The organism is uncultured Microbacterium sp. (assembly GCF_900078385.1).
Lineage (GTDB): Bacteria > Actinomycetota > Actinomycetes > Actinomycetales > Microbacteriaceae > Microbacterium.
The window spans coordinates 111,890-224,272 of the sequence record NZ_FLQR01000009.1 but is presented as its reverse complement, the minus strand read 5'-3'; the positions used below and the strand labels follow the sequence as shown (position 1 = coordinate 224,272).

General features: G+C 69.9%; 112 protein-coding genes (2 of these 112 only partly in view). 81 read left to right on the top strand and 31 right to left on the bottom strand.

Annotated features, from left to right (window positions below; genetic code table 11):
• Positions 1-738 carry the 5' portion of a zinc-ribbon domain-containing protein gene (locus QZL85_RS12490; protein ID WP_295577188.1) on the bottom strand. Its footprint begins 87 nt before the window's first position, so only the first 738 of its 825 coding nucleotides appear in the window; its start codon is at positions 736-738; the stop codon falls past the left edge of the window.
• Between QZL85_RS12490 and QZL85_RS12485 the strand changes: the two genes are divergently transcribed.
• Positions 737-1,549, top strand: a complete 813-nt coding sequence (locus tag QZL85_RS12485) for a hypothetical protein (protein WP_295577186.1) — start codon at positions 737-739, stop codon at positions 1,547-1,549. The genes QZL85_RS12490 and QZL85_RS12485 overlap by 2 nt on opposite strands.
• Here the strand turns inward: QZL85_RS12485 and QZL85_RS12480 are convergent.
• Positions 1,524-1,775, bottom strand: a complete 252-nt coding sequence (locus tag QZL85_RS12480; protein WP_295577184.1) for a hypothetical protein — start codon at positions 1,773-1,775, stop codon at positions 1,524-1,526. The two genes, QZL85_RS12485 and QZL85_RS12480, sit on opposite strands and share 26 nt — an antisense overlap.
• Positions 1,738-2,259, bottom strand: coding sequence for a GrpB family protein (locus QZL85_RS12475; RefSeq protein ID WP_295577181.1), 522 nt, complete (start codon positions 2,257-2,259; stop codon positions 1,738-1,740). Before QZL85_RS12475 ends, QZL85_RS12480 begins: the two co-directional genes overlap by 38 nt.
• A 96-nt stretch (positions 2,260-2,355) precedes the next feature.
• Between QZL85_RS12475 and QZL85_RS12470 the strand changes: the two genes are divergently transcribed.
• Positions 2,356-2,625, top strand: coding sequence for a DUF1905 domain-containing protein (locus QZL85_RS12470; protein WP_295577179.1), 270 nt, complete (start codon positions 2,356-2,358; stop codon positions 2,623-2,625).
• A gap of 87 nt (positions 2,626-2,712) precedes the next feature.
• On the top strand, positions 2,713-3,492 hold the full coding sequence (locus QZL85_RS12465; protein ID WP_295577177.1) for a class I SAM-dependent methyltransferase: 780 nt from the start codon (positions 2,713-2,715) through the stop codon (positions 3,490-3,492).
• 51 nt (positions 3,493-3,543) lie between these two features.
• On the opposite strand, the gene QZL85_RS12460 is transcribed toward QZL85_RS12465, so the two are convergent.
• Entirely contained in the window at positions 3,544-4,488 is a 945-nt protein-coding gene (locus QZL85_RS12460) for a hypothetical protein (protein ID WP_295577175.1), read from the bottom strand.
• Positions 4,489-4,611: 123 nt separating this feature from the next.
• Here QZL85_RS12460 and QZL85_RS12455 point away from each other — a divergent pair, with 123 nt between their 5' ends.
• Positions 4,612-6,021 (top strand): glycoside hydrolase family 30 beta sandwich domain-containing protein, encoded by a 1,410-nt coding sequence (locus tag QZL85_RS12455; protein WP_295577173.1) that lies wholly within the window; start codon positions 4,612-4,614, stop codon positions 6,019-6,021.
• Between the two features lie 49 nt (positions 6,022-6,070).
• On the opposite strand, the gene QZL85_RS12450 is transcribed toward QZL85_RS12455, so the two are convergent.
• Both QZL85_RS12450 and QZL85_RS12445 read right to left on the bottom strand, forming a co-directional pair.
• Entirely contained in the window at positions 6,071-6,751 is a 681-nt protein-coding gene (locus tag QZL85_RS12450) for a phosphatase PAP2 family protein (RefSeq protein ID WP_295577170.1), read from the bottom strand.
• Between the two features lie 631 nt (positions 6,752-7,382).
• Entirely contained in the window at positions 7,383-7,922 is a 540-nt protein-coding gene (locus QZL85_RS12445; RefSeq protein ID WP_295577168.1) for a hypothetical protein, read from the bottom strand.
• A gap of 184 nt (positions 7,923-8,106) precedes the next feature.
• Between QZL85_RS12445 and QZL85_RS12440 the strand changes: the two genes are divergently transcribed.
• The 8 genes from QZL85_RS12440 (at position 8,107) to QZL85_RS12405 (ending at position 15,427) form a co-directional block, all read left to right on the top strand.
• Complete coding sequence (locus QZL85_RS12440; RefSeq protein ID WP_295577166.1) at positions 8,107-9,282, top strand: peptidoglycan-binding domain-containing protein; 1,176 nt, start codon at positions 8,107-8,109, stop codon at positions 9,280-9,282.
• A 164-nt stretch (positions 9,283-9,446) separates the two neighbouring features.
• On the top strand, positions 9,447-9,572 hold the full coding sequence (locus QZL85_RS12435; RefSeq protein ID WP_295577164.1) for a hypothetical protein: 126 nt from the start codon (positions 9,447-9,449) through the stop codon (positions 9,570-9,572).
• Between the two features lie 52 nt (positions 9,573-9,624).
• Positions 9,625-10,992 (top strand): HNH endonuclease signature motif containing protein, encoded by a 1,368-nt coding sequence (locus QZL85_RS12430; RefSeq protein WP_295577162.1) that lies wholly within the window; start codon positions 9,625-9,627, stop codon positions 10,990-10,992.
• Between the two features lie 75 nt (positions 10,993-11,067).
• On the top strand, positions 11,068-12,063 hold the full coding sequence (locus tag QZL85_RS12425; protein ID WP_295577159.1) for a phosphotransferase enzyme family protein: 996 nt from the start codon (positions 11,068-11,070) through the stop codon (positions 12,061-12,063).
• Positions 12,064-12,067: 4 nt separating this feature from the next.
• Positions 12,068-12,892: an alpha/beta fold hydrolase gene (locus QZL85_RS12420; protein WP_295577157.1), complete on the top strand. Its 825-nt coding sequence runs from the start codon at positions 12,068-12,070 to the stop codon at positions 12,890-12,892.
• 46 nt (positions 12,893-12,938) lie between these two features.
• Complete coding sequence (locus tag QZL85_RS12415) at positions 12,939-13,256, top strand: Dabb family protein (protein ID WP_295577155.1); 318 nt, start codon at positions 12,939-12,941, stop codon at positions 13,254-13,256.
• On the top strand, positions 13,246-14,562 hold the full coding sequence (locus QZL85_RS12410) for an MFS transporter (RefSeq protein WP_295577153.1): 1,317 nt from the start codon (positions 13,246-13,248) through the stop codon (positions 14,560-14,562). Before QZL85_RS12415 ends, QZL85_RS12410 begins: the two co-directional genes overlap by 11 nt.
• A 121-nt stretch (positions 14,563-14,683) precedes the next feature.
• A complete protein-coding gene (locus tag QZL85_RS12405) occupies positions 14,684-15,427 on the top strand; it encodes a potassium channel family protein (RefSeq protein WP_295577151.1) in 744 nt (247 codons plus the stop codon).
• Between the two features lie 4 nt (positions 15,428-15,431).
• Here QZL85_RS12405 and QZL85_RS12400 read toward each other — a convergent pair whose 3' ends face one another.
• The 3 genes from QZL85_RS12400 to QZL85_RS12390 are packed head-to-tail and all read right to left on the bottom strand — an operon-like array spanning position 15,432 to position 17,623.
• Complete coding sequence (locus QZL85_RS12400; protein WP_295577148.1) at positions 15,432-15,929, bottom strand: hypothetical protein; 498 nt, start codon at positions 15,927-15,929, stop codon at positions 15,432-15,434.
• A gap of 5 nt (positions 15,930-15,934) precedes the next feature.
• Positions 15,935-16,597 carry a DNA alkylation repair protein gene (locus tag QZL85_RS12395; RefSeq protein WP_295577146.1) on the bottom strand — a complete coding sequence of 221 codons (663 nt, stop codon included), beginning with the start codon at positions 16,595-16,597 and terminating at the stop codon, positions 15,935-15,937.
• A gap of 36 nt (positions 16,598-16,633) precedes the next feature.
• A complete protein-coding gene (locus QZL85_RS12390; protein ID WP_295577144.1) occupies positions 16,634-17,623 on the bottom strand; it encodes a YafY family protein in 990 nt (329 codons plus the stop codon).
• Between the two features lie 62 nt (positions 17,624-17,685).
• On the opposite strand from QZL85_RS12390, the gene QZL85_RS12385 reads away from it, so the two are divergent.
• From QZL85_RS12385 to QZL85_RS12370, 4 genes are all read left to right on the top strand, one after another.
• Positions 17,686-18,735 carry an ATP-binding cassette domain-containing protein gene (locus tag QZL85_RS12385; RefSeq protein WP_295577142.1) on the top strand — a complete coding sequence of 350 codons (1,050 nt, stop codon included), beginning with the start codon at positions 17,686-17,688 and terminating at the stop codon, positions 18,733-18,735.
• Positions 18,732-19,514 (top strand): ABC transporter permease, encoded by a 783-nt coding sequence (locus QZL85_RS12380; protein WP_295577140.1) that lies wholly within the window; start codon positions 18,732-18,734, stop codon positions 19,512-19,514. Before QZL85_RS12385 ends, QZL85_RS12380 begins: the two co-directional genes overlap by 4 nt.
• Positions 19,515-19,692: 178 nt before the next feature.
• Positions 19,693-22,404 (top strand): bifunctional acetaldehyde-CoA/alcohol dehydrogenase, encoded by a 2,712-nt coding sequence (gene adhE / locus QZL85_RS12375; protein WP_295577137.1) that lies wholly within the window; start codon positions 19,693-19,695, stop codon positions 22,402-22,404.
• Between the two features lie 89 nt (positions 22,405-22,493).
• Positions 22,494-23,483 (top strand): aldo/keto reductase, encoded by a 990-nt coding sequence (locus QZL85_RS12370; RefSeq protein WP_295577134.1) that lies wholly within the window; start codon positions 22,494-22,496, stop codon positions 23,481-23,483.
• A gap of 7 nt (positions 23,484-23,490) precedes the next feature.
• Here QZL85_RS12370 and QZL85_RS12365 read toward each other — a convergent pair whose 3' ends face one another.
• Positions 23,491-24,654, bottom strand: a complete 1,164-nt coding sequence (locus QZL85_RS12365; RefSeq protein ID WP_295577132.1) for a serine hydrolase — start codon at positions 24,652-24,654, stop codon at positions 23,491-23,493.
• A 79-nt stretch (positions 24,655-24,733) separates the two neighbouring features.
• On the opposite strand from QZL85_RS12365, the gene QZL85_RS12360 reads away from it, so the two are divergent.
• The 11 genes from QZL85_RS12360 to QZL85_RS12310 all read left to right on the top strand — a co-directional run bounded on the left by QZL85_RS12360 (position 24,734) and on the right by QZL85_RS12310 (position 34,028).
• The gene (locus QZL85_RS12360; protein ID WP_295577130.1) at positions 24,734-25,030 is read left to right on the top strand and encodes a DUF1905 domain-containing protein; all 297 of its coding nucleotides are present in this window, start codon (positions 24,734-24,736) and stop codon (positions 25,028-25,030) included.
• A gap of 289 nt (positions 25,031-25,319) precedes the next feature.
• Positions 25,320-25,709 (top strand): prepilin-type N-terminal cleavage/methylation domain-containing protein, encoded by a 390-nt coding sequence (locus QZL85_RS12355; protein ID WP_295577127.1) that lies wholly within the window; start codon positions 25,320-25,322, stop codon positions 25,707-25,709.
• Between the two features lie 96 nt (positions 25,710-25,805).
• Complete coding sequence (locus tag QZL85_RS12350; protein WP_295577125.1) at positions 25,806-26,246, top strand: prepilin-type N-terminal cleavage/methylation domain-containing protein; 441 nt, start codon at positions 25,806-25,808, stop codon at positions 26,244-26,246.
• On the top strand, positions 26,246-26,833 hold the full coding sequence (locus QZL85_RS12345; protein WP_295577123.1) for a type II secretion system protein J: 588 nt from the start codon (positions 26,246-26,248) through the stop codon (positions 26,831-26,833). The genes QZL85_RS12350 and QZL85_RS12345 overlap by 1 nt, the downstream gene beginning before the upstream one ends.
• Positions 26,824-28,404: a hypothetical protein gene (locus QZL85_RS12340; protein ID WP_295577121.1), complete on the top strand. Its 1,581-nt coding sequence runs from the start codon at positions 26,824-26,826 to the stop codon at positions 28,402-28,404. Before QZL85_RS12345 ends, QZL85_RS12340 begins: the two co-directional genes overlap by 10 nt.
• A complete protein-coding gene (locus tag QZL85_RS12335) occupies positions 28,404-29,219 on the top strand; it encodes an A24 family peptidase (RefSeq protein WP_295577119.1) in 816 nt (271 codons plus the stop codon). Before QZL85_RS12340 ends, QZL85_RS12335 begins: the two co-directional genes overlap by 1 nt.
• 26 nt (positions 29,220-29,245) lie before the next feature.
• Complete coding sequence (pilM, locus tag QZL85_RS12330) at positions 29,246-30,307, top strand: pilus assembly protein PilM (protein ID WP_295577117.1); 1,062 nt, start codon at positions 29,246-29,248, stop codon at positions 30,305-30,307.
• Positions 30,307-30,957: a hypothetical protein gene (locus QZL85_RS12325; RefSeq protein ID WP_295577114.1), complete on the top strand. Its 651-nt coding sequence runs from the start codon at positions 30,307-30,309 to the stop codon at positions 30,955-30,957. The genes pilM and QZL85_RS12325 overlap by 1 nt, the downstream gene beginning before the upstream one ends.
• Positions 30,954-31,652 (top strand): hypothetical protein, encoded by a 699-nt coding sequence (locus QZL85_RS12320; RefSeq protein WP_295577112.1) that lies wholly within the window; start codon positions 30,954-30,956, stop codon positions 31,650-31,652. Before QZL85_RS12325 ends, QZL85_RS12320 begins: the two co-directional genes overlap by 4 nt.
• Before the next feature lies 1 nt (position 31,653).
• Complete coding sequence (locus QZL85_RS12315; protein ID WP_295577110.1) at positions 31,654-32,793, top strand: type IV pilus twitching motility protein PilT; 1,140 nt, start codon at positions 31,654-31,656, stop codon at positions 32,791-32,793.
• Complete coding sequence (locus QZL85_RS12310) at positions 32,793-34,028, top strand: type II secretion system F family protein (RefSeq protein ID WP_295577108.1); 1,236 nt, start codon at positions 32,793-32,795, stop codon at positions 34,026-34,028. Before QZL85_RS12315 ends, QZL85_RS12310 begins: the two co-directional genes overlap by 1 nt.
• 77 nt (positions 34,029-34,105) lie before the next feature.
• Here QZL85_RS12310 and QZL85_RS12305 read toward each other — a convergent pair whose 3' ends face one another.
• Entirely contained in the window at positions 34,106-35,776 is a 1,671-nt protein-coding gene (locus QZL85_RS12305) for a GspE/PulE family protein (protein WP_295577106.1), read from the bottom strand.
• A gap of 157 nt (positions 35,777-35,933) precedes the next feature.
• Here QZL85_RS12305 and QZL85_RS12300 point away from each other — a divergent pair, with 157 nt between their 5' ends.
• Positions 35,934-36,944 (top strand): YihY/virulence factor BrkB family protein, encoded by a 1,011-nt coding sequence (locus tag QZL85_RS12300; protein ID WP_295577104.1) that lies wholly within the window; start codon positions 35,934-35,936, stop codon positions 36,942-36,944.
• Positions 36,945-37,068: 124 nt separating this feature from the next.
• Positions 37,069-39,576 carry a glycogen/starch/alpha-glucan phosphorylase gene (locus QZL85_RS12295; RefSeq protein WP_295577101.1) on the top strand — a complete coding sequence of 836 codons (2,508 nt, stop codon included), beginning with the start codon at positions 37,069-37,071 and terminating at the stop codon, positions 39,574-39,576.
• Between the two features lie 26 nt (positions 39,577-39,602).
• Here the strand turns inward: QZL85_RS12295 and QZL85_RS12290 are convergent, their stop codons facing one another.
• Both QZL85_RS12290 and QZL85_RS12285 read right to left on the bottom strand, forming a co-directional pair.
• Positions 39,603-40,334 (bottom strand): glutamine amidotransferase, encoded by a 732-nt coding sequence (locus QZL85_RS12290; RefSeq protein ID WP_295577100.1) that lies wholly within the window; start codon positions 40,332-40,334, stop codon positions 39,603-39,605.
• 10 nt (positions 40,335-40,344) lie between these two features.
• Complete coding sequence (locus tag QZL85_RS12285) at positions 40,345-41,211, bottom strand: LysR family transcriptional regulator (RefSeq protein WP_295577201.1); 867 nt, start codon at positions 41,209-41,211, stop codon at positions 40,345-40,347.
• A 187-nt stretch (positions 41,212-41,398) separates the two neighbouring features.
• On the opposite strand from QZL85_RS12285, the gene QZL85_RS12280 reads away from it, so the two are divergent.
• Genes QZL85_RS12280 through QZL85_RS12265 form a run of 4 tightly spaced genes read left to right on the top strand, consistent with a single transcriptional unit; the run spans position 41,399 to position 44,813 of the window.
• Entirely contained in the window at positions 41,399-42,355 is a 957-nt protein-coding gene (locus QZL85_RS12280) for an NAD(P)-dependent oxidoreductase (RefSeq protein WP_295577098.1), read from the top strand.
• A 15-nt stretch (positions 42,356-42,370) separates the two neighbouring features.
• Positions 42,371-43,879 (top strand): CoA-acylating methylmalonate-semialdehyde dehydrogenase, encoded by a 1,509-nt coding sequence (locus QZL85_RS12275; protein ID WP_295577096.1) that lies wholly within the window; start codon positions 42,371-42,373, stop codon positions 43,877-43,879.
• A gap of 20 nt (positions 43,880-43,899) precedes the next feature.
• Positions 43,900-44,142, top strand: coding sequence for a response regulator (locus QZL85_RS12270; protein WP_295577094.1), 243 nt, complete (start codon positions 43,900-43,902; stop codon positions 44,140-44,142).
• Positions 44,139-44,813 carry a CYTH domain-containing protein gene (locus QZL85_RS12265; protein WP_295577092.1) on the top strand — a complete coding sequence of 225 codons (675 nt, stop codon included), beginning with the start codon at positions 44,139-44,141 and terminating at the stop codon, positions 44,811-44,813. Before QZL85_RS12270 ends, QZL85_RS12265 begins: the two co-directional genes overlap by 4 nt.
• 74 nt (positions 44,814-44,887) lie before the next feature.
• Here the strand turns inward: QZL85_RS12265 and lpdA are convergent, their stop codons facing one another.
• Entirely contained in the window at positions 44,888-46,288 is a 1,401-nt protein-coding gene (lpdA, locus tag QZL85_RS12260; protein ID WP_295577089.1) for a dihydrolipoyl dehydrogenase, read from the bottom strand.
• A 9-nt stretch (positions 46,289-46,297) separates the two neighbouring features.
• The gene (locus tag QZL85_RS12255; RefSeq protein WP_295577087.1) at positions 46,298-46,849 is read right to left on the bottom strand and encodes a copper resistance CopC family protein; all 552 of its coding nucleotides are present in this window, start codon (positions 46,847-46,849) and stop codon (positions 46,298-46,300) included.
• Positions 46,850-46,865: 16 nt separating this feature from the next.
• Here QZL85_RS12255 and QZL85_RS12250 point away from each other — a divergent pair, with 16 nt between their 5' ends.
• Positions 46,866-47,375 (top strand): hypothetical protein, encoded by a 510-nt coding sequence (locus tag QZL85_RS12250; protein WP_295577085.1) that lies wholly within the window; start codon positions 46,866-46,868, stop codon positions 47,373-47,375.
• A gap of 47 nt (positions 47,376-47,422) precedes the next feature.
• Here QZL85_RS12250 and QZL85_RS12245 read toward each other — a convergent pair whose 3' ends face one another.
• Positions 47,423-47,770, bottom strand: coding sequence for a hypothetical protein (locus tag QZL85_RS12245; protein ID WP_295577083.1), 348 nt, complete (start codon positions 47,768-47,770; stop codon positions 47,423-47,425).
• 193 nt (positions 47,771-47,963) lie between these two features.
• Here QZL85_RS12245 and QZL85_RS12240 point away from each other — a divergent pair, with 193 nt between their 5' ends.
• The 3 genes from QZL85_RS12240 to QZL85_RS12230 all read left to right on the top strand — a co-directional run bounded on the left by QZL85_RS12240 (position 47,964) and on the right by QZL85_RS12230 (position 49,784).
• Positions 47,964-48,458: an FHA domain-containing protein gene (locus tag QZL85_RS12240; RefSeq protein WP_295577082.1), complete on the top strand. Its 495-nt coding sequence runs from the start codon at positions 47,964-47,966 to the stop codon at positions 48,456-48,458.
• Complete coding sequence (locus tag QZL85_RS12235) at positions 48,455-49,141, top strand: MerR family transcriptional regulator (protein WP_295577080.1); 687 nt, start codon at positions 48,455-48,457, stop codon at positions 49,139-49,141. The genes QZL85_RS12240 and QZL85_RS12235 overlap by 4 nt, the downstream gene beginning before the upstream one ends.
• A 97-nt stretch (positions 49,142-49,238) precedes the next feature.
• Positions 49,239-49,784 carry a MerR family transcriptional regulator gene (locus QZL85_RS12230; protein ID WP_028495906.1) on the top strand — a complete coding sequence of 182 codons (546 nt, stop codon included), beginning with the start codon at positions 49,239-49,241 and terminating at the stop codon, positions 49,782-49,784.
• Positions 49,785-49,847: 63 nt separating this feature from the next.
• Here QZL85_RS12230 and QZL85_RS12225 read toward each other — a convergent pair whose 3' ends face one another.
• Positions 49,848-50,654: a ParA family protein gene (locus QZL85_RS12225; protein ID WP_028495905.1), complete on the bottom strand. Its 807-nt coding sequence runs from the start codon at positions 50,652-50,654 to the stop codon at positions 49,848-49,850.
• Between the two features lie 92 nt (positions 50,655-50,746).
• Between QZL85_RS12225 and QZL85_RS12220 the strand changes: the two genes are divergently transcribed.
• Genes QZL85_RS12220 through QZL85_RS12210 form a run of 3 tightly spaced genes read left to right on the top strand, consistent with a single transcriptional unit; the run spans position 50,747 to position 56,094 of the window.
• Positions 50,747-54,154 carry a pyruvate carboxylase gene (locus QZL85_RS12220; RefSeq protein WP_295577078.1) on the top strand — a complete coding sequence of 1,136 codons (3,408 nt, stop codon included), beginning with the start codon at positions 50,747-50,749 and terminating at the stop codon, positions 54,152-54,154.
• 48 nt (positions 54,155-54,202) lie between these two features.
• Positions 54,203-55,606: a MinD/ParA family protein gene (locus QZL85_RS12215; protein WP_295577076.1), complete on the top strand. Its 1,404-nt coding sequence runs from the start codon at positions 54,203-54,205 to the stop codon at positions 55,604-55,606.
• Positions 55,606-56,094, top strand: coding sequence for a peptide deformylase (locus QZL85_RS12210; RefSeq protein WP_295577074.1), 489 nt, complete (start codon positions 55,606-55,608; stop codon positions 56,092-56,094). Before QZL85_RS12215 ends, QZL85_RS12210 begins: the two co-directional genes overlap by 1 nt.
• On the opposite strand, the gene QZL85_RS12205 is transcribed toward QZL85_RS12210, so the two are convergent.
• On the bottom strand, positions 56,095-57,930 hold the full coding sequence (locus QZL85_RS12205) for a long-chain fatty acid--CoA ligase (RefSeq protein WP_295577073.1): 1,836 nt from the start codon (positions 57,928-57,930) through the stop codon (positions 56,095-56,097).
• Between the two features lie 214 nt (positions 57,931-58,144).
• Between QZL85_RS12205 and QZL85_RS12200 the strand changes: the two genes are divergently transcribed.
• Genes QZL85_RS12200 through QZL85_RS12190 form a run of 3 tightly spaced genes read left to right on the top strand, consistent with a single transcriptional unit; the run spans position 58,145 to position 61,146 of the window.
• On the top strand, positions 58,145-59,080 hold the full coding sequence (locus QZL85_RS12200; protein ID WP_295577071.1) for an ROK family glucokinase: 936 nt from the start codon (positions 58,145-58,147) through the stop codon (positions 59,078-59,080).
• Positions 59,081-59,083: 3 nt separating this feature from the next.
• On the top strand, positions 59,084-59,767 hold the full coding sequence (locus tag QZL85_RS12195; RefSeq protein ID WP_295577069.1) for a 1-acyl-sn-glycerol-3-phosphate acyltransferase: 684 nt from the start codon (positions 59,084-59,086) through the stop codon (positions 59,765-59,767).
• Positions 59,768-59,808: 41 nt separating this feature from the next.
• On the top strand, positions 59,809-61,146 hold the full coding sequence (locus QZL85_RS12190; RefSeq protein WP_295577067.1) for a class II 3-deoxy-7-phosphoheptulonate synthase: 1,338 nt from the start codon (positions 59,809-59,811) through the stop codon (positions 61,144-61,146).
• 11 nt (positions 61,147-61,157) lie between these two features.
• Here QZL85_RS12190 and pknB read toward each other — a convergent pair whose 3' ends face one another.
• Positions 61,158-63,089 (bottom strand): Stk1 family PASTA domain-containing Ser/Thr kinase, encoded by a 1,932-nt coding sequence (pknB, locus tag QZL85_RS12185; protein ID WP_295577064.1) that lies wholly within the window; start codon positions 63,087-63,089, stop codon positions 61,158-61,160.
• A 69-nt stretch (positions 63,090-63,158) separates the two neighbouring features.
• Complete coding sequence (locus QZL85_RS12180; protein WP_295577062.1) at positions 63,159-64,553, bottom strand: LysM peptidoglycan-binding domain-containing protein; 1,395 nt, start codon at positions 64,551-64,553, stop codon at positions 63,159-63,161.
• 176 nt (positions 64,554-64,729) lie between these two features.
• On the opposite strand from QZL85_RS12180, the gene QZL85_RS12175 reads away from it, so the two are divergent.
• Positions 64,730-65,056 carry an Rv2175c family DNA-binding protein gene (locus tag QZL85_RS12175; protein ID WP_295577200.1) on the top strand — a complete coding sequence of 109 codons (327 nt, stop codon included), beginning with the start codon at positions 64,730-64,732 and terminating at the stop codon, positions 65,054-65,056.
• Between the two features lie 28 nt (positions 65,057-65,084).
• Here QZL85_RS12175 and QZL85_RS12170 read toward each other — a convergent pair whose 3' ends face one another.
• Positions 65,085-66,182 (bottom strand): polyprenyl synthetase family protein, encoded by a 1,098-nt coding sequence (locus QZL85_RS12170; protein WP_295577060.1) that lies wholly within the window; start codon positions 66,180-66,182, stop codon positions 65,085-65,087.
• 66 nt (positions 66,183-66,248) lie between these two features.
• Here QZL85_RS12170 and QZL85_RS12165 point away from each other — a divergent pair, with 66 nt between their 5' ends.
• The 23 genes from QZL85_RS12165 (at position 66,249) to QZL85_RS12055 (ending at position 87,829) form a co-directional block, all read left to right on the top strand.
• The gene (locus tag QZL85_RS12165; RefSeq protein WP_295577057.1) at positions 66,249-66,626 is read left to right on the top strand and encodes a DUF3040 domain-containing protein; all 378 of its coding nucleotides are present in this window, start codon (positions 66,249-66,251) and stop codon (positions 66,624-66,626) included.
• Positions 66,627-66,784: 158 nt separating this feature from the next.
• Positions 66,785-67,216: a division/cell wall cluster transcriptional repressor MraZ gene (mraZ, locus tag QZL85_RS12160; protein WP_295577055.1), complete on the top strand. Its 432-nt coding sequence runs from the start codon at positions 66,785-66,787 to the stop codon at positions 67,214-67,216.
• A gap of 98 nt (positions 67,217-67,314) precedes the next feature.
• Positions 67,315-68,271 (top strand): 16S rRNA (cytosine(1402)-N(4))-methyltransferase RsmH, encoded by a 957-nt coding sequence (rsmH, locus tag QZL85_RS12155; protein ID WP_295577053.1) that lies wholly within the window; start codon positions 67,315-67,317, stop codon positions 68,269-68,271.
• Positions 68,268-68,837 (top strand): hypothetical protein, encoded by a 570-nt coding sequence (locus QZL85_RS12150; RefSeq protein ID WP_295577051.1) that lies wholly within the window; start codon positions 68,268-68,270, stop codon positions 68,835-68,837. Before rsmH ends, QZL85_RS12150 begins: the two co-directional genes overlap by 4 nt.
• A gap of 5 nt (positions 68,838-68,842) precedes the next feature.
• Positions 68,843-70,654 (top strand): penicillin-binding protein 2, encoded by a 1,812-nt coding sequence (locus QZL85_RS12145; protein ID WP_295577049.1) that lies wholly within the window; start codon positions 68,843-68,845, stop codon positions 70,652-70,654.
• A 73-nt stretch (positions 70,655-70,727) separates the two neighbouring features.
• Positions 70,728-72,140: a UDP-N-acetylmuramoyl-tripeptide--D-alanyl-D-alanine ligase gene (gene murF, locus QZL85_RS12140; RefSeq protein WP_295577047.1), complete on the top strand. Its 1,413-nt coding sequence runs from the start codon at positions 70,728-70,730 to the stop codon at positions 72,138-72,140.
• Positions 72,137-73,246, top strand: coding sequence for a phospho-N-acetylmuramoyl-pentapeptide-transferase (gene mraY / locus QZL85_RS12135; RefSeq protein ID WP_295577045.1), 1,110 nt, complete (start codon positions 72,137-72,139; stop codon positions 73,244-73,246). Before murF ends, mraY begins: the two co-directional genes overlap by 4 nt.
• Positions 73,243-74,790, top strand: a complete 1,548-nt coding sequence (gene murD, locus QZL85_RS12130; RefSeq protein ID WP_295577043.1) for a UDP-N-acetylmuramoyl-L-alanine--D-glutamate ligase — start codon at positions 73,243-73,245, stop codon at positions 74,788-74,790. Before mraY ends, murD begins: the two co-directional genes overlap by 4 nt.
• Positions 74,777-76,003, top strand: coding sequence for a putative lipid II flippase FtsW (gene ftsW, locus QZL85_RS12125; RefSeq protein WP_295577199.1), 1,227 nt, complete (start codon positions 74,777-74,779; stop codon positions 76,001-76,003). Before murD ends, ftsW begins: the two co-directional genes overlap by 14 nt.
• A gap of 10 nt (positions 76,004-76,013) precedes the next feature.
• On the top strand, positions 76,014-77,087 hold the full coding sequence (locus QZL85_RS12120; RefSeq protein ID WP_295577041.1) for a glycosyltransferase: 1,074 nt from the start codon (positions 76,014-76,016) through the stop codon (positions 77,085-77,087).
• 71 nt (positions 77,088-77,158) lie between these two features.
• Positions 77,159-78,559, top strand: coding sequence for a UDP-N-acetylmuramate--L-alanine ligase (murC, locus tag QZL85_RS12115; RefSeq protein WP_295577039.1), 1,401 nt, complete (start codon positions 77,159-77,161; stop codon positions 78,557-78,559).
• 2 nt (positions 78,560-78,561) lie between these two features.
• Positions 78,562-79,494 carry an FtsQ-type POTRA domain-containing protein gene (locus tag QZL85_RS12110; RefSeq protein ID WP_295577037.1) on the top strand — a complete coding sequence of 311 codons (933 nt, stop codon included), beginning with the start codon at positions 78,562-78,564 and terminating at the stop codon, positions 79,492-79,494.
• Between the two features lie 182 nt (positions 79,495-79,676).
• A complete protein-coding gene (gene ftsZ / locus QZL85_RS12105) occupies positions 79,677-80,825 on the top strand; it encodes a cell division protein FtsZ (protein WP_295577035.1) in 1,149 nt (382 codons plus the stop codon).
• 7 nt (positions 80,826-80,832) lie between these two features.
• Positions 80,833-81,516, top strand: coding sequence for a YggS family pyridoxal phosphate-dependent enzyme (locus QZL85_RS12100; protein WP_295577032.1), 684 nt, complete (start codon positions 80,833-80,835; stop codon positions 81,514-81,516).
• Between the two features lie 30 nt (positions 81,517-81,546).
• Positions 81,547-82,002 carry a cell division protein SepF gene (gene sepF / locus QZL85_RS12095; RefSeq protein ID WP_028495880.1) on the top strand — a complete coding sequence of 152 codons (456 nt, stop codon included), beginning with the start codon at positions 81,547-81,549 and terminating at the stop codon, positions 82,000-82,002.
• 3 nt (positions 82,003-82,005) lie between these two features.
• Positions 82,006-82,308 carry a YggT family protein gene (locus QZL85_RS12090; RefSeq protein WP_295577029.1) on the top strand — a complete coding sequence of 101 codons (303 nt, stop codon included), beginning with the start codon at positions 82,006-82,008 and terminating at the stop codon, positions 82,306-82,308.
• 109 nt (positions 82,309-82,417) lie between these two features.
• Positions 82,418-83,035, top strand: a complete 618-nt coding sequence (locus QZL85_RS12085; protein ID WP_295577028.1) for a DivIVA domain-containing protein — start codon at positions 82,418-82,420, stop codon at positions 83,033-83,035.
• A gap of 9 nt (positions 83,036-83,044) precedes the next feature.
• Positions 83,045-83,605: a signal peptidase II gene (gene lspA, locus QZL85_RS12080; RefSeq protein ID WP_295577026.1), complete on the top strand. Its 561-nt coding sequence runs from the start codon at positions 83,045-83,047 to the stop codon at positions 83,603-83,605.
• 1 nt (position 83,606) lies between these two features.
• Positions 83,607-84,533 (top strand): RluA family pseudouridine synthase, encoded by a 927-nt coding sequence (locus QZL85_RS12075; protein ID WP_295577024.1) that lies wholly within the window; start codon positions 83,607-83,609, stop codon positions 84,531-84,533.
• Positions 84,534-84,564: 31 nt separating this feature from the next.
• A complete protein-coding gene (locus QZL85_RS12070; protein ID WP_295577023.1) occupies positions 84,565-85,158 on the top strand; it encodes an RNA polymerase sigma factor in 594 nt (197 codons plus the stop codon).
• Complete coding sequence (locus tag QZL85_RS12065) at positions 85,133-86,788, top strand: hypothetical protein (protein WP_295577021.1); 1,656 nt, start codon at positions 85,133-85,135, stop codon at positions 86,786-86,788. Before QZL85_RS12070 ends, QZL85_RS12065 begins: the two co-directional genes overlap by 26 nt.
• 25 nt (positions 86,789-86,813) lie before the next feature.
• A complete protein-coding gene (locus QZL85_RS12060; RefSeq protein ID WP_295577018.1) occupies positions 86,814-87,383 on the top strand; it encodes a GNAT family N-acetyltransferase in 570 nt (189 codons plus the stop codon).
• On the top strand, positions 87,380-87,829 hold the full coding sequence (locus QZL85_RS12055; RefSeq protein WP_295577016.1) for a hypothetical protein: 450 nt from the start codon (positions 87,380-87,382) through the stop codon (positions 87,827-87,829). Before QZL85_RS12060 ends, QZL85_RS12055 begins: the two co-directional genes overlap by 4 nt.
• Positions 87,830-87,944: 115 nt before the next feature.
• On the opposite strand, the gene QZL85_RS12050 is transcribed toward QZL85_RS12055, so the two are convergent.
• Positions 87,945-88,418 carry an NUDIX domain-containing protein gene (locus tag QZL85_RS12050; RefSeq protein WP_295577014.1) on the bottom strand — a complete coding sequence of 158 codons (474 nt, stop codon included), beginning with the start codon at positions 88,416-88,418 and terminating at the stop codon, positions 87,945-87,947.
• Positions 88,419-88,475: 57 nt separating this feature from the next.
• On the opposite strand from QZL85_RS12050, the gene dnaE reads away from it, so the two are divergent.
• Genes dnaE through QZL85_RS12025 form a run of 5 tightly spaced genes read left to right on the top strand, consistent with a single transcriptional unit; the run spans position 88,476 to position 95,986 of the window.
• Complete coding sequence (gene dnaE / locus QZL85_RS12045; protein ID WP_295577011.1) at positions 88,476-91,994, top strand: DNA polymerase III subunit alpha; 3,519 nt, start codon at positions 88,476-88,478, stop codon at positions 91,992-91,994.
• 48 nt (positions 91,995-92,042) lie between these two features.
• Positions 92,043-93,095, top strand: a complete 1,053-nt coding sequence (locus QZL85_RS12040; protein ID WP_295577009.1) for a hypothetical protein — start codon at positions 92,043-92,045, stop codon at positions 93,093-93,095.
• Positions 93,096-93,125: 30 nt separating this feature from the next.
• Entirely contained in the window at positions 93,126-94,427 is a 1,302-nt protein-coding gene (hisD, locus tag QZL85_RS12035) for a histidinol dehydrogenase (protein WP_295577006.1), read from the top strand.
• Positions 94,428-94,439: 12 nt separating this feature from the next.
• Entirely contained in the window at positions 94,440-94,913 is a 474-nt protein-coding gene (gene nrdR, locus QZL85_RS12030; protein WP_295577003.1) for a transcriptional regulator NrdR, read from the top strand.
• 50 nt (positions 94,914-94,963) lie between these two features.
• On the top strand, positions 94,964-95,986 hold the full coding sequence (locus QZL85_RS12025) for a quinone-dependent dihydroorotate dehydrogenase (protein WP_295577001.1): 1,023 nt from the start codon (positions 94,964-94,966) through the stop codon (positions 95,984-95,986).
• 12 nt (positions 95,987-95,998) lie between these two features.
• Here QZL85_RS12025 and QZL85_RS12020 read toward each other — a convergent pair whose 3' ends face one another.
• A complete protein-coding gene (locus QZL85_RS12020; RefSeq protein ID WP_295576999.1) occupies positions 95,999-96,568 on the bottom strand; it encodes a DUF3043 domain-containing protein in 570 nt (189 codons plus the stop codon).
• Positions 96,569-96,616: 48 nt separating this feature from the next.
• Here QZL85_RS12020 and QZL85_RS12015 point away from each other — a divergent pair, with 48 nt between their 5' ends.
• The 6 genes from QZL85_RS12015 to QZL85_RS11990 all read left to right on the top strand — a co-directional run bounded on the left by QZL85_RS12015 (position 96,617) and on the right by QZL85_RS11990 (position 102,485).
• Positions 96,617-98,011 (top strand): dipeptidase, encoded by a 1,395-nt coding sequence (locus tag QZL85_RS12015; protein WP_295576996.1) that lies wholly within the window; start codon positions 96,617-96,619, stop codon positions 98,009-98,011.
• Between the two features lie 94 nt (positions 98,012-98,105).
• Positions 98,106-98,471 carry an iron-sulfur cluster insertion protein ErpA gene (erpA, locus tag QZL85_RS12010; protein ID WP_295576994.1) on the top strand — a complete coding sequence of 122 codons (366 nt, stop codon included), beginning with the start codon at positions 98,106-98,108 and terminating at the stop codon, positions 98,469-98,471.
• 116 nt (positions 98,472-98,587) lie between these two features.
• Positions 98,588-99,478, top strand: coding sequence for a cytochrome c oxidase subunit II (coxB, locus tag QZL85_RS12005; RefSeq protein WP_295576992.1), 891 nt, complete (start codon positions 98,588-98,590; stop codon positions 99,476-99,478).
• Positions 99,478-101,241 carry a cytochrome c oxidase subunit I gene (gene ctaD / locus QZL85_RS12000; protein WP_295576990.1) on the top strand — a complete coding sequence of 588 codons (1,764 nt, stop codon included), beginning with the start codon at positions 99,478-99,480 and terminating at the stop codon, positions 101,239-101,241. Before coxB ends, ctaD begins: the two co-directional genes overlap by 1 nt.
• Positions 101,242-101,676 (top strand): cytochrome c oxidase subunit 4, encoded by a 435-nt coding sequence (locus QZL85_RS11995; RefSeq protein ID WP_295576988.1) that lies wholly within the window; start codon positions 101,242-101,244, stop codon positions 101,674-101,676.
• A gap of 5 nt (positions 101,677-101,681) precedes the next feature.
• Entirely contained in the window at positions 101,682-102,485 is an 804-nt protein-coding gene (locus QZL85_RS11990; protein ID WP_295576985.1) for a PP2C family serine/threonine-protein phosphatase, read from the top strand.
• A gap of 7 nt (positions 102,486-102,492) precedes the next feature.
• Here QZL85_RS11990 and QZL85_RS11985 read toward each other — a convergent pair whose 3' ends face one another.
• The 5 genes from QZL85_RS11985 to QZL85_RS11965 form a co-directional block, all read right to left on the bottom strand.
• Positions 102,493-102,939 carry a rhodanese-like domain-containing protein gene (locus QZL85_RS11985; protein WP_295576983.1) on the bottom strand — a complete coding sequence of 149 codons (447 nt, stop codon included), beginning with the start codon at positions 102,937-102,939 and terminating at the stop codon, positions 102,493-102,495.
• 78 nt (positions 102,940-103,017) lie between these two features.
• Entirely contained in the window at positions 103,018-104,835 is a 1,818-nt protein-coding gene (locus QZL85_RS11980; protein WP_295576982.1) for a ubiquinol-cytochrome c reductase cytochrome b subunit, read from the bottom strand.
• Positions 104,832-105,911, bottom strand: coding sequence for a ubiquinol-cytochrome c reductase iron-sulfur subunit (locus tag QZL85_RS11975; RefSeq protein ID WP_295576980.1), 1,080 nt, complete (start codon positions 105,909-105,911; stop codon positions 104,832-104,834). Before QZL85_RS11975 ends, QZL85_RS11980 begins: the two co-directional genes overlap by 4 nt.
• Positions 105,912-105,946: 35 nt before the next feature.
• The gene (locus QZL85_RS11970) at positions 105,947-106,747 is read right to left on the bottom strand and encodes a c-type cytochrome (RefSeq protein WP_295576979.1); all 801 of its coding nucleotides are present in this window, start codon (positions 106,745-106,747) and stop codon (positions 105,947-105,949) included.
• 22 nt (positions 106,748-106,769) lie between these two features.
• Complete coding sequence (locus QZL85_RS11965; protein ID WP_295576977.1) at positions 106,770-107,414, bottom strand: heme-copper oxidase subunit III; 645 nt, start codon at positions 107,412-107,414, stop codon at positions 106,770-106,772.
• Positions 107,415-107,536: 122 nt separating this feature from the next.
• On the opposite strand from QZL85_RS11965, the gene trpD reads away from it, so the two are divergent.
• The 3 genes from trpD (at position 107,537) to QZL85_RS11950 (ending at position 110,281) form a co-directional block, all read left to right on the top strand.
• Positions 107,537-108,598, top strand: coding sequence for an anthranilate phosphoribosyltransferase (trpD, locus tag QZL85_RS11960; protein ID WP_295576974.1), 1,062 nt, complete (start codon positions 107,537-107,539; stop codon positions 108,596-108,598).
• A gap of 159 nt (positions 108,599-108,757) precedes the next feature.
• Positions 108,758-109,252, top strand: a complete 495-nt coding sequence (locus tag QZL85_RS11955; RefSeq protein ID WP_295576972.1) for an aromatic ring-opening dioxygenase LigA — start codon at positions 108,758-108,760, stop codon at positions 109,250-109,252.
• Positions 109,253-109,288: 36 nt separating this feature from the next.
• Positions 109,289-110,281, top strand: coding sequence for a PHP domain-containing protein (locus QZL85_RS11950; protein WP_295576971.1), 993 nt, complete (start codon positions 109,289-109,291; stop codon positions 110,279-110,281).
• A 25-nt stretch (positions 110,282-110,306) separates the two neighbouring features.
• On the opposite strand, the gene QZL85_RS11945 is transcribed toward QZL85_RS11950, so the two are convergent.
• The 3 genes from QZL85_RS11945 to QZL85_RS11935 form a co-directional block, all read right to left on the bottom strand.
• Positions 110,307-111,224, bottom strand: a complete 918-nt coding sequence (locus QZL85_RS11945) for a 5'-3' exonuclease (protein ID WP_295576969.1) — start codon at positions 111,222-111,224, stop codon at positions 110,307-110,309.
• 33 nt (positions 111,225-111,257) lie between these two features.
• Entirely contained in the window at positions 111,258-111,947 is a 690-nt protein-coding gene (locus tag QZL85_RS11940; protein ID WP_295576967.1) for a hypothetical protein, read from the bottom strand.
• Between the two features lie 71 nt (positions 111,948-112,018).
• Positions 112,019-112,383, bottom strand: partial view of a hypothetical protein gene (locus QZL85_RS11935; RefSeq protein WP_295576966.1) — the 3' portion only. The gene runs 169 nt beyond the window's last position; 365 of the gene's 534 nt are visible here — the last part of the coding sequence; the start codon falls outside the window, past its right edge; its stop codon occupies positions 112,019-112,021.

The window sequence follows — 112,383 nt, the reverse complement described above, 5'->3', positions numbered from 1 at the left end:
CGGGGCTTGCACGTCGTGTGGGCCGAGGGACTCGAGCTTCCCGGTTCGGATCCGGACCACTTCCCATCCCGCAGCGCGGAGCGCGCGGTCCTTGCGGCGGTCGGCGTCTTCGCGCTTCCCGACGTGCTCGAGCCCATGTCGGCCGATGCTGTCGTACTCGATCGCGATCCGCAGCTCAGGGAGGAGGATGTCCGGCCACACCTCGACGTGATCGAAGAAGGGACGGCGGACCCGGACGGCGTTCATCCCCGGGGTGAAGGCAAGCACCGCGGACAGGTCGGCGCGCAGCCGCGCCTCCACAGCGGACGCGGGCTTCGGTGCGCATGAGCTGATGAACGGCTCGCCCACCGGTACGGCAGGGGTCTTCGGGCAGATCGTCTTCTGTCGGCTCGCGCGCGTCGGGCGCGTGACGCCGGTGGGTCGGATGCGCGCTGGCTGGGCGAGTTCGGCACAGTCCGGGCACCATGCGGACCGGCGACGCTCTCGACCGGGCCGCGACCGCTGCTCACCAGGGGTGGCAGCGAACGTGTGGCCCGCCTCGCACTGCCAGAGCAGCAGCACGTCCGCTGCCGGTGGGATCTGGGTGAGGGTGACCCCGGCGTTGAGCTCCGGATGGTATTGCCGGATCAGGGAGGGGTACGCCGCCCATGCCTCCCGGTACGTCCCCACCGGGTACGGGGTCTCGGCGCCGCGGGAGAACTGGCGGCGCGCCCACCACAGCTCCACTCTCTCCGGCATGCAGGGAGGCTACGGCGAGCCATCGACACGGAGCCCGGCGGACCTCTATGTCGACGCCGACGCGTGTTGCGGCGCGAGATGGGAGACTCCGCCCCGGCGCGCACTAGATTGTGGGCACACGGATCTGGGGACGGTGTCGATGGGCGCATCATTGTCGAACGAAACAGAGGTCGATCTTCCGGCGCGCACCGACATGACTTCGCTCGCGCGCGAACTGTTCTCCGCCTTGCAGACGGCCACGGACGACATCGTGCGGTCGAACCGGAACGTCAAGATCCGGAACGAGTTTCACGTCCTTGACTTGGCCCCAGCGCCTCTCGTGCGGCCCGCCGCCAGCGTTCGTGAACTTCGGGCCCCCAACCCTGGTGAACTCTGGAAGCGCGCCGACGCTGTGCGCATGAGGCCGACGCATTTCTTCGCGCGCGTCAAGCTGAGCTATGCCGGCGGCGGGGACTCGGGGCGCGAGATCTCTAACGCAGTGGACCTCCGGATCGCACCGCCGCGTGGCGACCGCCGGAGGGGCCGACTTCGGGTCCGGTTCGACTGTGACGATCCCGAGATGGCGGCATCGGCGAGAACTCTGATCGAGTCAGCGATCAGGGGACGATCACGCACTGTATCGGCGCAGCCGAGGACGAAGGAGAACAGGACTCAACCCACGGTGGGTCCTGCGGCGTCGAGCCTCGCTGTCCACAGCGACGCGCCCAGGACGCCAGGCGTGAATTGGCGAGACAAGGTCGCCGACGGCGCGATAGCGGTCGTAGCCGGCGTCATCGCCGCGATCATCACCCGAGCGCTCGGTTTCGGTTGACGCGCGCGTGACGTGCCGACACGAGCATCGACGTCCTCGCCGCACAGATCGTCTTCCGGTCCATTGCGACGATCTGGCAGGTGACCGAGCCGCTGTCGCCCGGAAAGTGATCGAAGACGACGGTTCCTACGGCGACGACATCGCCGATCTGCCTCCGGTCCGCGTGTTCACGACCATCGACATGCGGCTCATGTACGCCGATCTCGTGGCGAAGCTCGCGGCCCATGCGCTCCCGGCTCTCGATCCCGAGCATCGGTCGCCGCAGCCCCGCTGATCTTGTCGAAGAATGCTGACTTCGCCCCTTCGTACTCTGCGGCTCGCTTCAGGGCGTTGTATTCGTCGCGCGCTGCCGCATCCTCGGCCAGACACGCCCAACCGCTGGTGAAGCGGATGTCGTGCTCGCATCCGATCACCGTCACCGCGATGCCGACGGCCGGCTCATCGGTGCGCTCGAAGGTCGCGAACGTGCCCGTCCACATCTCGGGGTGGACGGCGGCGGCGACGGCATGAAGCCGTTCGACCGCCTGCGCGAACTCCTCCGTGAGAACCCGCAGGTGCAGGTCGATGTCGCCCTTCGTCAGCAGCCCCGGCAGGCTGCTGCCGCCGGTCAAGATCAATACGCCGGGTACGGCGTGCTCCTCGAGGAGCTCGCGGGTCGCGGTCGCGATCTCCTGGGCTCGATGAACGGACGCGTCGTCGGTGACGAACATCTCCTGATGCTCGCACAGGGGGGATTGTCGTCCGCCCGCCGCGGAGAGACGCTGACGAGGAGGGCAACCCGTGACGCTCTCGCTACAGTGGCCACCATGACAGACGAGCTGCGTTTCCAGACGCCGATCGGCGTAGACGTGAAGGGCGAGACCTGGTCATGCGTCGAGATCCCGGACTCCGCCGCCTTCTTCGGGACGGGAAAGGCGGTGCGGGTCGACGCGGAGGTGGACCACGTTCGTCTCGAGAACGTGGGGGCGATCGTGACGGGTCGAGGTGGTCACATGGTCTCGCTGAGTGCCAAGGTCCGGAAGCAGCTCGGTAAGGATGTCGGCGACGTCGTGCAGGTGGTCGTGTCGCTTCACTGAGCGGTCGGGGGTGACCACGCGCCTGCCCCCGACCGCCGCTCACGTGGTCCCTGGAGTCTTGGCGTGTCTCCGCGCTAGTGTCGCGCCATGGGCGAGCTCCCCGAACACGTCGCTGTCAACCGTGAGTACTGGGACGGCATGGCCCACGAATGGGTAGAGGCCGGCGAGCGGTCATGGAAGCAGGCCGAACCCACCTGGGGCCAGTGGGGTGTCCCCGAGAGCGAGTTGCGCCTGCTGCCCGACGACATGGCCGGGATGCGTGCTATCGAATTGGGGTGCGGCACGGGCTACGTGTCCGCATGGATGGCACGACGCGGAGCGTCGGTCACGGGCATCGACAACTCGGCCGAGCAACTCCGCACCGCCCAGCGGCTCTCCGAGGAGCACAGCGTCACCCTTGAGCTCATCCACGGCAACGCGGAGGACGTCCCCCTGCCCGACAGCTCCTTCGACTTCGCGATCAGCGAGTACGGAGCAGCGATCTGGGCAGACCCGTACCGGTGGATACCCGAGGCCCACAGACTGTTGCGGCCCGGTGGCACGCTGGTATTCCTGGGCAACCACATCTTCGTGGGCCTGTGCTCACCGGTCGACGGGTCATATCCGATCACCCGTCGACTCGAGCGGCCGTACTTCGGCAGCCACCGGCTCGACTGGCGGGACGCGGCGGATGACCCAGGCGGCATCGAGTTCACGCTGACCTTCTCAGAGTGGATCAGACTCTTCCGCTCGACCGGGTTCGAGATCATCGACCTGATCGAGATCCAGGCGCCTGCGGACGCGACCGGGTCGCGATCAGGCATCTCCGCAGACTGGGCACGTGATTTCCCAAACGAGCATGTCTGGACGGTCCGCAAACGACTCTGACGCCGGGTTTTGCTCGTCTGTGGAGTGCCGCGTCCTCTACTCGCACCGCGGCTAGTCGCCGTCCGCTGGCGCGGCCTCGCTGGAGACGCACCCGGACAGTGATTGGCGTACTGCTTCGTGACGCGCACGAAGAATTGCATTCGACGTGAAGACGCCGACCTCGGTCGCTGCTTCGTCGGCGCGATCGAGGATCCCCTGGGCAGCGTCGCAGTTGCCGAGGACGATCTCGTTCGCCGCCCACATCAAGTACGTCTCGGTGACGGTCTCCGCCTCCACGTAGTCGGTGGCGGGGTACTTCTGCGTCACTCCCACTGCTCGCTCGAACTGCGCGCGCATGCTTTCGTACTCGCCCATCTGATAGTCCAGCACTGCGATGCTTCGTACCGCGGTGATCCCCTCGGTCAAGTTGTTCGCCCGCTTCACGGCACGCCCGAAGTAGGTCCGGGCTTCCTCCTGTCCTCCTGGCAAATGGGTGATGGCTGACGCCAACGCGTTGTACTCACTCGCGGACACGTCGTCGGCGCCTGTTCGACGGAGATTTTCGATGATCGTGGCTGCCTGCCCCGTCAGCAGGGCGTACTCACTGGTCACATTCCTCGACAGTTCGGCGGCCGCCTCCGGATAGTCGGTATACAGCTCTTGAGTCAAAGTCGGAAGAAGGATGAGTCTCTGCAGGATCGACCGGAGATCAGACCTGTCTTGCACTCGCTCTCTCGATTGGGCGCGCGTTTCCGCGCTCGTCTGTAGCTGATAGCTGGCGACCGCGCTGAGCAGGGAAACGACGAGAGCACCGATGGCCACGAGCGAGCTCACTTGCCGGTACCACGGTCGATGCTCATCCTTCGCCTGGAGTTCATCGAGCTCACGGCCACGAACACGCAACTCCTCTGTCAGCTCACGCAATCGGCCATCCACATCGGGCGGTGGATGTGGCGACTCTTGGTCGGGCGGTGCGATGGCGTCTGAATCCGACGGCGGCGGCGTTGGAGTGACCACGGACTTCCCCCTGTCCCGTGACGAGTGCTGATGCTACGGATGATAGGCGTCAGGCACCCGCGAAGTCAGGACCTCCGAAAATGAAAACCTAGCGTTCGTTCGCATTTAGGCTAGATTGAGCGGATGAGCAACGACGCTGCTGTGCCTCCGTCCCGCCCGTCGGGAATCCGCTGGATCGTGACGACGCAGGATGCCGCGTGGCAGGAGGTCGTCCCACCGGATTTCGGGGAAATCGCGGACATGCCGAACGTCTTTGTGATGATCGACAGCCCGAAGCAGCCCATCGAGGGTTTCGGCGCGAGCTTCAACGAGCTCGGTTGGACCTCGTTGGCGGTGCTCGACCAGGAACAGCGTGACGAGATCTTCCGCGAGCTCTTCGCTCCTGGGGAGGGAGCGGGATTCACCCTGTGCCGGATGCCGATCGGCGCGAACGACTTCTCCCGCGATTGGTACTCGTACGACGAGGTCGACGGTGACTTCGCGTTGGAGCACTTCAGCATCGAGAACGACACCGAGACACTGGTGCCGTTCATCCAGGCAGCTCAGGAGCATCAGCCCGACCTGAAGATCTGGGCGTCACCGTGGAGCCCGCCGAGCTGGATGAAGTCGAACCGTCACTATGCCGGCGCGCAGCCGAACCCGTTCATGAACAACGTCGAGAACGGACTCCGCCCCGACCAGGTCGGGCATGAGGGCACCGACATGTTCATCCTCGACGAACCCCATCTGGCGGCCTATGCCCGCTACTTCGGCCGGTTCATCGACGAATACCGTGATCTCGGCATCCCGATCGACATGGTCATGCCGCAGAACGAATTCAACTCCGCGCAGGTCTTCCCGAGCTGCACGTGGACGCCGGCCGGATTCGTCCAGTTCCTGCGCCACCTCGGACCCGAGATGCGCTCCCGCGGCGTCGACGTGTTCCTCGGCACGCTCGAGCGTGCCGATGACAGCCTCGTCGGCGATGTGCTCGACGACGCCGCCGTCGCCGAGTACGTGTCGGGGCTCGGCGTGCAATGGGAGGGCAAGCGTGCGGTCGCGGCGCTGCACCGGCTGCACCGTGAAATGCGGATCTACCAGACCGAGCAGGAGTGCGGCGACGGGCGCAACGACTGGCGCCACGCCCGGCACGCCTGGTCGCTGATGAAGCAGTTCTTCACCAACGGCGCCAACGCGTACATGTATTGGAACATCTCGCTGCTTGAGGGCGGTCGCAGCCGGTGGGGCTGGACGCAGAACTCACTGGTCGTCGTCGATCCGGACTCCGAGTCCTACCGCTTGTCGCATGAGTATCAGGTACTGAAGCACGTGAGCGCGTTCGTGAGGCCCGGCGCGCGGGCGCTGGAATGCCTCACCTACTCGGGCCACGCCAACCAGCTCGCGTTCCTCAACGAAGACGGCAGCATCGTGATCGTCATGCAGAACGACATGAGCGAGGAGATGCCCGTGCGCATCCTTCTGGGCGATCGGGTGCTGACCCCGACCCTGCCGGCCGACTCGTTCAACACCCTCGTCATCCCGGCGAACGCGTAAGCAACGGTGGTCGGCTGACGGGCCGGGGGACTGACTCCGGCCCGCCCGGCTACGACATCAGCGCCCGCCGCACCACAGCGGTGCTCCACCGTCCGAGCATGGCGCCCGCAACGGTGTCCGAGATGTGGTGCTGGCCGCGGTACACCCGTGAGAACGCGATCGCGCCCGGAATCCCGTACCGAAGAAGGGGACCGACAAGCCGCGCGCCCCGGGCGCCATGGCGATCCAGCAGGTCGGCGAGCGTGCCGTGGAGTGCGAAGGCTGCCGCGGTGTGCCCGGAGGGGAACGACGACGTGGCATGCGGCGGCTCGGGGCGCCACACCCCCTCGGGTCGTGGCCGTCCCACCAGCGCCGCGGATGCGACGAAGCACGTCGCCTCCAGCGCGAGCACCGCGGCAGGGGCGACCGCTGAGCGTCGGTCGCGCGTCAACAGCCACGTGACGCCGCACCAGAGCGCCCCGGTCGCGATGGTCTGCGGCACGCCGGAGTACCACGACAGCGGTCGGGTGATCCGGTCGAGCGCCTCGCGCGGCCCAATCAGTTCCGCGGGATCAGTCGCGACGGCGGCATCGCCGTCGTCCGACCGGTGGCCGAACGCGTCCTGGAGCGCACGCACGGCGTGGTCTTCGCGTGGGTCGTCGCCGCCGAGGAGCCGCATCACGCGCCCGGCCACGGCCAACGCGGCGATCGCGCCGAGCCCCGGCAGGACGACGGCTCGAAGCAGCGGCATGCCCGGAGCCTAGCGGCGCTGTGTGGGCGCGCGAGTTCGCCGGGGCCGTCGACAGCGGGAAGCATCCTCAGGTCGGTCGGCATTCGGTCTGCTCTCGCCGGGTGCGCGACCTCTATCGTGGCAGAGCACAGTGACGCGACCGAAAGAGTGCCGCACCCGCCCACAGGTCGCACGGTTCGTGTGGGCCGATTGAGTCGTTCAGCCGGAAAGGAGAGGTGTCATGAACTCTGCTCGACCGATCCGATCGGTTGGCGTCGCAATCGCTATCGCAGCTAGCCCACTTGCCCTGGCCGGTTGCGACATCGCGGCCTCGCCATATGCGGATTTGAACCGCGCTGCGCAGCCGTCTGATCAGCTCCCTGACCCGGCGGCGGCCGACGCCGCCATCAATCCTGAATCAGCGAGGCTCGTCGCGTTGGCGACACTCAAGTGGCCCGCGACATCGCGGGCCACGAGATCAGTTTGGGGGAAGGCAGCGCCGTCACGTATTTGCTCCTGCCTGGCAGGGGTCAAGCGCCCGACGAAGACCATGTCCGACTATCGGAGAACGTCTACGTCATCCCGAAGTAGCGGTGCGCGTCACTGACGCGCACGCAGGTCACGCCAACGGGCTCCGGTGCGACCACGACCGTCAGTCGCCGCACGCGTCGCCGATGGCGGGGAAGCTCACAGATTGGGCGCTCCGAACGACGTGCACTCGTCCGTCCACCTCGTAAGTGAGGTCGACCCCTTCGAAACCACCAGCCGCGACGCTCGTTCGCTCGATCGCGAGCGCGACGAACCACGTCTCCCCGCCATCGTCGTTGACGACAGTCCCTTTGAGGGGAACACGCGCGTCCCAGGCCTCATCGCCCTCGCTCACGAGCACCATCCCGACGCCCAGATGAGTGCCATCGTCGAGCACCACAGCCCGCGACGCAGCTTGCTCGATGACGCGAACCCCTTCGGCTCCAACCAGGTCGGCGGCGACGAGGGCGACCGCGTCGGTTCCCTCGGCCAGCTCAACCGAGTCACCGTATGTCAACGGCTCAGCGAACTCCGCGAGGCAGATGTGAACAGTAGTGCCCTCGGGCGGCCCGAACGTCACGTCTGAACCGTATGGCGCGCATCCCGTGAGCGCCGCGACACAACTTCCCGTGATGATCAACGCCGAGACGCGCGCACGCTTCATGGTGTGATCGTAGGGGCCAACCGATCCGAGTACCGCGCTCGATTCAACAGCGTTATCGCGGTCCGATCCGATCAGCTGCGGCACCCCGGTGACAGGCGCCGGATCCGGGTCGGTCACGGTGGGCAACCACAGCAACACCCGCGGGTGATTGCGAAGCCGCGAGTCCCCGCGCTAGCTTCCGCACATGGTCACGAGCGCGCCTGACGACGGGTATCCAGAGGTTCTGGAGGCGCTGAAGAACTCCTACCTCTACCTCCGCATCAGTCTCGTGGGTGTCGTCGCGGCGATCTTCATCGCCATCGCATCCACCCCGGCGGAGTACAAGCCCGAGGGTGCCGGCATCCTCCGATCGATCAGCCACTACTACTACACGCCCGCTCGCATCGTCTTCACTGCGGCGCTGTGCGGAGCGGCGCTCGCGCTGATCTCACTGGCCGGACGGGGCGTGCAGAACTACCTCCTCGACGTGGCCGCGCTGCTGGCGCCGCTGATCGCGTTCATCCCGACCCGCACACTGAGGACCGAGGTGGGCGAAGCGGCGGAGCTCGGCTCATGCGTCGCCGGGTGGCCGGCGGGGTCGGACTGCATCCCGAGGGACCAGCTCGCCTTCGTCGAACTGGGATTCTACGTCTGGGCGCTGTTCGCGGCGGTGGGGATGCTGCTCGCCCTCATCCGGGGGCTGCTGAAGCTCAGGCCCGGTCGCACGCGGGAGCCTGTCTGGTACTGGATCGCACTGATTCTCGGCGTCGGGATTCTGATCCTGTACCTGTCGTGGTGGCGGACGGATGCCTTCGTCGGCCTGCAGCTCTGGGGACACATCACCGCGGCGGGAACGTTCTTCATCCTGATCATGCTCGTCGCGGCCATCGAAGCGATCCGGCAGGCCTTCAGCCCGAACGTCCGCAAGCCCGCCTACCTTCCGCGGCGTGCCTACGCCGCGATCTACGCGATCCTCGCGATCACGCTCGTCGCCGATGTCGTCATCGCGATCGTCGTCCTGGCCGCACTCAGCGGCGCGCAGCAGGGGGACGCGATCTTCTGGATCGAGGTGATCGGCCTTCTGGCCTTCGCGCTGTTCTGGTCGTTCCAGACCCTCGAGCACGCGGGGGATGCCGACGGGTGGGTCAGCCCGGCGCCCCCAGGCAGCTGGAGCATCACCAACTCCAACCGGATCGCGTCCCGGCAGCAGGATCTCGCCGACGCGGGGTACTACTCGGGCGCCATCGACGGGAGGGCGGGCGCGCTCACACAGGAGGGGATCCGGGACTTCCAGGTCGCCCAGAGCCTCCACGCGACGGGCGAATTCGACGAGGCGACGTCGACCGCGCTGCGGACGGCGGCGCGGGCGCTGCGGCGCTGAGGCCATCGGTGGTGGTCACGGGGCGCGTCCCGCCACACCCGATCAGCGCACGGTGGCGGCGAGGATGATCCACCACGCGGGCAATGCCGCCATCGCGAGCGCGACCGGAATCCCGCCGACGATCAAGAGCACCATCCGCATCCCCGAGTCGGCGGGCAGCAGAAATGCCCCAGTCGTTCCTCGCCTTCACGCTCGAACGCGGCTGGACGGTCGACCGCCTCGGCGCGTGGCTGAAGGACGCGCTCCCGCGACTTCTTGTCGACCCGTCCGGTCCGGAGACGTCACGCTGAGCCTGACGCGATCGCACATCGCAATGTCGGAGGCCCCCACCAAACTTGGGGTATGACCAGCACGGCGGAGGCACTCGGATCGGACGCCGATCTCGCTACGCTCGCCGACCTCGTGTACGAGATCGCGGGCGTCGAGCGTCGGCTGTCGCTGGTCCAGATCGCTCAGCTCCGAGTCCTCGCCCGCGCCGGTCAACTGGCTGAAAGGCAGGCAGCGGGGTCGCCGGCCCGCGTGCAGGCGCACGAGATGGCAGTCCGCTCCATCGCCGCGGAACTCGGCGGCGCGATGAGGGTCACCGACCGCACGGTGCAGCGCCGGATCGACGAGGCGCGGACGGTCGTAGAGGATTACCCGGCCGCACTCGGCGCCTGGGAGAGCGGGACGATCACCCGTGCGCACGTCATGGTCATCGTGGATGCCGGGTCGGTGCTGCCCGCTGAGGTGCGAGCGTCGTACGAATCCGTCGCGATCGAACGCTGCCGGAAGGACACGCCCAACCGCGTGCGCGCTCAGCTGGAGATCCTTGCCCAACGGATGCATCCGCGGTCCTTCAGCGAGCGCCACGAGGCGGCGGCCGCCGAACGCTGCGTGCGGCTGACGCCCGGTCGGGACGGGATGTCGGATCTCATCGCGACCCTCCCGACGGTGATCGCCGAAGGTATTCACGACCGGCTCACTCAGCAGGCTCGCGCGATCATCGACACGCGGGGCGAGCGGGCGGATGCCGAACGACCGGCCGACGTCGGCCAGACGTCGCCGTCATCCGACGACCGCGGCGAGATCATCGCGACGGACGCACGGACCACCGACCAGGTGCGGGCCGACGTCTTCGCCGATCTGCTCCTCGCCGGCACACCGGCGTTGGACGACACGAGAGACACGACCGCGGGGCCGCTGGGCGCGATCCGCGCCCGGGTCCAGGTCGTGGTGCCGGCGCTCGCTCTCAGCGGGACGAACGAGCCGTGCGATCTCGTCGGCCGATCGCCCATCGACGCGGACACCGCACGACGACTCGCCGGCGACGCTCCCACGTGGGAACGGCTCGTCAGCGACCCGGTAAAGGGGACGGTGCTCGCGGTCGACAGCTACCGTGTGCCGATGCCGATGAGGCGATATCTGCAGGCCCGCGACCAGCATTGCCGCTTTCCCGGATGTCGGATGGCGGCGATCCGATGCGAGATCGACCACACGCACGACGCCGCGCTGGGCGGCAAGACCGAGACGCGCAACCTGGGCTGCCTGTGCCAGCGGCACCACTCCATGAAGCAGTTCACCGCCTGGCGGGTTCGACAACTCACGGGTGGAGTTCTCGAATGGACCTCACCCCTCGGCACGATCTACCGCGAAGACGCACCGACACCGGCCGTCGCCTTCTCCCTTGACGAGCGCCACCTTCCGGCCACAGAAGCCGCACCGTTCTGACTCTCATCTCGCCGGACCACTCAGTCCCGAGGACACAGTGTGTCGTTCCGCCGGAATCGGGCACACAATGACCACATGCTCTCTCGTCGCGCTCAGGTGGCCCGCCTTCGGCGAGTAGCCGTCGCGGCGCTGCCGGGATTCGACCTCGCAGACGGCACGTTGACCTTCGTCAACCACGGCGAGAACACCACGTTCCGGCACGACAGTGCGGACGGTCGACACCTCGTGCGGGTCCACCGTCCCCGACGCCACGGCCGTGACGCCGACCCGACGCTCGCCATCCGGTCGGAGATCGCCTGGATGACCGCCATCCGCGCGGACACCGGCATCCACGTCCCGCGTGTGCGCCCGACCCGCGACGGAACCATGACAGCGCAGGTGACGGCCGGCTCCGAGACCCGCGTCGTCTCGGTGCTGCGGTGGATGAACGGGCGGATCCACGAGCAATCGGCGCGACCGGTTCACCTGGCTCGTCTCGGCGCCGCCATGGCGACGGTCCACGACCACGCCGACTCATGGACGCCGCCCGCCGACTTCGTCCGAATCGACTGGAACCACGAGACGTTCTTCGGAAACGTCATGGTCTACGGCGAACTTCCGGCCGAGGAATGCTGGAAGCTGCTCCCGGCGCCGCTGCGCCGACGGTTCGACGCGGTCGCGGATCGGCTGGGGCCGATTATGGCGTCCGACCTCGATACCGGTCTCATCCATGCCGATCTGCACCTCGGCAATGCGCTGTTCGAAGCCGGGCAGGTCAAGCTCATCGATTTCGACGATTGCGGGCGCGGACCCCGCGTCTACGACGTGGCCGTCGCGCTCTGGGAACTCCGCGACGAACCCGACTATCCGCGGTTCCGCGACGCGCTCGTCGCGTCCTACCGGCAACGGCGGGAGATCGATCTGACCCACCTCGACGACTACATCGCCCTGCGCCAGGTCGCCTTCGACCTCTGGTACACCGGGACCGCGCAGGTGAATCCCGACTTCGCGGCGCGACTGGACAAGGTGCACGCGTGGTCGCACGACATGCTCGACGTCGTCGAGGGACGCGCCAGCGCGCCAGGGGGGTGAACGCATGACAGAACAACCGGCAGTGCTCCGCGGGACGACGTCGCACGGGATGGAGTACCTGACCTGGGGTGCGGGATCCCGCACCCTGCTCTTCATCCCGGGCGGACCGGGCAGCGGGTTGCCGGTGGGACTCACCGGCCGGTTGAGCCGGCGATGGTTCGCTCCGTTCGTGGATGCGGGCTTCACGATCTGGTACGTCACTCGCCGCCGGAACATGCCGCGCGGCCACACCGTCGCCGACATGGCCGACGACTACGGACTCATGATCGACGAGGAGCTGGATGGTCGGGTGGACCTCGTCGTGGGGGAGTCCTACGGAGGCATGATCGCCCAGTACCTCGCGGCGCGCCACGGTGAACGCGTGGGCGAGGTCGCCATGGTGGTCGCAGCGGCCGACGTGAGCGCGTGGGGCAAGGAGGTCGACTCTCGCCTGGCCCCCGCCCTGGAACGGGGGGATGCCGCGGCCGTCGGCGCGGCCTTCGCCGAGTACATCCTCCCGAGTGACCGGGCCCGGTGGCTCCGTCGGCTGATGGGGCCGTGGATCGGCCGGGGGCTGCTGTCGGGCAAGAACTACCCGGCATCCGATGTCCTCGTCGAGGTCGAAGCCGAGATCGCTTTCGATGCCCGATCGGTGCTCTCGGACATCGCCGTTCCCGTGATCGTCCTGTGCGGTGACGAGGATCTCTTCTTTCCGGCCGACCTGGTCGAGGAGACGGCCCGGCTGATCCCGGACTGCGCTCGGGTCCGTTACGCGGGGCAGGGACACGTCAAGGTCGCGACGAGCGGCCAGGTGCCCCGCGACATCCTCGCGTTCGTCGACCGGCACTGACCCGCGGCATCCGCCACTGTCTATGCCGGCGGGTACTGTCGGATGAATGGGCATCCTGCACACCGTCGTCTTCCGCCTCGTCCACGGCCCGGACTCTCCCGAGGCGGCGGCGTTCTTCGCAGACGCCCGTGTGCTGCTGACATCCATCCCCGGCGTCGAGCAGTTCGTCGTCCGGCGTCAGGTGAGCGCGAAGAGCCCGCTCACTCACCAGTTCTCGATGGTGTTCGCGGACGATGCGGCGTACGAGGCGTACAACGATCACCCGACTCACGTCGCGTTCGTCGCTGAGCGGTGGATTCCGGAGGTCGCGGAGTTCCAGGAGTACGACTTCGTGGAGGACGAGGCCCCGACCGATGACGCGTGACGACGCGGAGTCGTCCGAATCTGACGGCAGGGGAGACCGAACGCCGAGGCGCTCGCTCGGCGAACTGATCGCACCCCGCCGGCTCGGCGGCGACTTCCGATGGCTGCTCGCCTCCTCGTGGACCAGCAACATCGGCGACGGCATCGCGCTCTCGGCTGCGCCCCTCCTGATCGCCTCGCTGACGTCGTCGCCCCTTCTGGTGGCGGCTGGCGCGATGATGCAGTTCCTGCCCTGGCTCCTCTTCGGACTGCTCGCCGGATCGATCGCCGACCAACACGATCGGCGCCGACTCGTCATGCTGGCCAACGGCACGCGCGCGGTGATCGTGCTCGGCCTGGTGGTCTTCCTCGCCACCGGGCAGGTCACGGTCTGGATCGTGCTCGTGACGTCCTTCCTCTACGGCACCGCCGAGGTGTTCGCCGACACGGCCGGCAGCACGCTGCTGCCCATGATGGTGCGCCCCGCCGACCTCGGGATCGGCAACGCCCGCCTCCAGGCCGGGTTCCTCGTCGGCAATCAGCTCGCCGGGCCTCCGCTCGGCGCCTTCCTGTTCGCGGTCGGGTCGTTCTGGCCGTTCCTCGTACAGATCCTCTGCGTGAGCCTTGCGGTCATCCTGATCTCGCGGATCGCTCGCACCCCGATTCCCGAGACCGATGCCGCCCCCGCCGGGACGAGCCACCGCATCCGGGAGGGCCTCAGCTGGCTCCGCGGTAACGCGCCCGTGCGGACGCTCGTGATCATCATCCTGGTGTTCAACGTGACGTGGGCAGCGCCCTGGGGCGTCCTCGTCCTCTACGCCACCGAGCACCTGGGTATGGGCGCTGTGGGCTTCGGGGCGCTGACCACGGCGTCGGCGCTCGGCGGGCTGATCGGCACGGGATGCTTCGGCTGGCTCGAGCGTCACGTGTCGTTCGCGACCCTCATGCGCGTCTGCCTTTCGCTCGAAGTGGTCATGCACCTCGCCTTCGCTCTGACGACCTCCGGCGTCGTCGCGTTCATCATCATGTTCGGCTTCGGCGCGTACGCGTTCGTCTGGGGCACGATCTCGACGACCGTTCGGCAGCGTCTGGTCCCCATCCCGCTGCAGGGCCGTATCGCGTCCGTCAACATGGTCGGAGTGTTCGGCGGTCTCGTGATCGGACAGTTCCTCGGCGGCCTCATCGCCCAGGCGTGGGGCCTCACCGCGCCATGGTGGTTCGCGTTCGGCGGGTCGGCGATCACGCTGCTGCTGGTCTGGCGGTCGATCTCGTACATCGCCGCCGCCCCGCCGGTCCTCGACGCGGGGGAGTCGGCGCCGGAATCGTGATCGGGCGGGGCTGGAGGTGAGCACTGTTGACCAGGAGCCGAAAGATGGCTCGCCGGCCTCTGACGCGTTGAACGGGTCGGGCGTTCCCATGGACGCGCATCCGGTTCGACATAATCGGCGCATGTATGGAAAGCGAGTTGCTCAGTGGGAGCGCGCGGTCGAGTGGCCGCTCATGGCGGCGGCCTGCCTCTTCCTCGCCGCCTACGCAGTGCAGATTCTCGCGCGGCCGGACGGCGTCGTCGCTGCTATCGCCGAAGCCGTTCTATGGGCAACGTGGGGAGGGTTCCTCGTTGACTACATCGTGCGACTCATGCTCACCGAGCACCGCTGGAGGTGGTTCTATCGTCACCTTCTCGACCTCGCTATCGTCGTGCTTCCCCTGCTTAGACCGTTGCGCCTGATGCGCTTCCTGACGATCATCGCCCTCATCCAGCGCAACGCCGGGTCGATGCTTCGCGGGAGGGTTGTCGTCTACACCGTCGGTGCGACCGCTATGACGATCTTTCTCGCCGGTCTCGCGGTGCTCGATGCTGAGCAAGGAAGTGGCGGTCAGATAAGCAACTTCGGGGATGCTGTCTGGTGGGCATTCGTGACGATTACGACCGTCGGGTACGGCGATTTCGTCCCGGTCACTCCGACGGGTCGTGTGGTCGCCGCGGGCCTGATGGTCGGCGGGATCGCTCTGATCGGTGTCGTCACGGCGACGCTCGCCTCGTGGATCGTTGAACGGGTCTCGCTCGAAACGGACAGATCAGCCGCAGCGACCGAGGCGCAAGTCGCGGCCCTGCACGAGGTCGTCTCTGACCTCAGGATCGAGATCCGCGAGCTCAGAGAGAGTCTCGGCAGTCGGCGGTCGGTCGAATGATCGCTCAGGAATGCGACTCCTGCAGAGTGCCCCGTCGGCGGGTCGCGTGGACGGCGACGCCGAGCAGGGCCACGATCGCGAGCCCGCTGACGGCATACAGCGGCACGGACCAGGGCGAGTAGTCCGCCCCGCTGATCATGTAGGTGTCGGCCAGCGCCATCCCCGGCGCGAAGGACGCGACGAAGTAGGCGGGTGCGCCGAAGACGAGCATGACGAGGTAGGCGACCAGGGCCGCGCGGGCCGTGGCATCCGATCGGCGGGTGAGGACGACGAAGGTGAGGAGCGCGAGCGCCACTCCGAGCCCCAGGACCGCGAACGTGTACCCGGGCTGCATCGACTCGCCCGCGGCGTCGAGGTCGCGCCCGATGGCGGCGAGGTCCTTCCCCGGCACGGCATACCGGGGGTTCAGGACGGGGATCTGAAGACCCGCCAGCACGGCATATCCGATCACCGCGATCATGCCTGCGGCGGCGACGCGCTTCGTCGCCCGGCGGCCATCCACGATCCTCACCGCTCCTGCCGGCTGACCATCTCGCCGATCCACGCCGGAGCGAAGGGCGACGTGCAGTTCGGCGGCGTCGGGTAGTCCTTCAGAACCTCGAGGCGCTCGCCGATGTCGAGGGCGCGCGAGCGCAGATCGGGGTGATGGATGCCGATCATCGCGAGCGTCGTGTTCATCTCCCACTGCCGGCGCCCCGGCGCCTCCTTCATGTCCGACTCGATCGTGTCGAGCACGGCCTCAAGGTCGAGCAGTTCCGGCTTCTTCGTCACGGTGTGCGCGGTGAGCGCCCAGCCGGCCCCCGAAACGGTGGCATCCTCGTCGTCGATCCAGCGACGGCGCAGCTCCTCCACGTGCGGGCCGGGCTTGACGATGTAGCTGACGAGCCAGTCCACGACCTTGGGTGCGTGGGCGTCGCGCAGCATGGCATCCAACTCGTCGACGGAGAAGTGGCGCGGCTTGGCGATCAGCAGCGCCACGAGCAGGAGCGGCGTCTCCCCGGTCGCCCACAGCTCCCGCGCGAACGCCTCATCGGTGCCCAGCCGCTTCGCGACCGCGCGCAGCTTCGTGAGGTTCACGCCGTGATCGTCGCCGTGCCGCTCGTTGACCTCGCGCATGCGCGGGTCCTCGAGCGCCGCCAACTCGGCACGCACCTCATCCACCGTCGCCATGGGTCCTCCTCGTCTGCTCGACCCAGGGTAAGCGGGTCACCGCTCCCGCGGCACCGCAGGCGGCGCGTCGATGGCGCGCAGCATCCGCTCGAGCGACTCGCGCAGCTCGCCCCGTGCCGGCTCGGCGAGGTCGAGCGTGTACTCGACACCGGCGGGGATCCACGAGAGGCCGTACGCCGTCTCGCGGAAGTCCGAGCCGCCGACGGGCCAGCGCGTGTGCGTCGCGTCCTCCGGCTCGGCCCCCTGCCCCCACTGCCCGAAGTACGCCCGCATCTCCTCGATCGGCAGCTCCATGACCGCATCCGCCTCGACGGCCTGCCGCACCCAGCTGCGCGCGACGAGCACGAACTCCTCGATCTCCTCGGAAGTCAGCGGCTTGGGCGTGAAGAGCACGCGCGTGTGGTCGACGTCGGCGAGCCGGTCGACGCGGAAGGTGCGCCAGTCGGCCTTCTCGAGATCCCAGCACAGGAGGTACCAGTGCCGGTCGGCGGGCGCGAGGGCGTGCGGCTCGACGCGACGGCGGGTGACCTCCCCGGTGGCCGACGTGTAGGTGAAGCGCACCCGCTCGTGATCGCGGCAGGCGAGGGCGAGCTCGCCGAGCACCTCGCCCGAGACGGCGGCCCCCGCGTTGAGCCCCGCCGGCTGCACTGCTTCCGCCAGCGCCGTGACGCGGCGACGCAGCGGCATGGGGAGCACCTGCTCGAGCTTCGCGAGGGCGGTGAGCGTCGTCTCCGGTCCCGAGACGAGCCGTTGGGATGCCGCAACCCGCAGCCCGATCGCCATCGCGACGGCCTCGTCGTCGGTGAGGAGAAGCGGCGGGAGCGCACTGCCGGCCTCGAGCCGGTACCCGCCCGCGGCACCGGGGGAGGACTCGATGCGATACCCCAGCTCCCGCAGCCGCTCGACGTCGCGCCGCACCGTCCGCTCGGTGACGCCCAGCCGGTCGGCGAGCTCGGAGCCGGGCCAGTGGCGGTGCGTTTGCAGCAGGTTCAGCAGCGAGAGAGCGCGCGAGGTCGTGTCGGACATGGCATCCATCTTCCTCGACGTTCAGGACAGTATCTGTCCGCATCGGATCCTACGCTCGCGGCATGACGAACGAACCGATCATCGAGGCGCAGGGTCTCACCAAGCGCTTCACCGTCAAGAAGAAGCCTGTCGAGGCCGTCACCGACCTCACGTTCACCGTCGCGCGCGGTGAACTCGTCGCGTTCCTGGGGCCGAACGGCGCCGGGAAGTCGACGAGCCTCCGGATGCTCACGACCCTCCTCCCGCCGACCGCCGGCACGGCGCGCGTGGTGGGTCACGACATCCTCCGCAGCCCAGCCGCCGTGCGGGCGCGCATCGGCTATGTCGGGCAGCTCACGAGCGGAAGCTTCGCGCAGCGCGTCCGCGACGAGCTCCTCAGCCAGGGCGCGTTCTACGGGATGCCGGCAGCCGCCGCGCGGAAACGCGCGGGCGAGCTCATCGAGTCGCTCGACCTCGCCTCGTTCGCGACCCGCTCGGTGCAGCAGCTCTCCGGCGGGCAGAAACGGCGCCTCGACATCGCCCTCGGGCTCATGCACGCGCCGCCGCTGCTCTTCCTCGACGAGCCGTCGACGGGTCTCGACCCGCAGAGCCGCGCGAACCTGTGGGAGCACATCCTGCGACTGCGCGCCGAGCACGGCACGACGGTGTTCCTCACGACGCACTACCTCGAGGAAGCCGATCGCTACGCCGAGCGCGTCATGGTGATGGACCGGGGCCGGGTCATCGCCGACGACACGGCGACGCGGCTGAAGGCGGAACTCGCGGGCGACGTCGTCACCCTCGGATTCGGATCGGAGGACGACGCCGACCGGGCGATCGACATCGTGCGGCGACTGGCGGAGCGCGAGGTCGTCCGCGAGGGTGCGTCGGTCACGTTGACGGCGCCGGACGGCGACCGGCTCCTGCCGGCCGCCGTGCGCGCCCTGGATGCCGAAGGCCTCCGCGTCGAGCGCGCCACCGGCGTGCCGCCGACCCTGGACGACGTCTTCCTCGCGCTCACGGGGCGCACGCTGCGCGAGGCCGGCGAGGGCGAGCCGATCGAGGCGGAGACGGATGCCGCGGCATCCGAGGAGCCGGCATCGCCGGCGCAGAAGACGGGAGCAGTCCGATGACCACGACCACCTCGACCCCGGTGCGGGAGAACGCCGCCCGAGACACCTGGCACGTGCTGACGCGCGAGCTCAAGCCCGTCGTCCGCGACCCCTTCACGCTGATCTTCAGCCTGCTGCAGCCGCTCGTCTTCCTCGGGCTGTTCGCGCCCCTGCTGATCGGCCAGTCCGGTGCGCCGGCGGGGGAGACGCTGCAGTGGTTCGTCCCCGGCGTCCTCGTCATGATCGTGCTGTTCGGCACGGGAGCCGTGGGGTCGAATCTGCAGTACGAGATGATGACTGGCTCGCACGAGCGGACCCTCGTCGCCCCGCTGGCGCGCTCGTCGCTGCTCGTCGGGCGCGCGCTCAAGGAGGTCGCCCCGATCATGGTGCAGGGACTCATCATCGTGCTCATCGCGTGGCCGTTCGGGTTCACGGTGCACGTCGGTGGGCTCGGGATCGGCCTCCTGCTCCTCGCCGTGTTCGGCGTGGGGCTCGGCTCGCTCTCGTACTCGCTCGCGCTCGCCACGAAGGACCGCGAGTGGCTCTTCTGGGGCGTGCAGCAGACACTGATCTTCCCTCTGCTGATCCTCTCCGGGATGCTGCTGCCGCTCGACGAGGGCCCGGCGTGGATGCGGGTGGTCGCCACCGTCAATCCCATCAACTGGGTCGTGCAGGCCGAGCGCGCGCTGTTCGCCGGCGACCTCGGCGACTCCGTCGTGCTGTGGGGGTGGGTGGCCGCGCTCGCGCTCGCCGCCGTGGGCCTGACCGTCGGCATCCGCTCGATGCGTCGCAGCAGCTGACGCGGGCGGTGCGGGGCCCGGGCATTCGCCCCCCGACACGCCGATCTCGCGCACCCACTTGTGTGGTCAGACCACAAGGTGCATACTGGAGGCACGAGAGGGTCTGAGGCTGGATCTCGAACCCCCGGCAAGCAACGGTGCGGGACAATACGCCCGCGCCGGGAGGAGAAGAGAAATCATGTCCACCTCGATCAATGCTCTGGTCGACAAGGCCCAGCAGGCCCTCGCCGAGTACGCGTCGTTCACCCAGGAGCAGGTCGATCACATCGTCCGCAAGGCGTCCGTCGCCGCGCTCCACCACCACGGCGACCTCGCCGTCATGGCCGTCGAAGAGACCGGTCGTGGCCTGTTCGAGGACAAGGCCGTGAAGAACATGTTCGCGTGCGAGCACGTCACGCACTCGATCATCAAGCAGCGCACGGTCGGCGTCATCTCGCACGACGAGATCACCGGCATCACCGAGATCGCCGACCCGGTCGGCGTCATCTGCGCGCTCACGCCGGTCACCAACCCGACCTCGACCGCGATCTTCAAGTCGCTCATCGCGCTGAAGACCCGCAACCCGATCATCTTCGGCTTCCACCCGTCCGCGCAGAAGTGCTCGGCCGAGGCCGCGCGCATCGTGCGTGACGCGGCGGTCGCCGCCGGCGCCCCGGAGAACTGCGTGCAGTGGATCGAAGAGCCCTCCATGGAGGCCTCCGGCGAGCTCATGAACCACCCCGATGTGGCCCTCATCCTCGCCACCGGCGGCAACGCCATGGTCCGCGCCGCGTACTCCTGCGGCAAGCCGGCCCTCGGCGTCGGCGCGGGCAACGTCCCCGCCTTCATCGAGCGCACCGCGAAGGTCGGTCGCGCCGTCAACGACATCGTGCTGTCGAAGTCCTTCGACATGGGCATGGTGTGCGCGTCGGAGCAGGCCGTCATCCTCGACGAGCCGATCGCGGAGGAGGCCCTCGCCGAGTTCGCCCGGCTGCACGCCTACCGCGTGACCGCCGACGAGAAGCGGATGCTGGAGGAGTTCATCTTCGGTGTCAGCGCCGAGAGCGCGAACTGCGCCGAGGCCAAGCTCAACGCGAAGGTCGTCGGGCAGTCCCCGGTGTGGATCGCCGAGCAGGCCGGCTTCACGGTTCCCGAGGACACCTCGATCCTCCTCGCCGACGTCTCCGGTGTCGGCCCGCACGAGCCGCTGACGCGCGAGAAGCTCGCCCCGGTCCTCGCCGTGCTCCGCGCCGCAACGCCCGATGAGGGCATCGAGCTGTCCAAGCAGATGGTCGACTTCGACGGTCTCGGGCACTCCGGCGCCATCCACTCCAACGACCAGGCCGTCATCGCGAAGTTCGCGGCCGTCGTCAAGGCCGTCCGCATCATCGAGAACAGCCCCTCGGCGCTCGGCGGCATCGGCGACATCTACAACGCCTTCATGCCGTCGCTCACGCTCGGCTGCGGCTCCTACGGTCACAACTCGGTCTCCAACAACGTCTCGGCGGTGAACCTCTTGAACGTCAAGCGCGTCGGACGACGCAACAACAACCTGCAGTGGTTCAAGGTGCCGGCGAAGACCTACTTCGAGCCGAACGCGATCCGCTACCTGATCGACATGAAGGGCGTCGAGCGCGTCACGATCGTCACCGACGGCACGATGACCAACCTCGGCTACGTCGACAAGATCATCGACGTCCTCAACCGCCGCCCGGGTCGCGTGCACCTGCAGATCATCGACCGGGTGCTGCCCGAGCCGACGGTCTCGAGTGTGCAGGCCGGCGCCGCCGAGATGCGCGCCTTCCAGCCCGACACGATCATCGCCCTCGGCGGTGGGTCGCCGATGGATGCCGCGAAGGTCATGTGGCTCCTCTACGAGAACCCGGAGACGCAGTTCTCCGACATGCGGGAGAAGTTCTTCGACGTGCGCAAGCGCGCGTTCAAGTTCCCCGAGCTCGGCAAGCTCGCCAAGCTCGTCTGCATCCCGACCACGTCGGGCACCGGTTCCGAGATGACGCCGTTCGCGGTGATCACCGACGACAAGACGGGTATGAAGTACCCGCTCGCCGACTACGCGCTGACCCCGTCCGTCGCGATCATCGACCCGATGCTCACCTCGGCGCTGCCCGGGTTCCTGGTCGCCGATGCCGGCTTCGACGCCCTCACGCACGCCACCGAGGCGTACGTGTCGGTCTACGCGAACGACTACACCGACGGCCTGTGCCTGCACGCCATCAAGCTGATCTTCGAGAACATCGAGCGCAGCGCGCAGGCGAAGCCGAACAGCACGGACGCCGCCGACATCCGGGCCCGCGAGAAGATGCACAATGCGGCGTCGATCTCGGGCATGGCCTTCGGCAACGCGTTCCTCGGGATCGTGCACGCCATGGCCCACGTCACCGGCTCGAAGTTCAAGCTGGTGCACGGCCGGACCAACGCGATCTACCTGCCGCACGTGATCCGGTACAACGGCCGCATCCCCACGAAGCTCACCAGCTGGCCGAAGTACGAGCGCTACATCGCGCCGGAGCGCTTCCAGGAGATCGCCGCGCACCTGGGCCTGCCGGCATCCACCCCGGAGGAGGGCGTCGAGAGCTACGCCCGCGCCGTGGAGGAGCTGCGCGACAAGGTCGGCATCGAGCGCTCGTTCCAGCAGCAGGGCGTCGACGAGGCGAACTTCATCGGTCGCCTGGATGAGGTCGCCATGGCCGCCTACGAGGACCAGTGCGCACCCGCCAACCCGCGGATGCCGATGCTCGCCGACATGCGCACCCTCATGGAGGCCGCGTACTACGGCACCTCGTTCGACGAGGTCCGCGCCCAGCGCGCGACCACACACACCGAGGCCGCTGCCGCCACCGGCACGATCGCGGTGGTGAAGCCCGCCAAGCGGGACAAGCAGCGCGCGTAGTCCAGTGCGCCAGGAGGGCCGGGGGAGCATCCCCGGCCCTTCTGCGTGCGAGGGGCGTGCGGGTCGCGGCGCGACCGTAGGCTGAGGGCATGCAGCAGCGCAGCCTCGGCCGTACCGGTCGCTCCGTCTCCGTCGTCGGCCTCGGCACCTGGCAGCTCGGTGCCGACTGGGGGAGCGTCTCCGAGGACGACGCCCGCGCGGTGCTCCGCACGTCGCTCGACGCCGGGGTCACCCTCATCGACACCGCCGACGTCTACGGCGACGGCCGCAGCGAGGCAGTCATCGGCGCGGTGCTCGCCGAGCGCCCGGACCACGGTGTCACCGTCGCGACGAAGATGGGCCGCCGCATGGCGCAGGAGCCGGGGAACTACACGCCCGCGAACTTCCGCGCGTGGACCGACCGCTCGCGTCGCAGCCTGCGCACGGACACCCTCGACCTCGTCCAGCTGCACTGCCCGCCGACCGCGGTCATCGAGTCGGATGCCACCTACGACGCCCTCGACGCGCTCGTCGCCGACGGGACCATCGCCGCGTACGGCGTCTCCGTCGAGACCTGCGCACAGGCGCTCGCCGCCATCGCGCGGCCGAATGTCACCAACGTCCAGATCATCCTGAATCCGTTCCGGCTGAAGCCCCTCGACCAGGTGCTGCCCGCCGCCGAGCGCGCCGGGGTCGCGGTGTTCGCGCGCGTGCCGCTGGCATCCGGGCTCCTGTCGGGCAGGTACTCCGCCGCGACGACCTTCGCGGCCGACGACCACCGCTCCTACAACCGGCACGGCGAGGCGTTCGACAAGGGCGAGACCTTCTCCGGCGTCGATTACGAGGTCGGCCTGCGGGCCGCAGCCGAGCTCGCGGCCGCCGTGCCGATGGGACTCACGCTGCCGGCTGCCGCGCTCGCCTGGGTCGCGTCGCGACCCGGCGTCACGAGCGTCATCCCCGGGGCGCGCAGTGTCACGCAGGCGCAGGGCAACGCGGTCGCCGGCGAGCTCGTCGGCGAAACCGACCTGACGGTGTTCGAGGATGTCGTCGCCGACGTGTACGACCGGCTGCTGCGGGCGGACATCCACCCGCAGTGGTGACGGGGGCCTAGACCTCGACAGCCTCCCGATAGACCGCGCGCTCGAACGCGGCCGCACCCTCGGCGGCGGCCGGGTCGTAGAACGGCAGCAGTTGCGTCGCCCAGGCCCCGGCAATGCCGGAACGTCGGTCGATCCAGTAGTGGACGTTGCCGAGTCCGACCCACGACACGGAGCCGGCGCGACGGCGTCCCGGCACGTCCGCCTCGTTGACGAGGAATGAGTACCCCCATGATGTCGGGATGCCGGGCAGGAACTCGACCTCGCGGGTGAGCGCCGGGATCGCGGCCTGCAGGGGAGTGACGGTGACGCCCCGCTCGCCGCGCGTCGCCCAGGCGATCGTCTCGGGCCGGAGCACCCGGCCACCGGGTGCCGACCCGTCGCCGAGCCAGACGCGGAGGAGCGCGAGGAGGTCGGGGACGGTGGAGAAGAGGCCCTGGCCGCCCATGTCGAGCTCGGCGGTGCCGGGGGGATTCGTGGCCATCGGAGCGATGGTGCCGTCCCGTCCGCGGCGATGCGGAGTTGCCAGACGCGATCGCATGCCCTCCGGCACATCGAAGGAGGTCGAACTGATACCGCACGGCGCATAGATCCGTTCGCGGAAGACGTCCTCGAGGCGCCGACCGCGGACCGCGGCGACGATCAGACCCAGCCAGTCGATCGACATCCCGTACGTCCAGCGGTCACCCGGGTCATGCAGGAGCGGTGTCGACAGGCTGTCGCGGAGCGGTGTCGTCGAAGGTCGGACGGCGCGGGCGCGGGCGATCCGCGCGCAGCGTGCGTCGAACATGTCGTACCCGATGCCGGCCGTATGGAGAAGCAGCATCCGCGGGGTGATGTCGCGCGTCGGCGGACGTGTGACCGTCGTGCCGTCCTCCTCGATCGAGAGGAGGACCTCGAGGTCGCCGATCGCCGGCAGATACGTGCGTGCGGGGACATCGAGGTCGATGAGTCCGTCCTCGACGCACTGCAGGGCCGCCGTCGCGGTGAACAGCTTGGTCACCGAGTAGAGCGCGAACACCGTGTCGTCCGTCGCCGGCGCGGACGTCGCGGGGGAGCGGAAGCCCGCAGCGCGCAGGTACGTGGTCTCCGCGAGGGAGGTGGTCCCGGCGACGACGAACGGGATGCCGGCGCGGAGCGCGGCGTCGAGGGACTCGTCGCGGGGATCCGCCATGGTGCTCCTTCGCCTCACGCCTGATCCGAGGGTAGGCCGTGCCGGTAGGCCGTGTCGGTGGCGCGGATAGCCTGGCGGCATGATCCTCGAGTTCGACGGCGAGGTCTTCCGGTGGGAGGCGCGGACCGAGACGTGGTTCTTCGCGGCGCTGCCCGAGGACCTGAGCGCCGAGATCCGCGAGATCCCGCGGCCGGCGCGCGGTTTCGGATCGGTCCGGGTCGCCGTGACGATCGGCGGATCGTCGTGGCGGACGTCGATCTTCCCGGATGGGGGACGCGGCGCGTACGTGCTGCCGCTGAAGCGCGCGGTGCGTGATGCCGAGGGGATCGGCGACGGCGATGTGGTGCGCGTGCGGATCGAGGTGCTGGACGCGTAGGAGCGGCTCTCGATATACCGCGCATCGCCGCTCATTCAGCGTTGCGAAACACAGAAGTAACAATTTTCCCAAACTCCCCATTGACAACAAGATGAGAGAACTCTCATGATGGGGACCGGAGAGGGAGATCGTCCTCGCGGCGGGCATTCCCAAACCAGGCTCTGCACATCCCACGGTTCACCCGAGCCGTGTGATCCCCCCGAAGAGCGACGATTCCCCCCGGATCGCAAACTTCGGCGTGCGCACCAGGAGCCGGTCCTGTTCAATCCCCCCAACTGGAGGCACGCACATGCGCACCATCCGTAACTATGTCCAGGCTGAGAAGGCCCGCCGCGAGGAATCTGGCGACGAGGGCGGCTTCTCACTCATCGAACTGATCGTGGTCGTCGTGATCCTCGGCGTCCTCGCCGCGGTGGCGATCCCGATCTTCCTCAACATCCAGCAGGATGCGCGAAACAACGCGCTCGCGGCGATCGCTGCCAACGGCGCGACGCAGGTCTCCGCGGCGATGGCGCAGGATCCGGCCATCACAGCCGCTAGCTCGGTCGACCTGACGAACCTGTCGGACGGTACTGACCCGGCCGTGACGATTGTGGCCGCAGGCACGACGATCGACAACATCTGCGTGACTGCCACCCAGGACGGCGCGACCACCGCGACTTCCGGCCCCGGCTGCTAGTCAGCTCATTGACCTCGAGGCCGGCCCGACCCGACGGGCCGGCCTCGACGTCTCTCCAAAGAACGACCCACCTCACCCCCTCGGAGGTGTCCCAGCATGACCACCCAGTCCGACGACGGCTTCAGCCTCGTCGAGGTGATCATCGCGATGTTCCTCCTCGCGGTGCTGTCGCTCGCTGTCCTGCCGCTCATCATCGGCGCGACACGCTTGAGCGTGGACAACCGCGACTCGGTCGAGGCGACCTCCCTGGCCGATGCCCACATCGCGGCACTCCGTGCTCAGTTCCCGACGCAGCCCACAACCGACACGACGTGCGCGCAGCTGCGCACCGCCGCGACCCTCCTCGTAGACGCCAACCCGGCGACACTTCCGAACGTCGTGATCCCGACCGGCCTCACGCGCACCGTGACCGTCGAGGCCTGCCCGACGGGCGCCGGGGTCGGCAAGCCGGCCGCGATCCTCGTCACCGTCCGCATCACGGACGTCGACGGGGATGCCACGGTGCTCCGCACCCGGATCCCAGTGACGAGCGCGTGATGGCGGGCGGGCGCAGCATCATCTCCGACGACGAAGGCATCAGCCTCGTCGAACTCATCGTCGCCGTCATCGTGTCCTCCCTGATCGCCGGCCTGCTCACGATGGTCTTCATCAACGGCTGGACGACGCAGCAGAAGTCGATCGCCCGTGACTCCGCGACGGGTCAGGCGAACGTCCTGACGTCCACGATGGCCAATGCGCTCCGCAACGCCACGTCGATCCGCGTCAGCGGCGCAGGGACCCGTATCGACGCCGTCGTGACGAAGCCGAGCGCGTCGTTCAGCGGAACGTGGACGTGGGAGTGCCGCGCGTGGGTTCTCACCGACCAATCCATCCGGTACAGCGCGGGAGCCACACCGCGCGGGGCGGATCCCTCGGGGTGGACGGTGCTCGTCGGAAAGTCGGCGAAGCGGCCGCTCGACAAGGTCGCGGCGCCCAGTGGCGGCGTGCCCTTCACCCTCGTGGGATCGAAGGGGGTCCACACCACCCTCGACATCACCGTCGGTGACGTGCAGAAGACCGTGAAGCTGTCCGACGGGATGACGGCACAGGCTGTGGCGACGACAGGAGCAATCGCATGCTGGTGAAACTCGCCGATCTGCGCCGTGATCAGTCCGGTTCCTCCCTCGTGGCCGTGCTCATCATCATGCTCGTCCTGACGATCGCGGGACTGGCGCTCGGGAGCATCGTCGTGAACACGGCGGGGATGGTCTCGGACACCCGCTCGAGCGCCGAATCGCGCGCGACGGCCGATGCCGGGCTTGCCGCTGTCTCGGCATCGCTCAAGCGCGGTGAGATCACCTGCCCGACGGCGCCCGCAAAGCTGACCGTGCCGAGCGCACCCGTGTCGAGTGATGCAGGAAGCGCCACCTACGCCTACTCCGTGTCGTGCTCGAGCACGACGGCGATGGTGCGGGTCAACGCCGACGTCCGTGGCGCGCGCACGTCGGTGCAGGCCGACTACGCCTACTCGTCGGTGTCGAGCACCGGCGGCGACATGATCTTCTTCGGCACGGGCACCCTCACCTTCAACTCGAACGTCGTGGTTACCGATCCGGGACGGTCTGTCAACGTCGTCATCCCGCAGGCGACGCTGTTCGAATGCAACGCGAAGATCCCCGGCACATTGACGGTCAAGGGCAATATCAAGACTTCTTCCGGGTGTGACGTGAAGGGACTCGTCGAGGCCGGGGGCACATTGAACATGTGCTGCGGCAGCGACGTCTTCCGCGCCGACCTGACGCTCCGGGGCACCGGCTCCAGCACCGTCCGCGGCACGGTCAGCGGCAACATCCTCGCCAACGGCGCCCTCGAGTTCGGCTGGGAGAACAAGATCATCGGCGGATCGGTGCGGACCACGGGCGACGTTCAGCTCGGAAACGTGCGCATCAACGGATCACTCACGTTCCCCTCAGCGCGCACCTACACGCCGAACTCGGGCGTCGTCGTCGGCGGTGTCGTGCGGCCCGCGACCGTGCCGACGGTCCCACCGCTCGTCCTGCCCACGTGGTTCGAGTACAAGTACAACGCATCGGACTGGCCGGGCTACAACGTCGTGACGCTCGTCAACTCCGGCAGCGGGGTGGGTTCGTGCGACTACTTGAATGCGTCACCAGGCACCGGATGGACCACCTGGCTCGGCAGCCTGTCGGCCGACACGGTTCTCGACGCGCGCGCGTGCTCGAAGCTCTCCTCGAACAACGGATCCAACCCCACCGTGCAACTGAAGAAGAACCTCGTGCTCCTGGCGAACGAGTTCGACCTCACGATGCTCAAGGTCAAGGCCGCGGCGACGGCCGTCGGCAAGCCCTCCCTCTACATCACCACTGAAGACCGCACACCGGCCGATGTGAAGCCGACGTGCGGCTCCGGTCAGTCGAAGCTCTACATCAACGGCACCATCATCGAGGCCTCGGTGCGCGCGATCGGGTACAGCCCGTGCACTGTCGACGTCGGCAGCATGGGAATCGACCAATGGAGCGGGACGCTCTACGGCGGCACATGGACCCCGGGTGGTCAGTTCACCTTCACGGCCGACCCGATCGGCTTGCCGGGCATGGGCGCCGAACACGGCATCAGCGTCGAGACGAAGACGGTCGGCGCGCTCGTCCGTCAGCGCGACGTCGTCTACGCCGACCTCTCCGGGTGGGTGCCGTGATGACCCCGGGTCTCGTCGCCGCAATCCTCGTCTTCGCCGCTCTCTTCGGGCTGGTCATCGGCTCGTTCCTCAACGTCGTGATCTACCGTGTCCCGGCCAAAATCCGCCTCACCCGCGAAAGCCGCTGCCCGCAGTGCGGGGCTCCGGTGCGGCCGTGGCAGAACGTTCCCGTGCTGTCCTGGCTGCTGCTGCGTGCGAAGTGCGCCGCCTGCGGTGCGCCGATCTCGGCGCGGTATCCGCTCGTGGAGCTGGCCACCGGACTGGCATTCGTCGGCGTGGTCGGGCTGTTCCTCGCGGCTCCGCTCACCTGGGCATCCGTGCCGGTGATCATCGCCTACCTCTATCTGGCGTCCATCAGCATCGCCCTCGCGATGATCGACCTGGACACGAGACGGCTGCCGAACGCGATCGTCCTGCCGGCCTACATCGTCCTCGCCGTCCTCTTCACCGTGGCGTGCGTCCTCGCCACCCCGTGGGAGGCGCTCCTGCGGGCCGCCATCGCCGGGGCTGCTCTCTACGCGTTCTACTTCCTGCTGCGTCTCATCCGACCGGGCGGAATGGGTGGCGGAGACGTCAAGCTCGCGGGCGTGCTCGGTGCGGCGCTCGGCTGGCTCGGATGGGGATCCCTCATCGTCGGCGCGTTCGCCGCCTTCATCCTCGGCGGCGTCGTGGGTGTGGTCCTCATGCTCGCGCGCCGGGCGACCCGCAAGAGCGCCATTCCGTTCGGCCCCTGGATGATCGCGGGCGCGTGGATCGGCATCGTCGCGGGCGAGGACATCGCCCACTGGTATCTGGGGCTGCTCGGCGCGAGCTGAGCGGCCGGCAACGAAAGGAGAGCAGAATGGCGAACACGATCGTCGGACTGGAGATCACCGAAGAGGGGGTCCGGGCCGCAGAGGTCACGATCGGCAAGTCCCCGACGCTGGTCGCGTACGGGGCGGTCCCGCTCCCTCCCGAGGCGGCGAGCGATTCCGAGGTCCACGACGTGGACGCCGTCGCCCTGGCGCTCCGGCAGCTGTGGTCGCGCGCGGGCATCAAGGGGAAGAACGTCGTCCTCGGCATCGCGAGCCGCCGCATCCTCGTCCGCGAGTACACGACGGCCGCCATGCGCCCCGACCTGCTCCGTCAGGCGCTGCCGTTCCAGGTGCAGGACCTGCTGCCGGTTCCCGCCGAGCAGGCGGTACTCGACTTCTACCCCGTCTCCGAGGAAGCCGGTCAGGTGACGGGCCTCCTCGTCGCCGCCGTCGCGGAGAGCGTCGAACAGGTTGTCGGCACCATCGGGAAGGCGAAGATCAAGGTCGATGTCGTCGATCTCGCCCCGTTCGGGCTGGCCCGTGCCGCTCGACGGGTGGCCGCGCCCGGCGAGACCGTCGCCGCCCTGCACCTCGGCGACCACACGAGCTATGTCGTCGTGCTCGAGGAGGGTGTGCCGCGGTTCGTCCGCATCATCCCCATCGACATCATGACGGAGGCCGTCCGCGCGCGGGAGAACGCCCAGCTGGGTGAGGCGCTGGAACAGCCTGCCGCGGTCGTCGAGGAGATCCTCGAGACCGTGCCTCCGGGCGGAGCCGCCCGCCGGTCGCGCTCCGCAGCGCGAGCCGCCGGGGTTCGGCCGACCGCCGGCATGTCGGCCTCGGCGATCGACGATCTCGTCGTGCGGCTCGCCAGCACCCTGCGCTTCTACACCGACCGGTCCGCCGATCACCCCATCACGCGCGTGCTGCTGAGCGGCGCCGGTGCAATCGTCCCGGGAGTCTCGGACGCGCTGGCGGCGAGCATCCCGATGCCGGTGGAGTTCCTTGGAGCGTCGCAGCTCGTGCGGACGAAGATCCCGATCGACGGCCCGGATGACGATCTCAACCTCGTCACCACGATCGGTCTCGCGCTCGGGGAGGGACGCTGATGGCCTTCGCACAGCCTGCGATCACCGGATTCGGTGGTCTTCCGCGCGTCAACCTCATGCCCCGCGTCGAGATCGAGCGGCGCCAGCGCAGCACTTTGATCCGCCGGTGGCTCCGCGGTGTCATCGCGGCTCTGGCCGTCGTGGCGCTGCTGGCGGGCGCGGCGTTCTGGCTGCAGACCACGGCCGCCGTGCGCAATGCCATCACGACGCAACGGACGAACACGCTTCTCAGCGAAGTCGCGGCGTTGGCTCCGGTGCGCGGCAAGCTGGAGCTGAGAGCAGAGCTCGAAGGCTACCGTGCCCAGGCGATGGGGACCGACCTTCGCTGGTCCGCGCTGCTCGCCACGGTCGAACGCGCGCTCCCCTCAGGGGTCACCGTCGCCGGATTCAGTCTGGCGCCCGGCGGTCTGCTGGCAGCCGGGGAGGACCCGCTCGCGGAGACAGGGGCGGAGGGGACGCTCGCCCTGTCGAGCGAGACGCCCGCTGAGATCGTCCGCCTCATCCGCGCCCTGCGCCCGCTCGATGGCGTCCTCGAAGTCGACGGCTGGGAGGTCGCGGTGGAGAACGGCGTCTACACCTATGTCCTCCGGATCGCCTACGACCAGTCCGTCTACACCGGTGCCTACACACTCGAGGAGGACTCCCAGTGAACGGGAATCGCCAGCTCGTCAATCTCGTCGGCCTGCTGCTCGTCGTCGCCATCCTGGTCGCCGGCGTCGCCCTGGTCGCACTGCCGATGTACGCGCAATCCCGGACCATCGATGCGAACACGGTCGCCGTGGAGCAGACGAACGCGATCTATGAAGCGCAGATCACGCAGCTGGCTGCCGCCGACGAAGAGATCGATGCGGTCGACGCCGATCTGGCAACGCTTCGCACGGCGATCCCGGCGAACACGAGCTTGGACGACGTGTTCGAGATCATCGCGGCCGCGTCGACGCGAGCGGATGTGACCATCAGCACGATCAAAGTCGTCGACCCCGAGCAGTGGGCACCGCGCGCGGGCGTCGACACAGACCCCGAAGCCGCGGCAGCGGCCGAGGCGGCCCCCGATGCCGATGCAGCCACCGATCCGGCCACGGATGACGGGTCGGCAGAGGGGACCGGCGGGTCGGCGACAGACGAAGCGGCCACCGACGGCACGGCGACCGAGGAACAGGTCGGCCCTCAGCCTCAGCAGCAGCTCACGGTGACGATCGAGGTCGAGGTGGCCGACGCGGAGGCGGCGATGACGTTCGTCGACGCCCTCGGCCGCGGGAAGCGCCTCATCGCGCCGATCGACGCCACTCTCGACGACGGCACCCTCACCGTCACCGTGCTCACCTTCATCCGGACCGAGGATTGACATGACGACCATCAACAGCGCCCTCGCGGGCATGCTCGCCATCGCGGCCCGGGCGTCGGCATCCGACGTCCACCTCACGGCCGGTCACCCGCCGCTCATGCGCGTGGACGGCGACCTCGAGCCGATCCTCGACTACCCCGACCCGACCACGGCCGCCTGGCTCGAGTCCGCGCTCGGCGACATGCTCTCGGGCGATCAGATCGTCGAGTTCCGGCAGCGCGGCGAGGTCGATCTCTCGTTCTCCGTGCCCGACGTCGCCCGGTTCCGCGTCAACGTGTTCCGCCAGCTCGGGCAGGTCGCCGTCGCGATGCGTTTCATCGCCGACAAGGCGAAGAGCCTCGACGAGCTCGGCGTCCCGGCCATCGCCCACGACCTCGCCATGAAGCCGCGCGGTCTGGTGCTGGTGACGGGCCCGACCGGCTCCGGCAAGTCGACCACGCTCAGCGCGATGATCGACGCCGTCAACCGCACGCTCCCGGCGCACATCGTGACCGTCGAAGACCCCGTCGAGTTCCGCCACACGAGCCGCCGGTCGCTCATCCACCAGCGCGAGATCGGCAGCGACACCGCGTCTTTCGCGGAGGCCCTTCGTCGGGTGCTGCGTCAGGACCCCGACATCATCCTGATCGGTGAGCTCCGCGACCCGGAGTCGATCGCGACCGCCCTGACGGCGGCCGAGACCGGACACCTCGTCCTCTCCACCCTGCACACGCAGAGCGCGGCCAAGTCGATCAACCGCATCGTCGACGCCTTCCCGCCGGCGCAGCAGCCGCAGGTGCGGACGCAGCTCGGCGACACGCTGCAGGGCATCATCACGCAGACCCTCCTTCCCATGGCGCAGAGCGCGGGGCGCGCGATCGCGACCGAGGTGCTCATCAACACGTCCGCCATCGCCAACCTCATCCGTGAGGGCGAGGTGAGCCAGATCTACTCGATGATCCAGGCCGGCGGTGGGCTCGGCATGCACACCCTCGACCAGGATCTGAAACGACTCGTCGAGGACGGCACCGTCTCGCTCTCCGCGGCCAAGATGGCCGCCTACGACCCGAAGAGCCTGGACGATGTGCGGGTCCGGCCGCGCGACCTCGACATCGAGTCGTGGTCCATGCACGGATCACGTGCCGAGAGCTGGACCCACTGATGCCACTCATCGAGGAGTACACCTACCGCGCCATCGACGCGAAGGGCGGCGGCGTCGTCAAGGGCTCGATCGAGGGGGCGAGCGAGTCGGCGGTGGCCAACAAGCTCCGTGCGCAGGGCCTGACACCGCTCGAGGTCGCGCTGACCTCCAAGACGGGCCTCAACCGGGAGATCTCCATTCCCGGCATGGAGAAGACGGTCAAGCCCGAGGTCCTCGCCGTCTTCGCGAAGCAGATGGCCGGGCTCATCAACGCCGGACTGCCGCTCATGCGCACGCTGTCGATCCTCATCGAGCAGGCGGAGGACAAGAAGCTGCAGCAGGCGCTGCTACAGGTGCACGCCGCCGTCGAATCAGGTTCGGCGCTGTCGGTCGCGCTCGGCAAGCATCCGCTCGTCTTTCCGCCCCTGTTCGTCAGCATGGTGCGCGTGGGGGAGACCGGCGGCTTCCTCGGCACGTCGCTCACGAGCGTCGCGCAGACCTACAAGGGTGAGGCGGAACTCCACAACAAGATCAAATCGGCGACGACCTACCCGGTGATCGTGCTCGTCATCGCGATCCTCGGCGTGATCGGAATGGTGACCTTCATCGTCCCCGTGTTCGCGAACATGTTCACCGGGATGGGCTCGGCGCTGCCGCTGCCGACGCAGATCCTCGTGAACCTCTCGAACAGCATGGTCTGGCTCCTCCCGCTCCTCATCGTTCTCGGCCTCATCGGCTCATTCTGGTGGATGCGCAACAAGGATTCCGAGCGCGTACGACGTGTGGTCGACCCGCTGAAGCTGAAGCTGCCCGTCTTCGGGCCGCTCTCCACGAAGATCGCCGTAGCGAGATTCAGTCGGGGTCTGTCGATGATGCTGCATGCCGGCGTGCCGCTCGTGCAGGCCCTGGGCATCGTGGGGGAGGCCTCGAACAACTACGCCATCGAGAAGGCCGTGCGCGAGGTGCAGGAGTCGGTCAAGCAGGGGCGGTCATTCTCCGCTCCGCTCGCAAAGGCGCAGATCTTCCCGCCGATGGTCGCGCAGATGGCGTCCGTCGGCGAGGAATCGGGCACCCTGCCCGACATGCTCTCCAGCATCGCCGACTTCTACGAGGACGAGGTGGAGACCGCGACCGAGCAGCTCACGGCCTCGATCGAGCCCATCCTCATCGTCGGGATCGGCATCCTCATCGGTGGCATGGTCGTCTCGCTCTACATGCCCATCTTCAGCATCTACGGCGAGATGGGCCAGCAGTAGCCCCCACGAACGGACGGGGTGCGGGACTGGGGACGTCCTGCGCCCCGTCTTCCTTTGGCAGGCACCCACGCCCCGACTCAGATCGAGACGCGCAGCACTTCCTCGATGGTCGTCGTGCCCTCGAGGACCTTGCTGAAGCCGTCCTCGCGGAGGGGGATCATGCCCTCCTCGAGCGCAGCCTGACGCATCTCGGTGCCGGTCGCGTGACCCACCACGAGCTGCTCCAGCCTCTCGGTGACCTCCATGACTTCGTGCAGTGCGACACGGCCGCGGTAGCCGGTGCCGGAGCAGTCCGAGCACCCGACAGCGCGATACAGCACGGGCGGGTCGAGCGGGTTGTGCGGGAACTTCACCGACGACAGGACGTCACGCGACTCGGTGTACGACTCCCGGCACCGCACGCACAGCCGCCGCGCGAGGCGCTGCGCGACGACGGCGGTCAGGGCGGTCCCCACGAGGAAGGGCTCGCAGCCGATCTCCGTCAGGCGGGTCAGCGCGCTCGGCGCATCGTTCGTGTGCAGCGTCGACAGGACGAGGTGACCGGTCAGCGCCGCCTCGATCGAGATCGTCGCCGTCTCCTGGTCGCGGATCTCGCCGACGAGCACGACGTCGGGGTCGGAGCGGAGGATCGACCGCAGCGCCGCCTGGAACGTCATCCCGGCGCGCGGGTTCACCTGCACCTGGTTGATGCCGGCCATCCGGTACTCGACGGGGTCCTCGACGGTGATGACGTTGATGCGAGGGTTCGCGACGGTGTTGAGCGCCGTGTAGAGGGTCGTCGACTTGCCCGACCCCGTGGGACCCGTCACGAGCACCATGCCGTGCGGGCGGGTGATCGCCCCGCGGAAGCGCTGTTCGTTGCGCATCGAGAAGCGCAGGTCGCCCATCGTCAGCGACTGCGCCGAGCTGTCCAGGATGCGCATGACGATCTTCTCGCCCCACACCGTCGGCAGCGTCGCGAGGCGCAGGTCGATCTGGCGGCCGTCATGGTGCACTGAGAGGCGACCGTCCTGCGGCTTGCGACGCTCGGCGATGTCGACGGCGGCCATGATCTTCAGGCGCGACAGCACGCCGTCCTGGATGGCGCGGTCGGCCCGCTGCATCTCGTGCAGCACGCCGTCGATGCGGTACCTTACCGTGAGCTGCCGCTCGCCGGGCTCGATGTGGATGTCGCTCGCCCGGTCGTTGATGGCCTGTGCGATGAGCAGGTTCACGAACCGCACGACGGGGGCATCGTCGACGCCCTCCTCGATCGACTCCGTCGCCGACGGCCCGGAGTCGGCGGCGGCGATCTCGCCGATCTGCTCCGACAGGTCGATGAGCTCCTCGTCCGACCGCAGGAACCGGCCGAACATGGCCTCCAGCGCATCGGCGGCGACCACGACGGGCCGGATGTTCAGCTCGGTCGCTGTGGCGACATCGTCGATCGCGATGAGGTCGGTGGGATCCAGCATCCCGATCGTGAGGCTCCGGCGTCCGCGCTCGACCGGGATGAGGTGATAGCGGCGGCAGAGGGATGCCGGGACGGTGGTGATCGTCTCGGCGGTGAGGCCGGCCGATCCGAGGTCGACGAACGGGAAGCCGGTCTGGGCGGCGATGCCCTCCGCGATCTGCGTCTCGGTGGCGAGGCGCGCGGCGACGAGCTGCTGGCGGAGCTCGGGACCGTCGCCGAACTGCGCGACAGCGTCCCACATGTCCTCGGCGCGGATGATCCCACTGCGCACGAGGGTCTCGGCGAGTCCCTTCACCAATTCCCCTTCCCCTGGGGTTATCCTATGCGGCTCGTGGCACGGATGTGAATAGTGAGATTCATGTGACCTCCGTGACGGATGAGAAAGCGGCGCGAGCCCCCACGGCCCTGTCAACCCCCGCTGCCCGCCCGCGGTGCGTCGATAGCCTGGCGCGATGAACCTGCAGCGCATCACCGCCTGGGTCCTCTCTCGGAAGATCGTGCGGGCCTACCTCCGATACAGCGAGCATCGCGGCCCGATGCTCGCCGACAGCGTCACCTATCGCACGCTCTTCAGCGTCTTCGCGGGCGTGCTCCTCGGGTTCTCGATCGCCGGGCTGTGGCTCGCCGGCAACCCGCAGGCGATGGATGCGCTCGTCGACGCCGTCGACAACGTCATCCCCGGCCTCGTCGGCGAGAACGGCCTCATCGACCCCGCCGCGGTGAGCGCCCCGCTGAGCCTGTCGCTCGCCGGCATCCTCTCCGCCGTCGGTCTCATCGGAGCCGCGATCGGCGCCATCGGGTCGCTCCGCACGGCCATGCGCGTGATCGCCGACAAGCTCACCGACGACACCCTCTTCGTCTGGGTGATACTGCGCAACCTCGCCCTCGCGATCGGGATCGGTGCCGCCCTCGGCGCGTCGGCCGGCGTCACGTTCGTCGGGGCGGCGGGTCTCGGCCTCCTCGGCGATCTCCTGGGGCTGTCCGCGGACCACCCGCTCATCGTCTTCGGCGGGCGGTCGCTCACGATCGTCGTCACCTTCCTCCTGGACGTCATCGCGATCGCCGTCCTCTTCCGCGTCCTCTCCGGTGTGAAGGCCCGCGCCCGCACCATCGTCGTCGGGTCGCTGCTCGGCGGCGTCGGGCTCACCGTCCTGCAGCAGCTGTCCGGCCTCTTCGTCGGCGGTGCCGGCTCGAACCCGCTCCTGGCCTCGTTCGCATCGCTCATCGCGCTGCTGCTGTGGTTCAACCTGTCGGCCCAGGTCATCCTCATCGCGACGTCGTACATCGTGACGGGCGTCGAAGAGGATGCCGACCGGGTCCGCGCCCGCTACGGCGCGAAGACGTTCGTCCAGCGCCGCGTGCGCAAGGCCGAGGACGCCGTCCAGCTCGCGACCGACGAGCTGCGCGCGGCGCGGACGGCCGAGGCCGAGGAGCGCCGCAAGGCCGCGGCCGCGTCCGGGTGATGACATGACAGTCACGACATGACGGTGACGACATCACAGTGACGACATCACGGTGATGTAAACATCTCGGGTAATCCCGCTGTGAACGGTCACAGTTCTCAGACGCAGTGTGTACCGTCTAAGCGTGCCTGAGAACGCCAACACCCCCGCCACCCATGTCCTCGGAGCGACCCACCCGCTCGCGCTCGCTCCGGTGACCGGCCCGGCCAGCTCCGTCGACGGTTTCGTGCGGCAGTTTTTGCGGAACCTCAACTACGAGCGCGGCGTTCCGCTCTCCGCTTCGAGCGTCAACGACCGGTACTTCGCCCTCGCGATGACGGTGCGCGACTACCTCATGGCGCGGTGGCTCGAAGACCTTCGCCGCCAGCGCGTGACGAAGGCGAAGGGCGTCTGCTACCTCTCCGCCGAGTACCTCCTCGGCCGTCAGCTCGACAACAACCTCCTCGCATCCGGACTCGGCGAGATCGCCGCCGAGGCGATGGCGCAGTGCGGCCTCGACATCGAGGAGCTGCGTGCGCAGGAGGTCGAGCCAGGCCTCGGCAACGGCGGCCTCGGTCGTCTCGCCGCCTGCTTCATCGACTCGCTCGCGACCATGAGCGTCCCGAACGTCGGCTACGGCATCCGCTACGAGTACGGCATCTTCCGGCAGACCTTCGTCGACGGCCAGCAGGTCGAGCAGCCCGACGCGTGGCTGACCCTCGGTTCGCCGTGGGAGTTCCCGCACCCCGAAGGGGCGCGCCAGGTCGCCTTCGGCGGCCACACCGAGACCTACGACGACGGCGGCGTCATCCGCTCGCGCTGGGTTCCGGGCTGGCACGTGAAGGCCGTCCCGTACAACTACATGGTGCCCGGCTACCTGAACGGCCGCGTCAACACGCTGCGCCTGTGGAGCGCCGTCGCGACCGACGCCTTCGACCTGCGCATCTTCAACTCCGGCGACTACGAAGAAGCCGTCCGCGCGCAGACCTTCGCGGAGAACATCTCCAAGGTTCTCTACCCCGAGGACTCCACGCCGCAGGGCAAGGAACTGCGCCTGCAGCAGCAGTACTTCTTCGTCGCGGCGTCCATCAGCGACTTCCTCGTCAACGTCCTCGGCGACGACGCCATCGAGACGCTGCCCGAGCGCGTCATCTTCCAGCTCAACGACACGCACCCCGTGATCGCCGTCCCCGAGCTCATGCGGATCCTCGTGGACGAGCGTCACCTCGAGTGGGATGCCGCGTGGGAGATCACGAAGAAGTGCTTCGCGTACACGTGCCACACGCTGCTGCCCGAGGCGCTCGAGGTCTGGTCCGTCGATCTGCTCGGCCGCCTGCTGCCGCGCCACCTCGAGATCATCTACCGCATCAACGACGAGTTCCTCGTCGAGGTGCGGGAGCGCTTCGGCGATGACGAGATGCGCATCCGCAACATGTCGATCATCTCGGAGTTCCCGGACCGCTCGGTCCGGATGGCATACCTCGCGACGGTCGCCGGCTCCAAGGTCAACGGCGTGGCGGAGCTGCACTCGCAGCTGCTCCGCGACAAGGTGCTCCCCGATTTCAACGAGTTCTTCCCGGGGAAGTTCACCAACGTCACGAACGGCATCACGCCCCGTCGATTCGTGCGGCTGGCGAACCCCGGACTGTCCGAGCTCATCACCGAGGCCATCGGCACCGGTTGGCTCACCGACCTCGAGCGTCTGCGCGAACTCGAGTCCTACGCCGAGGACCCCGACTTCCGGGCCGCCTTCGCCGAGGTGAAGGCCGCGAACAAGCGCCGCCTGAACGAGGTGCTGTTCGAGCGCGACGGTTTCGAGGTCAGCGACGGGCACATGCTCGACGTCATGGTCAAGCGCCTGCACGAGTACAAGCGCCAGATGCTCAAGGTGCTGCACATCGTCACGCAGTACGAGAGCATCACGTCGGGCCGCGTCGCGGCCGCCGACGTGCAGCCCCGCACGTTCATCTTCGGTGCGAAGGCGGCGCCCGGTTACGTGATGGCCAAGCGCATCATCCACCTCGTCAACGCGGTGGGATCGGTCGTCAACGCCGATCCGCGCGTCGAGGGGCGCCTGAAGGTCCTCTTCCCGCCCAACTACAACGTCACGCTCGCCGAGCGGGTCATCCCCGCCGCCGACCTCTCCGAGCAGATCTCGCTCGCCGGCAAGGAGGCCTCGGGCACCGGCAACATGAAGTTCGCCCTCAACGGCGCGCTCACGATCGGCACCGACGACGGCGCCAACGTCGAGATCCGCGAGCTCGTCGGCGACGACAACTTCTTCCTGTTCGGGATGAGCGAGCCGCAGGTCGAGGACCTGTGGGCGGCGGGCTACAAGCCGGCCGAGTTCTACCAGGCCGACGACAACCTCCGCCGCGCGATGGACCTCATCGCGTCGGGCGCGTTCTCCGGCGGCGACAAGTCGGTCTTCGAGCCGGTCGTGTCGAACCTGCTGTACGACGACCGGTTCATGGTGCTGGCCGACTACTCGTCGTACATCGCCGCGCAGGCGCGGGTGGATGCCGCCTACGCCGACACCGACGGGTGGACGCGGTCCGCGATCCTCAACGTCGCGCGCTGCGGGTTCTTCTCGTCCGACCGGTCGATGCGCGACTACATCGACCGCATCTGGCACACGCCCCCGATGCTCTGACCGGGGGAGCGGCGGCGAAGCCGCGGTCAGCGCGCGTAGCGCTCGACGAAGGCGCGGAGGATCTCGCCGGTCTGCGTCACCGGCATCCGCCGCACGGCCGTCAGGGTGTCCTGCAGCTCGTGGCCCTCGAAGTACCCGTGCCCGGCGTAGGCGTGGATGCGGGTCGTGATGCCCTCGACGTCCAGCTCGGGGTGGAACTGCGTCGCGTAGACGTTCTGCCCGACCCGGAACATCTGCACGGGGCACCCCGGCGACGTCGCGAGCAGCGTCGCCGACGGCGGCAGGACGCTGATGGCCTCCTTGTGCCCGACGAACGCCGTGAAGGTGTCGGGGAGGGCGGCCAGCAGCGCGTCCCCGCGCCCCTCGTCGGTACGCGTGACCTCGATCACCGAGATCGGCTCGCGGAAGGTGCGGTCGATGACGGCGCCCTGGTGCGCGCCGACCGTGCCGACGCCGTAGCAGGCGCCCAGGAACGGGAAGTCGCGGGCCACGACGCGATCGAGGAGAGCGGCGAACTCGGCCTCCACCCGGTGCTGCACGGGCGACTTGCTCGCCGGCGGATCGGACGCGTTGAACGGTCCGCCGCCCACGAAGATGCCGGACAGTGCGTCGAGGTCGACCGGCGGCAGCGGGCCCGCCTCCATCCGCACCCGGATGAGGTCGCGCTCGTCGAGACCCGTGTAGCGCAGGAAGAGCCCGTACTCCTCATCCGCGGGGACGTCCTCGGACCGCGTCGCGAGGAGCAGGAAAGGCTTCATCAGCAGAAGTCTAGGCGGGCGCCGTGCCGCCCTGGACCGTCCGGATGTGCGCCGTGATCGCCGCGAGCGTCTCCGCGACCGCCGGGTTGCGCGGGCCCTCGTCGCGCGCGACCGCCCAGTAGGCGAGCGGATGCGAGAACACGCCGGCGAGCACCGGGACGAGCCGCGCGTCTGCATCGCCGAGGAAGTCGGGCAGGATGCCGATGCCCGCCCCGACCGCCGTCGCCGCGACGTGCGCGAAGACGCTCGTCGAGCGGATCGACGGGGGAGAGGCCGGCAGCTCCTGGATCGCGCGGTCGAGCTCGTCGACCTGCAACGACGACTCGACGTAGTAGACCAGCGGATGATCGGCGAGATCCGCGAGGGATTTCGGCTCGCCGTGGGCGGCCAGGTACTCCGCGGTCGCGTAGAGCCGCAGGTCGTAGGAGCACAGCGGGGTCGCGTACGCCCGCAGCACCTGCGGGCGGCCGACGACGATCTCGAGGTCGACGCCGGAGCGGTTCTGCTGCGCGCGCCGCGTCGCCGCGAGCAGCTCGACGGCGAGCCGCGGATGCCGCTCGCGCAGCGCGGTCATGGCAGGCACGAGGAACACCGATGTGAACGCCTCCGGCGCCGCGATCCGCACCATCCCGTGCACGGCGTCGCCGTCGTCGTCGGCGACGAGCTCGCGGAGCGACCCCTCGATGCGCTGCGCGATGGCCACGGCGCGGCGACCGAGGTCGGTGACCTCCCATCCGCCGGCGGTCCGGACGAGGACCCGGCCGCCCATCGCGTGCTCGAGTGCGGCGATGCGCCGAGACACGGTGGAATGGTTGACCCCGAGCACCTCGGCCGCCGCCGTGTAGCGCCCGAGGCGCGCGACGGCGAGGAATGTCATGAGGGCATCGAGCGGTGGCTCCTGCGAAGCGGCGGGCATGGCCCTGAGTGTGCACCAGTGCACAGCGCGAGTGCAAGATTGCCGCGGCCTTGTGCGTTGATCTGCACCCAGGACCTGCTTAGCCTGGGGGTGCGGCGCGGTCGAGGACGACCCGCCGGTGACCTTCGATGCTGCAGGGAGCTCCTTCATGTCCACGATCGCCTGGATCGGACTCGGCCACATGGGCGCGCCCATGACCGCCCACCTCGTCGCCGCCGGACACACCGTCCGCGGTGTCGACGTCAACCCCGCCGCCGCCGAGGCCGCCGCCGCCCGCGGCGTGCAGGTCGTCGGCTCGATCCGCGAGGCGCTCGACGGCGCCGACGCCTGCTTCACGTCGCTGCCCAAGCCCGAGCACGTCCGCCTGGTGTACGGCTCGGATGACGGCGTCTTCGCACACGCGGCGCCCGGCACGCTCCTCATGGACACCTCCACCGTCGACGTCGAGACGTCGCGCTGGTGCCACGAGGAGGCGACCGCGCGCGGTCTGTCGTTCGTCGACGCCCCCATCTCCGGCGGCACGGCCGGCGCCGAGGCGCACACCCTCACCTTCATGCTGGGCGGACGTCCCGAGGACGTCGCCCGGGCCGCCGACCTCGTCGTCCCGATGGCCGGCAACGTCATCCCGTGCGGCGAGGCGGGCGCCGGCATCTCCGCGAAGCTCGTCAACAACATGATGCTGTTCATCGGGGTCATGGCCATGTCGGAGGGCTCGCAGCTCGCCGAGCAGCTGGGCCTGGACGCCAAGGTGTTCTGGGATGTCGCGAGCGTGTCGTCCGGCTCGTCCTGGGCCATGCGCACGTGGTACCCCGTGCCCGGCGTCGTCGAGAAGGCCGCCGCGAACAACAACTTCGAGCCGACCTTCTCGGTCGACCTCGCCCGCAAGGACTGCGGTCTCGCCGTGCAGGCGGGGGAGGCGACCGGCGTCCACCTGCCGGCCGCCGAGCTCGCCCTCGCACAGCTCGACGAGCTCATCGCCGAGGGCCTCGGCGGCAAGGACTGCACCCTCGTCGCCAAGCTCGCATCCCCCGACGGCACGCTGCGCGGCTACGACCCCGCCCGCGACGCCGCACCGTCCGCCGCATCCGTCCCCGCGTCCGCCTGAGCCCTGGAGACCTCCATGAGCACCACGATCGACACCACCGCCCTCACCGCCATCCCGCACGTCGTCGGCGGCCGCCGCGTCACGGCGGAGGATCGGGTCGGCCCGGTCTTCAACCCGGCCACGGGCCGTCAGACCGGCGAGGTCGCGCTCGCGTCGGCCGACTTCGTGCACGAGGCTGCCCGCACCGCGCAGGCTGCGCAGCGCGGCTGGCGGGACACTGGTCTCGGCAAGCGGCAGCAGGTCATGTTCCGGCTCCGGGAGATCATCTCGACTCGAGCCGAGGAGCTCGCCCGCATCATCACGGCCGAGCACGGCAAGACGGTCGACGACGCCCTCGGCGAGGTCGCCCGGGGCCTCGAGAACGTCGAGTTCTGCACGAGCCTCATGCACCACCTGAAGGGCGACTACTCCGAGCAGGTCGCCTCCGGCGTCGACGTGCACCAGGTGCGTCAGCCCGTCGGCGTCGTCGCGTGCATCACCCCGTTCAACTTCCCCGCCATGGTGCCGCTGTGGATGGTCACGACGGCGATCGCCGCCGGCAACGCCGTCATCCTGAAACCCTCCGAGCGCGACCCGTCGGCAGCTGTCTGGCTGGCCGAGGCGTTCGCCGAGGCGGGGCTTCCCGCCGGCATCCTCAACGTCGTGCACGGCGACAAGGAGGCCGTCGACGCGATCCTCGACGACCCGATCATCCGCGGCGTCTCGTTCGTCGGATCGACGCCGATCGCGAAGTACATCTACGCGCGCGCCGCGGAGAACGGCAAGCGCGTGCAGGCGCTCGGCGGCGCGAAGAACCACATGATCGTGATGCCCGACGCCGACCTGGACGCGGCCGCGGACGCCGCCGTGTCGGCCGGGTACGGCTCGGCGGGGGAGCGGTGCATGGCCGTCTCGGTCGTCGTGGCTGTGGGCGAGGTCGCCGACGACCTCATCGCCAAGGTGTCCGAGCGCATCGGGAAGCTGAAGGTCGGCGACGGCGCCGATCCCACGAGCGAGATGGGTCCCCTCATCACACGCGACGCGCTGGACCGGGTCACCGGCTTCGTCGCCGGCGCGGAGGGCGAGGGCGCGCGCGTCGTCGTGGACGGCCGGGAGCTGCCCGTGCAGGGGGACGGGTTCTTCATCGGTCCCTCGCTCGTCGATGGCGTCAAGCCCGGGATGCGGGTCTACGACGAGGAGATCTTCGGCCCGGTGCTCTCGGTGGTGCGCGTCGCGACCTACGACGAGGCCGTGGAGCTCATCAACGCGAGCCGGTACGCGAACGGCACCGCCGTCTTCACACGCGACGGCAAGACCGCCCGCCAGTTCGAGTACGACATCGAGGTCGGCATGGTCGGCATCAACGTGCCGATCCCGGTGCCCATCGGGGCGTTCTCGTTCGGCGGCTGGAAGGACTCGCTGTTCGGCGACACGCACATGTACGGTCCGGAGGCGTTCAACTTCTACACGCGCCGCAAGGTCGTCACGACACGCTGGCCCGAGCCCAGCGAGAGCCAGATCAGCCTCGGCTTCCCCACGCACTAGGCTGGCCCCAGGAGGTCACGATGGCTATCGCACGACTGCTGGGAGGCCCGCTCGACGGGCAGGTTCTTCCGATCGACGACGAGACGCAGGATCGCCTGATCCTGCCCTACAGCGAGACGCAGGTCGTCTACACGCGCGAGGGGACGCCGGAGAACACCGGCGCGCACGACGGGCCGACGCAGGCCACGTTCCGCTTCCTCGAGGCGCAGGACGACATCGACCCGGAGCGCGACGAGGCCGACCGGGACGACCGGGGGCTGTGACCGGTCCGGCGCGGTCGCTCGAGATCGAGCGGAAGTACGACGTCGAGGCCGACACGCCGCTGCCGGAGTGGACCGCGCTGCCGGGCATCGCCCGCCAGGGCGAGCCCGAGCCGCGGGCGCTCGATGCCCGGTACCTCGACACCGACGACGGCGCGCTCGCCCGTGCGGCGACCGCGCTGCGCCGCCGCACCGGCGGGCCCGATGCCGGCTGGCACATCAAGCAGTCGACGGCCGAAGGCAAGCACGAGACCATCTGGCCCCTCGATGATGCGGAGGCCGACGAGGCCGACGGCGAGGATCCGGTCGTCCCCGACGCGATCATCGCCGCCCTCGCCGGCGTCGCGGCCCCGCCGTTCCGTCAGCTCGCCCGCATCCGCAACGCGCGCACGGCCTACGCCCTGTACGACGACGCCGGCGGCGTCGTCGCGGAGTTCGTCGACGACCGGGTGGACGCCACCGACGTCCGCCGCGGCGCGACGGCGTCGTGGCGCGAATGGGAGCTCGAACTCGGCCCCGCCGCGCCGACCGACCCCGCGGCCCGCGCCGAGCTGTTCGCCGCCGCCGACGCGCTCGTCGAGGCCGTCGGCGGCCGCGTCGCGGCGTCCGACTCGAAGCTCGCGCGCACCCTCGGCGGCGCGGTGCCCACGCCGCCCACGCCCGGAAAGCACTGACGCCGCCCCCGGCTTCGGTTGGGGCGGCGTCAGTCGTGGGAGCCAGGTTACCCTGAGCGCCCGGAGCGCGTGGCTCAGAGGTTGATCATGTGTCCCGCGAGACCGTGGAACGCCTCCTGCAGCGCCTCCGACAGCGTCGGGTGCGTGTGCACGTTGCGCGCCGCCTCGAGGGCCGTGAGGTCCCACTTCTGCGCGAGGGTCAGCTCGGGGAGCAGCTCGGACACGTCCGGGCCGATGAGGTGGCCGCCGAGCAGCTCGAGGTGCTCGCCGTCGGCGACGAGCTTGACGAAGCCGATCGGCTCGCCGAGGCCGTTGGCCTTGCCGTTGGCGCTGAACGGGAACTTCGCGACCTTCACGTCGTAGCCGGCGTCGCGCGCCTGCTGCTCGGTGAGGCCGAACGAGGCGACCTGCGGCGAGCAGAACGTCGCGCGCGGCATCATCCGGTAGTCGCCGAGCGTCTGCGTCTCCGCCTTGCCGATCGTCTCGGCGGCGACAACGGCCTGCGCCTCGGCCACGTGGGCCAGCTGCAGCTTCGCGGTCACGTCGCCGATCGCGTAGATGCCGTCGACGTTCGTGCGCATGTTGTCGTCGATCGCGATCGCGCCGCGGTCGGTGAGCTTCACGCCGGTCTTGTCCAGGCCGAACCCGTCGATGCGCGGGGCGAAGCCGATCGACATGAGCACCTTGTCGGCCTCGATCGAGCCCTTCGCACCGTCCGCGTTCGCGGCGTAGCTGACGGTGACCTTGTCGCCGGAGTCGACGACCGACTCGACCTTGGTGGAGGTGAGGATCTCGACGCCGTACTTCTTGTACTGGCGCTGGATCTCCTTCGAGACCTCGACGTCCTCGTTGGGGAGCGCGCGGTCGAGGAACTCGATGATCGTTACCTTCACGCCGTAGTTCGTCATGACGAACGCGAACTCCATGCCGATGGCGCCCGCGCCGACGATGACGATCGACTTCGGCAGGTCGCGCGTGAGGATCTGCTCCTCGTACGTGACGACGTTGTCGCTGAGCGTGACGCCCGGGAGCAGTCGCACGGTCGAGCCGGTCGCGATGATCGCGTTGTCGAACGTGATGGTCTCGCTCGACCCGTCGGCCTTCGCGACCTGGAGGCTCTTGGCATCCAGGAACGTCCCGCGGCCCTCGTACTCGGTGACCTTGTTCTTCTTCATGAGGAAGTGGATGCCCTTGACGTGCGTGTCCGCCACCTTGCGGCTGCGGTCCCATGCCGACCCGTAGTCGAACTGGACGTCGCCGCGGATGCCGAACAGCTCCGCCTTGTGCAGGAAGGTGTGCGCGAGGTCCGCGTTCTTCAGAAGAGCCTTCGAGGGGATGCAGCCGACGTTGAGGCAGACACCGCCCCAGTACTTCTCTTCCACGATGGCGACGGACAGGCCGAGCTGGGCAGAGCGGACGGCCGCGACATACCCGCCGGGGCCGGCGCCGAGGATGACGACGTCGTAATGAGGCATGCCTCCAGCCTAGTCCTCGCGGGAGGGGCGTCTCCGTGCCAGCAGGACCGCCACGACGATGCCGGCGGCGACGACCAGCACGCCGCCGACGACCAGGAGCGGGGCGACGTCGAGACCTCCGTCGCCGCCGGCGGGCGGCGTCGCCGCGTCGCACGCGGGATCCGCTGCACCGTCGCCCACGACGAACGTGAACTCGCCGGAGATCGGGTGGCTGTCGCCGGACACCGTGCGCCAGAGCACCGTCACGGTGCCGGTCGCGTCGCCGCGCAGCGCCTGCGTCACGCGGGTGCCCTCCACGACGGGGGCGCCGTCGGTGAGCGGCGTGCACGCCGCGTCGAGCACCGACACCTCGGTGGCGCCGGCATCGGTCAGGAGCACACCGCTGAAGGTCAGCGTCAGCGCCGCGGGCAGCGTCTCCACGGCGGCCCCGGTCGCCGGGTCGGTGCCGATCAGCTCGTCGTGCGCGAACGCCGGCGACGCCGTCATCGCCAGCAGCAGGCCGAGCACGAGACCGGCCAGCGCCGTGGCGCGGCGGCGGGGACGAGGAGCGGGGGAGGTCACCCCATCGAGCCTAGCGATGACCCCTGCCGGTGCCTTTCGGAGCGGCGGCGGCGCGCCTACCATGGCGGCAGGCGGGCACGCCGGCCCGCGGCGGATCGAGAGCGGGTGCGGGATGGATGCTGTGATGAGGGACGCCATGTCGAAGGACATGATGTCGATGGAGGGCATGCCGGAGATGGACATGGCGGTCATGCAGGGGTGTATGGACGCCTGTGCGGCCTGCGAGCAGGCATGCGTCGTGTGTTCGGTCCAGATGATGGACGGGCAGATGATGGACTGCGCGCCGGCGTGCATGAACTGCGCCGACATGTGCAACACGATGATGCGCGCCATGATGCGGATGCAGGGGATGACGCCGGCCTCGATGATGTCGATGCTCGACGCCTGCATCGCGATGTGTCAGGCGTGCATGGACATGTGCATGCCGCACGCCGAGATGAGCGCCGTGTGCAAGATGTGCGCGGACTCCTGCAAGGCCTGCATGGACGCGTGCACGGCGATGAAGGGCGCGATGTCGATGGCGTGAGAGTCGATCTCGATCGCAGTCCTCGGCGCCCGCGGCGCCCGCCGTCGTCAGCCGAGGCGGAGGGCGTTGAACTGCCGCGCGCCGATGGTGAGCACGTGGTAGCGCGGGTGGAACGCGACGGGCGCGCCCGGCTGCACGGCATCCGTGGCCCCCGCACCGTTCCACAGCTCGATCCGCTCGCCGTCCAGCGTGTGCACGATGATCGTGCCGTCGTCGTGGCGCTCGCCCACGAGGGCGTCGACCCACTCGGCCGGTGTGGCCGAGACGAGACGCGACTGGATGAGGTGCACCGCGTGTCCCGGAGCGAACGTGGAGCAGGCACCGCCGCGAGCGCACATGCATGCCGCGACCTGACGCACCGGGGTGGTCGTGAAGTGGCTCTGCTGCGGGGACACGGGATGCTCCTTCTGAGGCGGTTTCGGTAGGGAGAGGCTACGTTCCGGGTCCGTCGCAGGTCACGTCGGTCGACACACGCGGAAACAATCAGCGCGCCGAGTCGGTCGACGTGTGTGAAGACCCGCAGAACCCCCGCCTCGGCCTCTTCCTCGGAGGCCCCGATCCGTTAGGGTGTCAAAAGAGGAGGACACCGTGGAGGACAACGCTCGACCCGACGACGACATCCGGCGCGGCGCCGACGGCCGGGCACGTTCCGGTCTGTCGGACACGACCCAGACCTTCGGTCACGATGCGGACCTGTCGTTCATCCCGTTCGGGAGCGACTTGAGCCCTGTCGAGGTCGAAGCCATCGGTGCGCTGCCGTCCCGTTCCGCCCTGCTGCTGGTCCGCTCGGGCCCGACGGCGGGGGCCCGCTACCTGCTCGACACGGACGTGACCACGGTCGGTCGCCACCCCGAGGCGGACATCTTCTTCGACGATGTCACCGTCTCCCGTCGGCACGCCGAGATCACCCGCACCGGCAACACCTTCGAACTCGTCGATCAGCGCTCCCTCAACGGCACGTACGTCAACGGGGAGCGCGTCGATCGCGCGGCACTGTCCGACGGCTCCGAGCTGCGGATCGGCAAATTCCGGCTGAACTTCTTCGTGTCGCCTCTCGACCGCGGCGCGGTGACCGGAGAGTGACCCCGGCCGCAGCACCGCGCGGACGATCATCGTCCGCGGGGCACCTCAGCATCGGCCAGGTGCTCGCGCGCCTGACGCCCGAGTTCCCGAACCTCTCCAGCAGCAAGCTGCGCTTCCTCGAGGTCCAGGGGATCGTCACGCCGATGCGCACCGAGTCCGGCTACCGCAAGTTCTCGCCCTCCGACGTCAACCGACTTCGCGTCGCGCTGACGCTGCAGCGCGACCACTACCTGCCGCTCGCGCGCATCCGCGAGTACCTCGACGAGCACGGCGCCGACTCGGCCGCGGCTCCCGGCGTGCCGGCATCCATTGTGCAGACCGCCCGCCGCTACCACCGCGACGAGCTGCTGACCGCGGCGGGCGCGAAGGCCGGGCTCCTCAACGACGCGATCAGCGCGGGCCTCCTGACCGCCGCCGAGACCTTCGACGAGCGCGCGCTCGCGCTGCTGCGCACCCTCGTCGCCCTCGACGCCCACGGCATCCAGCCCCGCCACGTGCGCGGGCTCCGTCAGGCCGCCGAGCGCGAGGTGTCGCTCGTCGAGAGCGCTCTCGCTCCGCTGCTGCGTCGCACGGACGCGGCCTCCCGCGGGCGGGCGGGGGAGTTGGCACCCGAGCTGCTGCGCCGGCTCGACGAGGTGCGCGCGAGCTTCGTGCACGCGGCCCTCGAACGGCTGCTGCCCTGACCACGCGCGACACGCCGAACGCTGAGAGCGGATGTCGTTGCCGCACCGTCATCCCTCATCTAGCGTTAGAGAACGCCATCACAAGCAGGAGGCTCACATGAACGCGCACGATGCGCCGGGCGGACAGCCGTTCGCCACCGACCTCCTGTTCACCGACGGCCTGCCGGCCATGGACGACGAAGTGGGCTACCGCGGTGCGGTCGCCGCCCGCGCCGCCGGCATCACGTACCGGCAGCTGGACTACTGGGCCCGCACCGAGCTCGTCGAGCCCACCGTGCGCGGTGCGAGCGGCTCCGGGTCGCAGCGGCTGTACGGCTTCCGCGACATCCTCGTGCTCAAGCTCGTCAAGCGGCTCCTGGACACCGGTATCTCGCTGCAGCAGATCCGCACGGCCGTCGAGCAGCTGCGCGCCGCCGGCATCCGCGACCTCGCCGGCACGACGCTCATGAGCGACGGCGCGTCGGTGTACCTGTGCACCTCGAACGACGAGGTCATCGACCTCGTGAGCCGCGGGCAGGGCGTCTTCGGCATCGCCGTCGGCAAGGTCCTGCACGAGGTCGAGTCGACCCTGCTGGACTTCGACCCGCAGGCGCCGGACCCCGTCGACGAGCTCGCCGCCCGCCGCTCCGTCAAGACCGCCTAGCGCGCCGACGCAGCTCCACCCGGCGTCCTACGCGCAGCGCGAGCGACCTGCTCCCGCGTGCCGTCAGCCGGCGGCGCCGACGGCGGGGATCCGACCGGTCCGCACCACCCGGTCCAGCAGCGAGTCGAAGTCGGCCGCGAGCTCCTGAGCGGAGTCGCCGGGCCAGATGTGCAGCGGCTTCGCGGCGCCCTGCGCCTGCTGCAGCGACGTGCGCTCCGGCAGCTGCGGCGACAGCACGAGCGGGCCGAACATGTCGCGGAGCTCCTTGATGCGGAACTGGTGCTCGATCGACTGCGGACGCACCCGGTTCACGACGATGCCGAGGGGCTGCAGACGCGGCGAGAGGCCGCGGCGGATCTCCTCGATCGCGCGGAGCGCGCGGTCGGCGGCGGCCACCGAGAACAGGCCCGGCTCGGTCACGACGATGACGCGGTCCGACGCCGCCCAGGCCGTGCGGGTCAGCGCATTCAGCGACGGGGCGCAGTCGATCAGCACGAGGTCGTAGTCGGGCTCGATCGTCGCGAGGGCCTCCTCGAGCTTCCACACGTCGCGGACGCTCGGATGCGGTCCGTCGAAGTTGATGGCGGAAGGGCTGCCGATCATGACGTCGATCGTGCCCGGGTGCACCTTCGCCCAACCGCTCGAGGTGATCGCCTGACGGACGACCTTCTCCTTCGGGTTGGCGAGGACGTCGGCGACGTTGAGGCGTCCGGCGACCTGGATGTCCATGCCCGTCGAGACATCCGACTGGGGGTCGAGATCGACCACGAGGGTCCGCACGCCTCGGGCGAATGCGGCAGAGGCGAGGCCCAACGTCACCGTCGTCTTGCCGACGCCGCCCTTGAGAGAGCTGACCGAGAGTACGTGCACGAGGCTCTACGTTACCGTCCCCTAGGCTGAGAGGGTACTCAGCCCCGCTCGTGGCGGCCGCCCAGTGGCGCCCTTGGACCATAGAGGTGAGCATGTTCCGCAAGATCCTGGTCGCAAACCGCGGAGAGATCGCGATTCGCGCCTTCCGCGCCGCCTTCGAATTGGGAGCGCGCACGGTCGCAGTGTTCCCGTACGAAGACCGGTTCTCGCTGCACCGGCTGAAAGCCGACGAGGCATACGAGATCGGCGAGAAGGGTCACCCGGTCCGCGCCTACCTGGATGTCGCGGAGATCATCCGCGTCGCGAAGGAGAGCGGGGCGGATGCCATCTACCCCGGGTACGGCTTCCTCTCCGAGAACCCCGAGCTCGCCGCGCAGGCCGCCGCGAACGGCATCGCGTTCATCGGGCCGCCGGCGCGCGCGCTGGAGATGGCCGGGAACAAGGTCACCGCGAAAGAGCACGCCGTCGCCGCGGGCGTCCCGGTCCTCCGCTCCACGGCCGCCTCGGACGACGTCGACCTTTTGCTGGGCGAGGCCGACGGCATCGGCTTCCCCATCTTCGTGAAGGCCGTCGCGGGCGGCGGCGGACGCGGCATGCGCCGCGTCGAGAAGAAGGACCAGCTGGCACCGGCCCTCGCCGAGGCCATGCGCGAGGCGGACAGCGCGTTCGGCGACGCCCGCGTGTTCCTCGAGCAGGCCGTCCAGCGACCGCGCCACGTCGAAGTCCAGATCCTCGCCGACAAGACCGGGCACACCGTGCACCTGTTCGAGCGGGACTGCTCCGTGCAGCGGCGCCACCAGAAGGTCGTCGAGATCGCGCCGGCCCCGAACCTCGACGACGGAGTCCGCACGGCACTGCACGCCTATGCCGTCGCGTTCGCGCAGTCGATCGGCTACGAGAACGCCGGCACGGTCGAGTTCCTCCTCGAGACCGCCGGCCCCCGCACCGGCGAGGTCGTCTTCATCGAGATGAACCCGCGCATCCAGGTCGAGCACACCGTGACCGAGGAGGTCACCGACGTCGACCTCGTCCAGTCGCAGATGCGCATCGCGGCCGGCCAGACCCTCGACGAGCTGGGCCTGCGCCAGGGGGACATCCACCTCCGCGGCGCGGCGCTCCAGTGCCGCATCACGACCGAGGACCCGACGCAGGGCTTCCGCCCCGACACCGGCAAGATCACGACCTACCGCTCGCCCGGCGGTGCCGGCATCCGCCTCGACGGCGGCACGACCGCCGCGGGCTCCCAGGTGAGCCCGCACTTCGACTCGATGCTCGCCAAGCTCACCTGCCGCGGCCGCGACTTCGCCTCCGCCGTGCAGCGCTCGCGCCGCGCGCTCGCGGAGTTCCGCATCCGCGGCGTCTCGACCAACATCCCCTTCCTGCAGCGCGTGCTCGACGATCCCGCGTTCGTCGCCGGCGATCTCAGCACGTCGTTCATCGACGAGCGGCCCGAGCTGGTCAGGGGCAAGGAGTCCAAGGACCGCGGCTCGAAGATCATCGCGTGGCTCGCCGACACGACCGTCAACCGGCCGAACGGCGAGAACCCGCTGTCCGTCGACCCCGCCGTCAAGCTCCCCGCCATCGACCTCACCGCGGAGCCGGTCGCAGGCTCCCGCCAGCGGCTCCTCGAACTCGGTCCGGCCGGCTTCGCGAAGGCTCTGCGCGCGCAGACGGCCCTCGCGGTCACCGAGACGACCTTCCGCGACGCGCACCAGTCGCTGCTGGCGACGCGCGTCCGCACGAAGGACCTCGTCACGGTCGCGCCCTACGTCGCGCGCCTGACGCCGCAGCTGCTGTCGGTCGAGGCGTGGGGCGGGGCGACGTACGACGTCGCGCTGCGCTTCCTCGGCGAGGACCCGTGGGAGCGCCTCGATGCGCTCCGCACCGCCCTCCCGAACGTCGCGATCCAGATGCTGCTGCGCGGCCGCAACACGGTCGGCTACACGCCGTACCCCACAGCCGTCACCGACGCCTTCGTCAGCGAGGCCGCCGCGAGCGGCGTCGACATCTTCCGCATCTTCGACGCCCTCAACGACGTCTCGCAGATGCGCCCCGCGATCGAATCGGTGCTGCAGACCGGCACCGCCGTCGCGGAAGTCGCCGTCTGCTACACCGGCGACCTGCTCTCGCCGCGCGAGGACCTCTACACGCTGGACTACTACCTGCGCCTGGCGGAGCAGATCGTGGATGCCGGCGCGCACATCCTCGCGATCAAGGACATGGCGGGGCTCCTCCGCCCTGCCGCGGCCGCGCGCCTCGTCGCGGCGCTCCGCGAGCGCTTCGACCTGCCGGTGCACGTGCACACGCACGACACCGCCGGCGGGCAGCTCGCGACGCTGCTGGCCGCGAGCGCGGCGGGTGCGGATGCCGTCGACGCCGCCGCGGCCCCCATGGCGGGGACGACGAGCCAGCCCTCCCTGTCGGCCCTCGTGGCCGCGCTCGCGCACACCGAGCGGGAGACCGGCCTGGACCTGTCCGCGGTCGCCGACCTCGAGCCCTACTGGGAGGCCGTCCGGCACATGTACCGGCCGTTCGAGTCGGGGCTGCCGGGCCCCACGGGCCGCGTCTACCACCACGAGATCCCGGGCGGGCAGCTCTCGAACCTCCGCCAGCAGGCGATCGCCCTGGGGCTCGCCGACGACTTCGAGCTCATCGAGGACATGTACGCCGCGGCGAATGCGATCCTCGGTCGCGTGCCGAAGGTGACCCCGTCGTCGAAGGTCGTGGGCGACCTCGCGCTGCACCTGGCCGCCGTCAAGGCCGACCCCGCCGACTTCGAGGCGAACCCGGAGAAGTACGACGTGCCGGACTCCGTCGTCGGCTTCATGGCCGGCGAGCTCGGCGACCTGCCGGGCGGATGGCCGGAGCCGTTCCGCACGAAGGTGCTGCAGGGCCGCGAGGTCCGCGTGGGGGTCACCGAGATCTCCGCCGAAGACACCGCGGCGCTCGCGGGCGACTCCGCGACCCGCCGTCACACGCTGAACACGCTGCTCTTCCCGGCGCCGACCCGCACATTCCGCGAGGTGCGCGACACCTACGGCGACCTCAGCGTCCTGGACACCGCCGACTACCTCTACGGTCTCGTCCCGGGCGCCGAGCACGTCGTCGAGATCGAGCGCGGCGTGCAGCTCTACGTCGGTCTCGAGGCCATCGGCGAGGCGGACGACAAGGGCATGCGGACGGTCATGACGACCCTCAACGGCCAGCTGCGACCCGTCTTCGTGCGCGACCGCGGCATCACGGTCGAGGCGCGGCAGGCCGAGCGGGCCGACACGTCCCGTCCCGGGCAGGTCGCGGCGCCCTTCTCGGGTGTCGTGACGCTGAAGGCCGAGGTCGGCGACACCGTCACGGCCGGTCAGCCGGTCGCCTCCATCGAGGCCATGAAGATGGAAGCGGCCATCACCTCGCCGGTCGACGGCGTCATCGACAGGCTCGCGATCGCCGCGACGGCACAGGTCGAGGCGGGGGACCTTTTGCTCGTCATCCGCCCCGCCGAGTAGTCTGGAACGTCGGGCGGACCGCCCGACAGCGACGTGGAGTGAACAGCAGTGACGCCTGACCGCAACAACCAGACGCCCGACGATCCCGAGAACGGCGTCCTCAGCAGCACCGGCAGCATCGACACGACCGGCATCGGCATCATCGACGGCGCCACCGCGCAGGTCGAGGTGGCGCTGCCGACCTACGCCCACGACGACGACGACATCGACGACGACGTGGTCGACGACGACCGCGCGGAGGTCCTCGAGCACATCGAGGCCGCCGCCGCCGCCGAGAGCACCGACGAGGCCGAGCAGGGTGAGCAGCCCGAGGACTCTGGTATCGACGACGCCGACATCGAGGACGCCGTGATCGTGCCGGCCGTCACGGGACCGCAGCCCTCGACGCGCCGCGAGGCGCACCACCCCGACGACGACGCGAGGCACGCCGTCGAGCGGCTGCGCCACCCGCGCGCCGCCGACGTCTCGCTGCAGTCCCGACGCCTCGACGACTTCGAGGGGAGCCGGGAGACCTCCGACCTGCTCACCGCCGACCGCCTCCTCGACCCGGCGCACATCGTGCGCCCCGAGCCCGAGGGCATGTGGCAGCACCTCCTGTACACGGTGTCGGGCCACCGCCTCAACCTCGGCGACAGCAAGCGCGCCCGCGCCCGCAAGGAGATGGATCGTCGCATCGCGGCGCCCCTGTCCGGCGGCGCGAAGTTCGTGCCGGTCCTCTCCCGCAAGGGCGGTGTCGGCAAGACGACCGTCACGACGCTGCTCGGGATGGCGCTGGCCGACGCCCGCGACGACCGCGTCATCGCGGTGGATGCCAACCCCGACCGGGGCACGCTCGCCGAGCGCGTCGGCAGCACGGGCGGCAAGACGGTCCGTGACCTCGTCCGCATGCGCGGCGAGGTCGTCGGCTTCAACGACCTCTCGGCCGTCGTCGCCCGCGACGAGACGCGCCTCGACGTGCTCGCCTCCGACGCCGACCCGCGCGTCTCCGAGGCCTTCAACGACCGTGACTACCACGACGTCGCCGCGGTGGCCGCGCACTATTACTCCATCGTCCTGACCGATACCGGCACCGGCATCGTCCACTCCGTCATGGAAGCGACCCTCGAGCTCGCCGACCAGCTCGTCGTCGTCGCCGGCATGAGCGTCGACGAGGCGCGCCTCGCCTCCGAGACGCTCACGTGGCTCGAGACGAACGGCTTCGCCGAGCAGGTGCGCGGCGCTGTCGTCGTCCTCAACACCTCGCGCCCGGGCACCCCGCTCGTGCGCGCCGCCGAGCTGGAGTCGCACTTCCGCAGCCGCGTGCGCACCGTCGTGCGTGTCCCGTACGACCCGCACATCGCCGCCGGCAGCGCCGTCAGCTTCCGCGAGCTCAGGCCCGAGACGCGCCTGGCCGCGCGTCGGCTCGCCGCCGCCGTCGTGGAGGGCCTGCGCGCCCTGACCGCCGTCGCCTGATGGCCGTCCGTCCCATCCGCCTGTTCGGCGACCCGGTCCTCCGCACGCCCAGCGCGCCCGTGGACGTCGTCGACGACGGCATCCGCGCCCTCGTCCGCGACCTGCTCGACTCGGTCGAGCCCGCCGGCCGCGCCGGCGTCGCGGCACCGCAGATCGGCGTCGGCGTGCGCGCGTTCAGCTACAACATCGACGGCGACATCGGCTACGTGCTCAACCCGGTGCTCGAGGTGTCCGGCGAGCCGGAGCCCGTCGGCGAGGGATGCCTGTCGGTTCCCGGGCTGTGGCACGATGCGATCCGCCACCCGCACGCGAAGGTCACCGGCATCGACGTCGACGGCAACGAGATCGTGCTGGAGGGCGAGGGCCTTCTCGCCCAGGCCCTGCAGCACGAGTGCGATCACCTGGACGGCAGGCTCTACCTCGACCGGCTTCCGCCGGAGACCCGCCGCCAGGCGATGCGCGAGATCCGCGAATCCAGCTGGTTCTGATCAGCCGCCGAGCGCGACGTTCGTCGTCGTGACGGGCACGGCGTAGAGTTCTTCGACCTCGTGCGCGAAGTCCGACATGATGACGTTGCGCTTGATGCTCATCTTGGGTGTCAGGTGGCCGCTGGCCTCCGTCCACTCCGTGTCGAGGATCGCAAACTTGCGGATCGACTCGGCGCGCGAGACGTTCTTGTTCGCGATGTCGATGGCGCGCTGGACCTCCGCGCGCACCTTCGGGTCCTTCGCGGCATCCGTCAGCGACATGTCCTTGTCGAGGCCGTTGTTCGCGAGCCAGGTCGGCAGCATCTCGGAGTCGAGGGTGACGAGCGCGCCGATGAACGGCTTCTGGTCGCCGACGACGACGACCTGCCCGACGATCGGGTTGGCCCGGATCGGGTCCTCCAGCGCGGCGGGGGCGACGTTCTTGCCACCGGCCGTGACGAGGATCTCCTTCTTGCGGCCTGTGATCGTGAGGAAGCCCTCCTCGTCGAACGCGCCCACGTCACCGGTCTTGAACCAGCCCTCGTCGAACGCCTCGGCGGTCGCCTCCGGGTTGCGCCAGTACTCCTTGAAGACGTTGATGCCGCGCACCTCGATCTCGCCGTCCTCGCCGAGGCGAACCCCGACGCCGGGGAGCACGGGTCCGACGGTGCCGATCTTCGACTTCGTCGCGAGGTTCACCGTCGCCGGAGCCGTCGTCTCGGTCAGGCCGTAGCCCTCGAGGATCACGACGCCCAGGCTGTGGAAGAAGTGGCCGAGGCGCGGGCCCAGCGGCGCCGAGCCCGAGACGGCGTATGTGACGCGCCCGCCCATGGCGGTGCGCAGCTTGCTGTAGACGAGCCGGTCGAACAGCGCGAACTTGATCCTCTCCAGCAGCGGCACCTTCTTGCCCTCCTGTTGGAGACGCGAGTGCTCGATGGCGGTGTGCGCCGCGGCGCGGAAGATCTTGCCCTTGCCGCCGGCCTCGGCCTTCTGTTCGGCGGAGTTGTAGACCTTCTCGAACACGCGGGGGACCGCGAGGAGGAACGTCGGCTGGAAGGAGCCGAGCGCGGGCAGCAGCTGCTTCGTGTCGGGCTGGTGGCCGGTCTTCACACCCGCGTGGATGTCGAGGATCGAGATGAAGCGGGCGAACACGTGCGCGGTCGTGATGAACAGTAGCGTCGAGGCACCGGGCACCGACACGACCTCGTGCAGCGCCCTGGCGGAGTTGCGGCACAGCTCGACGAAGTTGCTGTGGGTCAGGACGCAGCCCTTCGGGCGTCCCGTGGAGCCGGACGTGTAGATGAGGGTCGCGATGTCGCTGCCGACGGCGATGCCGCGGCGGCGCGCGATCTCCTCGTCGGTCACGTCCACGCCCGTGGCGCGCAGCGTGTCGAGGTGGCCCTCGTCCATGACCCACACCTCGCGGATGAGCGGCACCTCGGTGCGGATCTCGGCGATGCGGGTGGCGTGCTCGGTCGACTCCGCGATGACGGCGACGGCGCCGGAGTCGGAGAGGATCCAGCTGACCTGCGCCGCGGAGCTGGTCTCGTAGATCGGGACCATGACGGCACCGGCATAGAACAGGGCGAAGTCGACCACGGTCCAGTGGTAGGTCGTCCGGGCGATGAAGCCGACCTTGTCGCCCGGCTGGATGCCGGAGGCCGCGATGCCCTTGGCGAGTGCGATGACTTCGCGCTCGAACTCGGCGGCGGTGATGTCGCGCCAGCCGTCGCCCTCGGGGACGGAGAAGAGGGCGAGCGAGGGCGTCGCCTTGACGCGCTCGACGAGAAGATCGGCGACGTTCGCCTGCGGGTCCGCGGGGACGATGGCAGGGACTTCGAACTGGACGGCGCTCATGGGCGGCAACTCCTTCGGTACCGGGTGGCGTCGGATGTGACGGGTCCGCACGAGTCTAGTCGCCCATACGCCCCCACCTGTGAGACCCAGGTTCATCAATTGTGAAACCCCGACTCAGGCCTTCCTCGGCACGGCCGGCGCGCCTGCGAAGGCGGGAGCGCGCCCACTAGAATTCACGGATGCCGCGCGGAGCGCGCGAGCGGGAGGGAGACGTGTGCTGAACGTCGGCATCGACATCGGCGGAACCAAGATCGCCGGTGGCGTCGTGGCGGAGGACGGGACCATCGTCGAGCAGCTGCGCGTCCCCACCCCGCTGGACCCCGCCGCGCTCGCGGACGCCGTCGCCGCCATGGTGCGGGAGCTGGCCTCGAGGCACGACGTGCACGCCGTGGGCGTCGCCGCGGCGGGTTTCATCGACGCGACGCGCTCCGTGATCATCCACGCGCCGAACATCGACTGGACGAACGAGCCGCTGCGCGCGGAGCTCGAGGCCCGGATCGGCCGCCCCGTGACGCTCGAGAACGACGCGAACGCGGCCGGCTGGGGCGAGTATCGCTTCGGCGCCGGCCGCGGGTCCCGCAACATGACGATGCTCACGATGGGCACGGGCGTGGGCGGCGCCGTCATCATCGACGGCGCGCTCCTCATCGGCGGCAACGGCATCGGCGGGGAGCTCGGACACATCCGCTTCCTGCGCGGCGGCCGTCCCTGCGGGTGCGGGCAGAACGGATGCCTCGAGCAGTATGCGTCGGGTCGGGCCCTGCAGCGCGAGGCCAACGAGATCGCCGACGCCGGTGGCATCGGCGAACCGCTCGCCGCCATGCGCGACCCCGACGGCCACCTCCACGGCGCCGCGATCGCCCAGCTCGTGATGGCCGACGACCCGGGGGCCCTCGAGGCGCTGCGCCGCGTGGCGACCGCGCTCGGCGAGGCCTGCGGCGGGTTCCAGGCCGTGCTCGACCCCGACCTGTTCGTCATCGGCGGGGGAGTGGCGAGCCTGGGCGACCGGCTGCTGGACCCCGTGCAGCTCGCGTACTCCACGGCCCTGCCCGGGTACGGCGACCGCCCCGTGGCATCCTTCGCGATCGCGACCCTCGGCAACGACGCGGGTCTCATCGGGGTCGCGGACCTCGCCCGGATCCGGGGCTGAGCGGTGTTCTACTGGTTCATGAAGTACGTGGTCATCGGACCGATCGTGAAGGCGATCTTCCGGCCATGGATCGTGGGCCGCAACAACATCCCGGCATCCGGCGCCGCCATCCTCGCGAGCAACCACCTGTCGGTGAGCGACTCGATCTTCCTCCCGCTCATGATCGACCGCCCGATGTCCTTCCTCGCGAAGAGCGACTACTTCACGGGGAAGGGTGTCAAAGGCTGGTCCACCCGGATGTTCATGAAGGCGACCGGCCAGATCCCCATCGACCGCGGGGGCGGGAAGGCCTCCGAGGCGTCGCTGAACACCGGCCTGCAGGTCCTCGGCCGCGGCGACCTGCTCGGCATCTACCCGGAGGGGACGCGCAGCCCCGACGGCCGGCTCTACCGCGGTCGCACGGGCCTCGCCCGGATGGCGCTCGAGGCGCACGTCCCCGTGGTCCCCGTCGTCATGGTCGACACCGGCGCGATCATGCCGATCGGCCGCACGATACCGCGTATCGGCCGCGTCGGCATCGTCATCGGCGAGCCGCTGGACTTCTCCCGCTTCCAGGGGATGGAGGGCGACCGGTTCGTCCTGCGCTCGGTCACGGACGAGATCATGGTGGCGCTGCAGCGGCTCGGCGAGCAGGAGTACGACGACGTCTACGCCTCGAGCGTGAAGGACCGCCGCCCGCCCGCGTAGCATCGGCCGGAGGGGCCATTCCGCGCCGCTAGACTGGCCGAATGCCCTCCCCGCACGACGATCTCGACCGCTGGCGCACGCTCCCGATCAAGCAGCAGCCGTTGTGGGGCGACCTGGATGCCGTCGCCGCCGTGTCGGCCGAGATCTCCACGCTGCCGCCGCTCGTCTTCGCCGGTGAGGTCGACCTCCTGCGCGAGCGCCTGGCGCGCGCGGCGAGCGGACAGGCGTTCCTGCTGCAGGGCGGCGACTGTGCCGAGACGTTCGCGGGGGCCACCGCCGAGCAGATCCGCAACCGCATCAAGACGGTGCTGCAGATGGCCGTGGTCCTCACCTACGGCGCCTCGATGCCCATCGTCAAGATGGGGCGCATGGCCGGGCAGTTCGCCAAGCCCCGCTCGAGCGACAACGAGACCCGCGGCGAGGTCACGCTGCCGGCCTACCGCGGCGACATCGTCAACGGCTACGACTTCACCGAGGCCTCCCGCGCCGCCGACCCGCAGCGTCTGCTGAAGGGGTACCACACGGCCGCCTCGACGCTGAACCTCATCCGCGCCTTCACGCAGGGTGGCTTCGCCGACCTCCGCGAGGTGCACAGCTGGAACCGCGGCTTCGCGGAGAACCCGGCGAACGAGCGCTACGAGGGCCTCGCCGGCGAGATCGACCGCGCCATCAAGTTCATGGAGGCCGCGGGCGCGAACTTCGACGAGCTCCGCCGCGTCGAGTTCTACACCGGCCACGAGGGCCTCCTGATGGACTACGAGCGGCCCATGACGCGCATCGACTCGCGCACCGGCACGCCGTACAACACGTCGGCCCACTTCGTGTGGATCGGGGAGCGCACCCGCGAGCTCGACGGGGCGCACGTCGACTACTTCTCCAAGATCCGCAACCCCATCGGCGTCAAGCTGGGCCCGACGACCTCGCCGGAGACGGCGCTGGCGCTCATCGACAAGCTCGACCCGGACCGCGAGCCCGGCCGCCTCACGTTCATCACGCGCATGGGCGCGGGCAAGATCCGCGACGCCCTGCCGCCGCTCCTGCAGGCCGTCAAGGACTCCGGCGCGACGCCCCTGTGGGTCACCGACCCGATGCACGGCAACGGCATCACGACGCCGACCGGCTACAAGACCCGCCGCTTCGACGACGTCGTGGACGAGGTCCGCGGGTTCTTCGAGGCGCACCGCGCCGTCGGGACCTTCGCGGGCGGCATCCACGTCGAGCTCACCGGCGACGACGTGACGGAGTGCCTGGGCGGCTCGGAGATGATCGACGAGGCCACCCTCGCGACCCGCTACGAGAGCCTCTGCGACCCGCGTCTGAACCACATGCAGAGCCTCGAGCTCGCCTTCCTCGTCGCCGAGGAGCTCGAGAAGCGCTGATCCGGAGCGGGTCAGCCCGTCGCGGTGATCTGGATCGTGACCGTCGTCCCGGCGCGGCGGAACGCGCCGCCCTCGGGATCCTGCGCCGTGACTTCGGTCAGCCCGTCCGGCCAGACGTTCCAGAGCGGGGAGTAGTTCACCTCGAAGCCGGCATCCCGCAGGCTCTGCGCCGCGCTGTCGCGCGTCATGCCGACGACGCCGGGGATCTCGAACAGCTGCGGGCCCTGCGACACCACGAGGCCGATCTTGTCGCCGGGGCGGAAGTTCCCGCCGCCGTCGCGGCCGCCCATGCTGATGACGCGGCCCTCTTCGACCGTGTCGCTGAACGCTTCGGTCACGACCGGCGTGAGCTCGACGGACGTGAGCTTCTCCTTCGCCGTGTCGAGGCTGTCGCCCACGACGTCCGGCACGGGTCCGAGTGAGACGTAGAGGTCGGCGCCGGACCCCTCGAGGGCCGTGCAGCCGTCCTTGCAGTCGACGCCGTCGCCGCCGTCGCGCGGCGTGAGCGTCGCGTCGATCACGGTGCCCTCGGCCGCCGACGTGAAGCGCGGGTGCGAGTCCGTCACGGTCATCCGGAGGCCGGCGAGGGCCTCCGTGGCCTGATCGAGCGTCATCCCGGACAGCTTGGGCACGGTCTGCGACGCGGGGCCGGCCGAGACCACGACCGTGACCTCCGCCTCCTTCTCCACACGCGCACCCTGGCCGGGCTCCGACCGGATGACGAGGCCCTCATCGACGTCGAGGCTCGTGTCGCTGCCCTCGACGGCCAGCAGCCCGTACTCCGCGAGCTCCGCCTGCGCGTCCTCGAACGTGCCGCCGCTGACGTCCGGCACGGCCACGAGCGAGCCCGGCCCCGAGCCGAACCACCAGCCGACCCCGCCCGCCGTGCCGGCGAGCATGAGCACGAGGAGCAGGATCCAGACGCCCTTCGCGGCGTTCCGGCGTGTGCGACGGCGCAGCCGCGTCGCGTTGTCCTCGTCGGTCGTGACGGTCGGCGCCGTGAAGGTGCCGGGCATCACCTTGGTGAGTTCGCCGGAGTCGAGGCCGTCGGCGTCGGCGAGGACGGCGGGGGAGGTGCGCACGACCTGCGGGTAGACGCCGAGGTCCTTCTCGATCTCGCGGAGCCGGTCGAGCATCGCCCGTGCGTCGACGGGACGGTCGTCCGGCTCGCGCTCGGTCGCCCACATGACCAGCTCGTCGAACTGCTCGGGCACGCCGGGGTTCTTCGCGCTCGGGCGCGGCACCGAGTCGGTGGCGTGCTGGTAGGCGATCTGCATGGGCTGCTCGCCCTTGTACGGCTGCTCGCCCACGAGCATCTCGTAGAGCATGATGCCGAGCGCGTAGATGTCGCTGCGGGCGTCCGCCGTGCCGCGTGTGACGAGCTCGGGCGCCAGGTACGCGATCGTGCCCAGGAGCATCTGGCCCGTCGCCGTGTTCGCGCTCGTCGCGCGGGCCAGGCCGAAGTCGCCGATCTTGATGCGGCCGTCCTCGGCCAGCAGCACGTTCTCGGGCTTGACGTCGCGGTGCACGATCCCGGCGCGGTGCGCGGCGGCGAGCCCGGACAGGACGGCATCCATGATCGTGATCGTCTGCGGGATCGTCAGGCGCCGCTGCTCGCGCAGCAGTTCGCGCATCGTGATGCCGGGCAGGTACTCCATGACGAGGTAGGCCATCTCGCCGTCCTGGCCCTGATCGAACACGTTCACGACGTGCGGGTCGGCCAGCCGTGCGGCGGCCCGCGCCTCCTGGATGAACCGTCCCTGGAACACCGTGTCGTCGGACAGGTGGCTGTGCATGACCTTGAGCGCGACCCGGCGCTCGAGGCGCAGATCGGTCGCGACGTAGACCGTGGCCATGCCGCCGCGGGCGATGCGAGCACGCACGCGGTACCGGCCGTCGACCAGACGGCCGATCAGCGGGTCCGTCTGCTGGCTCGTGCTCACGCGATGAGTCTACGGAGCGGATGCCGTGAGCCCGGGCAGCGGCTCACCCTGGGAGCCCGGGAAATCGCGCTATCCGAGAGCGGAGAGCCAGGCGTACGCCTTCTTCTCCCACTGCCCGTACCGGTCGGGGTATGCGGAGATCTGCACGGCCTGCGCGGCTTCGGAGAAGCCCATGCTCTTCCAGCCGGGGATGTCGAGCAGTCCGCGCGACCTCGAGCCGTTGGGATCGCTCGCTCCTCCGTAGAAGACGGCCGTCGCCCGGGCGCGGTCGCGCACCTGCGCCGGCGTGCCCCAGCCCTGGCTCGGCCGCTGCTGGAAGAGTCCGAGGGAGTCGCGGTCGCCCCAGTCGAGGTTCCGCATCCACGATTCGACCATCGCGGTCGCCAGGGCGATCGCGATGCCGCGGTCCGGGACGCCGCGCTGGCGGCCGACCTGGACGATGACCTTCGCGTTGGCGATCTGCTCGGCGTCCAGGCCGGCGAGCGATCCGCGGGCCGGGAGCCGCAGCTTCTGGCCCGGGTAGATGATCGAGGAGTCGCTCAGCCCGTTCGCCGCGAGCAGCGCCGACACCGAGATGCCGTGCTTCTTCGCGATGGCCCACAGCGTGTCGCCCTTGCCCACCGTGTGCGAGGACGCGGAGGGGGCGGATGCCGCGGGCCGTGCGGGGCTCGTGCTCGACGCGGGCTTCGCCGCGAGCGCGAGCTTCAGCTTCTGACCCGGGTGGATGACCGAGGTCGACCGGAGGCCGTTGAGGTCGCACAGCGTGGCGACTGAGATGCCGTGCTTCTGCGCGATGGCCCACAGCGTGTCGCCCGAGCGCACCGTGTGCGTCGCAGCCGAGGAGGTCCTCGGCGCCGTCTTCGCGGGGGCGGCGCTCTTCGCGGGCGTGCTCGCCGCCGGCGCGGATGCCGAGACCGCGAGCTTCTGCCCGGGGTAGATGATCGCGGATCCCGAGAGCCTGTTGGCGCGCAGCACGGACGCCACCGAGACGCCGTACTTCTGCGCGATCGCCCACAGGGTGTCGCCGGGTCGGACGGTGTGGGTCTTCCCGTGCGTCGTGCTCGCCGCCTTCGGGGCGGCGGTGCGTGCGGCGGCGGGGGAGAGGCGCAGCACCTGGCCGGGTCGGATGACGGACTTCCACGTCAGGCCGTTCCACGCGAGGACGTCCGCGGTCCGCAGACCATGACGGGCCGCGACGGCACTCACGGTGTCGCCGGGGGCGACGGTGTGCGACACGGCGCGCTTCGCCGCCGTCGCCGCGAGGGACGTGGTGCGCAGGGCGCTCGCCGTCGAGAGGCGGAGAGCGGATGTCGGGGTGGCGCCGATCGCGCCGTCGCGCGGCCCTCCGGCGGCGGCGGCCTGCGCGGGGGCGGCGGTGAGCGACAGGGCCATCGCGCCGACGATGGCGAGGGGCAGCGTCGTCGCGGGCAGGCCCGTCGTGGTGCGGTCAAGACGTCGTCTCACGAAACTTCCCTTCCTTTTCGACCTCCGCCACCGTGTCACGGAAGTGAATCAGAGTCAACCAGTGATAAAGGAGTGACCAATGTGACGAAAGTCGTCTGAACCGCGTTCCGACCCCGGGAGCGCAGGTGCCGCCCGGATGGAATAGTGGACGTGTGACCGGAGACTCCACGCCGACCATCCCGACCGACTGGCTGACCCTGCCCGACCTCGTCGCCCTCACGGGCGAGCCGCTCGGGCGCATCCGCCGGCTGCTCGACGACAAGCACCTCGTCGCCTCGCGCCGCGACGGCACGACGAAGGTGCCCGCGGCCTTCCTGATGGACGGGCACCCGCTGCCGGCGCTGCGCGGCACGGTCATCGTGCTCGAAGACGGCGGGTTCACCGAGGACGAGGTGATCGACTGGCTCCTCGCACCGGAGGAGTCCATCGGGATGGCGCCCATCGCGGCGCTGCGCGCCGGCCGTAAGAGCGAGGTCCGGCGCGTCGCCCAGTCGCTCGCCTGAGCGCACCGCCGACGGGCCCGCCGCAGCGTCAGGCCGCGCGGGTGGTCGCCGCGAGGGCGAGGTCGCGGAGTGCGCCGACGGCCGTCGTGCCGAGCGGAGCGCCGCGCAGCGCGCGGTCGGCCTCCCGCGCGTACTCGGCGATGAGCTCCTCGACGCGGGCGAGCGCGCCGGTGTCGACGATCGTGGACTGCAGGGCCGCGATCTGCTCGTCCTCGAGCGTGGGATCGCCGACGAGCTCGTCGAGCACGCGCCGCGCGCCGGGCGCCATGGCCTCGCGCGCGTAGGCGATGAGGAGCGTGCGCTTGCCCTCGCGGAGATCGTCGCCGGACGGCTTGCCGGTCACGGCGGTGTCGCCGAAGACGCCGAGGACGTCGTCGCGCAGCTGGAACGCCAGGCCGATGGGGTGACCGAACCGCTCCAGCGCGTCGCTCTGCGCGGCGTCGGCGCCGGCGAGCGCGGCCCCGAGCAGCAGCGGATGCTGGACGCTGTACCGCGCGGACTTCAGCGACGCGACCCGCAGGGCGCGGGCGGCGTGCTCGCTGTCGGGCGCCGTCAGATACGCCGCCTCCTCGGCGACGTCGAGGAACTGTCCGATCGTCACGTCGCGGCGCATGACGGCGTAGATCGCCCGCGCGGTCGCCGCGCGCGCGGCATCGCCGAGGGCGAGCCCTTCCTCGAGGAGGTCGTCGCTCCAGGCCACGAGCAGGTCGCCCAGCAGGATCGCCGCCGATCGCCCGAAGCCCGCCGCGTCGCCGTCCCAGGACGCGTCCCGGTGTGCGGTCTCCCAGCGCCGATGGGCGGCCGGGCGTCCCCGCCGGGTGTCGGAGTTGTCGACGACGTCGTCGTGCACGAGGGCGGCCGCATGGAAGATCTCCAGCGCCGCGGCGGCGGCCGTGACGTCGGGGGCCGGCGCGGGAGCGCGGACCCCGCGGAGCTCCTCGATCGCCTGCCAGCCGGTGAGGCAGAACCGGGCGCGGAGGCGCTTTCCGCCGTCCAGGGTGCCGGCGCCGGAGCGGACGAACGCGTGCGCTTCGGGACCCAGATCGGCGGCCGCGGAGAGCTGCTCGTCGGTGAACCTTTCCAGTCGCTGGGAAACAGCCTCGATCAGCGCATCAGGGAGGGTCACGGGCCTAGCCTAGTTCTCGCGGGGACGCGTAGAATCGTCCCATCGACACTCCACAGAGGGGGATGCATGCCACTGTCAGAGCAGGAGCAGCGGCTGCTGGATGAGATGGAACGCCATCTCATGCGCAACGACGCCGACGTCGTCAGCGCGCCTCGAGCGGGGCAGTCCCTCAGCTACCGCAACATCGTCTACGGCGCGGTCCTGGTCCTCGTCGGCCTCGCCGCCCTCGTGGTGGGTGTCTCCACCAGCCTCATCGTGGTCGGCGTCATCGCCTTCCTCGTGATGGTGGGTGGCGTCGTCCTCGCCGTGACGCCCTCGCGCGGTGGTGCGTCCGTGCGGCCCACCGAGACCGCGCAGAAGAAGACCGGCCCGGCGGCGCAGCCGGCCTCCTCCTTCATGGACCGCATCAACGAACGCTGGGACCGCCGCCACGACGGGGGCTGACCCACCAGCACCGCACACGCCAAGAGCACCGACCTCCGGGTCGGTGCTCTTTTTCGTGCCCGGTGGGGAATGGACTCAGATTTCGATAGTGAAGTGGAGCAAAGTGGAGTAAAGTGGCGGACATCTGAGGCGGCCGGGCGCAGAAGGGGGTGGAGCCGATGTTGTTGGGCACCTACACCCCCAAGCTCGACGACAAGGGCCGCGTGATCCTGCCGGCGAAGTTCCGCACCGATCTCGGCGACGGCGTCGTCGTCACGCGCGGCCAGGAGCGCTGCCTCTACGTGTTCAGCACGAAGGAGTTCGAGCGCGTCTACGAGCGGATCCGCGAGGCGCCGCTGACGAACAAGCAGTCGCGCGACTTCCAGCGCATGTTCCTCTCCGGCGCGAGCGACGAGAAGCCGGACAGCCAGAGCCGGATCACGCTCCCGCCGCACCTGCGCAGCTACGCCAACCTCGGCCGCGAACTCGTCGTCACGGGCGTCGGTGCGCACGCGGAGATCTGGGACGCGGAGGCGTGGAACGCCTACGCGGACTCGAACGAAGACAGCTACTCGGACATGGAGCAGGAGGTGATCCCGGGACTCTTCTGAGCCCCGGTCGTGACTCCCAGCCGCACGCCCTGACGCACTTCCCCGGTGTCAGGTCGGAGCGGATGGGGATCAGGGCCTGGGACCGGACCCCTCGCATCATGGACCTCCGCGACATCCACACCCCCGTCCTGCTCGACCGCTGCGTCGAGCTGCTCGCTCCTGCCCTCGCCCACGAGGGCGCGGTCCTGGTCGATGCCACCGAAGGCATGGGCGGGCACTCCGAGGCGCTGCTCGAGCGGTTCCCCGGCGTCCACCTGATCGGTTTGGACCGTGACACCGACGCCCTCCGCATCGCGGGGCAGCGGCTCGCGCGCTTCGGCGACCGGGTCACGCTCGTGCACACGGTGTACGACGGCATCGCGGAGGCGGTCGCCTCCACCGGCCGGACGCACGTGGACGGCATCCTCTTCGACCTGGGCGTCTCCTCGCTCCAGCTCGACGAGTCCGAGCGCGGATTCGCCTACGCGCAGGACGCGCCCCTCGACATGCGCATGGACCAGAGCGCCGGGACGACCGCCGCCGACATCCTCGCGACCTACGGCGAGGGCGACCTCCGCCGCATCTTCGAGCGGTACGGCGAGGAGAAGCTCGCCGGGCGCTACGCCCGCGCGATCCTCGAGGCGCGGCGCGCGGCGCCCATCGAACGATCCGGGCAGCTCGTCGACATCCTCATCTCCGCGACCCCCGCCGCCGTGCAGCGGGAGCGCGGCCACCCCGCCAAGCGCGTCTTCCAGGCGCTGCGCATCGAGGTCAACGCCGAGCTCGCGGCGCTCGAGGACGCGCTGCCCGCGGCCCTGCGCCTCCTGCCGGTCGGCGGGCGGCTCGTCGTGATGGCGTACCAGTCCCTCGAGGACCGGATCGTCAAGCGCGCGCTCGCCGAGGCCACCGCCTCGACGGCGCCGGCGGGCCTGCCGGTCGAGCTCCCCGAGCACGCGCCGCGCTTCCGCCTGATCGTCAAGGGCGCCGAACTCGCCTCCGACGAGGAGAAGGCGCGCAACCCGCGCGCCACCCCGGTGCGGCTGCGCGCCGCCGAGCGTGTACGGGAGGCGGCATGAGCGCCGAGGCCCTCCGGGTCGCCCTCCCGGCTCCGCACGAGACCAGCCGACCGCTGCGCGCCCTCGACGCACCGCTCCCGGCCCGTCGCCCGCGCCTCCTGTACGGCATCGTCGCCGTCGGCGGCGCCCTCGCGATCGCGGCGGCCCAGATGGGTCTGTCGATCCTCACGACGCAGGGCACCTACGAGATGTCGGCGCTGACCGCGCAGCAGCGTTCCCTGTCGTGGGAGACGCAGATGCTGGAGGACGACGTCGCGGGCCTCAGCTCGCCGCAGTACCTGGCCGCCAACGCGTCGGCCCTCGGCATGGTCGTCGGCCAGACCCCGAACTACCTCCGGCTCAGCGACGGCGCCATCGTCGGCACCGGCAAGGCCGCGTCCTCGTCCTCGTCCGTGCACGCGCTCTCCCGCGCCGCCGTCACCAACGCGCTCGTCAGCGGCGTGCCGCTCGTGACCGACCCGGACGCGAGCCTGCAGTCCGGCGTGACGGTCGACCAGACGCTGCTCCTGAATACGCCGACACCCCCCGCGATCGCCGACGGTCTGCCGACGCCCGCCACACACTGAATGACATGACGACACGAGCCACCCGCAGCCCGCGCCGCCGCACGGTCGTCGCCCTCGCCGTCGTCCTCGGCATCCTCGCGGCGTTCGTCATCCGCCTCGTCGACATCCAGGTCGTCAACGCCAACGACCACATCGCCGACTCCCGCGAATACGCGACCGGTGCCTCCGTCACGCTGTACGGTGCGCGCGGCGCGATCGTCGACACGAGCGGCAACGTCCTCGCGACGAGCACCGTCCTGTACGACGTCGGCATCGACCCGCTGCTGGCCGTGGAGGGCCTCGACGAGAAGGATGCCGACGGCGACGTCGTCCAGGGTGAGGACGGGAAGCCCGTCAAGGTCACCTGGCCCGAGCTGGCCGCGCAGATCGCCGAGGTGACGGGGCAGTCCGCCGCCGACGTCGAGGCCATCGTCGTCGATTCGCTGACCGAGCAGTCCGGCGACCGGTTCGAGTACGTCAAGCGGTACGTCTCCACCGAGGAGTACCGGGCCCTCGCTGATCTCGGCATCCCGTACCTCAGCTTCGAACAGCACCCGTCCCGCACCTACCCGGACGGAGCCGTGGCCGGCAACCTCATCGGCTTCGTCGGCTCCGACGGCACCCCGCTGGAGGGCCTGGAAGACCTGCAGAACTCGTGCCTCGCCGCCACCGACGGCACGCGCAGCTACCAGCGCGGCGCCGACGGGGTCATCATCCCCGGCACCGAATCCGTCACGCCCGCGGTCGACGGCGGAACGCTCGCGCTCACGATCGACCGAGACCTGCAGTGGTACATGCAGCAGCTCATCGCGGAGGAGACCGAACGGCTCCGCGCCGGCTGGGGCGGGATCATGGTCGTCGAGGTGGCCACGGGGAAGATCCGCGCCGCCGCCGAGACCGCGACCGTCGACCCCAACGATCCCGGTGCCTCCGAACCCGAGGACCGCGCCTCGCGTCTCCTCCGCTACTCGTACGAGCCCGGTTCGACGTTCAAGCCCGTGACGGCCGCGACGGCGATCGAGCAGGCCGGGCTCACGCCCGGGTCCACGGTCGTCGCGCCCGATCGCATCGAGTTCCCCAACGGCGCGGTCATCAACGACTCCGAGCACCACGCAACCCAGAACATGACGCTCACCGGCGGCCTCGTCAACTCCTCGAACGTCGCGATGTCGCAGTTCGGCACGCAGGTCGACCCCGAGACGCGCCTGGAGTACCTGCAGCGCTTCGGCGTCGGTCAGGGCACCGCGCTGAACTGGTCGGGCGAGCCGAAGGGCACCTTCCTCCCGACCGAGGACTGGGACAGCCAGACCTACTACACGACGACGTTCGGCCAGGCCTTCACGGTCACCGTGCCGCAGGTGGCCAGCGTCTACCAGACCATCGCGAACGGCGGCGTCCGCGAGCCGCTCTCGCTCGTGGAGAGCTGCACGCGCGCCGACGGGAGCGTCATCGAGCCCGACCTCCCCGAACCCGAGCGGATCATCAAGAAGTCCACCGCGCAGCAGGTGGGACTCATGCTGGAGAACGTCTTCGCGCAGGGCACGCTCGCCGACGACATCAAGATCGCGGGCTACCGGATGGCCGGCAAGACCGGCACGGCACAGGTCTCCGACGGCAAGGGCGGGTACAAGGACAACCTGTACTTCACGTCCCTCGTCGGTTACGCCCCCGCGGAGGATCCGGAGTACGTTGTCATCGGCGTCTTCGACGAGCCGGAGAAGGTCCGCATGTCGTCGGCCAACCGCTCCGTCTTCAAGAAGGCCATGACGCAGGTGCTGACGCACTACCGCATCATGCCGTCGGATTCGAAGACCCCCCTTCTTCCCATCACGGGATGACCCTTCACCGGGTAGAGACAGACGCGACAAGCGCGGCGGCCCCCGGGCGCGCCGTGCACGAGGTGTTCACAGCATGATCCGCATGACCTTGACAGAAGTGGCGCGCGCCGTCGCGGGGGAGCTCCGGCTCGCCGGCACGGACACGCCCGACACGGTGGTCTCCGGGACCGTCGACACCGATTCGCGCAACATCGGGCCGGGTGACCTCTTCGTCGCCAAGCCCGGCGAGGTCACCGACGGTCACCTGTTCGTCCCCGCCGCCGCGGATGCCGGTGCAGCCCTCGCCCTCGTCGAGCACCCCGTCGAGGCGGACATCACGCAGATCGTCGTCGCCGACGTCGTCGTCGCGATCGCCGACCTCGCCCGCGAGGTCGTTGCCCGCGTGCGCGCCGGCGGCCGGCTGCGGATCGTCGGCATCACCGGGTCCAACGGCAAGACCACGACGAAGAACCTCCTCGCGCGCATCCTGCAGGACGAGGGCGAGACCGTCGCCCCCCGCGCATCGTTCAACAACGAGGTGGGCGCGCCGCTGACGATGCTCCGGGTCACGGAGGACACGCGCTTCCTCGTGAGCGAGTTCGGCGCCGCCGGTCCCGGCCAGATCGCGCGCCTCGCGGGCCTCGTGACCCCCGACGTCGGCGTCGTCCTCATGGTGGGCCTCGCCCACGCCGGCGGCTTCGGCGGTGTCGAGGCGACGCTCAAGGCGAAGACCGAGCTCGTGGAGGCCGTCCGCCCCGGCGGCGTCGCCGTCCTCAACGCCGACGACCCGCGCGTCGTCACGATGGGGGCCGTCGCGACGGCCCGCGACGTGTCGGTCCGGTGGTTCGGCCGGGGCACCGCGGCCGAGATCCAAGCCGAGGACATCGAGGTCTCGGCATCCGGCACCACGTGCACGATCGTGCGCGGCGACGAGCGGATGCCGCTGCGGCTGCGTGTGCTCGGTGAGCACCACGTCATGAACGCGCTGGCCGCGATCACGGCGGCCGACGCCCTCGGCGTGACCCTGGCCGACGCGATCGCCCGCCTGGAGACCGTCGAGATCGCGGAGCGCTGGCGCATGCAGCCGCTCGGCTCGGACCGCATCCGCATCATCAACGACGCGTACAACGCGAGCCCCGACTCGATGGCGGCGGCGCTGCGCACCCTCGCGCAGATCACGGAGCCCGGCCAGCGCAAGGTCGCCGTCCTCGGCGCCATGAGCGAGCTCGGGGAGTACGCCGGCGAGGAGCACGACCGGGTCGGCCTCCTCGCGGTACGGCTGCGCGTCGAGCGCATCGTCGTGGTCGGCCAGGACGCGCGGCGCCTGTTCATCTCGGTGATCGGCGAGGGCTCGTGGGACGGCGAGGCGGTCTTCTTCGAAACCGCCGACGAGGCGTACGACTACCTCCTGGGCGAGCTGCGCGACGGCGACCGGGTGCTCGTGAAGTCGTCGAACTCGGCGGGTCTGCGGCATCTGGGCGATCGTCTGGGAGAATCGTTCTCGTGAGATCCCTGCTGGCAGCCGCGACGATCTCGCTCGCGTTCACCCTGTTCCTGACGCCGCTGTTCATCCGGCTCTTCGAGCGGATCGGATGGGGGCAGGTGATCCGCACCCCCGACGACGTCACGAACCCGAGCCACCACGCCAAGCGCGGGACGCCCACCATGGGCGGTCTCATCTTCATCACCGGCTCCATCGTCGGGTACACGGTGGGCACGCTCACCGGCGGCGCCCCGCCCACGATCTCCGGCCTCCTCGTCATCTGGATGATGGTCGGCCTCGGTGCCGTCGGGTTCATCGACGACTTCATGAAGGTGCGCCAGCAGCGGAGCCTGGGCCTGTCCGGCTGGCGGAAGATCGTCGGCCAGATCGCCGTCGCGATCCCGTTCGCCATCGTCGCGCTGAACTTCCCCAACGAGGTGGGGGAGACCCCCGCCTCCCCGTACATCTCGTTCTTCCGCGACATCCCGATGCTCTCCTTCATGGCGCTCGGCGCCGTCATCGGCTGGATGCTCTACCTCGTGTGGGTGTCGTTCCTCTCCGTCGCGTGGTCCAACGCCACGAACCTCACCGACGGTCTCGACGGCCTCGCGACCGGCGCCGGCATCTTCACGATCTCGGCGTACAGCCTCGTCACCTTCTGGCAGTTCCAGCAGCGCTGCACGAGCGACGCGCTCGTCGCGGCCTACCAGTCGGCCTGCTACGACACCCGCGACCCCATGGACCTCACGATCATCGCCGCGTCGTTCGTCGGCGCCCTCGTCGGCTTCCTGTGGTGGAACGCCCCGAAGGCCAAGGTCTTCATGGGCGACGTCGGGTCGATGGCGATCGGCGGGGTCGTCGTCGCGATGGCCGTCCTCTCCCGCACCGAGGTGCTCTCCGTCATCGTCGCCGGCATCTTCATCATCGGACCCGGCTCGGTCCTCCTGCAGCGGTACTACTTCAAGGCGACCGGGGGCAAGCGGCTCTTCCTCATGAGTCCCTTCCACCACCACCTCGAGATGCGCGGCTGGCCGGAGATCACGATCGTCGTGCGGATGTGGATCATCGCCGGGATGCTCGCCGTCACCGGCGTCGGCCTCTTCTACGTCGCGTGGCTCGCGGCCCTATGAGCGCTCGGCTCGACACGCTGACCAGCTGGCACGCCGACTGGTCCGGCCTGCGCGTCGTCGTCCTCGGCCTGTCCGTGACCGGGTTCTCCGTCGCGGACACGCTCGCGGAGCTCGGCGCGGACGTGCTCGTGGCCACGGAGACCGCCGAGGAGGAGTACACGCGCCTCCTCCCGGTCATCGGCGTCGACCTGTGGACCGGTCCCCTCGACACCGTCCCGGATGCCGTCGCGGGTCACCGGCCCGACGTCGTCATCGCCTCGCCCGGCTTCCCTCCGCACCACCCCGTCATCGCGTGGGCGCGCGCGGAGGGGATCGCCCTGTGGGGCGATGTGGAGCTCGCCTGGCGCGTGCGGGACAAGGTCGTACGGCCCGATGGCCGCCCCGCCGACTGGGTGACGATCACCGGCACCAACGGCAAGACGACGACGACCCAGCTGACGGCCGCGATGCTCGTCGCAGGCGGCCTCCGCGCCGCGCCGTGCGGCAACATCGGGGTGCCCGTACTCGACGCCGTCCGCGACCCCGCCGGATTCGACGTCCTCGTCGTGGAGCTCTCCAGCCACCAGCTCTGGTACCTCGGCCTGCAGACAGGGCCGGAGCCGCTCTCGCCGTACGCGAGCGTCTGCCTGAACCTCGCCGACGACCACCTCGAGTGGCACGGCTCGGCGCGCGGGTACCGTGACGCGAAGGCCTTCGTCTACCAGAACACCCGCGTCGCCTGCGTCTACAACAAGGCGGATGCCGCGACGCGAGAGATGGTCGAGGACGCCGACGTCGTGGAGGGATGCCGGGCGATCGGCTTCGACCTCGGCGTGCCGGGACCGAGCGACCTCGGTGTCGTGGACGGCATCCTCGTCGACCGCGCCTTCCTCGAGGACCGCCGGACGAGCGCGCTCGAGCTCACGACGGTCGCCGATCTCGCCGCCCGCGGGCTCGGCGCCCCGCACGTCGTCGCGAACATCCTCGCCGCGAGCGCCCTGGCGAGGTCGCTCGAGGTCACGCCCGGCGCGATCCGCGATGCACTGACGACGTTCCGGCTCGACCCGCACCGCATCGAGCTGGTCGCGGTCGCGGCGGGGATCTCGTGGATCGACGACTCGAAGGCCACCAACCCGCACGCCGCCGCCTCCTCGCTCGCGGCGTTCCCGGGCGCCGTATGGGTCGTGGGAGGGCTGCTCAAGGGCGTCGACATCACGGAGCTGATCGCCGGTCCCGGGACCGCCGTCAAGGCCGCGATCGTGATCGGAGCCGAGCGCGCCCCGATCACGGCGGCGTTCGAGCGACACGCGCCCGCGGTCCCCGTCTTCGAGGTCGACGCCGCTCAGACTGAAGACGTCATGACAGAGGTCGTCGAACTGGCGGCGGGTATCGCGCGTGACGGAGACGTGGTCCTCCTCGCTCCCGCCGCGGCATCCTTCGACCAGTTCGCGTCCTATGCGGATCGCGGGCAGCGCTTCGCCGCCGCGGTGCAGGAACGGATCGGAAGGGGAGCCGGTGGCGACGACCACGACGGGGCGGACCCGACCGGCCATCCCTCCCGCTGACGGCGAGCACGGCGGCGGGAGCGGCTTCGCGGCGCGCGTCTCGCTGGGCCGCGCGTTCGCCCCGGTCCCGAGCGAATTCCTCCTCATCGCCTCGACGGCCCTGCTGCTGACCGGCTTCGGCCTCGTGATGGTGCTCTCGGCGACGATGGCGACCTCGACGGCGGGCGGGCAGAGCCCGTTCGAGGTCGTCCTCAAGCAGGCGGTGTTCGCCGTCATCGGGATCCCGCTGATGTTCGTCGTGAGCCGCCTGCCGCTGACGTTCTGGAAGCGGATCGCCTGGCCCGCGCTCATCGGCGCGCTGCTGTTCCAGCTCCTCGTGTTCGTCCCCGGACTCGGCATCGAGAACGACGGCAACCAGAACTGGATCGCGATCGGCGGGTTCCAGGCGCAGCCCTCGGAGTTCCTCAAGCTCACCCTCGCGCTGTGGCTCGGCTACGTCCTCTACCGCAAGCAGACGCTGCTGGGCCTCTGGCGGCACGTGTTCATCCCGGTCGTGCCCGTCGGCATCCTCGTGATCGGCACCGTCATGGCCGGGCACGACCTCGGCACCGCCATGATCCTCATGCTGGTGCTCCTCGGCTGCCTGTTCTTCTCCGGCGTGAAGCTGCGCATCTTCCTGCTGCCGCTCCTGGGCGTGCTGCTGGCGGCCGCGGCGTTCGCCGTCACGAGCCCCAACCGCATGAAGCGCATCATGAGCTTCCTGGACGTCGACAGCCTCGCCTGCTACGACACGTCCTGCTACCAGCCGCTGCACGGCGTCTGGGGACTCGCCAACGGCGGCGTCTTCGGACTCGGCCTCGGCAACTCGCGGGAGAAGTACGAGTGGCTGCCCGCCGCGGCGAACGACTACATCTTCGCGATCGTCGGCGAGGAGCTCGGCCTCATCGGCTGCGTCGTCGTGCTCGCGCTGTACACGCTCTTCGCCGTCGGCGCCTTCCACGTCATCCGCAAGACGCATGACCCGTTCATCCGCATCGCTGCGGGCGGCATCACGGTGTGGGTCGTGGGTCAGGCGCTCATCAACATCGCGGTCGTGCTGCGCCTCTCGCCCGTGCTGGGCGTGCCGCTGCCGTTCATGTCGCAGGGCGGCACGTCGCTGCTGTCCGTCCTGCTCGCGTGCGGCGTGCTGCTCTCGTTCGCTCGCACGCTGCCGGCGCCCGTCGACCGGCTGACGGCGCCCGTGCGGCCCATGACGACGACCCGCGCCCGGTAGCCTCGACCGGGTGACGACGTATCTCCTCGCCGGCGGCGGGACCGCCGGCCATGTCAATCCCCTCCTCGCCGTCGCCGACGCGCTGCGCGCCCGTGACCCGGAGGCAGGGGTGCTGGTCCTCGGCACGAAGGAGGGCCTCGAGGCCCGGCTCGTGCCCGAGCGCGGCTACGAGCTGCTCATCGTCGACAAGGTGCCCTTCCCGCGTCGCCCGAACGGCACGGCGCTGCGCTTCCCCGTCGCCTTCCAGCGCGCCGTCGCCCAGGTCCGTGCGCATATCCGCGCCCACGGCGTCGACGTCCTCGTCGGCTTCGGCGGGTACGCGTCCGCACCGGGCTACGTCGCGGCGCGCCGCGAGCGCATCCCGTTCGTCGTGCACGAGGCGAACGCCCGGCCCGGGCTCGCGAACATCCTCGGCGCCCGTTCCGCCGCGGGCATCGGCGTCGCCTTCGGCGGCACTCCGCTGCGGGGCGCCCGCACCGTCGGGATGCCGCTGCGCCGCGAGATCGTCGACCTCGACCGCGCCGCGCTCCGCGGCGACGCGGCCGCGTTCTTCGGCCTGGACGCCGACAAGCCGGTCGTCCTCGTCTTCGGCGGGTCGCTCGGCGCCCGCCGCCTCAACGAGACGCTCGCGGCATCGTGGCGGGACATCACGGCAGCGGGCTGGCAGGTCCTGCACGCCGCGGGGGAGCGCAACGACGCCACCGACTCCGGCGACCCCGCCTACCGCGTCGTGCCCTACATCGACCGGATGGACCTCGCCTTCGCCCTCGCCGACGTCATCGTCTCCCGCGCCGGCTCGGCGACGGTGAGCGAGATCAGCGCGCTCGGCATCCCCGCCGTCTACGTCCCCTACGCCGTCGGCAACGGCGAGCAGGCGCTCAACGCCGCGTCATCGGTCGCGGCGGGCGCGGCGCGGGTCGTCACGGACGCGGACTTCACGCCCGCCTATGTGCGCGGCGAACTCGTCCCGCTCCTCGGCGACCCCGCCGCCCTGGAGCGGATGCGGGAGGCCGCCGCCGCGGTCGGCACCCGCACCGGCACCGAGAACGTCGTCGCGCTGATCGACGAGGCGCTCGCGCGCTGACGGTCCCGGTGCGCCTCCGGCCGCGCGCCGCAGGCTCCGCCCCGGCGGGGTCGACCTAGACTTGACGGGTCATGATCCGACCCGACCTGAGCCTCCCCATCCCCGAGGACATCACCGCCGCCCACTTCATCGGCATCGGCGGCTCCGGCATGTCCGGCCTCGCCGGGATGTTCCTCGACCGCGGTATCCGCGTGTCCGGCTCGGACCGCGCGGACAGCCCCACGCTGCGCGCCCTCGCCGCCCGCGGCGCCACGGTCCACGTCGGCCACGACGCCGCCAACCTGCCCGCCGACGCCGACACCGTCGTGCACACCGGCGCCATCTGGCCGGAGAACCCCGAGTTCCTCCTCGCGAAGGAGCGCGGCCTCCACGTCATCCACCGCTCGCAGGCCCTGTACTGGCTCATCGGCGGTCGTCGCCTCGTGAGCGTCGCCGGCGCGCACGGCAAGACGACCTCGACCGGGATGATCGTCACGGCGCTGCGCAGCCTCGGCACGGCGCCCACGTTCGTCAACGGCGGCGTCATCGCCGACCTCGGCGTCTCCAGCGCCACGGGCGGCGACGAGCTCTTCGTCATCGAGGCCGACGAGTCCGACGGCACGTTCCTGCTGTACGACACCTCGGTCGCGCTCATCACGAACGTGGACCCCGACCACCTCGACCATTGGGGCACCCGCGCGGCGTTCTACGACGGGTTCGTGCGGTTCGCGAACGAGGCGCGCGAGGCGGTCGTCATCTCCGCGGACGACGCCGGCGCCCAGCAGGTCGCCGCCGGCCTCACCCACCCGCACGTCCTCACCTTCGGCGAGGCCGACGGCGCGGACGTCCGCCTCACCGAGATCGTGACGGAGGGGCCGGTCTCGTTCGCCCTGACCCACGAGGGCGTCACCGTCCCGGGGCGCCTCGCCGTCCCGGGTGCGCACAACGCCGTCAACGCCGCCGGCGCCGTCGCCGTTCTCCTGACGCTCGGCTACGCCCTCGAGCCGGCGCTCCGCGCCGTCGAGGAGTTCGGCGGCACCGTGCGCCGCTTCGAGCTGCACGGCATCGAGCACGGCGTCAGCGTCTACGACGACTACGCGCACCACCCCACCGAGGTCGCCGCCGCGCTGGCCGCCGCGCGCACGGTCGTCGGCGAGGGGCGGATCATCGCACTGCACCAGCCGCACACCTACTCCCGCACGCAGGAGATGTACCGGGAGTTCGCCGACGTCCTCGAATCGCACGCCGACCACACCGTCGTCCTCGACGTCTACGGCGCGCGGGAGGATCCCGTCCCGGGCGTCACCGGCGAACTGGTGAGTGGGGCTTTCCACGATCCCGGCAAGGTGCACTTCGTCGCCGACTGGCAGCAGGCCGCGGACTACACGGCATCCGTCGCCCACGCGGGCGACTACATCATCACCCTCGGCTGCGGCAACGTGAACCTCATCATCCCGCAGGTCCTGCAGGCGCTGGCCGGAGCCCAGGACTAGTCGTGCGCCGGCCGAGCCCGCTCCCGCGCACGCCTGTCGCGGAGCGCGCGGTCATCGACGAGACCGCCCCGATCGAGCCGCTGTGGTTCGACGAGGAGACCGCGCGGCGCTCCGACGAGACCGCTCCGGTCCTCCCGACGGCGACGGATGCCGTCACCGCCGAAGACGACCGGGTCGGCGTCCGCGACGTCTGGGCCGCCGCCCGGGCCCGCCGGCGCACGCTCCGCGCCGAGGTGCGCCGCTTCACGGCGCGCCAGCGCCGTCGGCGCACGGTGTGGCTCGCGGTCGGCGTGGCGCTCGCGGCGCTCATCCTCGGCACGCTCGGCGCCGCCTACAGCCCGCTGTTCGCGGTCGAGGAGGTCCGCGTCGTCGGGGCATCGACGCTGGACGCCGCCGCCGTCGAGGCGGCGCTGGACGATCAGCTCGGCAGGCCGCTGCCGCTCGTGGACTCCAGCGAGGTCAAGGCCGCCCTCGTCGCCTTCCCGCTCGTCGAGTCCTACGCGATCGAGGCGCGGCCGCCGCACGAGCTCATCATCCGGATCGTCGAGCGGACCCCGATCGGGTCGGTCCGCTCCGCCGCAGGATGGACCCTCGTCGACGCCGCCGGCGTCGCGCTGTCGACGACCCCGGACGCGCCGGGCGGGCACCCGACGCTGAAGATCACCGGGGGAGTGGGCTCCAAGGCGTTCCACGCCGCCGGCACGGTGTTCCGGGCGCTGCCCGACGACATCCGCGGCCAGGTCACCGCCATCTCGGCGACGACCGCGAACGACGTCACCCTCACCCTCGGCGCCACCGACACGACCATCGTGTGGGGCAACGCCGACGATTCCGCGCGCAAGGCGATCGTCCTCGCGCAGACGATGCTCTCCCTCCCGCCGAGCGAGGTCGACACCTACGACGTGTCCTCGCCGGCCGCTGTCGTCGTCCGCTGAGTCGGCGATCGGTCCGCGCCGGCCAATGTGCGTGCGGATGTCGCGACACGCCCGGGGCCTGGCGTGCCGTGGCATCCTGCCCGCTTACTTTCAATCAAGGAATTGCATACTCGGCAATTCTTTAAACCTCTACTTGAGGTTCAAGGTTTAGACATTGTGGTTCGGATGAGACGGAGGCCGGCATGAGCCAGAACCAGAACTACCTCGCGGTGATCAAGGTCGTGGGTGTGGGTGGCGGCGGCGTGAACGCCGTCAATCGGATGATCGAGCTCGGGCTGCGAGGTGTGGAGTTCATCGCGGTCAACACCGACGCGCAGGCGCTGCTGATGAGCGACGCCGACGTGAAGCTCGACGTCGGACGTGAGCTGACGCGCGGCCTCGGCGCCGGCGCCGACCCCGAGGTGGGTCGCCGCGCGGCGGAGGACCACGCGGAGGAGATCGAGGAGGCGCTCGCGGGCGCCGACATGGTCTTCGTGACCGCCGGCGAGGGCGGCGGCACCGGCACGGGCGGCGCGCCCGTCGTGGCGCGGATCGCCAAGTCGATCGGCGCCCTGACGATCGGTGTCGTCACGAAGCCGTTCTCGTTCGAGGGACGTCGCCGTCAGCAGCAGGCCGAGCTCGGCGTGTCGAAGCTGAAGGAAGAGGTCGACACCCTCATCGTGGTGCCGAACGACCGGCTCCTGGAGATCAGCGACCGCGGCATCTCGATGATCGAGGCGTTCGCGACGGCCGACCAGGTGCTCCTCGCCGGTGTGCAGGGCATCACCGACCTCATCACGACGCCGGGTCTCATCAACCTCGACTTCGCCGACGTCAAGTCGGTCATGCAGGGGGCAGGCTCCGCGCTCATGGGCATCGGCTCCGCGCGCGGTGCGGACCGCGCCATCAAGGCGGCCGAACTGGCCGTCGAGTCGCCGCTGCTCGAGGCGTCGATCGAGGGTGCGCACGGCGTGCTGCTGTCGATTCAGGGCGGCTCGAACCTCGGCATCTTCGAGATCAACGACGCCGCGCAGCTGGTGAAGGAGGCCGCGCACCCCGAGGCCAACATCATCTTCGGCACGGTCATCGACGACACCCTCGGCGACGAGGTGCGCGTCACGGTCATCGCGGCCGGCTTCGACAGCGGTGAGCCCACTCTCAAGGTGGAGCCCATCGCGGTGAGCCGTCCGGTCTCGGCGCCGGTGCTCCCCGCCGTGCCGGCCGAAGAGGCAGCGCGCGACCTCGAGGTCGCCGAGGTCAAGGAGACGGTGTCCGTCTCGGCGCCCGCGACGACGGGCTACGAGTCCGCCTTCGGGGACGACGACCTGGACATCCCGGACTTCCTGAAGTAACGAGCCCGTGACCCTCGCCGAGCGTCTCGCCGACGTCGACGCCCGCATCGCCAGCGCGATGCGGGCGTCGCGGCGCGCGCCGGGCGAGATCACGCGCATCGTGGTCACGAAGTTCCATCCGCCGACCCTCATCGAGAGTCTGTACGCCCTGGGCGTGCGCGACGTGGGGGAGAACCGGCAGCAGGAGCTCACCGCCAAGCACGATGCGCTCGCCGCGCTGCCGGACCTGCGCTGGCATTTCATCGGACAGGGCCAGACGAACAAGGCGCGCGCGATCCGCGCCGCCGCGGATGCCGTCCACTCGGTCGACCGCGCCAAACTCGCCGACGCGCTGCACGCGGCGGCGCCCGACGCCGCACCGCTGGACGTCCTGCTGCAGGTGAACCTCACCGCCGACCCGGGCCGGGGCGGCGCACAGCCGACCGAACTCCCCGCCCTCGCGGAGCACATCGCCGGAGCCTGCCCGTCACTGCGCGTCCGGGGCGTCATGGCGGTCGCGCCGCTGGGGGAGGACCCGGCCCCGGCGTTCGCCCGCCTGGCGGATGCCGCCGCCGTCGTCCGCGCCGTCGTCCCCGGCGCCGACTGGATCTCCGCCGGCATGACCGGCGATTTCGAGGAGGCGATCGCGGCGGGTGCGACACACCTGCGGATCGGCTCGGCAATCACGGGTCCGCGGCCCGTCCACGGTTAACCTCGAGACAGACAGCAAACGGAGGATGCGATGTCGAACCCGCTCAAGAAGACCATGGTGTACCTGGGCCTCGCCGACGAGGAGGAAGCGTACGACGAGCCCGTCGCCGAGACGCCCAACCGTCGCGAGCGCTCCGTCGAGAAGGCAGCCCCTGTGACCCCGATCCACCGCCCGACGGTCGTCCGTCAGCCGACGGCCGGCACGGTCAGCGAGATCCTCACCGTGCACCCGAAGCAGTACCGCGATGCGCAGATCATCGCGGAGAACTTCCGCGACGGCATCCCCGTGATCATCAACCTCTCGCAGATGAGCGACGCGGACGCACGCCGCCTCATCGACTTCGCGAGCGGCCTGTCGCTCGGCCTGTACGGCCGCATCGAGCGCGTGACCAGCAAGGTCTTCCTGCTCTCGCCCGAGAACGTCGCCGTCTCCGGCGACGGGGCCGTCGCGCAGGCCGACCCCGAGGCTGCGCCCTTCTCGAACTAAGTCGTGGAGCTTGTCCGGCTGATCGCCCAGATCGCCAACGTCCTGCTGCTCGTCTACATCCTTCTGCTGCTCGCGCGGTTGATCATGGAGTACATCCCGCTGTTCAACCGCGAGTGGCGGCCCCGGGGCTTCGGGCTCGTGCTGGCGGAGATCGTGTACACGGTCACCGACCCGCCGATCAAGCTGTTCCGCCGGCTCATCCCTCCGCTGCGCATCGGCGTCATCGCGATCGACCTCGGGTTCCCGTTGACGATGCTGCTGTGCTTCATCCTGCTCTCCGTCGTGCGGACCATCGCCCAGCTCTGAGATTCTCGCGCCCCTGTGGCGTGCGGTCTATGCTGGGTGAGTACGGCTCGCGGCACGCGGGTCACCCCCTGAATCAGCCCGTGTCCGGGCCCCGATAAGAGGAAACACCATGGCTTTGACCCCCGAAGACGTCGTCACCAAGCAGTTCCAGCACGTCCGGTTCAAGGAAGGGTTCGACCCGGATGAGGTCGACGACTTCCTCGATGAGATCGTCGTCGAATGGCGCAAGACGATCGCCGAGAACGAGGAGCTCAAGGCCAAGCTCGCCGCGTACGAGTCCGGCACCACGCCGGCCCCCGCCGCCGAGGCTCCGCAGGAGCACGTCGAGGAGGAACCCGTCGTCGAGGAGGAGCCTGCTCCCGTCGCCGCCGTCGAGACCCCCGCGCCGGCGGCATCCGCTGCTCCCGCGGCCGCATCGGCCGGCATCATCGAGCTGGCCCAGCGCCTGCACGACGAGCACGTCGCCGAGGGTCTCGCGCAGAAGGACAAGCTCATCTCCGAGGCCGAGGGCAAGGCCGCGTCGATCGTCGCCGAGGCCGAGGCCCGTGCGCGCGACGAGGTCGCCCGCCTCGAGAGCGAGCGTTCCAAGCTCGAGGGCCGCATCACCGAGCTCCGCCAGTTCGAGCGCGACTACCGCACCCAGCTGCGCAACCTGATCGAGGAGAAGCTCCGCGAGCTCGACGTCGCGGGCACGGGTTCGGGCGCCACGCCGATTCCCGCCTCCTAGGCCTCGCCTTTGACAGGCAAGGCCCCCCTGCGTGCTGCGGCGGCCGGCACCATCATCGCGTTCCTCGCGGTGCTGGTGCTGGCCGCCGATCAGTTCACCAAGCACCTCGCCCTCGAGAACCTGCCCTATCAGGAGCGGGTCCCCGTGCTCGGCGAGTTCCTCCAGCTCTACCTCACCCGCAACCCCGGCGCGGCATTCTCGCTCGGCGAGGGCGTGACCTGGGTCTTCACGATCATCCTCGCGGCCGCGGCCGTCACGATCGTCGTCCTGGCGGTCCGCCGGGTCCGATCGCGCTGGTGGGCCGTCGTCCTGGGGCTCCTCCTCGGCGGGATCCTCGGCAACCTCACCGACCGGCTGCTGCGCGACCCGGGATTCCCCACGGGGCACGTGGTCGACTTCATCCACACGCCGTGGATGATGCCCGCGATCTACAACGTCGCCGACATCTTCATCGTCTCGATGATGATCACGGTCGCGCTTCTCGTCCTGCTGGGCCTCCACCTGGACGGCACGCGGGAGCGCCGCCGCGCGGCGCACGACGAGGATGCCGTCACCGCCGCGGACGCCTGACATGGACTCCCGCAGTCTCCCCGTCCCGGACGGTCTGGACGGCGTCCGGGTGGATGCCGCGCTCGCGAAGCTCCTCGGGTTCTCCCGCACCTTCGCGGCCGACGTGGCCGAGGCCGGCGGCGTCGTGCTGGACGGCCGGACGCTCGGCAAGGCCGACAAGCTCGCGGCGGGCGGCTGGCTCGAGGTGAGCTGGCAGGCCAGGCGGGAGCCGGAGATCGTGCCGATCGCCGTGCCGGACCTCGGCATCGTCTACGTCGACGACGACATCGTCGTCGTCGACAAGCCGGCCGGAGTGGCGGCGCACCCGTCCGTCGGCTGGGAGGGGCCCACCGTGCTGGGCGCGCTCGCGGCCGCCGGCTTCCGGATCGCCACGACCGGCGCCGCCGAGCGTCAGGGCGTCGTGCACCGCCTCGACGTCGGCACGAGCGGGCTCATGGTCGTCGCCAAGAGCGAGCGGGCGTACACCGCGCTCAAGCGCGCGTTCAAGGAGCGCGAGGTCGACAAGATCTACCACGCCGTCGTCCAGGGGCATCCCGATCCGCTGGCCGGGACCATCGACGCGCCCATCGGCCGGCATCCCACGCACTCGTGGAAGTTCGCGGTGACGCCCACCGGCAAGGACTCCGTCACCCACTACGAGACGCTCGAGGCGTTCCCCGGCGCCTCGCTCCTGGAGATCCACCTCGAGACGGGCCGCACCCACCAGATCCGCGTGCACATGGCCGCGCACCGCCACCCGTGCGTCGGCGACCCGCTGTACGGTGCCGACCCCACGCTGTCGGCGCGCCTCGGCCTCACCCGCCAATGGCTGCATGCGCACGAACTGTCCTTCGCGCACCCCGGCACGACCGACTGGGTGACGTTCTCCTCGGACTACCCGGCCGACCTGGCCCACGCCCTCGACGTCCTCCGCGGCGACCAGTCGTGAACCGGATCGCGCTGTGCGGGCAATACCCAGTGTGAGCACCGACAGCGCGATCATCCGGCGGTCCCTGGATGACCCCTCCGCCTTCGCGGAGCTGTTCGACCGGCACGCCCGCGCCGTCGGCCGTTTCGCGGCACGGCGGGTGGGCGAGCAGGGCGGACAGGACGTCCTCAGCGAGACGTTCCTCGTCGCCTTCCGGCGCCGATCGACGTTCGATCACGCGTGGGAGTCGGCGATGCCGTGGCTGCTCGGGATCGCGTCACGGCTCATCAAGAAGCAGCGGGCGAACGAGGCGCGGCAGTGGCGCTCCGTCGTCGCTTCCGCCGGGGTGGCCGACGGGTGGACCGACGGCGACATCGCGCGCGCCGAGGACCGCACGGATGCGGCCGCGACGCTGGCGCGCCTGGCGCGGGACATCGACGCGCTGCCGTCGCGGGATCGGGAGACGCTGCTGCTGCACGCGTGGGGCGACCTCACCTACGAGGAGATCGCCGTCGCGCTGAACGTCCCGGTGGGAACCGTGCGGTCACGGCTGAACCGGGTGCGAAGAAAGCTCGGCGCCGCCGGCGCGGCGTGGGGAATCGGACGAGAGGAGGGGCGCGATGGACGAGTTCAGCAGGGTGCGTGACCTCGCGCCCGGGACGACGGTCGGCGAGGATGCCGTCGCGACGGCACGGCGACGTCTCATGGCGCAGATCGCCGAGGAGAAGGCGCCCGCACGGCGGCCCGCCGCGCGGGTGATCGCGGCGGCGCGCCGCCCGCGGTGGGGGATGCCGGCAGGCGTCCTCGCCGCCGTGGCGGCCGTCGTGGTCGTCGCGCTGATCGCCGCCGGTGCCGTGCTCGTGGCGCAGTGGATGCCGCGGCCGGCGCCGAGCACGAACGACGACACCGGCACGCTCGACCTCGGCAGGCCGCTGCTGGACCAGGTGCCCGACGGCGGGTTCCTGCGGATCCTGACGACGGCGGAGACGAACTTCATCGGCGAACTCGAGGACCCCGGCGCGGAGTCCGGCGTCCGGGAGGCGGACGGCTACCTCCGCATCCGCTCGGTCGACGCCCTCTACGCCCCCGTCGACGGCGGGCCGTGGCGCATCGCCGGCCCGGAGAGCGAGACCACCGTGATCGACGGTCAGGGTCCCGACGCGGATGCCCTCGTCGCCGGCGAGGGCTGGCTCTCACCGCCCTCCATTACGACCGGGACGGACTTCCCGGCCGTCGATCCCGCCTGGGTGGAGGCGCTGCCGACAGACGCGGACGGCATCATCGCGGCCTTCACCGAACGCTACTTCGGGCCGACCGACGGCACCGGCTCCGCGTCGTTCATCGCCCAGTCGATGCTGGGCGACGCCGCCCCCTGGTACATCGCCGCGCTCGATCAGCGCCGTGGCCTCCTCGACGCGGTGCGCGACGCGGGTGCCACCGTCACCGAGCAGCCGGACGGTGACCTCCTGGTCGAGGTCGGCGGCCCCTACCCGAGCACGACGCTCGTCGACGGCGAGAGCCTCCTGCCGCTGAGCGGATCCAGCGCGGCCGTCGACGTGGGCGGCACGGCGACGGGCCTCCCCGCCCCCACCTGGTCCGTCACGGTGTCGATCGCGACGGAGGCGCCCGATGAGGCGGTTCCGGACGCGGAGCCCGGCGACGGGGCGCGGTGCAATGGGACGCTGATCCCCGGCGAGGCGTTCGCGCTCGGCACGCCGCTGTCGGAACTCGACGACGCCGGCCAGGCGGCGCTCGAGGGCCGCGAGGTTCCGGGCCTGAACCCGGACGAGTGGTTCGTCGTGTCGCAGAGCGCCGACGAACTCCTGCTCATGTCCACCGTGATCCATCAGGAGACGCAGTCCGGTGACGGCGCGACGCACGAGCTGCTGACGATCCGGCGCACCGGAGGCGAATGGGCCCTCGATTCGTGGCAGGGATGCCGGCTGGAGACCGTCCTCGACGGCCTCGGCTCGGTGGACGTCGCACTGGATCCTGCGCACCCGCCGGCAGCGGAGGAGACCGCACTGCACCTGCTCGTCACCGAGCGCGCGTGCAACTCGGGTCAGGATGCCGCGGGCCGGATCCAGGTCGTGACGCTGAACGAGGCCGACGACGTCGTCGAGGTGCTCCTCGGTGTGACCCCCCGCGAGGGCGCCGCCGAATGCCAGAGCAACCCGCCGACCGCCTTCGTGCTGGAGCTCGCGGAGCCCCTGGGCGATCGCCCGGTCTACAGCCTCACCTACCTCGACCCGACCGAGCTCCGCCCTCCGCAGTGACCGTGGCCTCTGGCATCCTGTCGGCATGACGATCGACGTGCGGCCGGCGACGCGCTTCGCTGATGTGCAGACGATGCTGGGGCCCAAGCGTCCGGACGCCGACGTGTGCTGGTGCCTGAGCTACCGCGTGCAGCCCAAGGAGAACGTGTCCCTCCACAAGCAGGCCCGCGGGGAGCGGGTCCGTGAGCTCATGGAACTCGGCCCGCCCGGCGTGCTCGCGTATGACGGCGACGAGGTGGTGGGCTGGGCGGCCGTGCACCCGCGCGCCGATACGGCGTTCGCGACGAACCGGAGGATCCCGCACGTCGACGACCTCGATGTGTGGAGCATCTGGTGCATCCGCGTGCGGCCGGGCCATCGCGGGGAGGGCATCTCGCACGCGCTGCTGGCGGGGTCCGTCGAGTTCGCCCGTGCGAACGGCGCTCCCGCCGTCGAGGGGTATCCCGTCGACAATCACGGCGAGAAGGTCGACCTCACGATGGCGTACGTCGGCACCCGCGCCCTGTTCCAGAAGGCCGGCTTCCGCAGGGCCGCCGGCACCGACTCCGTGCTGAACGGGTACCCGCGGGTGCTCATGCGAAAGGACCTCCGATGACCGCGACCACCGTGCTCGGCCGCCGCTTCGCCCGCGCGGACGCCCTGTGGCTCGACCTCGTCGAGGCGGTGTCGGCCGAGCAGCTCGGCGCACGCCTGCCCGGCCTGCCGTCGAACCCCCTCGGCGAGCAGCTGTGGTGCGTGCTCGGCGCGCGGGAGAGCTACCCGCGCGCCGCCCGGGCCGGCGCCTGGCAGGGCTTCACGAGCCCCGTCACGCACGAGCAGACGACCGATGGCGCCGCTCTCCGCGCCGCCTTCGCGGCGACGGCCACCGACGTGGCGGAGTGGCTCGGGAGCGTCGAGTCCGACGGTGACTGGCAGTACGCGCTCGCGCTCCTCGAGCACGAGACGCAGCACCACGGCCAGCTCATCCGCTACCTGTACGGGCTCGGCATCCCTCGGCCCGAGTCGTGGCAGCAGCAGTACGCCCTCGACGAGGAGTTCTAGCCCGCGGGATCCCGCAGCCCCACTCAGGCGATCTGCCGGAGTCAGGCGGATGCCGGGCACACCGGCCTGAGCCGGGCTGATCGCCGGACGCGGGGGACAGGCGTGCGCGGCGGGGTCAGCGACCGCCGCGGAAGGTCGCGGGATCGTCCTCCGCGATCGCGAGGGCGACGAGACGCACCTGCTCCGGCGCGAGGTCGCCCATCGCGCCGAGGTCGTAGAACCCGACCTCGGTCAGCTCGCCGTCGGCGGGGTGCGGGTCACCGGAGACCCACTCGCAGCGGAACACCAGATCGAGGTAGTCCACCTGGTCGCCGTTGGCATAGGTGATGCGGGGGATCTGGTGAACGAGCGCGAGCCGCTGGACGCGCACGACGACGCCGGCCTCTTCGAGGCATTCGCGGGCGGCCGCGTCGGCGGGCTCCTCGCCCGGGTCGACGATGCCCGACACGCACTGCCACGCGCCGTTGTCGGCGCGCTTGCCGAGCAGCACCTTCTCGTCCCGGAACACGACCGCCGTGGTCCCGACCAGGGGCAGGGGCGCATGCCCGATCTGCTCGCGCAGCGCCAGGACGAAATCGGGAGTGGCCATGCCGACCAGCCTAGGGCGCTCCGAACCCGTGTCCGGAGGCCGACGTAGACTCGACGGGTGGCATCCGACTCCTTCGTACACCTGCACGTGCACAGCGAGTACTCGATGCTCGACGGGGCTGCGCGCATCGGCCCGATGGTCCAGGAGGCCGCCCGCCTCGGGATGCCGGCGCTCGCCGTCACCGACCACGGCAACACGTTCGCCGCGTTCGAGTTCTACAAGACGGCGAAGGATGCCGGCGTCAAGCCGATCATCGGCATCGAGGCCTACGTCACCCCCGGCACCCATCGCAGCGACAAGTCGCGGGTGCGGTGGGGCAGCCCCGAGCAGAACAGCGACGACGTCTCCGGGTCGGGCGCCTACACCCACATGACGCTCCTGTCGGAGACGACCGAGGGGATGCACAATCTCTTCCGCCTCTCCAGCCGTGCGTCGATGGAGGGCTACTACTTCAAGCCCCGCATGGACCGGGAGCTGCTGCAGCAGTACTCGAAGGGACTCATCGCGACGACCGGCTGCCCGTCCGGCGAGGTCCAGACCCGCCTGCGGCTCGGCCAGTACGACGCGGCGCGCGCGGCGGCCGCGGAGTTCCAGGACATCTTCGGCAAGGAGAACTACTTCGCCGAGATCATGGATCACGGCCTTTCCATCGAGCGCCGCGTCATGACCGACCTGCACCGCATCGCGAAGGATCTGTCGATCCCGCTCGTCGCGACGAACGACCTGCACTACACGCACCAGCACGACTCGACGAGCCACGCGGCCCTCCTCTGCGTGCAGTCCGGCTCGACCCTCGATGACCCCAACCGCTTCAAGTTCGACGGGGACGGCTACTACGTCAAGACGCCGGCCGAGATGCGGCAGATCTTCCGCGACCACGAGATCGCGTGCGACAACACGCTGCTCATCGCGGAGCGCTGCGAGGTCGAGTTCAACACGTCGGCGAACTACATGCCGCGCTACCCCGTGCCCGACGGCGAGACGGAGGAGAGCTGGTTCGTCAAGGAGGTCGAGAAGGGGCTGGAGTACCGCTACCCGGGCGGCATCCCCGACGAGGTGCGCCGGCAGGCGGAGTACGAGACCGGCGTCATCGTGCAGATGGGCTTCCCGGGCTACTTCCTCGTCGTCGCCGACTTCATCAACTGGGCGAAGGACCACGGCATCCGCGTCGGTCCCGGCCGTGGCTCGGGTGCCGGCTCCATGGCGGCCTACGCGATGCGGATCACCGATCTCGATCCGCTCCGCCACGGCCTCATCTTCGAGCGGTTCCTCAACCCCGACCGCGTCTCGATGCCCGACTTCGACGTCGACTTCGACGACCGGCGTCGCGGTGAGGTCATCCAGTACGTGACCGAGAAGTACGGTGACGAGCGCGTCGCGCAGATCGTGACCTACGGCACGATCAAGGCGAAGCAGGCGCTCAAGGACGCCGGCCGCGTGCTCGGCTTCCCGTTCAGCATGGGCGAGAAGCTGACGAAGGCCATGCCGCCGGCCGTCATGGGCAAGGACATGCCGCTGGAGGGCATGTTCGACCCGACGCATCCGCGGTTCAAAGAGGCCAGCGAGTTCCGCGCCGTCATCGAGACCGACCCCGAGGCCAAGACGGTGTTCGACACCGCCGTGGGCCTGGAGAACCTGAAGCGGCAGTGGGGGGTGCACGCCGCCGGCGTCATCATGTCCTCCGAGCCCCTCATCGACATCATCCCGATCATGAAGCGGGAGCAGGACGGCCAGATCGTCACCCAGTTCGACTACCCGTCGTGCGAGTCCCTCGGCCTCATCAAGATGGACTTCCTGGGGCTCCGGAACCTCACGATCATCGACGATGCGCTGGACAACATCGCCGCCAACCGCGGCGAGAAGCTGGTCCTCGAGGACCTCACACTCGACGATCAGGCGGCCTACGACCTGCTGGCGCGCGGCGATACGCTCGGCGTGTTCCAGCTCGACGGCGGGCCCATGCGCTCGCTCCTGCGCCTCCTGAAACCCGACAACTTCGAGGACATCTCCGCCGTCATCGCGCTGTACCGTCCGGGCCCCATGGGCGCGAACTCGCACATCAACTACGCGATGCGCAAGAACGGGCAGCAGGAGATCACCCCGATCCACCCGGAGTTCGAGGAATCGCTCAGCGAGATCCTGAACACCAGCTACGGCCTCATCATCTACCAGGAGCAGGTGATGGCCATCGCGCAGAAGGTGGCCGGGTTCAGCCTCGGCCAGGCCGACATCCTCCGCCGCGCGATGGGCAAGAAGAAGAAGTCCGAGCTGGACAAGCAGTTCGAGGGCTTCGAAGCCGGCATGCACGCGAACGGGTATTCCGACGGCGCCGTTCAGAAGCTGTGGGAGATCCTCCTGCCCTTCTCCGACTACGCGTTCAATAAGGCGCACTCCGCCGCGTACGGACTCGTGTCGTATTGGACGGCGTATCTGAAGGCGCACTACCCGGCGGAGTACATGGCCGCCCTCCTCACGAGCGTGGGCGACGCGAAGGACAAGCTCGCCGTCTACCTCAACGAGTGCCGGCGCATGGGCATCCGGGTGCTCCCGCCCGACGTGGGGGAGTCGATCCGGTACTTCGCGGCCGTCGGCGAGGACATCCGCTTCGGCCTCGGCGCCATCCGCAACGTCGGCGCGAACGTCGTCGACGGGATCGTGCAGGCGCGCCAGGACGACTCCTTCGTGAGCTTCCACGACTTCCTCTCCAAGGTGCCGATCCACGTCGCCAACAAGCGGACCGTCGAGTCGCTCATCAAGGCCGGCGCGTTCGACTCGCTCGGCTCCACCCGCCGCGCGCTCATGGAGATCCACGAGGACGCCACCGAGGCGGCCGTGGACACGAAGCGCAAGGCGGCCACCGGGGCCATCGGGTTCGACTTCGACAGCCTCTACGACGAGGCCGAGGAGATCATGCCGGCCAAGGTTCCGGAGCGCCCGGAGTGGACCAAGAAGGACAAGCTCGCCTTCGAGCGCGAGATGCTCGGCCTGTACGTCTCCGACCACCCGCTCGCGGGACTCGAGATCCCGCTGGCCAAGCACGCCAGCACGTCGATCCACGACCTGCTCGCCTCCGACGACGTGCAGGACGGCGACCAGGTCACCGTCGCCGGGCTCGTCACGAGCGTGCAGCACCGGGTCGCGAAGCAGAGCGGCAACCCCTACGGCATGATCACCGTCGAGGACTTCGACGGGGAAGTCACCGTGATGTTCATGGGCAAGACGTACGCCGAGTTCCAGTCGCTGCTGGTCTCGGATGCCATCCTCGTGGTGCGGGGACGGGTGTCGCGCCGCGACGACGGGCTGAACCTGCACGGGCAGACGGCCTTCGTCCCCGATCTGGGGGCCGTCGACGCGTCCGGACCACTCGTCCTGCTCATGCCGGAGCACCGGGCCACGGAGTCGATGATCGAGCGCCTCGCCGAGGTGCTCGGGCGGCACACGGGGTCGACCGAGGTCGCGCTCAAGCTCCACAAGGGCGGCACCGCGAAGGTGTTCGAGGTGCCCATGCCGGTGTCGGTGAGCGTCGATCTGTACGGGGAGCTCAAGGGCCTCCTCGGCCCGCAGTGCCTCGGGTGAGGCAGGTAGGATCGCAGACGCCCGTTGAACGGCCCCGGAAGGATCATCGTGAACGACGCGAAGCCCACCCCCGACAGCACCGACGACACGGCGGCGACGACGCCCGCCGAGGACGTCACCACTGACGGCAGCACACTCGACGACAGCACGCCGGAAGACAGCACGCTGGAAGACAGCACGCCTGGCGACAGCCCGGCCGCCGGCCCGTACGGCGTGGGACCCTTCTCGGTCCGCGAGGTCGCCCTCGGCGGCGTGTGGCTGCTGGCCTTCATCGTCTCCTTCTTCCCGATCTACGGCCCGATCGGGTCGGGCGTCACGGTGTGGGGCGCCGGGATCGACTGGGTCCTCACGATCGGCGTGCCCACGGCCGCCGTCTTCCTCCTCGCGCTTCGTCGCCTCTCGCCGGACGGCATCCGCCGCGTCGGCTCGCTCGGCATCGACCAGTTCGCCTCGGTGGCCTTCTCCGTCTCCGCGGTCGTCTGGCTCAGCATCCTGTGGAACTCCTTCGTCTCGCTCGCGGGCTCCCGCGTCTTCGTCGCGACCTGGGTCGTGTGGGTCGAGTTCTTCCTCATGCTCGCGGGCGTCGTGCTGACGGTGTTCGCGCCGATTCTCCCCACGCTCCGCGACGACTTCCGCGGCCGCGCCGAGGTGGTGGCACACAATGTCGCCCGTCCGACGCGCGCCGTCGTCCCGCGTCCTGTCCGTCCCGCCCGCCCCGTCGCGGACCGGCCGGAGACTCGTGCGCAGGATGCTGCCGCACCCGTCTACGGCGATGCTCCCGCGTACGGCTCCGCGCCCGTCGCGCAGCCCGTCGACGCGGCCTGGCCGCAGACGACCGAACCCGCGGACCCGACGGCGGTCCTCTTCCAGGAGCCGCAGGACGAGCCGACGCCCGAGCCGCAGGCGCCCGCCACCCAGGCATTCTGGGCGCTTTCGCCGGTCGAGCGCGACGTCGTCGACGAGCTCGGGATGCCGCTGTTCACCGTCGGACCCACCGCGTGGGCGCTCGTCATCGAGGACCGCGGCGACACGTTCGTCGTCCGTCACGAGGACGGCCGCGTCGGGTACCTGCACGACACCTCGGGCGTCACGCGCGGCTGAGCGGCGAGGCCGCACCGGTAGTCTGGAGTGATGCTCCGCACGATCGATCTGCGCGGCCGCGCCCTCACCCCGACCGAGCTGCTGGCCGCCGTGCCGCGTGCCACCGCCGCTCGCGACGAGGCCCTGACCACCGCCGCCCGCATCGTCCACGACGTCGCGGCGCGCGGTGAGAAATCGCTGCGCGAGCAGGCGGAGCAGTTCGACGGCGTCGCCGACCACGACATCCGCGTCCCGGACGCCCACCTCGACGAGGCGCTCGCGGGGCTCGACGCCGATGTCCGCCGTGCCCTCGAGGAGGCCATCCGTCGCGTCCGTCTCGCCTCGGCCGCCCAGGTGCCGCCGCCGATCGTCACCGACCTCGGCCCGGGGGCCCGCGTCGAGCAGCGCTGGGTGCCGGTGCGCCGGGTCGGCGTCTACGTGCCGGGCGGGAAGGCCGTCTACCCCTCCAGCGTCGTGATGAACGTCGTGCCGGCGCAGGTCGCCGGCGTCACGCAGGTCGCGCTGGCCTCGCCGCCGCAGCGCGACCACAGCGGCCGCGTCCACCCCGTCATCCTCGCCGCCGCGCGGCTCCTCGGCGTCACCGAGGTGTACGCGATGGGCGGGGCCGGCGCGATCGGCGCCTACGCCTACGGGGTGCCGTCGCTGGGGCTCGCCCCCGTCGACGTCATCTCCGGGCCCGGCAACAACTTTGTGGCGCTCGCGAAGCGGGTCGTGGCGGGCATGGTCGGCACCGACTCGGAGGCAGGCGCCACCGAGATCCTCATCGTCGCCGACGACTCCGCCGACCCCGCGCTCGTCTCCGCAGACCTCATCAGCCAGGCCGAGCACGACGAGCAGGCCGCGGCCGTCCTCGTCACGACGTCGGCGCGTCTCGCCGAGGCCGTCCAGGCAGATGTCGCCGTGCGCGCCGGTGCCACGCTCCACGCCGCGCGGATCGCGCAGGCCCTCACCGGCCCGCAGTCCGCCATCGTCCTCGTCGACGACCTCGCCGCCGCCACCGCATTCAGCAACGCCTATGCCCCGGAGCACCTCGAATTGCACCTCGCCGACCCGCTGGTGACCGACTTCGTCAACGCGGGTGCGATCTTCGTCGGCGATCACTCGCCGGTGAGCCTCGGCGACTATCTCGCCGGCAGCAACCACGTGCTGCCCACCGGTGGGCAGGCGCGGTACGCCGCGGGACTGTCCGCGTCGACCTTCCTCCGCCCCCAGCAGGTGATCGCCTACGACCGCGCAGCACTGGAATCTGTGCGGGACGACATCGTCGCGCTCGCCACCGCCGAGGTGCTCCCCGCGCACGGCGAGGCCGTCACCGCGCGTTTCGACGCGTAGTCTGGAGCCGCCATGCACTGCCCCTTCTGCCGTCACTCCGATTCGCGCGTCATCGACTCCCGCACGAGCGATGACGGCCTCAGCATCCGACGCCGTCGGCAGTGTCCGGAGTGCGGCGGCCGCTTCTCCACGATCGAGACCGCGAGCCTCAACGTCATCAAGCGCTCCGGCGTCATCGAGCCGTTCAGCCGGGAGAAGGTGATGTCCGGCGTGCGCAAGGCCTGCCAGGGCCGTCCGGTGACCGAGGCGGACCTCGCCGTCCTCGCCCAGGCGGTCGAGGAGTCCGTGCGGCAGACCGGTTCGTCGCAGATCGACACGAATGAGATCGGGCTCGCCATCCTCGGACCCCTGCGCGACCTCGACGAGGTGGCCTATCTGCGCTTCGCGAGCGTGTACCAGGCGTTCGACTCGCTGGAGGATTTCGAGTCCTCCATCTCGCAGCTGCGCGCCGACCACACGGCACGCGTCGCCGACACCGAGGCATAAACCCGGCGCGCGGCCGGGACGCCGCGCCTCGCGACCGTAGGCTGGACGCGATGTATCCCTTCGTCTTCCGCCACGTGTTCACCCGCATGGACCCCGAGACGGCCCACCACGCCGCGATGCTCGTGATCCGCGCCCTCGGCGTCTGGCCCCTCCGGCCCATCGCCCGCGTCCTCACCCGCCCCGATCCCCGGCTGCGCACCGAGGCCCTCGGCCTCGTGTTCGACTCGCCGTTCGGCATCGCGGCCGGCTTCGACAAGAACGCCATCGCCACGGCGGGCATCTACGCGCTGGGGTTCGGGCACGTCGAGGTCGGCACCGTGACGGCGATCCCGCAGGACGGCAACCCCCGCCCGCGGCTCTTCCGCTTCGTCGGTGACCGGGCCCTCGTCAACCGCATGGGCTTCAACAACCACGGCGCGGCCGCTGCCGCCGCACGTCTGCGCAGGGCGCGTCGCCGCTCGGGCACCCTCGTGCTCGGAGTGAACATCGGCAAGAGCCGCGTCGTCGACGTCGCGCACGCCACGGAGGACTACGTCGCCAGCACCCGCGAGGTCGCCCCCGTCGCGGACTACCTCGTCGTCAACGTCTCCTCGCCCAACACACCCGGGCTGCGAGGGCTCCAGGCCGTCGAGACGCTTCGGCCGCTGCTGGCGGCGGTGCGCGATGCCGCCGGGTCGACCCCGCTCCTGGTCAAGATCGCACCCGACCTGGACGACGACGAGGTCGATGCCATCGCGCGGCTCGCCGTCGACCTCGGACTCGCCGGTCTCGTCGCCACCAACACGACGATCTCCCGCACGGGACTGTCCACGCCGCCCGAGAAGGTGGATGCCGCGGGCGCGGGCGGGCTCTCCGGTGCGCCGCTGAGCGAGCGTGCGCTCGAGGTGCTCCGGATCGTCCGCGCCGCCGTGCCGGCCGAGTTCTGCATCATCGCGGCCGGGGGAGTGGAGACGGCGGACGACGTCCGCGAACGCCTCGCCGCCGGCGCGACGATCGTGCAGGGGTACACCGGGTTCATCTACCGCGGCCCGCTGTGGGCGCGGCAGATCAACCGCGATCTCGCGCGGCGCTGAGCGCGCCGCGCGTCAGGCCGGGTGCTGCCCGCGCTTGACCTGCGGCTTCGGCAGACGCATGAATCGCATCTGCACGCTGCGCATGGCCGCGTACCAGCCGCTGCCCTTCTCCAGGCGGTCGGCGCCGAACTTCGCCGAGATGGCCTTCTTGACGCGAATGCTCGTGATGATCATGTCGCCGACGGCGAAGAGGATGAAGACCCACAGGCCGACGAACGCGTAGTAGGTCACGGCGGCGTTCGGCAGGAGGCTCAGCAGGATCACGAAGACCATGAGCGGCATGAGCAGCTCGCCGAGGTGCCACCCGGAGTCGACGAAGTCGCGGGCGAAGCGGCGCTGCGCGCCGCGGTCGCGCAGCGGCAGGTACTTCTCGTCGCCGTTGGCCATGCCGATGCGGGCCTTCTCGCGCTTGGCGGCGAGGTCCGCCTTGGCGCGTGCCTTGGCTTCCTTGGTGTCCGCGACGAGCGGGCGCTTGCGGGCCGCCTCACGCTCGGCGCGCGTCGGGGTGGGCCGGTTCTTGCCGGGGCCGGAGGTCGCGTCCGACTCGGCGTCGGATGCGGGGACGGAAGGTGTCTTGGCCACGGTGGGGGTCCTCGGTTCGCTGGAAACGTGCCCTCTAAGATTACCCGCATGACCTCCGACCTGTCCCGCCGCGACGCCGTCCGCGACGCCGCGCTCTCCGCCGTTCCCGCCGCCCTCGCCGATCTGGGCACGCTCGTGCGCATCCCGTCGATCGCGTTCCCGGGTTTCGACCGCGCGGAGGTGCAGCGCAGCGCGGAGGCGGTGAAGGGCCTGCTGGACGGGCTGGGGATCTTCGAGAGCGTCGAGATCAAGACGGCGACGGTCCCGGCGACCGGAAACGCGGGGATGCCGGCGGTCCTCGCCACCCGCGCCGCGCGCCACGGCAAGCCGACGATCCTCCTGTACGCCCACCACGACGTGCAGCCCGTCGGCGACGAGGCCCTGTGGGACTCGCCGCCCTTCGAGCCGACCGTGCGCGACGGCCGGCTCTACGGGCGCGGTGCCGCAGACGACAAAGCGGGCGTCATGGCGCACGTCGGCGCCCTGCGCGCACTCGTCGACGCCCTCGGCACCGACTTCGACCTCGGCGTCAGCCTCTTCATCGAGGGCGAGGAGGAGGCCGGCTCCGCCTCCTTCGCCCCGTTCCTCAGCGACAACGCGGACGCGCTCCGCGCCGACGTGATCGTCGTGGCGGATTCCGGCAACTGGGATGCCGTCACACCCGCCCTCACCGTCTCGCTCCGCGGAAACGCCCGGTTCACGCTGACCGTGCGGACCCTCGACCACGCCTCCCACTCCGGCATGTTCGGGGGAGCCGTGCCGGACGCGATGATGGCGACCGTCAAGCTCCTGGCCACCCTGTGGGACGACGAGGGCGCCGTGGCGGTGGCAGGGCTCACCGAGCGCGATGCCGAGACGCCCGCCTACACCGAGGAGACGCTGCGCAGCGAGGCGGGTCTGCCCGCGGGCGTCAGCCCCGTCGGGCGCGGCACGATCCTGAGCCGGATCTGGAACAAGCCGTCGATCACGGTGACCGGCATCGATGCCCCCTCCGTCCTCAACGCCTCGAACACCCTGAGCCCCGAGGTCACCGTCGTCATCAGCGCGCGGATCGCGCCCGGTCAGAGCGCGAAGGACGCCTACACCGCCGTGGAGGCGCACCTGCGCGCGCACGCGCCGTTCGGCGCCGCGCTGAGCTTCACGGACGTCGACCTCGGCGACGCCTTCCTCGTCGACACGAGCGGCGCCGCCGTCGCGCGGGCGCGGGAAGCGCTGGCGGAAGGGTACGGCGTCGACTCCGTCGACATCGGCGTGGGCGGGTCGATCCCCTTCATCGCCGACCTCGTCCGCGAGTTCCCCGCTGCGCAGATCCTGGTCACCGGCGTCGAGGACCCGCACGCTCGCGCGCACAGCCCGAACGAATCGCTGCACCTGGACACGTTCCGCCGGGCGCTCGTCTCCGAGGCGCTGCTCCTGGAGAGCCTCGACGCGTCGGCGCTCTGAGCGGCGCGCTCACCGGTCGCGGCCCGTGCACCGGTGAGCGGCGTAGAATCGTGGCATCCAGCCGTCTGACAACGGCCCGAAACCTGGGAGCGCCATGACCGACATCGCCACGACCCCCGTCGAGACCACGCCGGCACACGGTGTCGGCCTCACCGAGGCTGCCGCCGCGAAGGTGAAGAGCCTGCTCGAGCAGGAGAACCGCGACGACCTGCGCCTGCGCGTCGCGGTGCAGCCGGGCGGATGCTCGGGCCTGATCTACCAGCTGTACTTCGACGAGCGCTACCTCGACGGCGACGCGACGGTGGACTTCGGCGGCGTCGAGGTCATCGTCGACGACATGTCCGTGCCGTACCTCGACGGTGCGTCCATCGACTTCAAAGACACGATCTCGGAGCAGGGTTTCACCATCGACAACCCCAACGCCGCGGGCAGCTGCGCGTGCGGCGACAGCTTCCACTGATCGCGCCGGAAAACCGCGTCGGGTGACCCTCGACATCCTGGACGGTTGGCCTGAATCGGGTGAAAGGTTGCCCTAGACTGGCATCGATCGACCTTCATGACCCCGAAAGGTGAACCGTGCGCGCCAAACGCCGACTCCGCTGGGCCGTCATCCCGATGGGGATTGCCTCCGCCATCGCGCTTGCAGGCTGCACACCGACCGAGCTGAACGGCTACCTCCCCGGCTTCCAGGAGGACGGCTCCCAGGCCACGAACCACACCGCGATGGTGTCCGGGCTGTGGGTCAACTCCTGGATCGTGCTCCTCGCCGTCGGCGTGATCACGTGGGCGCTCATGGGGTTCGCGGCCATCGCGTACCGCCGCCGGAAGGGCCAGTCGGGCCTGCCCGTGCAGATGCGGTACAACATGCCGATCGAGATCTTCTACACGGTCGTCCCGCTCATCCTGGTGCTCGGCTTCTTCGCCTTCACGGCGCGTGACCAGGCGATCCTCGAGACCCAGTACGACGACCCGGATGTCTGCATCACGGCGATCGGCAAGCAGTGGTCCTGGGACTTCCAGTACACCGAGAGCGACTGCGACGACGCCGAGGACGCGGTCTGGACGATGGGCGTCCAGGCGCAGACCGACGCCCAGGGCAACGTCACGAGCGAGCTGCCGACCCTCGTCCTCCCGGTGGACAAGGAAGTCAAGATCAAGCTCCAGTCGCGCGACGTCATCCACTCGTTCTGGATCATCGACTTCCTGTACAAGAAGGACATGTACATCGGGCGGGACAACTACTGGTCCTTCACGCCGACCCGCGAGGGCGAGTACGAGGGCAAGTGCGCCGAGCTGTGCGGCCAGTACCACTCGATGATGCTGTTCAACGTCGACGTCGTCTCCGACGCCGAATACCAGGATTACCTGCAGTCGCTGCGCGACGCGGGTCAGACCGGTGACATCGACGACGCCTTCGACCGGCTGCAGAACCTGCCCGGCACCGGCGAGTCCGAGGAGGAGAACTGATGGCCACCACGGTTCCGCTGCAGAGCGACACCCAGAGCCGTCCGACGACTCTGCCCCCGCGTCAGGCCGCACTGCTCAGCGCGTCGCGCGTCGACCAGAAGGGCAACCTGATCGTCAAGTGGGTCACCTCGACCGACCACAAGACGATCGGGTACATGTACCTCATCGCATCCGTGCTGTTCTTCCTGCTCGGCGGCGTGATGGCCCTCATCATCCGCGCGGAGCTCTTCGAGCCGGGCATGCAGATCGTCCCGACGAAGGAGCAGTACAACCAGCTGTTCACGATGCACGGCACGATCATGCTGCTGATGTTCGCGACGCCGCTGTTCGCCGGCTTCGCCAACGCCATCCTGCCGCTGCAGATCGGCGCCCCGGACGTCGCGTTCCCGCGTCTGAACGCGTTCGCGTTCTGGCTGTTCCTCTTCGGCTCGCTCATCGCCGTCGCCGGCTTCCTCACCCCGCAGGGCGCGGCGTCGTTCGGCTGGTTCGCGTATCAGCCGCTCGCCAACGCGACGTTCTCCCCAGGGGCCGGTGGAAACCTCTGGATGCTGGGTCTCGGCATGAGCGGTTTCGGCACGATCCTCGGTGCCGTGAACTTCATCACGACGATCATCACGATGCGCGCGCCCGGCATGACCATGTGGCGCCTGCCGATCTTCTCCTGGAACACGCTCATCACGAGCATCCTGATCCTGATGGCCTTCCCGGTGCTCGCCGCCGCGATCCTCGCCGCCGCCGCAGACCGCGTGCTCGGCGCACACATCTACGACCCCGCCAACGGCGGCGTCCTGCTGTGGCAGCACCTGTTCTGGTTCTTCGGCCACCCCGAGGTGTACATCATCGCCCTGCCGTTCTTCGGCATCGTGTCGGAGATCTTCCCGGTGTTCAGCCGGAAGCCGATCTTCGGGTACAAGACCCTCATCTACGCGACCATCGCGATCGCCGCGCTGTCGGTCTCGGTCTGGGCGCACCACATGTACGTCACCGGCGCCGTCCTGCTGCCGTTCTTCGCGCTCATGACGATGCTGATCGCCGTGCCGACGGGCGTGAAGATCTTCAACTGGATCGGCACGCTCTGGCGAGGCTCCGTCACGTTCGAGACGCCCATGGTGTTCGCGCTCGGCTTCCTCGTGTCCTTCGTCTTCGGCGGCCTCACCGGCGTCATCCTCGCCTCGCCGCCGCTGGACTTCCACCTGTCCGACTCGTACTTCGTCGTCGCGCACTTCCACTACGTCGTCTTCGGCACGGTCGTGTTCGCGATGTTCGCCGGGTTCTACTTCTGGTGGCCGAAGTGGACGGGCCGCATGCTCAACGAGCGGCTGGGCTATGTGCACTTCTGGATGCTGTTCATCGGCTTCCACATGACCTTCCTCATCCAGCACTGGCTGGGCGTGGACGGCATGGTCCGCCGCTACGCCGACTACTCGGCGGCCGACGGCTGGACGTGGGGGAACCAGGTGTCCACCGTGGGCGCGATGCTCCTCGGCGCCTCGATGATCCCGTTCCTGTTCAACGTGTGGCTGACCGCTCGCAAGGCGCCCCGGATCACGGTCAACGACCCGTGGGGCTACGGCGGATCGCTCGAGTGGGCGACCTCCTGCCCGCCGCCGCGGCACAACTTCACGTCGATCCCGCGTATCCGCAGCGAGCGCCCCGCGTTCGACCTGAACCACCCCGAGGCCGGTATCCCGGTCGGCGTGGGTCCCGCCAAGGATGCCCCGGATGCGCCGGTCGTCGATCTCGCCGAGGGAGAGGTCAAGTAAGTGAAGACCAACGTCAACCTCTGGTGGCTGCTCACCGGGTTCTTCCTGCTCATGGCGGTCGTGTACACCGGGTGGAACATCCTCGCCCACGCCGACCTCCCGTGGCCGAACGCCATCGAGTGGGTCGGCACGGTCGCCCTGCTGTTCACGGCGTTCATGTCGATCCTCATCGCGTTCTACGTCAACCGCGTGCACCGCGCGCAGGGCGGTGAGCTGCCCGAGGACGTCCTCACGGCCGACATCGACGACGGCGACCCGGAGATGGGCGAGTTCAGCCCCTGGTCGTGGTGGCCCATCGTGCTCGCCTCCTCCGCCGCGTTCGGCATGATCGGCCTCGCGGTCGGGACGTGGCTGATGCCGATCAGCATCGCGATCTTCGCGGTCGCGATCGTCGGCTGGGTGTTCGAGTACTACCGCGGATACTTCGCACGCTGAGATCGATGTCCTACCGCCTTCGGGCCGGTGTCTCCTCTGACGTCGGGTCCTACCGCGACGTCAACCAGGACGCGGCGTTCACCGCGCCCTGGGCCGTCGGTGTGGCCGACGGCGTCGGCGGCGGACCTGCCGGCGACCTCGCCTCGGCGGCGCTCGTGCACCGCCTCGTCGCGGGCGGACCGCGGTGTGCGGATGCCGAGGAGCTCGCCGGCCGCATCCGCGGCGCGAACTGGGACCTCGGTGCCCACGTGCGCCGCGACCCGGCGCTCGCGGGCATGGCCACCACCTACACGGGCCTGTGGCTCGCGCAGAGCGGTGCGCTCCTGCTCGCGCACACCGGCGACTCCCGGGCCTACCTGCTGCGGGACGGGGCACTCTCGCGTCAGACGCGGGACGACTCGTTCGTCCAGGCGCTCATCGACCAGGGGCTCGTCCGCGCCGAGGACGCCTGGTCGCATCCGCGCCGCAACATCATCACCGCGTCGCTGAGCGGTGACGAGCGGGACGTCATCCGCGTGGAGACCCGCGACGCGGTCGTCGGCGACCGCTGGCTGCTCTGCAGCGACGGGATCACGGACTACGTGCCCGAGCCGGACGTGGCCGAGATCCTCGCGATCACACCCGACCCGGGGGAGGCGGCTGCCCTCGTCGTGGCGCTCGCGCTCGATGCGGCCTCGCGCGACAACGTGACGGCGGTGGTGTGCGACATCGTGGACGGCGTGCCCGACCTCGCCGCCGTGCCGAGACTGGTTGGCGCCGCCGCGGCCCGGTTCGGCGAGGTCGTCGAAGAGGGCCTCGCGACCGCCTGAGAGCCGTTCAGGCGGCTTCGGCGGCGCTCCGTCGCGTCTCGGCGACGTCGGGGCGCACGACCATCACGAGCGGGTCGAAGGTGCGCGGCCTCGCGCCCGCCGCGTTCTCGGTCGGCTGCCCCTCGCGCACCCAGTACTCGTAGCCGCCGATCATCTCGCGGACCCGGTAGCCGAGCTGGGCGAACTCCCGCGCCCCCTTCGCGCCGGCGTTGCATCCGGGGCTCCAGCAGTACACGACGATCTCCGTCGAGGGGTCGAGCTCGACGGGAGCGCGGTCGGCGATCTCGCGATACGGCATGTGGATCGCGCCGCTGATCCGTCCCTGGTCCCAGGCCTCCTGCCCCCGCACGTCGATCAGCAGGAAGGGCTCACCGGCCTTCTGCGCTGCGTAGACGTCGGACGCGTCCGTTTCGAAACGGAGCTTGGCGGAGAAGTAGTCGAGCGCATCGGTCATGGCTCTCACGCTAGGGGAAGACGAAAGCGGCGAGGACGACCGTGACGGTCAGTCCTCGCCGCTTTCCTGCCGTTGCGGTCAGTCGCCCTTCTTGGGCTTCTTGGGGCTCGTCTCGTCGACCACGATGATGTTCGACGGACGGTTCGCCGTCTCGGTGTTGTGGCCGTCGTCGATGGGGTGCAGCGGCGCGTCGGGGACACCCGCGCGCTCGTGCGCACCCTGCAGCTCGAGGGCTTCCTCTTCGGCGATGTGGTCGAGCGAGTGGTGCTGGTGGGCCAGGGCTGCGTCGACATCCCCCTGCGAGAGCGGGGTGAGACGGTCCTCGAAGAACCAGCGCGACAGGCTCGCCCGCACGTTCTCGTGCCACGGGATGCGGCCCTTGTCGTTGGAGCGCACGACGAGGGGAGCCATCGTCTCGTGCTCGACCAGCTTGATCCGCTCGTACTCGTCGACGGGCTGGTGCACCTCGATGTACTCGCCGCCGGGCAGGCGGACGATGCGACCCGACTCGTAGCCGTGCAGCGCGATCTCGCGGTCCTTCTTCTGCAGCGCGAGGCACATGCGCTTGGCGACGAAGTAGGCGATGACGGGGCCGATGATCAGCAGCGCCTGCAGTGTGTGGATGACGCCTTCCATCGTGAGGTGGAAGTGCGTGGCGATGATGTCCGAGGACGCCGCCGCCCACAGGACCGCGTAGAAGGTGACGCCGGCCGCGCCGATGGCGGTGCGGGTCGCGGCGTTGCGCGGGCGCTGCGCGATGTGGTGCTCACGCTTGTCGCCGGTGATCCACGCCTCCAGGAAGGGGTAGATCAGGACGGCGACGATGAACAGGCCGATGACCGCGAGCGGCACGAGGATGCCGAAGGACCACGTGCGGTCGAGGAACACGATGTCCCAGTTCGACGGCGCGAGGCGCAGGCCGCCGTCGGCGAAGCCGATGTACCAGTCGGGCTGCGTTCCGGCCGAGACGGGCGACGGGTCGTACGGGCCGTAGTTCCAGATCGGGTTGATCGTGAACAGCGAGGCGATCAGCACGATGACGCCGAACGTGATGAACAGGAACCCGCCCATCTTGGTCATGTAGACCGGCATCATCGGGTAGCCCACGACGTTGCTGTTCGTGCGGGCGGGGCCGGCGAACTGCGTGTGCTTGTTGATGATCATCAGCATGAGGTGCACGACCAGGAGCGCGACGAGGATCGCCGGAAGCAGGAGGATGTGCAGCGTGTAGAGGCGGCCGACGATGAGCGACCCGGGGAACTCGCCGCCGAAGAGCAGGAACGAGGTCCAGGTGCCGATCAGCGGGATGCCCTTGACCATGCCGTCGATGATGCGGAGGCCGTTGCCCGAGAGCAGGTCGTCGGGGAGCGAGTAGCCGGTGAAGCCTTCTGCCATCGCGAGGATGAACATGATGAAGCCGATCACCCAGTTCAGCTCGCGCGGCTTGCGGAACGCCCCCGTGAAGAAGATGCGCAGCATGTGCACGCCGATGCCGGCGACGAAGACGAGGGCGGCCCAGTGGTGGATCTGGCGGACGAGGAGACCGCCGCGGATGTCGAACGAGATCCGCAGCGTCGATTCCAGCGCCGCGGACATCTCGACGCCGCGAAGCGGGATGTACGCGCCGTTGTAGTGCGTCTCGGTCATGGACGCCTGGAAGAAGAACGTCAGGAACGTGCCGGAGACCAGGACGACGACGAACGCCCACATGGCGATCTCACCCAGCATGAAGGACCAGTGGTCGGGGAAGATCTTGCGGCCCAGCTCCTTGACGAAGCCGGAGATGCTCGTGCGCTCGTCGATGTAGTTCGCCGCACCCGCGACGAACCGACCGCCGAGGGGCTTCTCGTTCTGGGTCTTGTCAGTTCCCGTCTCAGTGACAGTCGAGGTGCTCAATGGCGCTCCCAGAAGCTCGGGCCGACGGGTTCGGTGAAGTCGCTCTTCGCCACGAGGTAGCCCTCGGCGTCGACGGTGATCGGCAGCTGCGGCAGCGGGCGGGCCGCCGGGCCGAAGATGACGGCTGCGCTGCGCGACACGTCGAACTGCGACTGGTGGCACGGGCACAGCAGGTGGTGCGTCTGCTGCTCGTACAGGGCGACGGGGCAGCCGACGTGCGTGCACACCTTGGAGTACGCGACGATGCCGTCGTAGGCCCAGTCGAGGTTGTTGTGCTCGGCGGGCAGGTCCTCCGGGAGCAGACGCATGAGGAGGACGATGGCCTTGGCCTTCTCCTCGAGGTAGCCCTCGCTGTGGCCGAGCTCGGCGAGCGACTCGGGGATGACGTGCACGGCGGAGCCGAGCGTGACGTCGGCGGCGCGGATGGGCTCGCCGCTCGGGTCGTGCGCGAGACGCTCGCCCTCCTTCCACATCGTCTGCTTCAGCAGCGCGACGGGGTCGCCGAGCTCCGGGTTCGCGTCGGTGCTGTGCGGCGCGAGGCCGCGGAAGAGGGTGATGCCGGGGAGGATCGAGGCGGCGAGGGCCGCGATGAGCGACCCGCGGATTGCGGTGCGCCGGCCGAAGCCGGACTCCTCGTTCGCGTCGCGGAACGCCTGCACGGCGCCCTCACGGGTCGTGTCGCGCCCGCGCGTCGCGTGCCGGGCCTCGATGAACTCCTTGTCGGACATGACGGCCTTGGTCCAGTGGATGGCGCCGAGTCCGAGGGCGAGCAGGGCGAGGCCGATGCCCAGACCGATGAAGAGGTTGTTGTTGCGGATGTCGACGATCCGACCGCTCTCGATCGGGAAGAGCATGTAGGCGGCGATAGCCCAGATGCTGCCCGCGAGGGAGAGGTAGAACAGCGTGTAGACCGTGCGGACGGCGCGGGCCATCGCCGCGGGGTCCTTGTCCGTCATCCGCGCCCGGTGCGGCGGGAGTCCGGGGTTCTGCACAGGGTCGGGAACCGCGACAGCGAGCCCGGGGGAGGGCTTCCACGAAGCCCTCTCGTGCTCGAGTGCGTCTTCCTCGTGTGCCATGGTGCTCCTCGTCGTTCCGTACAGTCAGTGATCGATCAGTTGGACTTCGCCGTGATCCACACGGTGACGCCGATGAGTGTGCCGATGCCGAAGATCCAGATGAACAGACCCTCGGAGACCGGGCCGAGCGAGCCGAGCGAGAAGCCGCCCGCGGACTCGTTCTCCTGCAGGAAGAGCAGCGCCGAGATGATGTCGCGCTTCTCCTCCGTGGTGAGGTTCAGGTCGTTGAAGACCGGCATGTTCTGCGGACCGGTGACCATGGCCGCGTACATGTGCAGCGGGCTGGTCTCCGTCAGGGCCGGGGCGTACTTGCCCTCGGTGAGCGCGCCGCCCGCCGCGGCCACGTTGTGGCACATGGCGCAGTTGATGCGGAAGAGCTCGGCGCCGTTGGCGACGTCACCTTCGCCGTCGAGGACCTCGTCGTCGGGGTATGTCGGACCGGGGGCCACGGACTGCACCCAGGCGGCCATCGCCTCGATCTGGTCCTGCGTGAACTGCACGGGCTTCTGCGGAGCCTGCGGCCCCTGCATCTGCAGCGGCATGCGGCCGGTGGCGACCTGGAACTCGACCGCGAGCTCGCCGACGCCGTACAGCGACGGGCCGTCGTTCGTGCCCTCGAGGTTCAGGCCGTGGCACGTGGCGCAGTTGGCCTGGAACAGCTTCTTGCCATCCTCGACGGTGAGCTGCGTCGCCGCGGTGGGCGTCTCGGTCGCAGCCATGGCTGCCGACGCGCCGGCGTAGACGCCGCCGGTGACCAGCAGGCCGATCCCGATGAGGGCGGCCGTGGCCCACTTGCTGCGGCGTCCGGACGAGCGACGCGGGGTCTTCGATGCCATGGGAAGTTTCAGCTCCGCTCTGTCACTTGACGAAGTAGATGACGAAGAAAAGGACGATCCAGACGACGTCGACGAAGTGCCAGTAGTAGGACACCACGATCGAGGTGGTCATCTCCTTGCGCCCGAAGTTCTTGACCGCGAAGGCGCGGCCGATGACCAGGAGCATGGCGATGAGGCCGCCGGTGACGTGCAGGGCGTGGAAGCCCGTCGTGAGGTAGAAGGCCGACGCGTACGAATCCGCGCTGATCGGCATGCCTTCGGCGACGAGGGTCGCGTACTCCCACACCTGGCCGGAGACGAAGACGGCGCCCATGACGAAGCTGAGGAAGAACCACTCGACCATGCCCCACTGGCGGAACTGCCAGAACGAGCCCTTGCGGTAGGGCTGGAAGCGCTCAGCCGCGAACACGCCGGCCTGCGCCGTGAAGGAGGAGAGCACGAGGATGACGGTGTTCACCGCGGCGAACGGGATGTTCAGCAGCTCGGTGCGGTCCGCCCACAGCTCCGGGGAGGCGTTGCGGAGGGTGAAGTAGATCGCGAAGAGGCCGGCGAAGAACATGACTTCGCTGCCGAGCCACACGATGGTTCCGACCGCGACCGGGTCCGGCCGCTTGACGGACCGCAAGGCCTGGGGATACGTCGCTGAAGAGGTCGTCACGCACCCCATTATGGCCGATTTCGGCGCCAGGTTTTCGCATCCCTGAAGGTGGATTCGACTTTGTTGGAGGTTAGGCCCACCTAAGAAGCTGCCGAGAGTGCGCCGGAAGAGTGCCGATAGGATCGATCTCCATGGCGGAGCTCTACTCATGGCCCGAGATTCTCACCACGATCCTCGACCGACGCGATCTCAGCGTGTCCGAATCGACCTGGGCGATGCGGAAGGTGATGGCCGGCGAGGCCACCCCCTCCCAGCTCGCCGGATTCCTGATCGCGCTGCGTGCGAAGGGGGAGACCGTCGACGAGATCGTGGGCTTCCGCGACGCCATCCTGGAGGCCGCGCTGCCGCTTCCGGTGCCTGCCGAGGTCCTCGACATCGTGGGGACGGGCGGTGACCGGTTCGGCACCGTGAACATCTCGACGATGTCCGCGATCGTCGCCGCGGCCAGCGGCATCCCCGTCGTCAAGCACGGGAACAAGGCAGCCAGTTCGGCATCCGGATCGTCCGATGTGCTGGGTGCCCTCGGGATCGACCTGGCGCTCAGCCCCGAGCGCGTCGCGGAGGTTCTCGGCGAGGTCGGCATCACGTTCGCCTTCGCGTCGGCCTTCCACCCGGGCTTCCGCCACGCCGGGCCGACCCGTGCGGAGCTCGGCGTTCCCACCGTCTTCAACTTCCTCGGACCCCTCTGCAACCCCGCACGTGCCGAGGCGAACGCCGTCGGCGTCGCGAGCCTCGACCGCGTGCCCCTCATCACGGGGGTCTTCCGCACACGCGGTGCCACGGCCCTCGTCTTCCGCGGGGACGACGGCCTGGACGAGCTCACGACCACGGGGCACAGCCGCGTGTGGGAGATCAGTCGCGGCGACGTCCACGAGCACGACCTCGACCCGCGCGACATCGGCATCCCGCTCGCCGACATCGACGACCTGCTGGGCGGCGACGCCGCCCACAACGCCGGCGTCGTCCACCGCGTGCTGCAGGGGGAGGCCGGGCCCGTGCGCGACATCGTGCTGCTGAACGCCGCGGCGGGCATCGTGTCCTACCGGCTGTTCCAGGATGCCGCGCAGGTGCAGCGCCCCATCGTCGAGCGCCTCGCCGAGGCGCGCGATGCGGCGGCGGAGACCATCGACTCGGGTGCGGCCGCCGCGAAGCTGGACGCCTGGGTGGAGGCGACCGCGCGCTCCACAGCCTGACATCCGGGCGCGACCGGCCCCGAGGACGGAGCGCTCACGAGGAGTAACGCACGCCATCCGGCTGTCGACCAGGGGATTAAGCACGGCGCCCGACCCTGTTGACCGTCGCGCGCCAGGCGCTACCGTGATCGCAACACCCGGTCTCCCGAGAGGAACCCCATGTCAGAAGCAGCGGTCGGCACCGCCGACACGATCGAGTCGCCCGAGAAGAAGGCCGGCCTCGTCAAGGTCGTCGGCATCCTCGGCATCCTCGGTGGCCTCGCCCTCATCATCGTCGGCATCGTCGTCTGGGTGATGGTCTCCAGCCAGCTCCGCGCCGAGAACATCGTCGTCCCCGACGACGCGATGGCCTTCCAGGGCCAGACGGTCGCCGGCCCCTTCACGGCATTCGTGCAGGCCGACATCATCCAGCACCACGCGCTCGAGGCATCCGGCGGCAAGACGTACGCCGAGCTCGACCGCGAAGACCCGGTGCGCGCGACCATGATGAACGCGTCGTTCCTCCGCGCGTCGCTGTTCACGTCCGTCGTGTCGTTCGGCGTGGCCGCCTTCGCCATGGGCATCGGCGTCTTGTCGATCCTCTTCGGCTGGGCGATCCATCGCCTCGCGTCGATCCCCGTCGTCGTCCGTCGATCGACGGTCGCGACGGCCTGAGCCGGCAGGGCCCGCGCGAGCGGGCCCTCTCCGCCTGTGCACCCGGTCGATGCGCTGAACGAGATCGCCACGCTCCTGGAGCGTGAGCGGTCTTCGCGCTACAAGTCGAAGGCGTTCCGCGCCGCGTCCGACGCGATCGCGGGTCTCGGCGACGCCGACCTGAGGGATTCGGCGGCGCTGCGGCGTCGCAAGGGCATCGGCGACTCGACGTTCGCGGTGATCCAGCAGGCGCTCGCCGGCGGGGTCCCGGATTATCTCGCGGAACTCCGCGCACGCAACGAACCGACCGAGACGTCCCGCCTGCGGGCGCTGCTGCGCGGCGACCTGCACAGCCACTCGGAGTGGTCGGACGGGTTGACGCCCATCGACCTCATGGTCGACGCGGCCCGCGCCCTCGGCCACGAGTACCTCGCCCTCACGGACCACTCGCCTCGGCTCACCGTGGCGCGGGGACTGTCCCCGGAGCGTCTCCGCGCGCAGCTCGAGGTGGTCGCGGGCTTCCGGGGCGACGGCTTCACGCTCCTCACGGGCATCGAGGTCGACATCCTGGACGACGGCGCCCTCGATCAGGAGGAGGGCCTTCTCGACGAGCTGGACGTCGTCGTCGCCTCCGCGCACTCGAAGCTGCGGATGGAGCACCACCCGATGACGAGGCGCCTCGTCGCGGCCGTGTCCGACCCGCGGGTCGATGTCCTCGGGCACGTCACGGGGCGACTGATCCGGGGATCGCGGGGCGAGCGTCCGCCGTCGACCTTCGACCCGCAGGCCGTGTTCGCCGCATGCGCGGCGCACGGGGTCGCGGTCGAGATCAACTCGCGTCCGGAACGCGAGGACCCGCCGGACGAGCTGATCGCGATCGCTCTCGCCGAGGGGTGCCTGTTCTCCATCGACTCCGACGCGCATGCGCCCGGACAGCTGTCCCTGATCGACTACGGGGCTGCGCGGGCGGAGGCGGCCGGCGTTCCGGCCGAGCGCATCGTCACGACGTGGTCGCTCGAGCGTCTGCGGGAGTGGACCGCGCGCGATTGACGCGGCGTCAGGAGCGTCAGGCGCGTCAGGCGCGTGCGGCGAGGGCGGTCTGCGCGCGCGTCGCCGAGGAACCCAGCGCCCACTTCGCGGCGAGCGCCGCGACCGTCGCGTCGTCGGGGTCCGCGATGCGCCCGTCGACGTCGCCGAGGTCGAGGTCGCGCACGACCTGCACGACGGCGGGCGCGACGGCGAGATAGTCGTCGGCGGCGAGGATCTTCGCGCGGATGCCGGCCGTCAGCCCCGTTCCGGCGTGAGCCGCGGCGATGATGCCGGCGAGGTCGCCGTGGGCCGCGAGGAGGCTCGCGCCGGTCTTCTCGCCGATGCCCGGGACTCCGGGAAGGCCGTCGGAGGGGTCGCCTCGCAGCGCGGCGAAGTCCGCATACTGCGCAGGCAGGATGCCGTACTTCGCGACGACGGTCGCGTCGGTGAGCACTTCGAGGTTGCTCATCCCGCGCCCGGTGTAGATGACCCGGACGTCCGTCTCGTCGTCGACGAGCTGGAAGAGGTCGCGGTCGCCGGTGACCACATCGACGGCGAGGGACGATTGCGTCGCGAGGCTGCCGATGATGTCGTCGGCCTCGTGGTCGGCCCGTCCGATGATCGGGATGCCGAACGTCGACAGCGCTTCACGGATCACCGGGATCTGGATCTCCAGTGGGTCGGGGACGACCTCGATGTCGGGTGCCCCCTCCACCACCACGGCGACGCGGTGCGTCTTGTAGCTGGGGATGAGGTCGACGCGCCACTGCGGCCGCCAGTCGTCGTCCCAGCACGCGATGAGGTGGGTCGGCTCGTAGGTGGTGACGAGCTTCGCGATCATGTCGAGCAGGCCGCGCGCCGCGTTGACGGGGCGGCCGTCGGGCGCCTTGACGGTGTCGGGGACGCCGTAGAACGCGCGGAAGTAGAGGCTCGCGGTGTCGAGCAGCATGAGGCGGTCGGTCACGGCCTCATCCTGACACGCGAGGACGACACCCCGTCAGCACCCGGGGCCGCCGGGGTCTTCGATGCAGGTGCGGTCGACGAGCGCCGTGCGCACTTCGAGGACATCGACCGTGTAGCCACCGGTCGACAGCTCCAGGACGCCGGGGACGGGCGCCCATCCGTTGCCGAAGTCGACGGCTGCGGCGTAGCGGACGGCGGCGCGCGCCGTGAACGTGCCGCGGGACCCGTAGGCGTGACTGGTCGCCGTCGCGCTGAGCTGCGCCTGCCCGAGCTCCTCCCACGTCTGCCCGCCGGTCGACGCTTCGCGCGCGCTGCCGTCGCCGTGCACGAAGAGATACGAGGCCGGCGTGAACCGGACGCGGACCGGCAGGTCGAAGAGCTCGCCGGTGACCGTGTGTGCGTGGGCGTCGACGACGAAGTTCGCCGGCATCCCCACGATCGCGACGCCCGCCGGCTGGCCCGTGAGCGGCGGGGCATCCGGCGCGAACGACGCGAGGTCGCTGAGCGTCACGTCACGGATGAGCTCGACCTCGTAGTTGCCCCGGCACAGGCCGGTGCACTCCGGGACAGTGCCGCCGCCGCCGTCTCCGCCAGAAGGAGGTTCGGTGACGCCCTGATCGCCCCCGCCGCCGCCTCCGCGGCCCGGCGTGTCGTGCGATGCCCCGATCTCGACGGAGGTGCCGGTGTTGGTGACATCGCAGTTGGTCCAGGTGGAGGACCCCACACAGCCTCCTGCAGCGTATGCGGGAGCCGTAGCAGCGAACGCGAGCAGGAGGGTCAGCAACGCGGAGGGAACTATTCGCATCGCTCGTCCTCTACGGCTCTACTCTGCTCGATCAGCAGGCCCGTCGGTGAATGACCGCCAGCGGTGAACCGGACGTCTAGTGCGTATCGGTCTCGTCGCTCCGGCGCCACTTGAGAGACGCCCTCTGCGTCCCTAACTTCCACTTCCGTTACATCAAGACAGACCACCGCAGTGGGCGAGTTTCGCGTGCCGCCGACGAAGAGGCCGCCCACCAGCGTGTTCCCCGAGACGGTCCAATCGTTCGCGTGCATCGAAGTGAGGGAGGTCTTCTCGGTATTCAATGCTTCGCCAGTTGTCAGCGCGTACACGGGCTCGAAAGTCTCTGGATCCGAGAGATCGACCTGGTTGAGCGCGT

Excerpts from the sequence above, each read along its gene's own strand:
- QZL85_RS12470 (WP_295577179.1), top strand. The coding sequence starts at position 2,356 with ATGACAGACGAGCTGCGTTTCCAGACGCCGATCGGCGTAGACGTGAAG.
- QZL85_RS12345 (WP_295577123.1), top strand. The coding sequence starts at position 26,246 with ATGGCGGGCGGGCGCAGCATCATCTCCGACGACGAAGGCATCAGCCTC.
- QZL85_RS12290 (WP_295577100.1), bottom strand. The coding sequence starts at position 40,334 with ATGAAGCCTTTCCTGCTCCTCGCGACGCGGTCCGAGGACGTCCCCGCG.
- QZL85_RS12425 (WP_295577159.1), top strand. The coding sequence starts at position 11,068 with ATGCTCTCTCGTCGCGCTCAGGTGGCCCGCCTTCGGCGAGTAGCCGTC.
- QZL85_RS12380 (WP_295577140.1), top strand. The coding sequence starts at position 18,732 with ATGACCACGACCACCTCGACCCCGGTGCGGGAGAACGCCGCCCGAGAC.
- QZL85_RS12055 (WP_295577016.1), top strand. The coding sequence starts at position 87,380 with ATGACCGCGACCACCGTGCTCGGCCGCCGCTTCGCCCGCGCGGACGCC.
- murC (WP_295577039.1), top strand. The coding sequence starts at position 77,159 with ATGATCCGACCCGACCTGAGCCTCCCCATCCCCGAGGACATCACCGCC.
- QZL85_RS12360 (WP_295577130.1), top strand. The coding sequence starts at position 24,734 with ATGATCCTCGAGTTCGACGGCGAGGTCTTCCGGTGGGAGGCGCGGACC.
- QZL85_RS12300 (WP_295577104.1), top strand. The coding sequence starts at position 35,934 with ATGAACCTGCAGCGCATCACCGCCTGGGTCCTCTCTCGGAAGATCGTG.
- QZL85_RS11955 (WP_295576972.1), top strand. The coding sequence starts at position 108,758 with ATGTCAGAAGCAGCGGTCGGCACCGCCGACACGATCGAGTCGCCCGAG.
- QZL85_RS12395 (WP_295577146.1), bottom strand. The coding sequence starts at position 16,597 with ATGGCGACGGTGGATGAGGTGCGTGCCGAGTTGGCGGCGCTCGAGGAC.
- QZL85_RS12335 (WP_295577119.1), top strand. The coding sequence starts at position 28,404 with ATGACCCCGGGTCTCGTCGCCGCAATCCTCGTCTTCGCCGCTCTCTTC.
- rsmH (WP_295577053.1), top strand. The coding sequence starts at position 67,315 with ATGGACCTCCGCGACATCCACACCCCCGTCCTGCTCGACCGCTGCGTC.
- QZL85_RS12310 (WP_295577108.1), top strand. The coding sequence starts at position 32,793 with ATGCCACTCATCGAGGAGTACACCTACCGCGCCATCGACGCGAAGGGC.
- QZL85_RS12270 (WP_295577094.1), top strand. The coding sequence starts at position 43,900 with ATGGCTATCGCACGACTGCTGGGAGGCCCGCTCGACGGGCAGGTTCTT.
- QZL85_RS12365 (WP_295577132.1), bottom strand. The coding sequence starts at position 24,654 with ATGGCGGATCCCCGCGACGAGTCCCTCGACGCCGCGCTCCGCGCCGGC.
- QZL85_RS12385 (WP_295577142.1), top strand. The coding sequence starts at position 17,686 with ATGACGAACGAACCGATCATCGAGGCGCAGGGTCTCACCAAGCGCTTC.
- QZL85_RS12480 (WP_295577184.1), bottom strand. The coding sequence starts at position 1,775 with ATGGGCCGCGAGCTTCGCCACGAGATCGGCGTACATGAGCCGCATGTC.
- QZL85_RS11965 (WP_295576977.1), bottom strand. The coding sequence starts at position 107,414 with ATGGGGTGCGTGACGACCTCTTCAGCGACGTATCCCCAGGCCTTGCGG.
- QZL85_RS12145 (WP_295577049.1), top strand. The coding sequence starts at position 68,843 with ATGACGACACGAGCCACCCGCAGCCCGCGCCGCCGCACGGTCGTCGCC.
- QZL85_RS12085 (WP_295577028.1), top strand. The coding sequence starts at position 82,418 with ATGGCTTTGACCCCCGAAGACGTCGTCACCAAGCAGTTCCAGCACGTC.
- QZL85_RS12430 (WP_295577162.1), top strand. The coding sequence starts at position 9,625 with ATGACCAGCACGGCGGAGGCACTCGGATCGGACGCCGATCTCGCTACG.
- QZL85_RS12275 (WP_295577096.1), top strand. The coding sequence starts at position 42,371 with ATGAGCACCACGATCGACACCACCGCCCTCACCGCCATCCCGCACGTC.
- QZL85_RS12455 (WP_295577173.1), top strand. The coding sequence starts at position 4,612 with ATGAGCAACGACGCTGCTGTGCCTCCGTCCCGCCCGTCGGGAATCCGC.
- QZL85_RS12420 (WP_295577157.1), top strand. The coding sequence starts at position 12,068 with ATGACAGAACAACCGGCAGTGCTCCGCGGGACGACGTCGCACGGGATG.
- QZL85_RS12315 (WP_295577110.1), top strand. The coding sequence starts at position 31,654 with ATGACGACCATCAACAGCGCCCTCGCGGGCATGCTCGCCATCGCGGCC.
- murF (WP_295577047.1), top strand. The coding sequence starts at position 70,728 with ATGATCCGCATGACCTTGACAGAAGTGGCGCGCGCCGTCGCGGGGGAG.
- QZL85_RS12370 (WP_295577134.1), top strand. The coding sequence starts at position 22,494 with ATGCAGCAGCGCAGCCTCGGCCGTACCGGTCGCTCCGTCTCCGTCGTC.
- QZL85_RS12230 (WP_028495906.1), top strand. The coding sequence starts at position 49,239 with ATGAACGCGCACGATGCGCCGGGCGGACAGCCGTTCGCCACCGACCTC.
- QZL85_RS12025 (WP_295577001.1), top strand. The coding sequence starts at position 94,964 with ATGTATCCCTTCGTCTTCCGCCACGTGTTCACCCGCATGGACCCCGAG.
- ftsZ (WP_295577035.1), top strand. The coding sequence starts at position 79,677 with ATGAGCCAGAACCAGAACTACCTCGCGGTGATCAAGGTCGTGGGTGTG.
- QZL85_RS12205 (WP_295577073.1), bottom strand. The coding sequence starts at position 57,930 with ATGAGCGCCGTCCAGTTCGAAGTCCCTGCCATCGTCCCCGCGGACCCG.
- adhE (WP_295577137.1), top strand. The coding sequence starts at position 19,693 with ATGTCCACCTCGATCAATGCTCTGGTCGACAAGGCCCAGCAGGCCCTC.
- QZL85_RS12450 (WP_295577170.1), bottom strand. The coding sequence starts at position 6,751 with ATGCCGCTGCTTCGAGCCGTCGTCCTGCCGGGGCTCGGCGCGATCGCC.
- mraZ (WP_295577055.1), top strand. The coding sequence starts at position 66,785 with ATGTTGTTGGGCACCTACACCCCCAAGCTCGACGACAAGGGCCGCGTG.
- trpD (WP_295576974.1), top strand. The coding sequence starts at position 107,537 with ATGGCGGAGCTCTACTCATGGCCCGAGATTCTCACCACGATCCTCGAC.
- QZL85_RS12475 (WP_295577181.1), bottom strand. The coding sequence starts at position 2,259 with ATGTTCGTCACCGACGACGCGTCCGTTCATCGAGCCCAGGAGATCGCG.
- QZL85_RS11970 (WP_295576979.1), bottom strand. The coding sequence starts at position 106,747 with ATGGCATCGAAGACCCCGCGTCGCTCGTCCGGACGCCGCAGCAAGTGG.
- QZL85_RS12485 (WP_295577186.1), top strand. The coding sequence starts at position 737 with ATGCAGGGAGGCTACGGCGAGCCATCGACACGGAGCCCGGCGGACCTC.
- QZL85_RS12220 (WP_295577078.1), top strand. The coding sequence starts at position 50,747 with ATGTTCCGCAAGATCCTGGTCGCAAACCGCGGAGAGATCGCGATTCGC.
- nrdR (WP_295577003.1), top strand. The coding sequence starts at position 94,440 with ATGCACTGCCCCTTCTGCCGTCACTCCGATTCGCGCGTCATCGACTCC.
- QZL85_RS12285 (WP_295577201.1), bottom strand. The coding sequence starts at position 41,211 with ATGACATTCCTCGCCGTCGCGCGCCTCGGGCGCTACACGGCGGCGGCC.
- QZL85_RS12075 (WP_295577024.1), top strand. The coding sequence starts at position 83,607 with ATGGACTCCCGCAGTCTCCCCGTCCCGGACGGTCTGGACGGCGTCCGG.
- QZL85_RS12150 (WP_295577051.1), top strand. The coding sequence starts at position 68,268 with ATGAGCGCCGAGGCCCTCCGGGTCGCCCTCCCGGCTCCGCACGAGACC.
- QZL85_RS12440 (WP_295577166.1), top strand. The coding sequence starts at position 8,107 with ATGGTCACGAGCGCGCCTGACGACGGGTATCCAGAGGTTCTGGAGGCG.
- QZL85_RS12350 (WP_295577125.1), top strand. The coding sequence starts at position 25,806 with ATGACCACCCAGTCCGACGACGGCTTCAGCCTCGTCGAGGTGATCATC.
- QZL85_RS11990 (WP_295576985.1), top strand. The coding sequence starts at position 101,682 with ATGTCCTACCGCCTTCGGGCCGGTGTCTCCTCTGACGTCGGGTCCTAC.
- QZL85_RS12465 (WP_295577177.1), top strand. The coding sequence starts at position 2,713 with ATGGGCGAGCTCCCCGAACACGTCGCTGTCAACCGTGAGTACTGGGAC.
- QZL85_RS12060 (WP_295577018.1), top strand. The coding sequence starts at position 86,814 with ATGACGATCGACGTGCGGCCGGCGACGCGCTTCGCTGATGTGCAGACG.
- QZL85_RS12165 (WP_295577057.1), top strand. The coding sequence starts at position 66,249 with ATGCCACTGTCAGAGCAGGAGCAGCGGCTGCTGGATGAGATGGAACGC.
- QZL85_RS11985 (WP_295576983.1), bottom strand. The coding sequence starts at position 102,939 with ATGACCGATGCGCTCGACTACTTCTCCGCCAAGCTCCGTTTCGAAACG.
- QZL85_RS12250 (WP_295577085.1), top strand. The coding sequence starts at position 46,866 with ATGACCCCTGCCGGTGCCTTTCGGAGCGGCGGCGGCGCGCCTACCATG.
- QZL85_RS12065 (WP_295577021.1), top strand. The coding sequence starts at position 85,133 with ATGGACGAGTTCAGCAGGGTGCGTGACCTCGCGCCCGGGACGACGGTC.
- QZL85_RS12445 (WP_295577168.1), bottom strand. The coding sequence starts at position 7,922 with ATGAAGCGTGCGCGCGTCTCGGCGTTGATCATCACGGGAAGTTGTGTC.
- erpA (WP_295576994.1), top strand. The coding sequence starts at position 98,106 with ATGACCGACATCGCCACGACCCCCGTCGAGACCACGCCGGCACACGGT.
- QZL85_RS12410 (WP_295577153.1), top strand. The coding sequence starts at position 13,246 with ATGACGCGTGACGACGCGGAGTCGTCCGAATCTGACGGCAGGGGAGAC.
- QZL85_RS12405 (WP_295577151.1), top strand. The coding sequence starts at position 14,684 with ATGTATGGAAAGCGAGTTGCTCAGTGGGAGCGCGCGGTCGAGTGGCCG.
- QZL85_RS12325 (WP_295577114.1), top strand. The coding sequence starts at position 30,307 with ATGGCCTTCGCACAGCCTGCGATCACCGGATTCGGTGGTCTTCCGCGC.
- hisD (WP_295577006.1), top strand. The coding sequence starts at position 93,126 with ATGCTCCGCACGATCGATCTGCGCGGCCGCGCCCTCACCCCGACCGAG.
- QZL85_RS12050 (WP_295577014.1), bottom strand. The coding sequence starts at position 88,418 with ATGGCCACTCCCGATTTCGTCCTGGCGCTGCGCGAGCAGATCGGGCAT.
- QZL85_RS12210 (WP_295577074.1), top strand. The coding sequence starts at position 55,606 with ATGGCCGTCCGTCCCATCCGCCTGTTCGGCGACCCGGTCCTCCGCACG.
- murD (WP_295577043.1), top strand. The coding sequence starts at position 73,243 with ATGAGCGCTCGGCTCGACACGCTGACCAGCTGGCACGCCGACTGGTCC.
- QZL85_RS12390 (WP_295577144.1), bottom strand. The coding sequence starts at position 17,623 with ATGTCCGACACGACCTCGCGCGCTCTCTCGCTGCTGAACCTGCTGCAA.
- QZL85_RS12280 (WP_295577098.1), top strand. The coding sequence starts at position 41,399 with ATGTCCACGATCGCCTGGATCGGACTCGGCCACATGGGCGCGCCCATG.
- sepF (WP_028495880.1), top strand. The coding sequence starts at position 81,547 with ATGTCGAACCCGCTCAAGAAGACCATGGTGTACCTGGGCCTCGCCGAC.
- lpdA (WP_295577089.1), bottom strand. The coding sequence starts at position 46,288 with ATGCCTCATTACGACGTCGTCATCCTCGGCGCCGGCCCCGGCGGGTAT.
- QZL85_RS12415 (WP_295577155.1), top strand. The coding sequence starts at position 12,939 with ATGGGCATCCTGCACACCGTCGTCTTCCGCCTCGTCCACGGCCCGGAC.
- pilM (WP_295577117.1), top strand. The coding sequence starts at position 29,246 with ATGGCGAACACGATCGTCGGACTGGAGATCACCGAAGAGGGGGTCCGG.
- QZL85_RS11975 (WP_295576980.1), bottom strand. The coding sequence starts at position 105,911 with ATGGCACACGAGGAAGACGCACTCGAGCACGAGAGGGCTTCGTGGAAG.
- QZL85_RS12190 (WP_295577067.1), top strand. The coding sequence starts at position 59,809 with ATGCCCTCCCCGCACGACGATCTCGACCGCTGGCGCACGCTCCCGATC.
- QZL85_RS12355 (WP_295577127.1), top strand. The coding sequence starts at position 25,320 with ATGCGCACCATCCGTAACTATGTCCAGGCTGAGAAGGCCCGCCGCGAG.
- QZL85_RS12015 (WP_295576996.1), top strand. The coding sequence starts at position 96,617 with ATGACCTCCGACCTGTCCCGCCGCGACGCCGTCCGCGACGCCGCGCTC.
- QZL85_RS12435 (WP_295577164.1), top strand. The coding sequence starts at position 9,447 with ATGCCCCAGTCGTTCCTCGCCTTCACGCTCGAACGCGGCTGGACGGTC.
- ctaD (WP_295576990.1), top strand. The coding sequence starts at position 99,478 with ATGGCCACCACGGTTCCGCTGCAGAGCGACACCCAGAGCCGTCCGACG.
- QZL85_RS12340 (WP_295577121.1), top strand. The coding sequence starts at position 26,824 with ATGCTGGTGAAACTCGCCGATCTGCGCCGTGATCAGTCCGGTTCCTCC.